104 protein-coding genes, 1 tRNA gene and 8 pseudogenes (2 of these 113 only partly in view) are annotated in these 114,955 nt (G+C 70.6%); 66 read left to right on the forward strand and 47 right to left on the reverse strand.

Annotation, left to right across the window (positions count from 1 at the left end; translation table 11 throughout):
* A protein-coding gene (locus tag Phou_RS44415; RefSeq protein ID WP_173069935.1) for a S41 family peptidase crosses the window boundary here: on the forward strand, positions 1–92 show its 3' portion. The gene continues 757 nt to the left of window position 1, outside the view; 92 of the gene's 849 nt are visible here — the last part of the coding sequence; the start codon falls outside the window, past its left edge; the stop codon is at positions 90–92.
* A gap of 65 nt (positions 93–157) precedes the next feature.
* Positions 158–1,270, forward strand: coding sequence for a glycoside hydrolase family 19 protein (locus Phou_RS44420; protein WP_371872269.1), 1,113 nt, complete (start codon positions 158–160; stop codon positions 1,268–1,270).
* A gap of 64 nt (positions 1,271–1,334) precedes the next feature.
* On the opposite strand, the gene Phou_RS44425 is transcribed toward Phou_RS44420, so the two are convergent.
* Positions 1,335–1,976, reverse strand: coding sequence for a hotdog fold domain-containing protein (locus Phou_RS44425; RefSeq protein ID WP_173069939.1), 642 nt, complete (start codon positions 1,974–1,976; stop codon positions 1,335–1,337).
* A gap of 217 nt (positions 1,977–2,193) precedes the next feature.
* Between Phou_RS44425 and Phou_RS44430 the strand changes: the two genes are divergently transcribed.
* The 5 genes from Phou_RS44430 (at position 2,194) to Phou_RS44450 (ending at position 5,879) form a co-directional block, all read left to right on the forward strand.
* Positions 2,194–3,843 carry a DUF7910 domain-containing protein gene (locus Phou_RS44430; RefSeq protein ID WP_173069941.1) on the forward strand — a complete coding sequence of 550 codons (1,650 nt, stop codon included), beginning with the start codon at positions 2,194–2,196 and terminating at the stop codon, positions 3,841–3,843.
* Between the two features lie 24 nt (positions 3,844–3,867).
* On the forward strand, positions 3,868–4,365 hold the full coding sequence (rnhA, locus tag Phou_RS44435; RefSeq protein ID WP_173069943.1) for a ribonuclease HI: 498 nt from the start codon (positions 3,868–3,870) through the stop codon (positions 4,363–4,365).
* A 210-nt stretch (positions 4,366–4,575) separates the two neighbouring features.
* On the forward strand, positions 4,576–4,821 hold the full coding sequence (locus tag Phou_RS44440; protein ID WP_173069945.1) for a LapA family protein: 246 nt from the start codon (positions 4,576–4,578) through the stop codon (positions 4,819–4,821).
* Between the two features lie 97 nt (positions 4,822–4,918).
* The gene (locus Phou_RS44445) at positions 4,919–5,455 is read left to right on the forward strand and encodes a DUF5994 family protein (RefSeq protein WP_173069947.1); all 537 of its coding nucleotides are present in this window, start codon (positions 4,919–4,921) and stop codon (positions 5,453–5,455) included.
* Positions 5,456–5,540: 85 nt separating this feature from the next.
* Positions 5,541–5,879 carry an STAS domain-containing protein gene (locus tag Phou_RS44450; protein WP_173069949.1) on the forward strand — a complete coding sequence of 113 codons (339 nt, stop codon included), beginning with the start codon at positions 5,541–5,543 and terminating at the stop codon, positions 5,877–5,879.
* Between the two features lie 37 nt (positions 5,880–5,916).
* On the opposite strand, the gene Phou_RS44455 is transcribed toward Phou_RS44450, so the two are convergent.
* The 4 genes from Phou_RS44455 to Phou_RS44470 form a co-directional block, all read right to left on the reverse strand.
* Positions 5,917–6,096 (reverse strand): hypothetical protein, encoded by a 180-nt coding sequence (locus tag Phou_RS44455; protein WP_246274605.1) that lies wholly within the window; start codon positions 6,094–6,096, stop codon positions 5,917–5,919.
* Positions 6,097–6,191: 95 nt separating this feature from the next.
* Positions 6,192–6,407: a hypothetical protein gene (locus Phou_RS50775; RefSeq protein ID WP_178135018.1), complete on the reverse strand. Its 216-nt coding sequence runs from the start codon at positions 6,405–6,407 to the stop codon at positions 6,192–6,194.
* On the reverse strand, positions 6,352–6,894 hold the full coding sequence (locus tag Phou_RS44465) for a DUF5994 family protein (protein ID WP_173069953.1): 543 nt from the start codon (positions 6,892–6,894) through the stop codon (positions 6,352–6,354). The genes Phou_RS50775 and Phou_RS44465 overlap by 56 nt, the downstream gene beginning before the upstream one ends.
* 91 nt (positions 6,895–6,985) lie before the next feature.
* Positions 6,986–7,180, reverse strand: coding sequence for a lipopolysaccharide assembly protein LapA domain-containing protein (locus tag Phou_RS44470; RefSeq protein WP_173069955.1), 195 nt, complete (start codon positions 7,178–7,180; stop codon positions 6,986–6,988).
* Positions 7,181–7,469: 289 nt separating this feature from the next.
* Between Phou_RS44470 and Phou_RS44475 the strand changes: the two genes are divergently transcribed.
* A complete protein-coding gene (locus Phou_RS44475; RefSeq protein ID WP_173069957.1) occupies positions 7,470–9,149 on the forward strand; it encodes a Na+/H+ antiporter in 1,680 nt (559 codons plus the stop codon).
* 9 nt (positions 9,150–9,158) lie between these two features.
* On the opposite strand, the gene Phou_RS44480 is transcribed toward Phou_RS44475, so the two are convergent.
* Positions 9,159–9,998, reverse strand: a complete 840-nt coding sequence (locus Phou_RS44480; protein ID WP_173069959.1) for a glycosyltransferase family 2 protein — start codon at positions 9,996–9,998, stop codon at positions 9,159–9,161.
* 185 nt (positions 9,999–10,183) lie between these two features.
* Between Phou_RS44480 and Phou_RS44485 the strand changes: the two genes are divergently transcribed.
* Complete coding sequence (locus Phou_RS44485; protein ID WP_173069961.1) at positions 10,184–10,666, forward strand: BON domain-containing protein; 483 nt, start codon at positions 10,184–10,186, stop codon at positions 10,664–10,666.
* 296 nt (positions 10,667–10,962) lie between these two features.
* Complete coding sequence (locus Phou_RS44490; RefSeq protein ID WP_173069963.1) at positions 10,963–11,412, forward strand: hypothetical protein; 450 nt, start codon at positions 10,963–10,965, stop codon at positions 11,410–11,412.
* A 12-nt stretch (positions 11,413–11,424) separates the two neighbouring features.
* On the opposite strand, the gene Phou_RS44495 is transcribed toward Phou_RS44490, so the two are convergent.
* The 11 genes from Phou_RS44495 to Phou_RS44540 form a co-directional block, all read right to left on the reverse strand.
* Positions 11,425–12,156, reverse strand: a complete 732-nt coding sequence (locus Phou_RS44495) for a GAF and ANTAR domain-containing protein (protein ID WP_173069965.1) — start codon at positions 12,154–12,156, stop codon at positions 11,425–11,427.
* Positions 12,157–12,197: 41 nt separating this feature from the next.
* Entirely contained in the window at positions 12,198–12,785 is a 588-nt protein-coding gene (locus Phou_RS44500) for a GAF and ANTAR domain-containing protein (protein ID WP_246274607.1), read from the reverse strand.
* A 372-nt stretch (positions 12,786–13,157) separates the two neighbouring features.
* Positions 13,158–13,520, reverse strand: a complete 363-nt coding sequence (locus tag Phou_RS44505) for an STAS domain-containing protein (RefSeq protein ID WP_173069967.1) — start codon at positions 13,518–13,520, stop codon at positions 13,158–13,160.
* A 183-nt stretch (positions 13,521–13,703) separates the two neighbouring features.
* A complete protein-coding gene (locus Phou_RS44510) occupies positions 13,704–13,877 on the reverse strand; it encodes a CsbD family protein (protein WP_173069969.1) in 174 nt (57 codons plus the stop codon).
* A gap of 88 nt (positions 13,878–13,965) precedes the next feature.
* Positions 13,966–15,291, reverse strand: a complete 1,326-nt coding sequence (locus Phou_RS44515) for an AI-2E family transporter (RefSeq protein WP_173069971.1) — start codon at positions 15,289–15,291, stop codon at positions 13,966–13,968.
* A gap of 29 nt (positions 15,292–15,320) precedes the next feature.
* A complete protein-coding gene (locus Phou_RS44520; RefSeq protein WP_173069973.1) occupies positions 15,321–16,358 on the reverse strand; it encodes a fatty acid desaturase family protein in 1,038 nt (345 codons plus the stop codon).
* Positions 16,359–16,461: 103 nt separating this feature from the next.
* Positions 16,462–16,872, reverse strand: a complete 411-nt coding sequence (locus tag Phou_RS44525) for an ATP-binding protein (protein ID WP_218579592.1) — start codon at positions 16,870–16,872, stop codon at positions 16,462–16,464.
* 93 nt (positions 16,873–16,965) lie between these two features.
* A complete protein-coding gene (locus Phou_RS55195; RefSeq protein ID WP_308785062.1) occupies positions 16,966–17,199 on the reverse strand; it encodes a hypothetical protein in 234 nt (77 codons plus the stop codon).
* 49 nt (positions 17,200–17,248) lie between these two features.
* The gene (locus Phou_RS44530) at positions 17,249–17,986 is read right to left on the reverse strand and encodes a diacylglycerol/lipid kinase family protein (RefSeq protein WP_308785063.1); all 738 of its coding nucleotides are present in this window, start codon (positions 17,984–17,986) and stop codon (positions 17,249–17,251) included.
* A complete protein-coding gene (locus tag Phou_RS44535) occupies positions 17,986–18,438 on the reverse strand; it encodes an alpha/beta fold hydrolase (RefSeq protein ID WP_173069977.1) in 453 nt (150 codons plus the stop codon). The genes Phou_RS44530 and Phou_RS44535 overlap by 1 nt, the downstream gene beginning before the upstream one ends.
* A 73-nt stretch (positions 18,439–18,511) precedes the next feature.
* Complete coding sequence (locus Phou_RS44540; protein WP_173069979.1) at positions 18,512–18,817, reverse strand: hypothetical protein; 306 nt, start codon at positions 18,815–18,817, stop codon at positions 18,512–18,514.
* A 367-nt stretch (positions 18,818–19,184) separates the two neighbouring features.
* Between Phou_RS44540 and Phou_RS44545 the strand changes: the two genes are divergently transcribed.
* From Phou_RS44545 to tkt, 3 genes are all read left to right on the forward strand, one after another.
* Positions 19,185–19,928, forward strand: coding sequence for an alpha/beta fold hydrolase (locus Phou_RS44545; RefSeq protein ID WP_246274609.1), 744 nt, complete (start codon positions 19,185–19,187; stop codon positions 19,926–19,928).
* A 239-nt stretch (positions 19,929–20,167) separates the two neighbouring features.
* On the forward strand, positions 20,168–20,731 hold the full coding sequence (locus Phou_RS44550) for a hypothetical protein (protein ID WP_173069981.1): 564 nt from the start codon (positions 20,168–20,170) through the stop codon (positions 20,729–20,731).
* 102 nt (positions 20,732–20,833) lie between these two features.
* On the forward strand, positions 20,834–23,053 hold the full coding sequence (gene tkt, locus Phou_RS44555; protein ID WP_173069983.1) for a transketolase: 2,220 nt from the start codon (positions 20,834–20,836) through the stop codon (positions 23,051–23,053).
* Between the two features lie 10 nt (positions 23,054–23,063).
* Here tkt and Phou_RS44560 read toward each other — a convergent pair whose 3' ends face one another.
* On the reverse strand, positions 23,064–23,858 hold the full coding sequence (locus Phou_RS44560) for a nitroreductase family protein (RefSeq protein WP_246274611.1): 795 nt from the start codon (positions 23,856–23,858) through the stop codon (positions 23,064–23,066).
* Positions 23,859–24,464: 606 nt separating this feature from the next.
* Here Phou_RS44560 and Phou_RS44565 point away from each other — a divergent pair.
* The 5 genes from Phou_RS44565 to Phou_RS44585 all read left to right on the forward strand — a co-directional run bounded on the left by Phou_RS44565 (position 24,465) and on the right by Phou_RS44585 (position 31,005).
* Positions 24,465–25,289, forward strand: coding sequence for a SigB/SigF/SigG family RNA polymerase sigma factor (locus Phou_RS44565; RefSeq protein ID WP_246274613.1), 825 nt, complete (start codon positions 24,465–24,467; stop codon positions 25,287–25,289).
* Between the two features lie 844 nt (positions 25,290–26,133).
* A complete protein-coding gene (locus tag Phou_RS44570) occupies positions 26,134–27,135 on the forward strand; it encodes a glycosyltransferase family 4 protein (RefSeq protein WP_173069987.1) in 1,002 nt (333 codons plus the stop codon).
* Between the two features lie 203 nt (positions 27,136–27,338).
* Entirely contained in the window at positions 27,339–28,499 is a 1,161-nt protein-coding gene (locus tag Phou_RS44575; RefSeq protein WP_173069989.1) for a glycosyltransferase, read from the forward strand.
* Positions 28,496–29,536, forward strand: coding sequence for a glycosyltransferase (locus Phou_RS44580; protein WP_173069991.1), 1,041 nt, complete (start codon positions 28,496–28,498; stop codon positions 29,534–29,536). Before Phou_RS44575 ends, Phou_RS44580 begins: the two co-directional genes overlap by 4 nt.
* The gene (locus tag Phou_RS44585) at positions 29,533–31,005 is read left to right on the forward strand and encodes a glycoside hydrolase family 130 protein (RefSeq protein ID WP_173069994.1); all 1,473 of its coding nucleotides are present in this window, start codon (positions 29,533–29,535) and stop codon (positions 31,003–31,005) included. Before Phou_RS44580 ends, Phou_RS44585 begins: the two co-directional genes overlap by 4 nt.
* Before the next feature lie 48 nt (positions 31,006–31,053).
* On the opposite strand, the gene groL is transcribed toward Phou_RS44585, so the two are convergent.
* From groL to Phou_RS44610, 6 genes are all read right to left on the reverse strand, one after another.
* Positions 31,054–32,640, reverse strand: coding sequence for a chaperonin GroEL (gene groL, locus Phou_RS44590; protein WP_173069996.1), 1,587 nt, complete (start codon positions 32,638–32,640; stop codon positions 31,054–31,056).
* Between the two features lie 609 nt (positions 32,641–33,249).
* Positions 33,250–33,369, reverse strand: a complete 120-nt coding sequence (locus Phou_RS55930; RefSeq protein ID WP_503827020.1) for a hypothetical protein — start codon at positions 33,367–33,369, stop codon at positions 33,250–33,252.
* Positions 33,370–33,442: 73 nt separating this feature from the next.
* Entirely contained in the window at positions 33,443–34,174 is a 732-nt protein-coding gene (locus Phou_RS51770) for a tetratricopeptide repeat protein (RefSeq protein ID WP_246274797.1), read from the reverse strand.
* A complete protein-coding gene (locus Phou_RS51775) occupies positions 34,072–35,613 on the reverse strand; it encodes an NB-ARC domain-containing protein (RefSeq protein WP_218579594.1) in 1,542 nt (513 codons plus the stop codon). The genes Phou_RS51770 and Phou_RS51775 overlap by 103 nt, the downstream gene beginning before the upstream one ends.
* Before the next feature lie 47 nt (positions 35,614–35,660).
* Entirely contained in the window at positions 35,661–36,071 is a 411-nt protein-coding gene (locus tag Phou_RS44600; RefSeq protein ID WP_173069998.1) for a Het-E N-terminal domain-containing protein, read from the reverse strand.
* A 1,066-nt stretch (positions 36,072–37,137) separates the two neighbouring features.
* Positions 37,138–38,382, reverse strand: a complete 1,245-nt coding sequence (locus Phou_RS44610; protein WP_246274615.1) for an NsdA family TPR-like regulatory protein — start codon at positions 38,380–38,382, stop codon at positions 37,138–37,140.
* A 389-nt stretch (positions 38,383–38,771) separates the two neighbouring features.
* Between Phou_RS44610 and Phou_RS44615 the strand changes: the two genes are divergently transcribed.
* Genes Phou_RS44615 through Phou_RS44630 form a run of 4 tightly spaced genes read left to right on the forward strand, consistent with a single transcriptional unit; the run spans position 38,772 to position 40,265 of the window.
* Entirely contained in the window at positions 38,772–39,068 is a 297-nt protein-coding gene (locus Phou_RS44615; RefSeq protein ID WP_173070002.1) for a hypothetical protein, read from the forward strand.
* The gene (locus Phou_RS44620) at positions 39,065–39,343 is read left to right on the forward strand and encodes a hypothetical protein (protein WP_178135019.1); all 279 of its coding nucleotides are present in this window, start codon (positions 39,065–39,067) and stop codon (positions 39,341–39,343) included. Before Phou_RS44615 ends, Phou_RS44620 begins: the two co-directional genes overlap by 4 nt.
* Positions 39,340–39,879, forward strand: a complete 540-nt coding sequence (locus Phou_RS44625; RefSeq protein WP_173070004.1) for a hypothetical protein — start codon at positions 39,340–39,342, stop codon at positions 39,877–39,879. The genes Phou_RS44620 and Phou_RS44625 overlap by 4 nt, the downstream gene beginning before the upstream one ends.
* A complete protein-coding gene (locus tag Phou_RS44630) occupies positions 39,876–40,265 on the forward strand; it encodes a hypothetical protein (RefSeq protein WP_173070006.1) in 390 nt (129 codons plus the stop codon). Before Phou_RS44625 ends, Phou_RS44630 begins: the two co-directional genes overlap by 4 nt.
* 9 nt (positions 40,266–40,274) lie before the next feature.
* On the opposite strand, the gene Phou_RS44635 is transcribed toward Phou_RS44630, so the two are convergent.
* Entirely contained in the window at positions 40,275–40,442 is a 168-nt protein-coding gene (locus Phou_RS44635; protein ID WP_173070008.1) for a hypothetical protein, read from the reverse strand.
* Between the two features lie 225 nt (positions 40,443–40,667).
* Here Phou_RS44635 and Phou_RS44640 point away from each other — a divergent pair, with 225 nt between their 5' ends.
* Positions 40,668–42,242 carry a replication initiator gene (locus Phou_RS44640; protein WP_173070010.1) on the forward strand — a complete coding sequence of 525 codons (1,575 nt, stop codon included), beginning with the start codon at positions 40,668–40,670 and terminating at the stop codon, positions 42,240–42,242.
* 354 nt (positions 42,243–42,596) lie between these two features.
* Complete coding sequence (locus Phou_RS44645) at positions 42,597–42,767, forward strand: helix-turn-helix transcriptional regulator (protein ID WP_173070012.1); 171 nt, start codon at positions 42,597–42,599, stop codon at positions 42,765–42,767.
* A 1,508-nt stretch (positions 42,768–44,275) separates the two neighbouring features.
* On the opposite strand, the gene Phou_RS44650 is transcribed toward Phou_RS44645, so the two are convergent.
* From Phou_RS44650 to Phou_RS44670, 5 genes are all read right to left on the reverse strand, one after another.
* Positions 44,276–44,350, reverse strand: a tRNA-Arg gene (locus tag Phou_RS44650).
* A gap of 61 nt (positions 44,351–44,411) precedes the next feature.
* Positions 44,412–45,083: a winged helix-turn-helix domain-containing protein gene (locus tag Phou_RS44655; protein ID WP_173070013.1), complete on the reverse strand. Its 672-nt coding sequence runs from the start codon at positions 45,081–45,083 to the stop codon at positions 44,412–44,414.
* Positions 45,084–45,126: 43 nt separating this feature from the next.
* Complete coding sequence (locus Phou_RS44660) at positions 45,127–45,516, reverse strand: hypothetical protein (RefSeq protein ID WP_173070015.1); 390 nt, start codon at positions 45,514–45,516, stop codon at positions 45,127–45,129.
* A 373-nt stretch (positions 45,517–45,889) separates the two neighbouring features.
* Complete coding sequence (locus Phou_RS44665; protein WP_173070017.1) at positions 45,890–46,552, reverse strand: DUF305 domain-containing protein; 663 nt, start codon at positions 46,550–46,552, stop codon at positions 45,890–45,892.
* 4 nt (positions 46,553–46,556) lie between these two features.
* On the reverse strand, positions 46,557–47,378 hold the full coding sequence (locus tag Phou_RS44670) for a thioredoxin-like domain-containing protein (RefSeq protein ID WP_173070019.1): 822 nt from the start codon (positions 47,376–47,378) through the stop codon (positions 46,557–46,559).
* Between the two features lie 169 nt (positions 47,379–47,547).
* Between Phou_RS44670 and argS the strand changes: the two genes are divergently transcribed.
* The 3 genes and pseudogenes from argS to Phou_RS44685 all read left to right on the forward strand — a co-directional run bounded on the left by argS (position 47,548) and on the right by Phou_RS44685 (position 51,874).
* Entirely contained in the window at positions 47,548–49,197 is a 1,650-nt protein-coding gene (gene argS, locus Phou_RS44675; protein ID WP_173070021.1) for an arginine--tRNA ligase, read from the forward strand.
* Positions 49,198–49,200: 3 nt separating this feature from the next.
* Positions 49,201–50,585, forward strand: a pseudogene (gene lysA / locus Phou_RS44680) (diaminopimelate decarboxylase).
* Positions 50,582–51,874 carry a homoserine dehydrogenase gene (locus Phou_RS44685; RefSeq protein WP_173070024.1) on the forward strand — a complete coding sequence of 431 codons (1,293 nt, stop codon included), beginning with the start codon at positions 50,582–50,584 and terminating at the stop codon, positions 51,872–51,874. Before lysA ends, Phou_RS44685 begins: the two are co-directional and overlap by 4 nt.
* A 577-nt stretch (positions 51,875–52,451) precedes the next feature.
* Here the strand turns inward: Phou_RS44685 and thrC are convergent.
* Positions 52,452–53,500: pseudogene (gene thrC / locus Phou_RS44690) on the reverse strand (threonine synthase).
* Between the two features lie 222 nt (positions 53,501–53,722).
* Here thrC and Phou_RS44695 point away from each other — a divergent pair.
* The 8 genes and pseudogenes from Phou_RS44695 to Phou_RS44730 all read left to right on the forward strand — a co-directional run bounded on the left by Phou_RS44695 (position 53,723) and on the right by Phou_RS44730 (position 67,501).
* Positions 53,723–56,941 carry an efflux RND transporter permease subunit gene (locus Phou_RS44695; protein ID WP_173070026.1) on the forward strand — a complete coding sequence of 1,073 codons (3,219 nt, stop codon included), beginning with the start codon at positions 53,723–53,725 and terminating at the stop codon, positions 56,939–56,941.
* 16 nt (positions 56,942–56,957) lie between these two features.
* The gene (locus Phou_RS44700; RefSeq protein ID WP_173070028.1) at positions 56,958–58,187 is read left to right on the forward strand and encodes an MFS transporter; all 1,230 of its coding nucleotides are present in this window, start codon (positions 56,958–56,960) and stop codon (positions 58,185–58,187) included.
* A 48-nt stretch (positions 58,188–58,235) separates the two neighbouring features.
* On the forward strand, positions 58,236–59,108 hold the full coding sequence (locus tag Phou_RS44705) for an SPFH domain-containing protein (protein WP_173070030.1): 873 nt from the start codon (positions 58,236–58,238) through the stop codon (positions 59,106–59,108).
* A 13-nt stretch (positions 59,109–59,121) separates the two neighbouring features.
* A complete protein-coding gene (locus Phou_RS44710) occupies positions 59,122–59,304 on the forward strand; it encodes a type II toxin-antitoxin system antitoxin (RefSeq protein WP_173070032.1) in 183 nt (60 codons plus the stop codon).
* A 339-nt stretch (positions 59,305–59,643) separates the two neighbouring features.
* Positions 59,644–60,596 (forward strand): annotated as a pseudogene (gene thrB, locus Phou_RS44715) (homoserine kinase).
* A gap of 217 nt (positions 60,597–60,813) precedes the next feature.
* Positions 60,814–62,724, forward strand: a complete 1,911-nt coding sequence (rho, locus tag Phou_RS44720) for a transcription termination factor Rho (RefSeq protein ID WP_173070037.1) — start codon at positions 60,814–60,816, stop codon at positions 62,722–62,724.
* Positions 62,725–62,939: 215 nt separating this feature from the next.
* Positions 62,940–64,124, forward strand: a complete 1,185-nt coding sequence (locus Phou_RS44725) for a nitric oxide synthase oxygenase (RefSeq protein WP_173070039.1) — start codon at positions 62,940–62,942, stop codon at positions 64,122–64,124.
* 65 nt (positions 64,125–64,189) lie between these two features.
* The gene (locus tag Phou_RS44730) at positions 64,190–67,501 is read left to right on the forward strand and encodes a phosphodiester glycosidase family protein (RefSeq protein ID WP_173070041.1); all 3,312 of its coding nucleotides are present in this window, start codon (positions 64,190–64,192) and stop codon (positions 67,499–67,501) included.
* A 106-nt stretch (positions 67,502–67,607) separates the two neighbouring features.
* Here Phou_RS44730 and Phou_RS44735 read toward each other — a convergent pair whose 3' ends face one another.
* On the reverse strand, positions 67,608–68,504 hold the full coding sequence (locus tag Phou_RS44735; RefSeq protein WP_173070043.1) for a phosphatase domain-containing protein: 897 nt from the start codon (positions 68,502–68,504) through the stop codon (positions 67,608–67,610).
* A gap of 180 nt (positions 68,505–68,684) precedes the next feature.
* Here Phou_RS44735 and rpmE point away from each other — a divergent pair, with 180 nt between their 5' ends.
* Both rpmE and prfA read left to right on the forward strand, forming a co-directional pair.
* Positions 68,685–68,909 carry a 50S ribosomal protein L31 gene (rpmE, locus tag Phou_RS44740; RefSeq protein WP_173070045.1) on the forward strand — a complete coding sequence of 75 codons (225 nt, stop codon included), beginning with the start codon at positions 68,685–68,687 and terminating at the stop codon, positions 68,907–68,909.
* A 79-nt stretch (positions 68,910–68,988) separates the two neighbouring features.
* Positions 68,989–70,077, forward strand: a complete 1,089-nt coding sequence (prfA, locus tag Phou_RS44745) for a peptide chain release factor 1 (RefSeq protein WP_173070047.1) — start codon at positions 68,989–68,991, stop codon at positions 70,075–70,077.
* Here the strand turns inward: prfA and Phou_RS44750 are convergent.
* Positions 70,074–71,627: a GGDEF domain-containing protein gene (locus tag Phou_RS44750; protein ID WP_173070049.1), complete on the reverse strand. Its 1,554-nt coding sequence runs from the start codon at positions 71,625–71,627 to the stop codon at positions 70,074–70,076. The genes prfA and Phou_RS44750 overlap by 4 nt on opposite strands.
* A gap of 88 nt (positions 71,628–71,715) precedes the next feature.
* On the opposite strand from Phou_RS44750, the gene prmC reads away from it, so the two are divergent.
* From prmC to Phou_RS44845, 19 genes and pseudogenes are all read left to right on the forward strand, one after another.
* Complete coding sequence (gene prmC, locus Phou_RS44755) at positions 71,716–72,627, forward strand: peptide chain release factor N(5)-glutamine methyltransferase (protein ID WP_173071442.1); 912 nt, start codon at positions 71,716–71,718, stop codon at positions 72,625–72,627.
* 116 nt (positions 72,628–72,743) lie between these two features.
* Entirely contained in the window at positions 72,744–73,397 is a 654-nt protein-coding gene (locus Phou_RS44760; RefSeq protein WP_173071444.1) for an L-threonylcarbamoyladenylate synthase, read from the forward strand.
* 1 nt (position 73,398) lies between these two features.
* A complete protein-coding gene (locus tag Phou_RS44765; RefSeq protein ID WP_173070051.1) occupies positions 73,399–74,019 on the forward strand; it encodes an arsenate reductase/protein-tyrosine-phosphatase family protein in 621 nt (206 codons plus the stop codon).
* A gap of 16 nt (positions 74,020–74,035) precedes the next feature.
* Positions 74,036–74,695: an L-threonylcarbamoyladenylate synthase gene (locus Phou_RS44770; protein ID WP_173070053.1), complete on the forward strand. Its 660-nt coding sequence runs from the start codon at positions 74,036–74,038 to the stop codon at positions 74,693–74,695.
* Positions 74,685–75,563 carry a lytic polysaccharide monooxygenase auxiliary activity family 9 protein gene (locus Phou_RS44775; RefSeq protein ID WP_218579595.1) on the forward strand — a complete coding sequence of 293 codons (879 nt, stop codon included), beginning with the start codon at positions 74,685–74,687 and terminating at the stop codon, positions 75,561–75,563. The genes Phou_RS44770 and Phou_RS44775 overlap by 11 nt, the downstream gene beginning before the upstream one ends.
* 63 nt (positions 75,564–75,626) lie before the next feature.
* Entirely contained in the window at positions 75,627–77,711 is a 2,085-nt protein-coding gene (locus Phou_RS44780; RefSeq protein ID WP_173070055.1) for a transglycosylase domain-containing protein, read from the forward strand.
* Positions 77,712–77,800: 89 nt separating this feature from the next.
* Positions 77,801–79,068 (forward strand): annotated as a pseudogene (glyA, locus tag Phou_RS44785) (serine hydroxymethyltransferase).
* Positions 79,065–79,511 (forward strand): hypothetical protein, encoded by a 447-nt coding sequence (locus Phou_RS44790; RefSeq protein ID WP_173070057.1) that lies wholly within the window; start codon positions 79,065–79,067, stop codon positions 79,509–79,511. Before glyA ends, Phou_RS44790 begins: the two are co-directional and overlap by 4 nt.
* 173 nt (positions 79,512–79,684) lie before the next feature.
* Positions 79,685–79,899: pseudogene (locus Phou_RS44795) on the forward strand (AtpZ/AtpI family protein).
* 16 nt (positions 79,900–79,915) lie between these two features.
* Positions 79,916–80,692 (forward strand): F0F1 ATP synthase subunit A, encoded by a 777-nt coding sequence (gene atpB, locus Phou_RS44800; protein WP_246274621.1) that lies wholly within the window; start codon positions 79,916–79,918, stop codon positions 80,690–80,692.
* A gap of 65 nt (positions 80,693–80,757) precedes the next feature.
* Positions 80,758–80,982, forward strand: coding sequence for an ATP synthase F0 subunit C (locus Phou_RS44805; RefSeq protein ID WP_173070059.1), 225 nt, complete (start codon positions 80,758–80,760; stop codon positions 80,980–80,982).
* Between the two features lie 64 nt (positions 80,983–81,046).
* Entirely contained in the window at positions 81,047–81,541 is a 495-nt protein-coding gene (locus Phou_RS44810) for a F0F1 ATP synthase subunit B (protein WP_246274799.1), read from the forward strand.
* Positions 81,541–82,362, forward strand: coding sequence for a F0F1 ATP synthase subunit delta (locus Phou_RS44815; RefSeq protein ID WP_173070061.1), 822 nt, complete (start codon positions 81,541–81,543; stop codon positions 82,360–82,362). The genes Phou_RS44810 and Phou_RS44815 overlap by 1 nt, the downstream gene beginning before the upstream one ends.
* A gap of 40 nt (positions 82,363–82,402) precedes the next feature.
* Positions 82,403–84,043 (forward strand): F0F1 ATP synthase subunit alpha, encoded by a 1,641-nt coding sequence (gene atpA / locus Phou_RS44820; RefSeq protein WP_173070063.1) that lies wholly within the window; start codon positions 82,403–82,405, stop codon positions 84,041–84,043.
* A gap of 12 nt (positions 84,044–84,055) precedes the next feature.
* A complete protein-coding gene (locus Phou_RS44825; RefSeq protein WP_173070065.1) occupies positions 84,056–84,985 on the forward strand; it encodes a F0F1 ATP synthase subunit gamma in 930 nt (309 codons plus the stop codon).
* On the forward strand, positions 84,985–86,424 hold the full coding sequence (gene atpD, locus Phou_RS44830) for a F0F1 ATP synthase subunit beta (protein WP_173070067.1): 1,440 nt from the start codon (positions 84,985–84,987) through the stop codon (positions 86,422–86,424). The genes Phou_RS44825 and atpD overlap by 1 nt, the downstream gene beginning before the upstream one ends.
* A 137-nt stretch (positions 86,425–86,561) precedes the next feature.
* Positions 86,562–87,662: an LCP family protein gene (locus Phou_RS44835; protein WP_246274623.1), complete on the forward strand. Its 1,101-nt coding sequence runs from the start codon at positions 86,562–86,564 to the stop codon at positions 87,660–87,662.
* Positions 87,663–87,760: 98 nt separating this feature from the next.
* On the forward strand, positions 87,761–88,042 hold the full coding sequence (locus tag Phou_RS44840) for a F0F1 ATP synthase subunit epsilon (RefSeq protein WP_173070071.1): 282 nt from the start codon (positions 87,761–87,763) through the stop codon (positions 88,040–88,042).
* A gap of 10 nt (positions 88,043–88,052) precedes the next feature.
* A pseudogene (locus Phou_RS44845) lies at positions 88,053–88,500 on the forward strand (DUF2550 domain-containing protein); the annotation flags it as partial.
* Positions 88,501–89,575: 1,075 nt separating this feature from the next.
* Here Phou_RS44845 and Phou_RS44850 read toward each other — a convergent pair.
* Both Phou_RS44850 and Phou_RS44855 read right to left on the reverse strand, forming a co-directional pair.
* Positions 89,576–90,589, reverse strand: a complete 1,014-nt coding sequence (locus tag Phou_RS44850) for a hypothetical protein (RefSeq protein WP_173070075.1) — start codon at positions 90,587–90,589, stop codon at positions 89,576–89,578.
* Positions 90,586–91,146, reverse strand: coding sequence for a cob(I)yrinic acid a,c-diamide adenosyltransferase (locus Phou_RS44855; protein ID WP_173070077.1), 561 nt, complete (start codon positions 91,144–91,146; stop codon positions 90,586–90,588). The genes Phou_RS44850 and Phou_RS44855 overlap by 4 nt, the downstream gene beginning before the upstream one ends.
* 64 nt (positions 91,147–91,210) lie before the next feature.
* Between Phou_RS44855 and murA the strand changes: the two genes are divergently transcribed.
* A complete protein-coding gene (gene murA, locus Phou_RS44860; RefSeq protein WP_173070079.1) occupies positions 91,211–92,503 on the forward strand; it encodes a UDP-N-acetylglucosamine 1-carboxyvinyltransferase in 1,293 nt (430 codons plus the stop codon).
* Here murA and Phou_RS44865 read toward each other — a convergent pair.
* Complete coding sequence (locus Phou_RS44865; RefSeq protein WP_173070081.1) at positions 92,490–92,816, reverse strand: hypothetical protein; 327 nt, start codon at positions 92,814–92,816, stop codon at positions 92,490–92,492. The two genes, murA and Phou_RS44865, sit on opposite strands and share 14 nt — an antisense overlap.
* A 79-nt stretch (positions 92,817–92,895) precedes the next feature.
* Here Phou_RS44865 and Phou_RS44870 point away from each other — a divergent pair, with 79 nt between their 5' ends.
* Positions 92,896–93,750 (forward strand): 3-hydroxyacyl-CoA dehydrogenase family protein, encoded by an 855-nt coding sequence (locus Phou_RS44870; RefSeq protein WP_173070083.1) that lies wholly within the window; start codon positions 92,896–92,898, stop codon positions 93,748–93,750.
* 244 nt (positions 93,751–93,994) lie between these two features.
* Here Phou_RS44870 and Phou_RS44875 read toward each other — a convergent pair whose 3' ends face one another.
* Positions 93,995–94,783 carry an ABC transporter permease gene (locus tag Phou_RS44875; RefSeq protein ID WP_173070085.1) on the reverse strand — a complete coding sequence of 263 codons (789 nt, stop codon included), beginning with the start codon at positions 94,781–94,783 and terminating at the stop codon, positions 93,995–93,997.
* A pseudogene (locus tag Phou_RS44880) lies at positions 94,780–95,627 on the reverse strand (ABC transporter ATP-binding protein). The gene Phou_RS44875 and the pseudogene Phou_RS44880 overlap by 4 nt, the downstream one beginning before the upstream one ends.
* A 77-nt stretch (positions 95,628–95,704) precedes the next feature.
* On the opposite strand from Phou_RS44880, the gene Phou_RS44885 reads away from it, so the two are divergent.
* Positions 95,705–97,711 carry an ethylmalonyl-CoA mutase gene (locus tag Phou_RS44885; protein WP_173070087.1) on the forward strand — a complete coding sequence of 669 codons (2,007 nt, stop codon included), beginning with the start codon at positions 95,705–95,707 and terminating at the stop codon, positions 97,709–97,711.
* 65 nt (positions 97,712–97,776) lie between these two features.
* On the opposite strand, the gene Phou_RS44890 is transcribed toward Phou_RS44885, so the two are convergent.
* From Phou_RS44890 to Phou_RS44905, 4 genes are read right to left on the reverse strand one after another with little or no spacing between them, the layout of a single operon-like run.
* Positions 97,777–98,472, reverse strand: coding sequence for a hypothetical protein (locus tag Phou_RS44890; RefSeq protein ID WP_173070089.1), 696 nt, complete (start codon positions 98,470–98,472; stop codon positions 97,777–97,779).
* Positions 98,469–101,090: an FtsK/SpoIIIE domain-containing protein gene (locus Phou_RS44895; RefSeq protein ID WP_173070091.1), complete on the reverse strand. Its 2,622-nt coding sequence runs from the start codon at positions 101,088–101,090 to the stop codon at positions 98,469–98,471. Before Phou_RS44895 ends, Phou_RS44890 begins: the two co-directional genes overlap by 4 nt.
* The gene (locus tag Phou_RS44900) at positions 101,083–101,979 is read right to left on the reverse strand and encodes a hypothetical protein (protein WP_173070093.1); all 897 of its coding nucleotides are present in this window, start codon (positions 101,977–101,979) and stop codon (positions 101,083–101,085) included. The genes Phou_RS44895 and Phou_RS44900 overlap by 8 nt, the downstream gene beginning before the upstream one ends.
* Positions 101,980–101,983: 4 nt before the next feature.
* Positions 101,984–102,244: a hypothetical protein gene (locus Phou_RS44905; protein ID WP_173070095.1), complete on the reverse strand. Its 261-nt coding sequence runs from the start codon at positions 102,242–102,244 to the stop codon at positions 101,984–101,986.
* A gap of 136 nt (positions 102,245–102,380) precedes the next feature.
* Here Phou_RS44905 and Phou_RS44910 point away from each other — a divergent pair, with 136 nt between their 5' ends.
* The 6 genes and pseudogenes from Phou_RS44910 to Phou_RS44935 all read left to right on the forward strand — a co-directional run bounded on the left by Phou_RS44910 (position 102,381) and on the right by Phou_RS44935 (position 106,717).
* Positions 102,381–103,187, forward strand: a complete 807-nt coding sequence (locus Phou_RS44910; RefSeq protein WP_173070097.1) for a sugar phosphate isomerase/epimerase family protein — start codon at positions 102,381–102,383, stop codon at positions 103,185–103,187.
* 81 nt (positions 103,188–103,268) lie between these two features.
* Positions 103,269–103,622: a GntR family transcriptional regulator gene (locus tag Phou_RS44915; protein WP_173070099.1), complete on the forward strand. Its 354-nt coding sequence runs from the start codon at positions 103,269–103,271 to the stop codon at positions 103,620–103,622.
* Positions 103,619–104,494, forward strand: coding sequence for an ATP-binding cassette domain-containing protein (locus Phou_RS44920; protein ID WP_173070101.1), 876 nt, complete (start codon positions 103,619–103,621; stop codon positions 104,492–104,494). The genes Phou_RS44915 and Phou_RS44920 overlap by 4 nt, the downstream gene beginning before the upstream one ends.
* Positions 104,491–105,216: a hypothetical protein gene (locus tag Phou_RS44925; RefSeq protein ID WP_173070103.1), complete on the forward strand. Its 726-nt coding sequence runs from the start codon at positions 104,491–104,493 to the stop codon at positions 105,214–105,216. The genes Phou_RS44920 and Phou_RS44925 overlap by 4 nt, the downstream gene beginning before the upstream one ends.
* Positions 105,217–105,228: 12 nt before the next feature.
* Positions 105,229–105,897, forward strand: a pseudogene (locus Phou_RS44930) (ABC transporter ATP-binding protein); the annotation flags it as partial.
* 73 nt (positions 105,898–105,970) lie between these two features.
* Positions 105,971–106,717: an ABC transporter permease gene (locus Phou_RS44935; protein WP_173070107.1), complete on the forward strand. Its 747-nt coding sequence runs from the start codon at positions 105,971–105,973 to the stop codon at positions 106,715–106,717.
* Positions 106,718–107,890: 1,173 nt separating this feature from the next.
* Here Phou_RS44935 and Phou_RS44940 read toward each other — a convergent pair.
* Together Phou_RS44940 and Phou_RS44945 are read right to left on the reverse strand one after the other, a co-directional pair.
* Positions 107,891–109,633 carry a tetratricopeptide repeat protein gene (locus Phou_RS44940; protein ID WP_173070109.1) on the reverse strand — a complete coding sequence of 581 codons (1,743 nt, stop codon included), beginning with the start codon at positions 109,631–109,633 and terminating at the stop codon, positions 107,891–107,893.
* 514 nt (positions 109,634–110,147) lie between these two features.
* Positions 110,148–110,765, reverse strand: a complete 618-nt coding sequence (locus Phou_RS44945; protein ID WP_173070112.1) for a DUF4126 domain-containing protein — start codon at positions 110,763–110,765, stop codon at positions 110,148–110,150.
* Positions 110,766–110,868: 103 nt separating this feature from the next.
* Between Phou_RS44945 and nucS the strand changes: the two genes are divergently transcribed.
* The gene (gene nucS, locus Phou_RS44950; RefSeq protein ID WP_173070114.1) at positions 110,869–111,528 is read left to right on the forward strand and encodes an endonuclease NucS; all 660 of its coding nucleotides are present in this window, start codon (positions 110,869–110,871) and stop codon (positions 111,526–111,528) included.
* 8 nt (positions 111,529–111,536) lie between these two features.
* Here nucS and Phou_RS44955 read toward each other — a convergent pair whose 3' ends face one another.
* The 3 genes from Phou_RS44955 to pepN all read right to left on the reverse strand — a co-directional run.
* Positions 111,537–112,301 (reverse strand): type IV toxin-antitoxin system AbiEi family antitoxin, encoded by a 765-nt coding sequence (locus Phou_RS44955; protein WP_173070116.1) that lies wholly within the window; start codon positions 112,299–112,301, stop codon positions 111,537–111,539.
* 104 nt (positions 112,302–112,405) lie between these two features.
* A complete protein-coding gene (locus tag Phou_RS44960; protein ID WP_246274626.1) occupies positions 112,406–112,960 on the reverse strand; it encodes a Uma2 family endonuclease in 555 nt (184 codons plus the stop codon).
* A 56-nt stretch (positions 112,961–113,016) separates the two neighbouring features.
* Positions 113,017–114,955: the 3' portion of an aminopeptidase N gene (gene pepN, locus Phou_RS44965; protein ID WP_173071454.1), read on the reverse strand. The gene runs 599 nt beyond the window's last position; the window shows 1,939 of its 2,538 coding nt (coding positions 600–2,538); its start codon lies beyond the right edge, outside the window; its stop codon occupies positions 113,017–113,019.

Consider the following 114,955-nt stretch of genomic DNA (forward strand, 5'->3'; position numbering starts at 1 on the left):
GCGCCAACTGGGAGGGGACGGGGGTTGTGCCGCAGCGCGAGGTGCCGGCATCCGAGGCGGTCACCGCGGCGCTGGAGGCGCTCCGCGCCTGATCGTTCGCGGACCCAACCTAATTGTTAGGAAAGTTTATTTATCGTGTTACGCTCTCACCTCATCGATGAACATCACGACCACACATCGAGGAGGTGACCAGGTGTTGAGAGTGCGCACGATCGCGACGGTCGCGGCACTGGCGATCGGGGGTGCGCTGGCGGCGATCGTTCCGATGACGACCGCGTCGGCGGCCGCCTGCGCGACGCCGTGGCAGGCGTCGGCCGTCTACACCGGAGGCATGACGGCATCGCACAACGGTCGCAACTGGCTGGCCAAGTGGTGGACCCAGGGCGAGGCGCCGCCCGGCACGTCGGGTGTCTGGGCCGACCAGGGCACGTGCGGTGGCGGCACGACGCCCGGCCCGGGCACGTGCAACCACCCCAACTGGGTCGCCGGTCAGTGGTACACGACCGGCTCGATCGTCCGCCACACCAACGGCCAGTACTACATCGCCGAGCACGACAACCCGGGCTACGACCCGACGATCAGCACCTGGTACTGGGACCCGTACACGTGCAGCGGCCAGCCGCCGGTGACCACGCCCCCGCCGTCCGGTGGCAACTTCGTGGTGAGCGAGAGCCAGTTCAACCAGATGTTCCCGAGCCGGAACTCCTTCTACACGTACTCCGGCCTGATCGCCGCGCTCAGCGCGTATCCCGCGTTCGCCCGCACCGGCAGCGACACGGTCCGCCGCCAGGAGGCGGCCGCCTTCCTCGCGAACGTCAGCCACGAGACCGGCGGCCTCGTACACATCGTCGAGCAGAACACTGCCAACTACCCGCACTACTGTGACGCCAGCCAGTCGTACGGCTGCCCCGCCGGCCAAGCGGCGTACTACGGCCGCGGCCCGATCCAGCTGAGCTGGAACTTCAACTACAAGGCGGCCGGTGATGCGCTCGGCCTGCCGCTGCTCACCAACCCGTGGCTGGTACAGAACGACGCGTCGGTCGCCTGGCGCACCGGCCTCTGGTACTGGAACACGCAGAGCGGCCCCGGCACGATGACGCCGCACAACGCGATGGTCAACGGTGCCGGCTTCGGCGAGACGATCCGGAGCATCAACGGCTCGCTGGAGTGCAACGGCCGCAACCCGGCCCAGGTGCAGAGCCGCGTCAACAACTACACGCGGTTTGTGCAGATCCTCGGTACCACCCCCGGTGGCAACCTGACCTGCTGAAGGGTCAACCGGGCCCGGACGGTGCGCCGAACGCCGCCCGGGCCCGGCCGCACACGCGGGTGGCTCAGCGCGCGATGGCGATCCAGGTAGCGCGGGCGCGGGCCAGCTCGTCACCGTCCTCGCTGTAGAGCGTCGTGTGCACCAACGCCTTGCGCCCCTCGCTCTCGGCCAGCGCGCCGCGCACGACGCACCGCTGGCCCGGCGACGGCACGCGGCCCACGCGGACCGCGATGCGCCCCAGCACGTACGGCCGGCCGCCCTCGATCACGGCCCAGCCGCCGGGGCAGTCGAGCGCGGCCCACACCATCGGGGCGGAGACGTCGTCCGGGACGGTCCACGGCGCCGCGGTCGTGCCGTCGTCGAGCGGGCCCGGGAAGATGCGCAGGCCGTCGGGGCGCTCGGGACCGCAGACGTAGCAGGTGGGAAACGGGTGCTCGGCAAAGCCGGAGTAGTGGGTGGCCGCTTCCTGCGCCGCCGCGTACCCAACCGGTGGGACCGTGACGGTGATGGCGGCGGCGGGCGCGAGCTCGGCCACGACGGCGCCATCCTTGGTCTGGATCCTGCCGTCGGCGGGCGTGAGCGGGGTGTCGAGCGGCGGCGGCATGCGCAGCGTCACCTCGTGCGCGCCCGCTCCGGCGAACACGCCCGCGCTGTAGCCCCCGTTGCCCGAGCCGGGCGGGCCGTTGAAGCGCCCTTCGATGATCATTTGACCCCCCAGAGAATTCTTCCGCCGGGAGCGCGGCGTGCGCAAGCCGTAGCTAGACATCGGATGTATAGCTCTTCGTGAGCCGCTCAGCGGGTTATCGCTCGGACACAAAACGTCAAGACATCCGTTGTCTGTCTTGACAGGCGACACTGTGTCGGCCTAGTTTCGGGATCGTTAAATTCATTGGTTTAACTATGTCGCGAACGAGGAGCCGTCGATGGGTATCTCGCGCCGCAGCGTCCTGACCTCCGCGATCGCCGTCGCGGGCGCCTCCACGGTCATCGACTCTTCTCCAGCCGCGGCGGCCAGCCCGCCCGGCGACGTGGTCGGCAAGATCACCGTCGGGTACCAGGGCTGGTTCGCCGCCGCCGGCGACGGCTCGCCGATCAACGGTTGGTGGCACTGGAGCCAAAACTGGGGCCAGGCGCCGTCGCCCAGCAACACCGCGATCATCTCGTGGCCGGACATGCGCGAGTACACGTCGAGCTACCAGACCGCCTACGCCAACCTCGGCAACGGCCAGCCGGCCCGCCTCTTCTCGTCGCACGACCAGCAGACCGTCGACACCCACTTCCGGTGGATGCAGCAGTACGGGTGTGACACGGCCGCGCTGCAGCGCTTCAACCCGTTCGGCGGGGAGGGCGCGATCCGCGACGCCATGGCGGTCAAGGTGCGTACGGCGGCGGAGGCGTTCGGGCGCAAGTTCTACATCATGTACGACGTCACGAACTGGACCGACATGCAGTCCCAGATCAAGACGGACTGGACGAACAAGATGCGCGCGTACACGTCGTCGCCCGCCTACGCGGTGCAGAACGGCAAGCCGGTCGTGTGCATCTGGGGCTTCGGCTTCAACGACCCGGGCCGCCCCTTCGCGCCGGCCGCCTGCCTCGACGTGATCAACTGGTTCAAGGCTCAGGGCTGCTACGTCATCGGCGGCGTACCCACCTGGTGGCGCACCGGCGTCAGCGACTCCCGGGCCGGCTTCGGCGACGTGTACCGCGCCTTCAACATGATCTCGCCCTGGATGGTCGGGCGTGCCGCCAGCTCCGCTGACCTCGACTCGTACTACAACAACGTCAACGTCGGCGACCAGGCCGAGTGCAACCGGCTCGGCATCGACTACCAGCCCTGCGTGATGCCCGGCGACCTGTCGTCCGGCCACCGCCGCCACGGCGACTTCATGTGGCGGCACTTCTACAACATGGTGCGGCTGGGGTGCCAGGGCATCTACATCTCGATGTTCGACGAGTACAACGAGGGCAACCAGATCGCCAAGACCGCGGAGAGCGCCGCGATGCAGCCGACCAACTTCGGTCGCCGCGCGCTCGACGAGGACGGCACGCCCTGCTCCTCCGACTACTACCTGCGCCTGACCGCCGACGGCGGCCGGATGCTGAAGGGTCAGCTCGCACTCACCCCCACCCGCCCGACCCAGCCGGTGGTGGGCGGCGGCAACCCGCAGCCACCGGCGGGCGTGGTCAGCCTGCGCGCCCGCGTCAACTCCCGCTACGTGTGCGCCGAGGGCGCGGGTGCCCAGCCGCTGATCGCCAACCGCACCGCCGTGGGCCCGTGGGAGCAGTTCGACCTGGTCACCCTCACCGGCGGAAACGTGGCGCTGCGCGCCCGGGTCAACGGCCAGTACGTCTGCGCCGAAAACGCCGGCGCGGCCGCGCTGATCGCCAACCGCGCGGCGGTCGGCCAGTGGGAGACGTTTCAGCTGATCCGCAACGCTAACGGCTCGGTGAGCCTGCGCGCCCTGGCCAACAACAGCTACGTGCAGGCCGGCAGCGCGGGCGCCACCGCGCTGATCGCCTCCGCCACGACGATCGGCACGTGGGAGCAGTTCGACCTGATCGGCGGCTGACCCCGCGGGCGGTATCTTGCCGGTGTGGCAGTCGTGGACATTTACACCGATGGCGCGTGCAGCGGCAACCCAGGGCCGGGAGGCTGGGGCGCCCTACTGCGGTACGGCGCCCACGAACGCGAACTGTGCGGCGGCGAGGCGGCGGCGACGACAAACAACCGGATGGAGCTGATGGCGCCGATACAGGCGTTGGAGAGCCTGACGAGGCCATCCGTCGTGCGGCTGCACACAGACAGCACCTACGTACGCAACGGCATCACGAAGTGGCTGATCGCCTGGAAACGCAACGGCTGGCTGACGTCCGGCCGTCAGCCGGTGAAGAACGCCGACCTGTGGCGCCGCCTGGAGGCCGCGGCCGGCCGGCACGAGGTGGAGTGGCTGTGGGTCAAGGGCCACGCCGGTCACCCGGAAAACGAACGCGCCGACCGCCTGGCAGCCCGCGGCCTCCGCGAAGCCACCGGCGCCCCGGAGCCGGCGCGCACCTCTCGCCCCGCCACCCCGATGGACCTAATCGGCGGCTGAGCCGGACCACAGCTCGGCTCGGCCGAAACACCCCTAAGTCGACCGAACGGGTGTACGATGAGGACATCCCGGAATCGACGACATCCCACCCTTGAGGTGCCCGCCACGCCGGCCCACCTAATTGGGGTTGTTATGTCCAACGACCTACGTCGTGTGCGAAGTGGTTCCGACGGTCCAGCCCCCGCGGCGTCGACGACGACCGCCAACCGGGTGCCTCGGACCCGCACCGGCGCCGTCTGGTTCGGTATCTGTGCGGCCGCGCTGATTTTCGTGGTGCTGATCGTGTTCATGTTGCAGAACACCCGTGGCGTGCGGGTCGACTTCCTGTGGATGGACGGCAGCCTGCCGCTGGCGTTGGCGCTGCTGATGGCGGCCGTGGGCGCCGCGCTGCTGACCATGGTGGTCGGCGCCGCCCGGATCGCTCAGCTGCGCCGCCTGTCCCGCCAGCGCCCCTGACCGGAGCTTTGGCACGTCTCCGGCATCTCCTAGACCACCGCACCACCCCAACCAGCCTGCCGCGGGTCCGACCCGATGGCGGGCGAGGAGGTCGACCATGGCCGCCACATCTGCCGCCCTACGCATGACCATCACTTCGTTGACACCGCCATCGACCCCACGGCTGCGGATGGAACCCACGGGCTCGCGGCGTGCCCTTCTTGACGGTGCCTGGTGGCCCCGCTCCACAGACCCCGTCGCCGAGCTGCCCGGCCTGGTCCTGGCCATCGACAAGCTTCGCGGACCGGTCACCCGGCTGGTCCTGGCCGCCGGCGGCTGGGACAGCCATCCGCGCCGCCTCGGCCTAGCCGGTCGTGTCCTGCGGCTGGGCTACTTCGGCAGCCAACCCGTCAGCCTGTTGACCGCGATCTGCGGCAACGACCGGGTCGACCTGCTCGTCGTCCCACCCAACACGGCCGACAGAACGGCCGACGCGGCCATGATTCTGGCCGCCGCCACCACCAACGTCGTCCACGCCCAACACATCCTCCTGGCCGTTGGCACTCCCACCACACGCCCGATCGACGACACCGCCGAGGACGCGTGGGAAGCCGAAGGCGGGCGCACCGGTCCCACCCCAACCCGGGCGATGTAGGGGCCCGCACGCTCACCACACAATCGTTGAGGCACGTTGGGCAGGAGGAACAATGTCCACGACCACTTCTTCGCCGGTGACCGCATTGGCGCAGCTGCACGTCGACACCACCCACCTTTCGGCGTTCACGGCGCGCGTCGCCGTGGTCGGCGTGGTCGACCTGGAAACCACACCGTTGCTGCGCGAGCGGCTGCTGCGCCTGTTGCGGGACCAGAGGCCGGACCTGCTCGACATCGACCTGTCCGGCGTAACCTTCCTGGACTGCACCGGACTTAGCGCGCTGATCGCGGTGCGCAACGCCGCCATCCAAGCCGGCGGCCAGATGCGAGTCAGCCACCCACAGCCCATCGTGCGTCGAGTGTTGGAAATCACCGGGGTGCTGGGCATGTTCACCGCTGCGACGACCCACCCCGGCGGCCGTTGAGCCGATCGATGGCGTGGCATAGAGCCGCGAACGTGCTTTACAGGACCGCGCCGCGTGGTGCTACCTCGATGGCGGCCACACCCCGGCCGTAGAGAATCACGAGCCGGTCGCCGTGCCGGCTGCGAAGCACGCCTGAATCCTCGGCAAGCGTCCTGACGACGTGGTCAACCAACTCGTTCTCGTCGGAGGTGTCGGGGTCTTCGTACGTGATGTCCATACGATCGCCGCCGGTGAGCCGGACCCGAAGCACTACGTTTGCCATGACGTCGAACCTGATTCCTCGTTGGAGCGGTGCCGGAAGGCCGTGCGGTGTCAGGCTGCTTCCTCTGCCCAGACGCGCATGCTCTGCAGCAGCGGTCCGCCGTACGTGGTGACCATCGCGACGTCCACAGCGTCGCGGCCGCGGCCGATGACCACCGTCGCGGGCCCGGCCCGCGACGGCTCGACCTGGAAAACAGCGGGCGTCTCGACCTCAGCCGTGTACCGGAACTCCGACCCGATCCGGACCGTCCGCGATACGGCTGCCATGCCATCGCTCTTGTTCATCAGCGGTCCTATCTGGAGCGGCCGTGGTCGCGGCGAGGAGGATGTGTGGGGCGTGCACGAGGTTTGTGGCCGTGGCAGCCAGGATCATGGCCGCGTCCGCGGTGCCGCCGTCGGTGTTGGGTGGGACGACGAGCAGGTCGACCCGGTCGTTGCCGCAGATCGCGGTCAACAGGCTGACGGGTTGGCTGCTGAAGTAGCCCAGCCGCAGCACCCTGCCGGCGACACCGAGGCGGCGGGGATGGGAGTCCCAGCCGCCGGCGGCCAGGACCAGCCGGGTGACCGGTCCGCGAAGCTTGTCGATGGCCAGGACCAGGCCGGGCAGCTCGGCGACGGGGTCGGTGGAGCGGGGCCACCAGGCGCCGTCAAGAAGGGTGCGGCGTGCGCCGGTGGGTTCCATCCGCAGGCGTGGGGTCGATGGCGGTGTCGACGAGACGATGGTCATGCGTTCGGCAGCGGTCGTGGCGCTCATGGTTGACTCCTTCCCGCCGCCGGTGTCGCCAGTCGAAACCGACGGTGGGCTGGTTGGGTGCGCGGTGGTCCGGGGCGCCGCTACGTGCGCCCTATCGCGTCTGGTGGCGCTGGCGGGACAAGCGGCGCAGCTGGGCGATCCGGGCCGCGCCGACCGCCATGGTCAGCAAGGCCGCACCGACCGCGGCGATCAGCAGCGCCAAGGCCAGCGGCAGGCTGCCGTTCATCCAAAGGAAGTCGACCCGCACGCTACGGGTGTTTTGCAGCATGAACACGATCAGCACCACGGACAGCAACGCCGCTGCGCAAAGACCGAACCACGTCGCGCCGGTACGGGTACGCGGTACCCGTGCGTTGGATGGCGCGGGAGGCGAAACTACCGGGACGCCCTGCGAAACCGTAGTGGCCGGATCGTCTGAAGCGTTGCGCACGCGACGTAAGTCATTGGACATGACATCCCCAATACGGGTGGGACCGGCGTGGCGGGCACCTCAAGGTGGATGTCGTCGATTTCCGGAATACCCTCATCGTACACCCGTTTGAGCCGAGTGCCGGTCTCGCGGGGCAGTCCGGAGAATGGGCGCGGTGAGTGTCGAGTCGGTTTTGCTTTTCGTCCTTGCGGCGGTCGCGGTCATAGTCGTGGTGCGCTGGGTCGCCGATCGGGTGAGCCTGCCGGCCGCCGCGATCCTGCCGTTGGTCGGTATCGGTTACGCGCTGCTTCCGGGGCCCAACGTCACGCTCGATCCGGAGATCATCCTGACGTTCGTGCTGCCGCCGCTGCTGTACAGCGCGGCTCTGGACTCCTCGTTGCTGGCGATCCGCCGCAACCTGCGTACCGTCGTGAGCCTTTCGGTTGTCCTGGTCCTGCTCACCGCGCTGGTGATCGGCTTCGGCTTCGCGTGGTTCGTCGCTGGTGCCACCCTCGCCGCCGGGATCGCCGTCGGGGCGGCGGTCGCGCCGCCCGATCCGGTCGCCGCGCTGGCGGTCGGGCGCAGAGTGGGCCTGCCTCCCAAGCTCCTCACGCTCGTCCAGGGTGAAGGACTGTTGAACGACGCCACCGCGCTGACGATCCTGAGTGTCGCCGTCGCGGCGGCCACCGGTGACGGCTTCTCGGTCCCGTCCGCGCTCGGCCAGTTCGTGCTCGCGGCTGCCGGCGGTGTCGCCGTGGGCATGCTCGTCGCGTTCGTGGTCCGCCTGCTGTCGCGGCCGTTGAGCGGTGACCCCCTGATGGCCAACGCCGTCTCGCTGGCCACCCCCTTCGCCGCCTACCTTCTCGCCGAGCGGATCCACGTCTCCGGGGTACTGGCCGTCGTCGTCGCGGGGCTGATCGTCGGACACCAGCGGCCGCGGTCGGCCTCGGGCGCGAGCAGGCTGCAGACAAGCGCGGTGTGGCGGCTGGTCGACTTCCTGCTCGAAGGCTTCGTGTTCCTCCTCATCGGACAGCAACTGCCCGCCGTCGTCCGCGGGCTCGCGAAGTATGAGACCTCGACCATCGTCGTCGCTGTCGCGATCAGTGTCGGCGTCGTCCTGCTGCTGCGGCCACTGTGGCTGATGCTCACCCAGTCCCTACCTCGCTCGCTGCACACCAGGCTCGGCAGCGAGGTAGTGGACAAGGACGGGAACGACCAGCCGGAGAGCCGCCGGAACCAGCGGCTGAACGGCCGAGAGGTGGTCGCGCTCAGCTGGTCGGGCACCCGAGGTGTGATCAGCCTCGCGGCCATCTTCACGCTCCCGCTGACCACCGACAGCGGCGCCCCGTTCCCGGATCGCGATCTCTTGCTGTTCTGCACGTTTGTCGTCGTGCTCGTCACCCTCGTCGGTCAGGGCCTCACCTTCGCGCCGATCGTCCGGGCCCTGGGGTTGCGCGCGGACGAGACCGACCAGGCCCGCCAGCGGAACGAAGCGCGGGCCGCCTCGGTCGAGACCGCACTCGCCGCGCTCGACGACTTGGAGGCACAGGAGCACGACGACATCCACGCCGACCTGATCGAGACGATGCGCGGACAGTTGCACGCCCGGCTGGCCCGCTACCGGGGCCGCCTCGACCTGCTCCGGGAGGCCGAATCGACGGACCTGCCTGTGTCGCCGCGGTACGAGGCCGCGTTGCACGTACGGAGGGTGGCGATCGACTCCCAACGCGAAGAACTCCTGCGGTGGCGCGATGCCGGCCGGCTACCCGACGACGGCCTGCGGATCCTGGAACGCGAGCTCGATCACGAGGAACGGCTGCTACCCGACCGGCCGGCACGCCGCTGACGGGTGCCGTCAGGCCGGCGCGGGCTCGGGCGAGGTCGAGAGGCCGATGCGGGACGCGCGGGGAGGCATCGGCCTGCGTACCGCCGCGAAGAGCCGTGCCAGCGCGGCCGAGCGGCCGGCCGTGGCCGTGACGCCGGCGATGGCGGCGGCACCCCCGTCGACCCAGCTGTTCCAGCTCGGCCGGTCGGCGGGGTGCAACCGGTCGTGTGCGACCGCCAGGTCCAGCAGCGACCCGGCGATCTCCCGGCACATGTCCGGCTTGTACCTGAACCGGCTGGCGATGACGCCCAGCTGGCACACGGCCGCCGTGCCACCAGCCACCGCGATGGAGATGTTGAGGTGCGACTCGACGCCGAAGTGGGTCGGCAGCGCCTCGCCGAGGTAACGGCGGCGGATCGCCCGGTAGCCGGTGAGGGAGTTGGCGCCCAGCACACCGACCTCGGGGAAGAACTCGGCCACCAGCGGCTCGTAGATGGTGAACGTGCTACTCAGGATGGTGCTCACGTCCGCGTACTCGTAGTCGCCAAGGATGTGGTCGGCGGTGCCGGACACAGCGGCATGGCGCAGCATCGCCGGCACGTTGACGTCGGACGAGACAAGGTCCGCGTCCAGGAAGCAGAGCCAGGGCGAGGTGCTGTCGGCGATTGCCATTGCCATGGCCGCTCCCTTGCCGCGCGGCCCGCGGAGCACCTCCGCGCCCGCCGCCATCGCTCGCTGTGCGGTGGCGTCACTGGACGCGCTGTCCACGACGAGTACCCGGTCGCCCGGCTCCGCGGCCGCGCACGCCTGGCGGACGATCGTGGCGACGTTGTCTTCCTCGTTCCGGGCGGAAATCACGAACGTGAACACGGACCATGCCTCCATTGCTGGGCGATCAGGCGGCGGACAGGCTTTACGCGTCCGCGATCCCAGCGAGGTCCGGGCCGATGATCGCACTAGGAGCCTATGCCACCGGTACGCGGCCGTCGATCACGTAAAACACCGCCAGACGGTTGGCCTGGCGCATTTGCCGGTGGGGGTCCATCGTTAGCCTTATGGCGCAAACCCCGCACGAGATGGACCGAGACCTTCAAGCGGGCGTCGCTGAGCTGCTGGAGCGCATGGCCGGCCACACCGCGCACGTCGGCGTCGCGGTCCGGGGCGGGATGGTGATGCTCTTCGGCGAGGTCGGCAGCACCGCCGAACGGCTGCAGACCAGGCAGGCGGCAATGGGCGTGCTTGGCGTGCGCGGGGTCGCCGACGAGATCGTGGTGCGCGAGCCGGGCACGCCTGGTGCCTCCGATGCCGATCTCACCAAGCTCGCCAACCGCCTGCTTGCCATGGACGCCGCGGTCCCGACCGGTACCGTGCGGGCCGGTGTGCGTGGCTGCGTGCTCACGCTCTCCGGCGCGGTGGCTGTCACCGGCCAGCGGGACGCCGCCGCGCGTGTGGTCCGAAACCTCCCGGGCATCGTCGGACTCTGCAACGACATCCGCGTCGCCGGGCCGGCGACAGACGGCGACTCGCTGTCGAGCTGACGGATCCGCACCTACGGCGGGCATCGAGTGCCGGGAGAAGCTCAAGTCGCCAGGTCCCTGGTGCCGGCGTCTCGCCGAGTCGTACGCCTCAGGCGGTCGCTGGTCTCCAGTTCGCCGCCGCACCTGCCGCTGATAAACGGCGTGCGATCGACCGGTGTACCCGCCTGGCGACTTCGGCACCAACCCTACACGTGACGACGGCCTCGAACCCGGATCCAGCCGTCGGGAAAGATTGACCGAGAACGAACAGGCGTACAGTGAGAGCATCCCGGCTGGGTAGCATCCCCAACTCTGAGGTGTCCACGATGCCGGGCTTAAGGGGATGCCATGCCCGTCCCACGCCCGACCGGACCACCCCCACAGCGCCGCAGACACCGGCGAGCGAGAAGGACGGCCGAGCGGGCCGCAGCCTCATGAAGGATCCGCGTGCTTCGGCCCTGGCGGACTACTTCTACCAGCGTGCCGCCGCCTTCTCGTTCTCCGCGGACGTCAACGACGCCCAGGACACCGCTCGCGCCGGGATGGCGCTGCTCGACGCGGCGGCACTCGCCGCTCAGCTAAGTTCCTCGGACGTGATCCTGCGGACCCTGTCCGAGGCAGGTCGCTTCGAAATGACGCCCGACCGTAAAGCGGTCTTTCTTGAAACGGACGAGCTTCGCGCCGCCATACAGCGGCCACTGCTCGGTAGCCAGATGACCGGCTACGAGATCCTCGCCCTGGTCGTCAAAACCGCCCGCCGCCGGTAGAAGCGGTGCGGGTCAGGGGTCGATGAGCTCGGGGATGCCGGTCGGCTCGGTGACGATCGTGTGCGCGATGTCGCTGATGCGGCGGTTGTGGGCTCGAGAGTAGGCCCGGATGAGGGCGAACGCCTCGTCGACGCTGACCGCGCGGGCCTGGGCGACGGCGCCCTTGGCCTGTTCGATGATGATCCGACTGTTGAGGGCGCCCTGCAGTTGCTCGGTGAGCAGCTCGCCCCGGCGGATGGCGCGTTCCTGGAGTAGGCCGATCGCGGCGATGTCGGCCAGCGCTTGCACGATGGGCACGTCGAAGTCGCGCAGGCTGGGGCCGGGTTCGCGACCGAAGACGTTCAGCGCGCCGATCACCTGGCTGCGTAGCCGCAGGGGGAAGGCGTGGACCGAGCGGAAACCGGCCGCGGTCGCGCGCGGCGCGAATCGTGGCCACCTGCTGGTGGCGTCGGCCAGGTCGGCGTTGACCACGGGTGTCGCGGTGTGGAACGCGTCCAGGCACGGGCCTTCTTTGTTTTGCACCTGGAAGAGCTCCAGGAGCTTGGCGTTTTCATCGGACGCGGCTAGGAACTCGAGCTGGCCGCGCTGGTCAGCCAGCAGCAGCCCGACCGCGGCGGCGTCGACGAGAGTGGCGGTGCGGTCGGTGAGCATGTGCAGGAAGTCGATGAGGTCGAACTCGTCGACCAGGGTGTCGGCAACCTCGACGAAGACCCGAGCGAGCCGTTCAGCGGAAACGGTGGTCATGACTGCCTCACAGCCCTTTCAATTCTGGGTGGATGCTTCGCTCATGGCTGGTCTTTGTCGAACCGTAGCCGGCGGGCGACCACATCTCGCGCGACCGCCGCCAGTGGGCGGCCCTCGGCGAAGGCGTAGGCGCGCAGCCGCGCCATCGCCTCGGCCAGGGGAATTCCGAGCTGGATCATGACCATGCCCTGAGCCTGGAACAGCTCCGCCCGGCCATCCATCGCCTCGGCCAGCCCGTCGGCGGTCGCGTCCGGGCCGGCACGCTCTTGCCCGTCGAGCAGCGTGTCCACCGCGACATCCGCGAAGACCAGCGCCTGCGCCAGCTCCTCGCCGGTCAATGGCCCTGGCCGGGTGCGGAAGAGGTCCAAGACACCCAAGCGGCTCGCGCCAATCTGCAACGGAAAAGCGAACACGGCACGGACTCCGCTGTCGTGGACGGTGGGTGTGTAGACCGGCCACCGGTGCATCGCCCCGTCCGTCAGGTCGGGTATCAGGACCGGGCGGCGGGCTTGGAAGGCGTCGATGCAGGGCCCTTCACCCAACACGAACTGCACCTCCTCGAGGCGCTCAGTCGCCGGATCCGAGGCGGTGGCCATGCGGCGCACACCATCCTCGGCCATCAGGCTCACACCCGCTCCCGACACTCCCAGCGCCTTGGTAGCCACCGCGCACAGCCGCTGCAGGAAACCCCCATGCCGGTCCCGCCGTTAGGGCCGGCAGGCTGCCGCGCGATGAGCGCTTTGATACGGGTGGCATGGTCATCCATCCGCTGTCACCGGCCCGACCAGCGGCACCGCCCGCGACCTCGTGCCACGTCGATGCCACACCGGACCGCTGGCCATTTTCACGGCTGCACCTTTCCGCAGGTCAGGCACTACCAGGGACCAGAGCAGCCACAGGTCGACGTTCCCTTTAGACCCTACCGCGATAAGGTCGACCCCGTCGCTGCAGGAACGTCCGTTTCCCGCGCGGCAACCCTCCTGATCACGCTGCCAGCGACCCTACGGACAGGGGGACGGCGCCCGGGTCTGGACGTCGCCGCCGACCAGCGCGGCTGGTCGGGAGGTCAGCAAGGTCAGCGTGTTTACCAAATCCAACACTTCGCGGACGAATGCCTGCGGTCGGGTAACGATCAGGATCTGCCCGCGGCGGCGTGCGTCGAGGTAGGCGCCCACGAGCTCGCCGATGCCCGTGCAATCCAGGAAGGTGACCTCGCGAAGGTCAACTTCGGTGACCGTCGGGGAAGCGGCGACGACGTCGTGTAGTACGTCGTGCAACTCTTTTTTGACGGCCAAGTCGATCTCGCCGGACAGCAATACTTGAACCGCGTCGGGTGTTTTACGCACCTGATGGGAAAAGATCATGACGCACCTGCTCTCGGACCTCGACCGGAGCAGCTGATCGATCTGCTCCCGGACTGCCAACGCCGAGGTCCAGGGCGATTGGTCCATAGCTAGGAATTCTAGTCCTGGTTGGGGCCGGATAGCAGGTGTGCGGGCCGCGACCTTTGGTCACGACCCGCACCGCAAATTGTGCGAATGGGTGTATCAGCGCTTGAAGGCGTCCTTGATCTTCTCGCCGGCCTGCTTCACGTTGGCGCCCGTCTTGTCGCGCTTGCCCTCGGCTTCCAGGTCGTCGTTGTCGGTCGCCTCGCCGACTCTCTCCTTTACCTTGCCACCCATTTCTTCAGCCTTGTTATCGACCTTGTCATCCAGGCCCATGAGAACCTCCAGTTTCGTCGACGGCCGATTCGGCCCTCGTATAGGTCACCTACCCAGCCCGCCGCGTACTAATCGTTAAATCAGCAGGTCAAGGTCCCATACCGAGACCGGGTGCCGGCACCGCCGCGGCGCCTGGCGCTGCCCGCGCGCCTTGGGCTTCGCGGGCCTGTTCGGCTTCCGCCTCGTCGTCGTCGGTTGGTTCGGTGCCCGGCGGGTTGTGGTCCGGGGTGGGTGTGCCAGTGGGGTGGGCGACCAGGTATCGCACGGCGGTGTTGCCGACGGCGAGCAGCGGGACGGCGACCAGGGCGCCGACGATGCCGGCGGTGACCACACCGATGGCGATGGCGAGGATGACGGCGAGGGGATGCAGGGCGACGGCGCGGCCCATGATGAGCGGCTGCAGGACGTGGCCTTCGAGTTGTTGGACGCCGATGACGATGGCGAGCAGGATCAGGGCGCTGACCGGCCCCTGGGTGACGAGGGCGACGAGGACCGCGACCGCGCCGGACAGGGTGGCGCCGATGACCGGGATGAACGCGGTCAGGAAGACCAGGGCGGCCAGCGGCAGCGCGAGCGGGATCCGCAGGATGGCCAGGCCGATGCCGACCGCGTCGACGAATGCGACGAGGACAGTGGCGTGCACGTAGGACACCAGGGTGTGCCAGGAGTAGTGGCCGGCGCGGGCCACCGGTAGGCGGGCGGGACCGGGCAGCAGGCGGCAGACGAACCGCCAGATGCGGTCGCCGTCGCGCAGGAAGAAGAACAGGGTGAACATGACCAGGAAGAACCCGGCGATCACCTCGCCGACGGTGGTGGCGGTACTCAGGGCGCCGGAGGTGAGCATGCCCTGGTTGTCGGAGAGCCGCTGCTGGAGGTTGTCGATGCTGTCGCTGATCTGTGTTTGGGAGATGTGCAGCGGGCCGCGGGCCAGCCAGCCCTGAACCTCGTCCACGCCTTCCCGGACCTGGGTGGACAGGTCGTCGAACTGGGAGACGAACGTCTGCACGATAAGGCCGAGGCCGCCGAGGACGACAAGTAGCCCGCCGACCAGGACGAGCGCGGCCGCGACCGATCGGTTCATCCCGCGCCGGCGCAGGGCGGCGACCACGGGCTGGAAAAGGGCCGCGAGCAGCAGGGCCACGGCGACCGGGATGACGACGAGGCGGAGCATGGCGATCAGCCGGAGCAGCACGTAGCCGGCGGCGATGAAAAGGATCAGCCGCCACGCCCAGGCTCCCGCGACCCGTACACCCGGGGGCAGGCCGTCGTCGACGGTCGGCGCTGGCCGCACCATCACCACCTGGCCCGGCCCTTGACCGGTGACGTCGTCGGCGTCGAAGGGTGGCGGCGCGGCGCTCTGGGCGGCGGCCAGTCGGGCCCGGGCCCGCTCCCGTACCGACTGTGTCCACCTCATCGCGGCACCGTCCATCCTTGTCGGCGTCATTAGCCTCGTCCGACGGTGTCGAGGTGACGCAGTCCCTGCGCGTACGAGGCGATCAGGCTTGTCTCCAAATAGGACACATGGTTGGTCGCGCAGAACCTGCGGACGATGTGCTGGGCGTGGCGGAGGTTGGCTCGGGGCATCGACGGAAAGAGGTGGTGCTCGATCTGGTAGTTGAGGCCGCCCAGGGCGTAGTCGGTCAACCAGTGACCGCGCACGTTGCGCGAGGTGAGGACCTGGCGGCGCAGGAAGTCGGCTTCCTGCTCCGGGGTGAGCTCAGGCATGCCCTTGTGGTTGGGGGCGAAGGAGCAACCGAGGTACAGGCCGAACAGGGCCTGGTGAACGGCGATGAAGGCCAGGGCCTTGCCGGGCGGCAGGACCGCGAAGACGAGCGCGAGGTACCCGGCGATGTGCACGCTTATCAGCAGCAGTTCGCGCATGTGCGCGCGGGTGCGGTCGGCCAGCAGGTACCGGATGCTCGCGACCCGAAGGTTGAGCGCTTCCAGCATCAGCAGCGGGAAGAACCCCCAGGCCTGGTAGCGGTAGAACAGGCGGGCGACGCGGCCGCTGGCCTGCGTTTGTCTGGCGAAGAACACGAGGGCGCCGGCGCCGACGTCCGGGTCCTTGTCCTCGTCGTTGGGGTGGGCGTGGTGGCGGTTGTGTTTGTCGACCCACCAGCCGTAGCTGAAGCCGACGCCGAGGTTGGCGAGCACGACACCGAGGACGTAGTTCGCGTGCCGGGACGTGTAGATCTGGCGGTGGCCGGCGTCGTGGCCCAGGAAACCGAGCTGGGTGGAGACCACCGCCCAGTACGGTGCCAGCGCGAGCTGCCACCACGAGTTGCCGATCAGCACGAGCGCGGCGACCGCGACTGCGCACATGGCCACGGCGGCCGCCAGCCGGCGGGCGTACGAGCCGGGACGCCGCTCCAGCAAGCCAGCGTCCTTTACCTGGCGGGAGAGTTCGGCATAGTCGCTACCTCGCGACGGCGCCGCGGGTCTGGCGACAGGCGGGAGGGTTGGGGCTTGCGTGGACTGCATCCGGACTCCAGCGATACTCGGCAAGCGGTTTGCCTCGCCGGGGTCCGGAGCGAAGATTGGTTGAATACCCAGTCAGCGCCCGTCTCTAACCTCGCCGACGCCATCATCCGCGCGGCGTGCCGGTGAAGTCCAGACGCTTGGTGAACGACACGGTGGTGCCGTGCCCGAGGTCGCTGGTCACGGTGAGCTGGTCGGTCAGCAGGTCGATCAGGTAGAGACCGCGTCCGGACGCGGCGGTCGGTTGGACCCGAGGGGTCTGTGCGTCGTAGACGAACCCGCCGCCTTGGTCGACAACCTTGACGTCGCATCGGCCGGCGGCGATGTTTACCTTCAAGACATAGGCGTGCGCGCCGTCGGCGTGAGCGACCACGTTGCCGCAAGCCTCGCTGACGACGACGGCGAGCTGCTCGCGGCAGCTCCCCGTCACCTCCAGGGCCGCCAAGGCGGCGCCAAGGACGCCGCGAGCAACCCGAAGGCTCTCGACCTCACGGGGCAGGCACACGACGATACTCACTGTCATATTTGCGCCGGACAATGGGATCGCCTCGCCCTCAGCGGTTGTGCCGAACCTGCGCCTCACCCCCCACACTGCCCGTTCGACGCATTCTCAACCGTTGCTCGCTGCCGGCGTAGCCTTCTGTCCGGTCGTTGCGGTCTCCCCGAGGCGGTGGCCGCGCTCGGCGGCCGCGTCGGCGTCCTCGGCCAGGTCCGGGTGGTCGGCCGGTAGCGGCACGCACATCCAGAGCGCCTTCGGCTGTACCTGTACGTCCAGCAGCCGGCCGGCCTCGATGAGGTCGCCGTCGAGCTGGCGGGGCTGCGCCCGATCGCTGGCAATCTCCACGCGGCTCCCCGGTACACCTCCATGGAGGGCACCCGTTCCTTGCGCCGCACTACCGCCCAGCCCAGCGCCAGCCAGTGCCGCAGGAGGCGGGGGTCAGGATCGCGACGTCCAGCAGGCCGTCGTCGGGGCGTGCCTCAGTCAGCAGGCGTACGCCGCCCTGAAGGCGTCCGACGTTGGCCACGAGCACGGTCTGTGCCTTGCGCCGGATCGGCTTGCCGCCGTCGATGCGGACGGTGACGTTCATCCGGCGGTCCGTGACGTGTCGCAGGGCTCCGGCGATGTACGCCGGCCAGCCGAAGCGTGCCTTCGCGGTGTCCGAGGTCGCGTCGAGCATGCGGGCGTCGAAGCCCATGCCGGCCATCACGGTGAAGTGCTGACCGTCGACCTCACCCACGTCCAGCCGGCGCAGGCCGCCTTCCAGGGCCACTTCGAGCCCGGCGGCCACATCGGTGGAGAGGCCCAGGTTCGCGGCGAGCAGGTTGCCGGTACCCGCCGGCAGGACCGCCATCGCGGTGTCGGTGCCCATGAGCGCGGAGACCGCCGAGAGGATTGTGCCGTCCCCGCCGGCGACGAAAACGATCTCCGCGCCAGTGGCGACCGCGTCCGCGGTCTGGCTGCGTCCGGGCTCCTCCGAAGTGGTCTGGTACCACCGCGGTGCCGGCCAACCGGCCGCGGTCAGCGCGCCGTCGACAGTCGCGCGGAACTCGTCGAGGTCGTCGACCTTGACGGGGTTGACGACCACGGCTGACCGGACCGGCCGGGTCACGGATCTCTCGACGACGTCCATCACTTCGCCCCGCCGCCGGTTGGAGCCGCTTTCAGGTCTGGTGCCCGGTCGCTCGGCCGGCTGATGACCCGGCGCTGGTCCGCTCGGGCACATCGGAACGGCCGCGTCGAGGCGAGAAACGCACGCAGCGGCGGCCTGGTGAGCGGGCGCGGCAGGTGTGCGAGGCCGGCGACGACGACCTGGGCGGCGGGCAGCGTGGCGGCGCGCAGCATCGGATTGAGCTGCGGACCGAAGTCGCCCCCAGGGACCTCGGAGTCACCGTGGCCGGGCAGGTCGGGGGCGATCACCGTGTGGGTGGCCGCGAGCTTTTCGACGAGGTACCGCCAGGTATGGCGGGTCCCGCCGAGCCCATGCACGAGCAGCGGTTCGCCCGATCCGGCGGTGGTGTAGGCGACGAAACCGCAGGGCAGGTCGATGCGGCCGGATGTGGGCGACGCGAGCGGGTGGCTCATGACGGTGGTAATCGGATCTCCTGGGGTGTGAAAAGGGGGCCTGCCGCCCAACGGGGCGGCAGGCACACCAGGGTCAGACGTTGTTGCGGTCGCGGCTGCCAGACTTGGCCAGGCCGCGGCTGATCATGTATCCGACGGTCAGCAGGACGATGTACAGCCACGCGCGATCAGCCCGGAAGTAGTCGACCGCGCCGCCGTTGTCGCCGTTGCCGTTTCCGTCGACGACGAGGGATGCGATCAGCACGGCTACGACGGCGACCGCGTACGCGATGAATTCCGTCGTCTTGAACCCGGGCTTGGTCTCCCTGACCAGACGCTGCGGCCGGTCCGTGTGGACGGCGCCGTCTTGCCGGAAAGACCCGGCGGTGGAAGTAGCCACAAAAATCTCCAAGCGATAATTCGGCGGTTTCGCCGGGCAATCCTGAGAATCAGTCCGCCTTGATCTTGTAGATGCGGGCGGAATGCGCTGGTGCGAACGGAGCACCAATCGATTGCTCCCAATGCATACCCGTGACGACCCCGAGTAAACGAATCGGCCGGATACGGCGAGGTGACGGCAGGCACAGCGCCGGGACGCGATTGACCGGTGTTGCAGGCGTGCCGTGATTGGCCGCGGTTGGCTCGGGTACCCCCAAAGTGTGATGAGCCTAGGTAGGGCCCGGATGAGTCCGGCACAACGGCGCCTGGCCGGCGCTGCCCCGCGCCCTGCCGGTGGATTCGTCAGCCGACGCGTCGACGTCGCCGGCGTGCGCCTGCACGTGCGTGAACGCGCCGATCTCGGATCGGCCCAGCCGGCGTGGGTTCTGCTGCACGGTCTCGCGGTATCGCACCGCTACCTGATGCCGACCGCGGCGGCGCTGACCGCAAGCCCGACGTACGTCCCGGATCTTCCCGGCTTCGGGCTGTCGGGCAAACCGTCTCGGGTGTTCGACCCCGCCGATCATGCTCATACCGTCGCGGCGTGGATGGACGCGGCCGGCATTGCCGAGGCATATGTTCTCGGCAACTCGTTCGGCTGCCAGGTCGCGGTCGAGTTGGCGGTGCGGCGACCGGATCTTGTCGCGGCGCTGGTGCTGGTAGGGCCGACGGTCGACCCCGCGGCACCCACCGCCGGAGGGCAGATCGGGCGCTGGCTGCGCGACCTGCTCAGCGAGGACCCGCGCCAGGCAGGCATCATCGCGGCCGACGTCCGCGACGCCGGTCCGCGCAGGATCCTCGGAACCCTGCGCCACAGCGTCCGCCATGACATGCGGCGAAGGCTCCGCGAGGTGACCGCGCCAACGCTCGTGACGCGCGGTGAACACGATCCGATCGCCCCGCACCGCTGGATCAGCGAGGCAGCGGCCCTGGTCCGGCATGGGAGCACCGCACAGGTGCCCAGAGCCGCGCACAACGCGGTGACCACGGCTGGCGACGTCGTCGCCGCGCAGGCCACCCAGTTCGTCGCCGTCCATGCCCGGGCGGGACGCGACCTCGGCGAAGCGCGCTGAGTTGATGCCGTGCCGTGAGGCGGGCCACGAATTGGCAGGTTTGGTTTGCCCGGTCATGACGTGGGCATTCAATTTCTATCTCTTGCGGTAAGCCCGCAGAAACAGGCGACGCGTGGGGTAGCCGCGTCGAGGGCGCAGAGAAGGTCCAGAACGACTTTCGGCCACCGCCCGTACGACCACCAAGGTACGGCCGGAACGGGTCGTGTCCATTTTCGAGTCACTGGCACTGGGAGTGCATCATGAACGAACGTCATACGGTTGTCCGCACCTTGCACGACATGGGCGCGGCTATTTGGTTGGGCGGTTCCTTGATGGGAGCCGTCGGTCTCAACGGTGCGTCGAGGGACGTGCGCGACTCCGGCGACCGGGCCCGTGTGGCCTCGGCCGGGTGGGCCCGATGGGCTCCGGTTTCCGCGGCGGCTGTCGGGGCGCATGTTGTCGGCGGACTCGGTCTGCTGTTGGCAAATCGTGGCCGGGTTCGCGGCCAGTCGGGGGTCACCGCGAACACAGCGATCAAGACGGTCCTGACCGTGGTCGCGATCGGCACCACGGTCTACAGCGGCGTACTGGGTGCGAAGGTGGCCAAGGCCGGCAGGGTGAACGCCGAGAGCGGCACTGTCGCGTCGCCCGAAACGCCGGACGACGTCGCCACCGCGCAACAGCAGTTGCGGGGTCTGCAGTGGGCCACGCCCGTGCTGACCGCCGCCATCGTCGCGTTGGGATCGCAGCAGGGTGAGCAGCAACGTCCTGGGCAGATGTTCGACGGCTTCACCACCAAGGTCGCCCGGCTCGCCGGTCGCTGATCAAGATCGGCTGGCGACGGGCGAGGCAGCGGCCGGCGGGGGCCGGCCGCTGCCTCACGGTCCGTCGCCATTTCCGCATTTCACCAGTCAGGAGCGCAGCGCATGAGCGAACGGATCGGAACAGCCGGTGCGGTGGTCGGCCGGGACGCCGGGGTGGGCTGGCCGGTGGCCGACCGCGCCGGTTGGGACGCGGTGGACGTCCGCGCGGTGGACACCGTGCGGCTGCTGGCCGCGGACGCGGTACAGAAGGTCGGCAACGGCCATCCCGGTACCGCGATGAGCCTCGCGCCGCTGGCATACCTGCTGTTTCAGAAGGTGATGCGGCACGACCCGAACGATGACCAGTGGCTGGGTCGGGACCGGTTCGTCTTGTCCTGCGGCCACTCGAGTCTCACCCTTTACATTCAGCTGTACCTGGCCGGCTACGGCCTCGAACTGAGCGACCTGCGGGCGTTGCGCACGTGGGGCTCGGCCACCCCGGGGCATCCGGAGTTTCGGCACACCCGCGGCGTGGAGGTCACCACCGGGCCGCTCGGACAGGGTGTGGCCAACGCCGTCGGGATGGCACTGGCCGCGCGGCGCGAACGGGGACTGCTGGACCCTGAGACGGCACCGGGGCAGAGCCCGTTCGACCACCACGTGTACGTGCTCGCCTCCGACGGCGACCTGATGGAAGGCGTCGCCGCCGAGGCAAGTTCCCTCGCCGGTCACCAGGAGCTGGGCAACCTGGTGCTGTTCTACGACTCGAACCACATCTCCATCGAGGACGACACCGACATCTCGTTCAGCGAAGACGTCGCCGCCCGCTACGCCGCCTACGGCTGGCACGTACAGACGGTCGACTGGACCTCGACCGGCGCCTACGTCGAGGACGTCGACGCGCTGCTGGCCGCCACCGAAGCGGCGAAGGCCGACACCACGCGGCCGTCGATCATCGTGCTTCGCACCATCATCGGCTGGCCGGCCCCGACCAAGCAGAACACCGGAAAGGCGCACGGCTCCGCCCTGGGCGATGAAGAGATCGCCGCGACCAAGCGACTGCTCGGCTTCGACCCGTTGCACACGTTCACCGTCGAGGACGACGTGCTGGAACGGGCCCGCCAGGCCGTGGACCGCGGCCGTTCCGTCCACGAGCGGTGGCAGCCGGGCTACGACGCCTGGCGCGGTGCGAACCCTGACCGGGCCGCGCTGCTGGACCGGCTCCAAGCCCGCCAGCTGCCCGCCGGCTGGGCCGACGCCCTGCCCAGCTTTCCCGCGGACCCCGATGGGATGGCCACCCGCAAGGCGTCTGGCAAGGTACTGACCGCGCTGGCGCCGGTACTGCCGGAGTTGTGGGGTGGTTCGGCGGACCTGGCCGAGAGCAACAACACCACGATGGAGGGCGAACCGTCGTTTGTCCCGACCAGCCGGCAGACCCGCCAGTGGAAGGGCGGCCCGTACGGACGCACCCTCCACTTTGGAATCCGCGAGCACGCCATGGGTGCGATCCTCAACGGCATCGCACTGCAAAGCCTCACGCGGCCCTACGGCGGGACGTTTCTCGCGTTCAGCGACTACATGCGACCCGCGGTACGCCTCGCGGCCCTCATGCAGCTACCGGCCATCTACGTGTGGACCCATGACTCCATCGGCCTCGGCGAGGACGGCCCGACGCACCAACCCGTGGAACACCTCGCCGTGCTGCGCGCGATCCCCGGCCTGGATGTGGTGCGCCCCGCGGACGCCAACGAGACCGCCGTGTGCTGGCGAACCGTCCTGGAACACACCGACCGGCCGGCGGGCCTCGTCCTGTCCCGGCAGAACGTGCCCACGCTAGCGCGCCGTCCCGGTGCGTACGAGTCGGCCGAGGGGGCGGCGCGCGGCGCGTACATCCTCGCTGACACCGGCCACACGCCGGACGTGATCCTGATCGCCACCGGCTCTGAGGTCCAGATCGCCTTGGAGGCGCGGAACCTGCTCACGACCGGCGGCCTGTCCGTGCGCGTGGTGTCGATGCCGTGCCGGGAATGGTTCGCCGCACAACCGCTCGACTACCGCGACCACGTGCTCCCTCCGGCGGTCCGCGCAAGGGTCAGCGTCGAAGCCGGTATCGGCCAGTCGTGGCGCGACATCGTCGGCGACGCGGGCCGGATCGTCAGCCTCGAACACTACGGAGCCTCGGCGGACTACCAGCGGCTCTATCGCGAGTTCGGGATCAGACCGCAAGCCGTCGCCGCGGCTGCCCACGACAGCATCCACGACACCGCCACGCTGCCCCGACCCGGCGGCCACCAGCAGGCAGCCACCCCCACAACCGGCGGCACCGGCGACCGCCCCGCCTGACGAGTTCGGTCTACGCGCTGCGGCTGGGCGACGGGATCTGGTCGATCGGCAGCTGCGGTTGTCGGGCCTGGCCGGCGTCGTCCTGGTCGGTGGTGCGGAGGCGCAGGACCAGGTACGGGTAGCCGACGCTGGTAAGCAGGACCCGTATCGCCTCGCGCGTATGGGTCATCTCGATGGTGGCGCTGAGCGGCAAAAGGGAGACGCCGATCTCAGTGGCCGTGAGCCAGGCCGCGGACAGTGCTTCCCCAGCGCGTAGCCAGTTGATTGGTTGGTCACCGCGGCCGTAGAGGATCGCGAAGAGCGCCGGCCGGTCGTGTGGCCCGGTCGGGCTGGGGCCAGCGTTCCAAGAGGCAAGCTCCGCCAACCATCCGGTCTCGTCGGTCTGGCCTTGGGCGAGGTCGGCTGCCGCGGCGAGGTCGAGTACCTGGTTCGGGTAGAGGACATGCAGCAGCGAGCCTTGGGCGTGGACCGCGGTGATGATCGCGGCTAGCGCGTCAGCGCCGACCCGCCGGCCGGACAGCTCGCGGCGGTCGGTGTGACGCAAGCCGATGGTCTGCTCCCGGCGCACCATCAGCGGCTCGATCGGTTTCGGCGCCGGGTCGTCCGCCTGTACGCGGGCCAGGTGCTCGGGGCGGGCGACGTCGGGCATGCGGGTCACGGTGGCGCGCCAGCCCTGCGCGCCAAGGCTGACCCGGGCGTGATGTAGTGCCGCGCCGCAGCTCAACGTCGCTAGGCGGGCGTCGGGATCGGTGACGTCGACGGGGCGGCTGGAGTCGAGGTGGAGATCCAGCCCGTCGCCCGTCATGCGCCACTTCCATGGCTGGGGCTGGTGGATCGATGGAGCGAGACCGGCCGCGGCGACCGCTTTGGCCAACGCCTCGGTCACTGGCGAGCCGGCTGCGTCGCGGCTGGGGCCGCCGTCTCCTGTCCGGCTCCGGCTTGGCGGGCCATGGGCCGCTTCATGTCCCTCGAACCGTCTGGCGATGCGGACGGCGAGCGCGAGCAGGAGCAACGTCAGGGCGACGACGACGATAACGGTCCACGCGGTTGACATTTGAAGATCCTCTCCGGGGCCAACTCGGCGAGCCGCCTGGTGTGCTTCCGTCCACAGTGGCCCAGAGATCGGGTGGTGCCTGCGGGCTCGTCGCCGTCGGCGACAACAATTGTGCTCGATACGCGATCTGGCCAACTCGGCCTCGATCGGTGAATGCCTCACTGGCGGCGTGCGCCGCCAGGGTCTCGAGCGACGCCTTCACTCTACGCCTGCTCGGAGCATCTGCTTCGGTAGCGGCCCGTCGCAGGAAGTGGGCCGCGGACCTATGCCATATAGGCGTTCGGGCGTAGTCTGGCAGCAGCGTTTGCTCCGGACCCCGGTGACGTGCTTGAGAGTCGGCCGCCCGGGGGAGGATCCGTGAGCACCACCGATTCGGTCGCGCATAGCGCCGTCATCAACCCTGGCATCGATACCGCATCGCCGGGCGGCCAACGGGTTGAGGCAGAGCAAACCACCGAGCAGGTGCTGATCCGGCGTGACGCTCTGCCGGCGGGCCATCCGCACCGCGCCACACTCCGCGCCAAGGCCATCGAGGAAAATCTGCCGATGGCCAGACGGCTGGCGCGCCGCTATGCCGGCCGAGGTGAGGTCCTGGACGACCTGGCGCAGGTAGCCGCGGTCGCCCTCATACGGGCCGTCGACCGGTACGACACGAGCCGGGAGGTGCCCTTCGTCAGCTACGCCGCCCCGACCATCCTCGGCGCACTCAAACGACATTTCCGCGAGAGCGCCTGGGCGATGCGGGTGCCGCGACCGACCCAGGAGCTGGCGGCCAAGATCGCGACCGCCACCAGCGAACTCACCCACCAGAGGGGCCGCTACCCGAGTCCCAGTGAGCTCGCCGAACACCTGCAGGTCAGCGTCGACGGCCTGAAGGACGCCATCGACGCCCGGCACGCCTACCAGCCAGCGTCACTCGACGCCCCGCAGCGCGGCGGCAACACCAACCTCGCCGACAATCTCGGTGGCCTGGATCCCCGGTACGCCCACGTGGACGACCGTCTCGCGCTCCAGCCACTGTTTGCCGCCCTGCCACCACGCGAGCAGCGCATCCTCACCATGCGGTTCTACGAACACATGACCCAGACCCAGATCGCCGACCAGATCGGCATGTCCCAGATGCACGTGTCCCGGCTGCTGAAGCAGTCCCTCGCCCGCCTGCGCACAGCGATGCCATCCTGAGGTCACCAGGGGGCGTGTCGGCGAGGGGTCCCAGGCGGAACCCGCCCGGGACCCCTGCCTTCCCCCTATCCCCTGGAAAGTCTCGATCCCGGTGCTCGCCACATCGACGGTGGCGCCCACAACCGATGTCGGTCACCTCGTCGCCGTCTGCAGCACACGCCACTAGAGGGCGGCATCGCGATGGGTGAGCCGTGAGCGCCGCAGCGCGGCCCCGGACAGAACAGCAAGCGACCAAAGGTCGGCGAAGCCCTGGTCCTGGTCATGAAGACCCCTTGGACGGTAGACATCCATGGCTATCAGCAGGATTTCGCCACCGGGGGCCGGGGTGACACCGTCACACTACACCGCGTCAAACTCATCGCGGCGCTCAAACCGTACCGACTTCGTCTACTTCAGCAGTTCGCGTGAATCCCCGCGTTCGTCCAACCGGCACAGTCAAGGCCGGTGCGGGACATCATCCTCGGCGGGACCGGCGTCAAATGGTGTCCGCAGGCGCGTCATCGCGGCCTCGCTCTCGTCAGGCGCGGCCTGGGGCGGGCCCGACGAGTCGGTCTCCGGCACCGAGCGGAAAAGATCTCCGTACGACCGGGGCGCCTCCCGGGCGCGATCCGGTGTTTGCTCACTGGTCATTTTCGGCTCCAATGCAAGCGACAAAAGAGGAGAGTGTGCTGCTCGCCCGCCAAACGCGAGCCGGCGGGTTGGTGGGCCGCCGCGTACCCTGAAGGTCAACGGTACGCGCAGCCGTACCAGCTCGCTCCAGGCAGGGCCCGCTCTGGCGCCGTGAGCCCATGCAAATCCATAGTGGACGGATTCCAACATATATGAAGATCGACTGGTCTGCTCGGTGAAGGTGGCCCTGCTCGGGCCGGTTGCGTGGCGCACACCGCCGCGCCACTACGGGCCGTGGGAGCAGGTGACAAGTCTACTGGCCGAAGGTCTTGTCGCTCGCGGTGTAGATGTGACCCTTTTCGCCACGCTGGACTCGGTGACCTCGGCTCGCTTGGACGGAGTCTGCCCGCGTGGATACGCCGACGATCCCAGCGTGGACGGGCGGGTGTGTGAGGCGATGCACGTCGCCCACGCGCTGGCCAGATCCGCGGAGTTCGACCTGATCCACAACCACCTGGACTGGTTGCCGCTGGCCTTCGCCGACCACTGCCGCGCTCCGCTGCTGACCACCGTCCACGGATTCTCCGGCGCGGGGATCCTGCCGGCGTACACGAAGGCGCGCTCGGCGTACGTGTCCATCTCCGACGCCGACCGCGCGGACGGGCTGGACTACCTCGCCACCGTGTACCACGGCGTTGATCTCGATGGGTTGCCGTTCACGCCCGTAGCGGGGCCAGGGCTGGTCGCTTTCGGCCGGGTGCACCCGGACAAGGGCACCCATACGGCGATCGAGATCGCACGGGCGGCGGGCCGGCCGCTGACGATCTGCGGGATCGTCCAGGACGAGCGGTACTTCACCGAACAGGTGGCACCACACGTCGACGGGGAGCGGGTCACCTTCCTGGGGTCGGTCGGGCCGCAGCGCCGCGGCGAGATCCTCGGTGCCAGCGCGGCCCTGCTGCACCCGATCGCCTTCGACGAGCCGTTCGGCCTCTCGGTGGTGGAGTCGATGGCGTGCGGCACACCGGTGGTGGCGTACCGGCGCGGGTCGATGCCCGAGGTGGTCGACGAGGGCGTTACCGGGTTTCTGGTGGACACCGTCGAGCAGGCCGTCGCGGCCGTTGCGCGGATCGCCACGATCGACCGGGCGCGGTGCCGGGCCCAGGCCCGGAGCCGCTTCGACGCCGAGCGGATGGTGACCGACTACCTGCGCCTTTATCGCGACATCATTCGCTGACAGCCGCTGCTGATAGGCTCGACAAGTCGAGATTCTCCGAGGATCCGGCACAGGTTCGCGGCAGGCCAGATCCCCGCAGAGGCGGAGGTCGGCGCGCGCCCGTTCCGCTCGCCACACACGCTGGCCGGTGGGCGCCTTTCCACGCGTGAGGCACGCGAGCCACATACAGGTGGGTGCGGGCCGACAACCGGAAGGCACGGTATATGGCCGGCACCTACGGTTTTCTCAGCACACATCCGCCGACCCGATGCGGGCTGGCAACGTTCAACTCCGCTTTGGCGGCCCACCTCGTGCCCGGCGGCGCGTCCGGCGGCGTGGTGCGCGTCACCACCGGCGGCGACGACGACGGCCGAGCGGAACGCACCCGCGTGAGAGGTCCGGGCGTCGTGCACACGTGGTCGGCGCGGAGCCGGACCGGCTGGTGGGCGGCGGCCGCGGCCCTCAACCGCTTCGACGTCGCGATCGTCCAGCACGAGTACGGCATCTACTCCGGACCCGACGGTGCGGACGTCCTGCCGCTGCTGCGCGAGCTCAACGTGCCCAGCATCGTGGTCCTGCATACCGTGCTCGCCCATCCCACCGCCCGGCAGAAGGCGCTGCTGGAGCAGATCGTGGCCGTGGCGGATGCGGTCGTCACCATGACCGGTACGGCTCGCGACCGGCTCCTCATCGGCTACGCCGTCGACGGCGCCAAGGTCACCGTGATCCCGCACGGCACTGCCGACCACGCCAGCGCACCGACCGAGACACGCCACCGTCCGCACCTGCTGACGTGGGGGCTGCTCGGGCCGGGCAAGGGCATCGAATGGGCGCTGCGGGCCGTCGCCCGGCTACGCGATCTTCAGCCGAGTCCCAGCTACAGCGTCGCCGGCAGGACTCACCCCAAGGTGCTCGAACACCAAGGGGAGGCATATCGCGAGAGCCTGCACCGGCTCGGCGCGATGCTGGGCATCAGCAATGCCGTCGACTACCAGCCGGTCTATCTCGACGAGACCGCCCTGGGCCGCCTGATCCGTTCAGCCGATGTCGTCGTGCTGCCGTACGACTCCCACGAACAGGTAACCTCCGGCGTCCTGATCGAGGCCGTAGCCGCCGGAGTCCCGGTCGTCGCCACCCACTTTCCGCACGCTGTGGAGCTGCTCACCGACGGCCCCGGTCTGCTCGTCCCGCACCGCGATCCGGCGGCACTTTCCGCCGCCATCCGGCGGGTCCTGACCGAGCCGGGCCTGGCCGCAAGCCTCACCAATCGCACCTATTCGCTGGCCCCGACGCTGCTGTGGCCCGCGGTCGCGGCGCGCTACGAGGCGCTCGCCGAGCGGGTCCTCGCCGCCCGCCCGCCGGCCGTCGCCGCGGCACAGAGATGACCGCTCCGAGCGTCGCCAAGCCCGCCGCCCGCCTCGCCGTGCCCGCTCCCAGCTTCGCGCACCTTTCGCGGTTGAGCGACGGCACCGGCCTGTTCGAGCACGCGCGGCACGCCACCGTACGCCGCCAACACGGCTACTGCACCGACGACGTGGCCCGCGGACTCGTCGTCACCAGCCGCGAACCCGACCCGCCCGCCGAAGTGCTGCGACTCGCGGAGTGCTACCTGAGCTTCCTCACCCACGCCCAGGACAGCAGCGGCGCCTTCCACAACCGGCTCGCACACGACCGGCGTTGGACCGACAAGCCCGGCGTCGGCGACTGGTGGGGGCGGGCCCTGTGGGGCCTCGGCACCGCGGCCGTCCGCAGTCCCGCTCGCTGGATACGTGACGAGGCCCTCACCGCCTTCACTCTCGGCGCTGCCCGGCGGTCGCTCGCGCCGCGCGCCATGACGTTCGCCGGGCTCGGCGCCGCCGAACTGCTCCGCGTCCATCCGGACAACACCGTCGCGGCCGCCCTGCTCTCTGACGCCGCCACCGCCGTCGGCGCCCCGGGCGACGGCCCGAACTGGCCGTGGCCGCAACCTCGCCTGTCATATGCGAACGCCGCCCTCGCCGAGGTCGTCATCGCCGCCGGGCACCTGAGCGCCGAAGGCCCGCTGCTCGATGCCGGCCTGCGCATGCTGACCTGGCTACGCGACATCCAGCTTTCCGACGGCCGGCTCTCGGTCATCCCGGCCGGTGGGTGGCACCGGCACGCCCCGCGGACCCGGTACGACCAGCAACCGATCGAGGTGGCCGCCCTCGCCGACGCATGTGCCACCGCCGCCGCGGCTACCGGCGACCCCGCCTGGGACACCGGTGTACGGCAGGCTGTCGCCTGGTTTCTCGGCGACAACGACGCCGGTACACCGATGTGGGACCCCGAGACGGGCGGCGGCTACGACGGCCTGACCCCGCACGGGCCCAACCTCAACCAAGGAGCCGAGTCCACCCTCGCCCTCCTCTCCACCCTGCAACACGCACGGCGATGGTCATGACCGACACACACCCGGACCTGGCCGTCCGGCTTGACGCCACCCTGCCTCCGGACCCGCGACGGGTGATCGTCAAACTCTTCGTGCCCGGTGAGGACGCCGCCCTGGTGCGCAGCCGCGCCTCCGCCCTCATCCAACGGATCGCACAACTCGGCGAGGACGAGACGAGCCAGCTGCTGAGCCAGACGCTGAAGCGGTTCGCTGGCCGGCACCACGACCTCGAATCGACCTTCCTGCACCACTACGACCTCGTCCACCACCGGGTCGATCGGACCAGCGACCTGACCGCCACGGCCCGTCTCCTCGTCGGCGCCTACTTCAGCCACGAGTACGCCGTGGAAGCAGCCGCCCTGTGCAACCCGTCGATGGTGCCGCACCCCGACCAGTCCAAACTGGACACCGGGCAGCTCCGCGTCGCGGTCAGCCTGCGCCAGATCGGCGAGGGCCACCTGTCCTCCATCGGCTTTGCCACCGCGGTCATCGGCCCCGGCGGCCGCCTCACCGTCGCCGACCGGTCCGGACCGCTGGCGACCGGCCAGCGCGCCAGCGCCCGCCACCGGCGGGACCTGCTCGCCGCCGGACTGACCGAGGAAGGGTGGGACAACGAGGTATCGGCGACAGTGCTCGGATCCCTGCCCGAGCGCTTCGACGACGACGACTTCGAACGGGCGCTCGGCCGCATCCCCACCGACCTGCTCACCCGCGCCACCACCCACGGCACGCTCGAACAGCTGCGCCGCATCGTCGCCGACAGCTACACAATGACCTTCCGGGCCGACGTCCCGCTGCACCAGCGGGTGCTCTGGCCGGCCACGGCCGCCGAGAGCAACGGGATGGAGGACGCCCGCTTCGTCAAGTTCACCGGTGACGACGGCATGTCCGCGTATCGCGCCACGTACACCGCCTACGACGGTCGGCACATCGCCGCTCGCATGCTCACCAGCGACAACCTGGACCACTTCCAGGTGACCCCGATGCGGGGGCCGGGCGTGCGCAACAAGGGCGTCGCGCTGTTTCCGCGTACCGTCGGCGGCCGCCACCTCGCGCTGTGCCGCTCCGACGGCGAGACCATCGGCCTGACCGCCCTCGACGACGCCAACCGCTGGCAGCCATCGGTGCCGCTGCACGGCCCCCGCCGCGGCTGGGAGCTGATCCAGGTCGGCAACTGCGGATCACCGATCGAGACCGCCGCCGGCTGGCTCGTGCTCACCCACGGCGTCGGCCCGATGCGCCGGTACGCCATCGGCGGCCTTCTGCTCGACCTGCAGCGGCCCGACCGCGTGATCGCCGAGCTGCCCGGCGCGCTGCTCGCTCCCAGTGACACCGAACGGGACGGCTACGTGCCCAACGTCGTCTACTCCTGCGGCGCCCTGTTGCACGCCGGCACCCTGTGGCTCCCGTACGGGGCAAGTGACGCCCGGGTCGAGTTCGCCACGATCCCGCTCGCCACACTCATCGACGCGATGGTATAGACGCGGCCCAGGCGCGGTGTTCGCGCTGCCCGGGCCGCGTCCGCGTGGCTACTGTGCCGGCTCCGCCGCCTTCTCGACGACGAGCACCTCGGTGGTCAGGAACAGCGCGGCGATCGACGCCGCGTTCTGCAGCGCGCAGCGGGTGACCTTGGCGGGCTCGACGATGCCCGCCTCGAACATGTCCACGTACTCACCGGTGGCGGCGTTGAGGCCGCGGCCCGGCGGTAGAGCCTTGACCTTCTCAGCCACCACGCCGCCTTCGAGGCCGGTGTTGACGGCGATCTGCCGAAGCGGCGCGGTGAGCGCGACCCGCACGATGTTGGCGCCGGTGGCCTCGTCGCCGGATAGGTCGAGCTTGTCGAAAGCGGTCGCCGCGGCGTTGACCAGCGCCACCCCGCCACCGGGCAGCAGACCTTCCTCGACGGCGGCCTTGGCGTTACGCACGGCGTCCTCGATGCGGTGCTTGCGCTCCTTGAGCTCGACCTCGGTGGCCGCGCCAACCTTGACCACGGCTACCCCGCCGGCCAGCTTGGCCAGCCGCTCCTGCAGCTTCTCCCGGTCGTAGTCGGACTCGCTCCGTTCGATCTCGGTGCGAAGCTGGGCGGCCCGGCCGGTGATCTGCTCGGCGTCGCCAGCACCGTCCACGACGGTGGTTTCGTCCTTGGTGACGACGACCTTGCGGGCCCTGCCAAGCGAGTCCAGGCCGGCGCTGTCCAGGGTGAGGCCCGTCGTCTCGCTGATGACCTGCGCGCCGGTGAGGATCGCGAGGTCGGCCAGCATCGCGGTGCGCCGGTCACCGAAGGCGGGCGCCTTGACCGCCACCGACGAGAACGTGCCGCGGACCCTGTTGACGACCAGGGTGGCCAGCGCCTCGCCCTCGACATCCTCGGCGATGATCACCAGCGGCTTGCTCGTCTGCATGACCTTTTCCAGGACCGGCAGCAGCTCGTTCAGGTTCGAGATCCGCTTCTCGACGATCAGCAGGTACGGATCGTCGAGGACGGCCTCCATCCGCTCGGTGTCGGTGACGAAGTAGGGCGAGATGTAGCCCTTGTCGAAGCGCATGCCCTCGGTGAGCTCAAGCTCGAGGCCGAAGGTGTTGCTCTCCTCGACGGTGATGACGCCTTCCTTGCCGACCTTGTCCATCGCCTCGGCGACGATCTCACCGACGGTCTCGTCACCGGCCGAGATCGACGCGGTGGCCGCGATCTGCTCCCTGGTCTCGACGTCGCGCGCCTGAAGACGCAGCGCCTCCGTCACCGCCACGACGGCAAGCTCGATGCCGCGTTTGAGGGCGATCGGGTTCGCGCCGGCGGCGACGTTGCGCAGCCCTTCGCGCACCAGCGCCTGCGCCAGGACAGTCGCCGTCGTCGTGCCGTCACCGGCCACGTCGTCGGTCTTCTTGGCGACCTCTTTGACCAGCTCGGCGCCGAGCTTCTCGTACGGGTCGTCGAGCTCGATCTCCTTGGCGATGCTCACGCCGTCGTTGGTGATCGTGGGTACGCCCCACCCGCTGTCCAGTACGACGTTGCGGCCCTTCGGGCCCAGCGTCACCTTTACTGTGTCGGCGAGAACGTTCATGCCCCGCTCAAGGCCGCGCCGGGCAACCTCGCCGAACGCGATCAACTTGGCCATCTGGGTCATCCTCAACATCGTCGTGCCCACAAACAGCACAGTTCGGGCCGACCTGCGATGACCGCTGCACGCGGTCCCCCTCCGGGGTCCCATCCCATTCGGTTGGCACTCACATGGGGAGAGTGCTAGCTACAGTGCAACACCAATGCCCCCGTAGCACAAGAGACAGCCGCGGTAACCCGCCTCCGGTCGCCGATCGGCCACTGGACCAAAGCGAAACGGTCGCCTCGATCACCGACTGCTGTGGTGAATCAGACGACCGTGCCCATGTGCGGTGTGCCCCCGGCAGGATTCGAACCTGCGCTCCCGCCTCCGGAGGGCTCGGCTCCAGCGCGTGTCGTTTAGCATCGCTGACCTGCGCAAACACCTGCACTGCCGCGAGCCGGTCACTAGAGGTTCGGCACGCATTCGGCACAGTTCGGTGGGCACGGCCGAGCCGCGCCGGGCAGACGCGACTCCCACGCTGTCGGTACGGTTCTGTACGCGGCGGACGTTGGCCGGCGCGACCTGACCTGGGTTGGTCGGCGCGATTGCCCCGTGGCTCCCCGTGCTCTCCCGTTGTTTGTCGCGCTCATCTGGCACAGGTCTTTGGCACACTCGGCTATGGGGTTAGCGTTCTTCTTGAGCGGGTTCGCTATCGGCCTGTCCCCGCCAGTAGGCGATGTTGTGGCGGGTGGTCAGCGTGTTGGGGTGGTCTGGGCCGAGCACCCGCAGACGGTCGGCGAGCAGTTCCTCGAACGCCTGGGCGGCACCGGCCGGATCCCCGGCCTCCCCCGCCCGTAGGCGATGTTGCCGCGGGTGGTCAGCGTGTCGGGGTGGTCCGGGCCGAGCACCCGCAGGTTGTCGGCCAGCAGTTCCTCGAACGCGTGGGCGGCACCGGCCGGATCCCCGGCCTCCCCCGCCACCGGGCGATGTTGTGGCGGGTGGTCAGCGTGTCGGGGTGGTCCGGGCCGAGCACCCGCAGCTGGTCGGCGAGCAGCTCCTCGAACGCCTGGGCGGCGCCGGCCGGATCCCCGGCCTGCCCCCGCCCGTAGGCGATGTTGTGGCGGGTGGTCAGCGTGTGGGGGTGGTCCGGGCCGAGCACCCGCAGCTCGTCGGTGAGCAGTTCCTCGAAGGCCTGGGCGGCACCGGCCGGATCCCCGGCCTGCCCCCGCCACCGGGCGATGTTGTGGCGGGTGGTCAGCGTGTGGGGGTGGTCCGGGCCGAGCACCCGCAGGTAGTCGGCCAGCAGTTCCTCGAACGCCTGGGCGGCACCGGCCGGATCCCCGGCCTGCCCCCGCCCGTAGGCGATGTTGTGGCGGGTGGTCAGCGTGTGGGGGTGGTCCGGGCCGAGCACCCGCAGGTTGTCGGTGAGCAGTTCCTCGAACGCGTGGGCGGCACCGGCCGGATCCCCGGCCTGCCCCCGCCAGTCGGCGATGTTGTGGCGGGTGGTCAGCGTGTCGGGGTGGTCCGGGCCGAGCACCCGCAGCTGGTCGGTGAGCAGCTCCTCGAACGCCTGGGCGGCGCCGGCCGGATCCCCGGCCTGCCCCGCCAGTCGGCGATGTTGTGGCGGGTGGTCAGCGTGTGGGGGTGGTCCGGGCCGAGCACCCGGACTGCCTCGGTGTGCAGTTGCTGGAAGTGGGCGCGGGCGGCGGCGACTTGCCCGATCTCGCCCAAGCTGTTGCCGGCTTGGAAGAGCAGTGGGTGGGCGTCGGGTTCGCCGTTTGGGGTGTGCCAGAGGTGGTTGCCGGCGGTGGTTGTCAGGGCGGTGGTGTTGGCGCGTAGGAGTTGACCGAGGCGGGCGGTGTGGGTGTCGCGTTCGATGGCTGGCCACAGCTGCACGAGTGCGTCGGCGGCGGTGTGGGTTAGCTGGGGGTGCTGGTTGTTGGGGGTGGCTTCGGCGACGACGCGTTGGACCAGGGCGTGTACCCGGATCAGGGTGATGTCGGTGTCGGGGTCGTGGACGGTGTCGGCCAGGCCGAGCCGGAACAGGGTGCGGGTGGTGTCGTCGGCGTCGTCGGCGTCGACGTCCCGGTCGAGGGTGTGCTGGTAGTGGGTGAGGGCGGCGGTGGTGGTGAACAGGTTGGCGGGGATGCCGTTGGCGTCCAGGAGCGCGGCCAGCCTGAGGATCTGGGTGGCCAATTGGTCGGTGTCGGTGTCGGCCTGGGTGATGGACAGTGCCCAGGTTTCGGTGACGGCTCGTTGTTGTTCGTCGGGCAGGGTGTTGGGGTGCAGCCGTTCCAGTCGGCGTTGCCGCAGGCGGGTGCGGTAGGCGGCGCAGGTCAGGTCGAGGTCCAGGATGTATGCGGCGGCCTGTGCCAAGGCGATAGGCAGGTACCCGAGGTCGGCGGCCAGCTGGTCTGCCTCGGCCAGGCGCTGTGCGGTGTCGCCGAGTTGCCCGGCCAGGTAGGCGTTTGCTTCGACGGGGGTGAACACCCCGACGTCGATCAACTGGCGTCCGGCTAGCAGGGCGGTGTCGCGGCGGCGGGTGGTCGCGATGGTGCGGCCGGTGGCGGTGTCCGGTGGCCATAGCCCGGTCAGGTCGGTCGGGTCGGTGATGTCGTCCAGCACCAGTAGCCACCGGCGGCCGGTGCCGGCCAGCCAGGCCATGAGCCGGTCGGCGGCGTGCTGCGGGTTCGAATCGTCGATGCCGGTCAGGTCGGCGGCCGCCCGGGCGTAGGTGTCGATGATGGTGGTGCGGCTGCTGGCGGTGACCCAGATCAGCAGGTCGAGTTGGCTGGTGTCCCATAGGCGGGTGGCCAGGTTCGCGGCCAGTTGGGTTTTGCCGACCCCGCCCATCCCGGCCAACACCTGACACACCACGGTGGTGCCGCCACCGGTGACCGCGGCGGTCAGCAGCCCGTCAGCGGGGCGTGGCTGCCGGCCGTGCGCGAGTCGTGGTACTGCCCCGACCCGGTGCGGCCAGCTGACCGTCGGCCGGTTACCGCCGCCGAAGTTGACGGGGCCGTAGAAGTCGCCGACAGCACCCTCCACCGATCCGATGCCCGTTCCGGGTGGGGCGGTTCCGGCAGCCGGGGCCGCTAGTGGGCTGCCGGGTCCTGTGGGGGGCGCGGCTCCGACGTCTGGGTGCGCTGGTCGAACGAGACCTGTTCGTAGAACTGGCCGACCGCGCCGTGCACGGTGCCGCTGATGTTGAACGTGGCGGCTGTCCTCGGATCGGCGAGGGCAAGCAGCTCGCGTGCAGCGGCCAAGATCTGCCCGTCATCGGCCGCGCCGCTTTGGCGTAGGTCGTCCCCGATCCGGGTCTGCCACACACCCGGCTCGGTCTCCTCCCCCTCCAACGCCTCCCGAGCTTGCTCCCGACCGGCGAACCGACGTTTGATCAGCTGTTTGAGTAGCCCGTAGGTGTCGGTGATCGCCTGGGAGGCGGTCCCGGTTATCCCAGCGCTGGCGCCGGCCGCCAACGCCGCCACGATCAGCTCCACACCCATCCCGACGCCCCCTTTGCCACCGAGTTGATCACTGTCCAGGCTGGACGCACCACGCAGGGTAGCAGCGACCGGCTATCGCCAACCGGCCCCGACGGCGAGGGCGGTCACCCATTCGGGGTGCAACACTGGCGGCTGCTGCTGGTCAGGCGGCCGGGCCACGCCTTGGCGTCGTGTTGTTGACAAAGGGGGATGGTGAGGCTTCCCGTCGCGCGGGCTTCGCCCAATCGGGCCGGGTGCCGGGTGGCAAACACGCTCCACCGTTTGCCACCCGGCACCCGGTCTGATTGCCTCCGGCGCGCGGCGGGGAGGCTTCCCGGAGCGCCCGCCGGAGGCACCGGCTCTTTCGGCCGGCCGCAGGCCGCCCCCGGCAGGGCCGCCGGAGGCGTTGCCTGTGAGTCGACTGGCCGTGCCGTCCCCCTTCGCAAGCTCGGGGGTTCCGTCATGCTCGTCGACAGGCTTTCATCACGCCGCTCCCGGCTGATACCTCACACGAGCGGGGACACATGTCCAGGGCGGTTTCGTCACGATGTGACGCGACCACGTCGGCGGCGTTTCGTCACGTGCCGCCGGCGCCTTCCGTGATGCCCGCGTCCGGCCGTCCCGCCGTAGCCGCGTCGTTGCTCTGTGAGCCCAGTGTTCGGCCGTCGTCGGTCGACGCTGGGCTTTTTGTCGTGTCCGGCCGCAGGTTCCGTCCGCTGCCGGGGTCGCGCGCCGTCGCCGAAGGCGTAAGGCGCGCGATTCCCGGCTGGCGCGTGCGGGCCGCTCGCGGCCCGCCTTGAAGATGTACAGAAAGTTCTCACCGTATCCTTGGGGCGTGCCGGTGGACCTGAGCGCGGAGTGGTGGACGACGTCAGACGTCGCCGCGTACCTGGGCGTCAAGGTGGCCACGGTTTCGAACTACCGGAAGCGCGAGCAGATGCCGGCACCGGATCTGACGGTGGGGCGGACGCACATGTGGCGTCCGTCGCGGATCATCGCGTGGCACGACTCGAGGCCACGGCCTGGCGTTGGCGGTCGGCCGGTGCCCGGCCGCGCTAGTGGGTCAGGGTCCGGCTGAGTGGGCGCCCTACTCGGAGAGGGTTCGCAGCTCGTCTGTGAAGCTGCGTGTCTCAGGTTCGCCTGCGTACTGCCGTTGAAGGGTAGTCGCGAGGTCGCGCGCCACCATCGTCAGTGACGGCAAGGACTTGCGGTCCCCCTGCAGCGCTCGCCGTCCCAGCGCTAGCGCGTGGTCGAGGTCGCCAGATCGCGCGGCAACCACGCCCAGCGTTACGTGCGCCTCGGCGATACGCATGGGTTTCCGCTCGGTACCGTCGAAGTCGGTCGATGATCGTATGACTTCGTTGGCGTACACCTCGGCCCGACTGTCCTCGCCGACTGTCCGGTAGCAGTCCATGGCGTAGAAGTCGAACTTGGACGGATCAACGATGAAGTGGTTATCGAGGTTGTCCGGGTAGGGCAACGCTTCGAGCAGATTCCTGCCGTGCTCTAGCGCAAGCTCGACTTGACGGCGGTCGCCAATGCGGGCCCATGCCTTCGCGCGTTGGCCGGCGAGCTGGACCGCGACGCTGTGGTGAGGCGCAATCGCCTCGCCTGCCTCGGCGGCGGCAATGACGCCGTGATAGTTGCCCTGCGTCAGCGCGTACCACGCTCGCATCTCTTGTGCCCAGCCCATGACGTCTGCGTTGTCGGCTTCCTGCCCGAGCGAAAATGCGGCTTGCCTGGTCGCCTCGGCCTCCGGCCGCCGGCCCATGTCGTACTCGACGCAGCCGATCAGGAGAGCGACCGTACCGGCCAGCGTGAGCACCTCTCGGTGCTGGCTGAGCGTGAGCCTGCGGTCGAGTAGGGCTGTGATCCGGCGCAGCCATGCCTGTCCTTCGACATGGAGCTGATCCGACGTCATGTAGGGGTACTCACTGCAAAGGCGTTCGGCCGTAACGCGGAGAGCGTCGAGTGTGGCGGGCGAGACGTCGGAAGCACGTAGGCGAGACACGATCTCCAAGGTGTCCAGCCCGGTTGCGGCAAGTAGTTCCGCGTCTGCGTCGCGGTTGCCCTGCTGAGGGAAGAACGCCGCCGTCACGGTCCCAAAGGTCTTGGCGACCAGAGGCGCGTAGAACTCGTCCGGCTTCGTGTCGCCAGCCTCCCACCGTTTCCAGTTCCGGAGGAGGCTGCCGTTGTCGGGCAGTTGGCCGCCCGCATGTGCCCGCAGAGCCTCAACTGCTTCGGCCTGGGTCCAGCCGCGCGCTATGCGTTCCCTGCGGATTCGGCGAGCCCATACGGGCCGCTCGTCATCCCGCTCAGCGTCTCTACCCATGAGCCCAGTATGGCGCGTTCAAGCTGGTGACGGCTAAGGGACAACGACCTGTCACCGCCGTGACACCTGGCACTTGCCCGTCTCCGGCGGGATGGTTGTCGTAGCGCATTCGCTAAACCAAAGATCGCTTCTGATCAATCTCTCCGCTATCTGGGGATGGGTGGCAGTGCGTGGCGGAATACCAACTGAGTTGGTACTCTGCCGTACAACGGTCCGGCTACGTCGGCCCGGAAAGAAGGTGGCCCCGACGGGGTGGAGCCCGTCGAGGCCGTGCATCGATCCGCCCTAGCGAAGGGAGTCAGCCGATGCTGTCTCAAGGTACCTCTCCCAAGTCCCGTGTCCGTGACGGAGCGGGCAACTCCGGGTCGCTGTCCTGCAGCGAGTTGGCGGTGGCGCTGGATCAGTCCGGTCTGCCGCTGTGCCGGTCGATGACGGTCGAGCAGATCGTCGCGGCTGCCGCTGCCGGTGTGGCCGCGTTCGGCTACGACAGTGTCCGTGCACGCGACGCCCGGATTCTGGAGCTGAACAGGTCGATGATCCGGGGCACGCTGGCCTTGCCGGAGTACGACAAGCAGCGTCGCAAGCTGGTCACTGGCGTTCGGCGCTTCGGGCTGGCCAACGACCTGGCCCACCGGGTCGGGCTGACCGGCCCGGCCGTGCACCGCAGTGTGGCGGTGGCGGCATGACCGAGCTGCGTCGGCTCCGTCTGTCCCGGGGCTGGGACCCGGTCCAGTTGATCGGCCACATGAAGATCCTGGCCGCTGGTGACGGGGTCACTCTGCCAAAGGTGTACCTGCTGGCCCGGTTGGTCTTCCTCTGGGAGAACCACCGCGCCCCCATGCCCACCTACTACGTCGGTCTGCTGGACCGGGTCTACGGCGGCCAGCTGACGACTCTGCCCACCCTGGCCCCGGTTCGCCGGAACCTCGCGGAGCTGGGTCGAGGGGCGGTGGCGGCATGACCGTCTCCGTCATCCCGTTTCCGGGTACCGAGTCGGAGGTCTCGTCTTCGGCTCTGCTGGTCGCGTTGGCGACGCTCCGGGACGCGCTCGCGCCCGGTCAGTCGCTCACGGTTCCGGCCGTGTTGGACCGGGCAGCGGTGTTGGAGGTGCTAGCCACCTTCATCCCGATCGCTGCCACGCCCACGGGTGCGACCAGTGTCCCGGCTGTCCCGGTAACGCCGGTGTCGGCGGTGACTGCGCCGGCGGGCGATGAGCGGGAGCCGATGCCGCCTGGTTGGTCGACCACGTTGTTGAAGTGGCTGCTGATCCGCCGGCATTGGCAGACCTACCGCACGTTCTGCCGCGAGTACGACAAGGCGGCCAAGACGATCGACCCGCGGTTGGTCGGCAAGTGGCCTAGCCGCTGCCAACTGCACCGCTGGATGTCCGGCGGGCTGCGCACTGGCATGCCGTACCCCGAGCACTGCATGGTGCTTGAGGCCATGTTCCCCGGCTACAGCGCCGAGGAACTGTTCCAGGTCGGCGGTGCCCGATGACGGCCGCCACCGACACCCCAGCCGCCCGGCATGGGTGGGCGGCACGGGATGACCGCCCGGAAGCGTTTCCGGGTGTCCAGCACGTGTGGAAGCGTCGCCGGCTGTCCGCCGGTTTGAAGCAGGCCACCGTGATCCGCCGACTGACCGAGCTGGCCACCCGCCAGGGTGTCAGCATCGCCGCGCCAGCCTCCCTGAAGACGATGTTGTCGAAGTGGGAGAACGGCACCAAGATGAGCCCCTTCTACGAGGAGCTGCTGTACTCGGTTTACGGCATCCGCCGTATCGAGCACACCAACCGTCCTGCCCGCTACCGCAACAGCGCCATCTATGACCGTCTGCTCCCCGCCCGGGGTGCCGCCTGGCTGAGTCAGCCTGGGCTGCGGTGACCTGATGGCCTACCGAGCTGCCGCCACCGGGCAGGGCACCGCCCTGCCCGGCGCCACCGACCCGCCCCGCCCGGCTACGCCGCCGCCGGCCGCCGCCTGGGCGGCGACGTCCTGGCCGTGGTCCGGGCCGCTGCCGGTGTGGTGTCTGGCCCGTCCCGCCACCGACATGTCTGTCACCGTGCCGGACGCTGCACAGCACACCCACATCGTCACGCCGCCCGCCACCATGACTGCGGGGCTTTCGTCACCCTCGCCGGCGGGCTTCTGTCACCGGCGTGGACCTCAGTGCGTGATCGGACCGTTGACGCTGCCGCTTGGCCGGGGCTCCGGCTGGGCTGGCGGCAGCTCGATCCTTCCTACCCACTCCGTCACAGGTACTCGAAACCGCCTGGATAGGTTTCGATGACTGTCTCGACGCTCAGCGCTGTACCCGAAGCTACCGCTTCGGGTACGGCCCCGTACGCCGAGCCGGACCTTGCCCTCCGTCTGGACTGGCTGTCCCGGTCCACCGACGTCGGCCGGCAGGCGGTCGCCCGCGCGGCCCGTCCGGACTTCGAAGCGTGGTTGTCACATGTCCGGCCTGCCTCCGCATGCATGCGGCCGATCCGGCTTGCCGGCACCAGCCTCACCGTCGATGCCGCCACCGGACGGGTGCTGGTCACTGTGGACACGGCCGGGATGCCGGATGGGGTGATCTACAAGCCCTGCGGCAACCGCCGCGAAACCGTCTGCCCGGCCTGCTCCAAGCGGTACCAACGCGACGCGTACCACGTCGTGCGAACCGGCCTGGTCGGCGGCCGAGGAGTCCCCGAAGACGTGGCACAGCATCCGGCCGTCTTCCCCACCTTCACCGCCCCGAGCTTCGGTCAGGTGCACACCCGGGTAGTGCGGCGACACACGTGCGCCCGGCGCCGTGACTGCGACTGCCGGGCCGAGCCGTGCCACGCCCGCCGCGACCTGACCGTCTGTCCACACGGGACACGGCTGCTCTGCTTCGTCCGTCACGACAACGACGACGCCCGGCTGGGCTCGCCGCTGTGTCTGGACTGCTATGACCACGACGCCCAGGTCGTCTGGAACCTCCAAGCGGGCGAGCTATGGCGCCGCACCACCATCGCCATCAACCGGCAGCTCCGCCGACTCGTGGCCACGCGCGGCATCCCGCACGTGCCCACAGTCTCCGTCAACGGCCGGGTACGCACGGTGCCGCCGGTACGGCTGTCGTTCGGCAAGGCGGCCGAGATGCAACGCCGGGGAGTCGTGCACTTCCACGCCATCGTCCGCCTCGACGGCATCGACCCCACCGACCCCACCGCAGTTGTCCCGCCACCTGCCGGCATCGACGCTGACGACCTCAAGGCCATCATCGACCGGGTTGCCCGCACGGTCGGCTTCACTACCGAGCCGCACCCTGCCCAGCCTGCCGGTTGGCAGATCGGCTGGGGTGACCAGGTACTCACCAAGGTAATCACGGTCGCCGGGCGCGGTGAGGTCACCGACGCCCAGGTCGCCTCGTACCTCGCGAAGTACGCCACCAAGTCCACCGAGGTCACCGGTGCCACTGCTCCCCGGCTGACGGACGGCACCGTCAACCTGTACGCAGACGGCGACGGCACCCACACCGAACGACTCATCGAAGCGTGCTGGCAGCTCGGCCAGCCGCGCGAGTGGCGACGGCTCCGCCGCTGGGCACACATGCTCGGCTTCGGCGGCCACTTCCTGACCAAATCCCGCCGATACTCGATCACCTTCGCCCTGCTCCGCAACACCCGCGTCGCGTTCCGACGCACGCAGACCAGCGGACCGGAGCAGACCACACCGGCCGAGCAGCCAACGACCCTGGTCGTCAACTTCCTCCAATTCGTCGGCGCCGGATGGCACACGACAGCCGACGCGCTGCTTGCCAACACATCCGCCGCAATGGCCCGTGAGCACCAGCAGACCGCATGCGAGTACCTGGCCACCATCGCCGCGTGACACGCGGTTTGCCGTCAAGCCCGCCTTGACGCTGTTCTTTGAGAACTTCATAGCGACTACATCGGGGGCACCAACGCCGTTCCGGCGCCCCAGCGTCCATATAGGAAGGATCTTGACCATCATGGCATCCAAGCCACTTCTGCAAGCCCGTGTTACGACCAGCACCGAGCACGCCGAGGCATCCCTCGACACGCTCACCCACCTCGCCCGACGACTTCTTGGCGATGACGTCACGTGCCGCACGCAAACGCGGCACGCCGACCGCGCCGGCTACGTCCGGGTCTACCTGACCGTCACCAGAGAGGAGGAACGTCTATGTCACGAGTCCCAAGGCAGCGCACGAACAGCCGATACATGACCATCGAGGACGTGTGTGCCGATCTCGACATCGCGCGTTCCACGTTCTACGACTGGCGGACGAAGCGGAAGGCGCCACCGTGCCTCAAGCTCCCGAACGGCGACCTCCGAATCCGGCGCAGCGACTACGAGGAGTGGCTTGCCACCCTGTACCTGGATGTGGTCTAAAGTGGACACGAGCTACGATGTGCGTATCTGGAAGACCGAGGTCTACCGGGGCAAGAAGACCAACACCTACTACGTACGTTGGTCGGTAGCGCGGCAGCGCCATAAGAAGCCGTTCAAGAGCGCCGCACTCGCGGACAGCTTCCGCTCGGACCTGATATCCGCTGCCCGCAAGGGTGAAGCCTTCGCTGTGGCCTCCGGTCTGCCGGTGTCGATGCAGCGTGCGACCGGTGACCTGTCCTGGTACGCGTTCGCGTGCAGGTACGCCGACCTGAAGTGGCCGCACGCTGCGGCCACCACCCGTCGCACCAACGCGGAAGCGCTCAGCGCCGTCACTCTCCTCATGCTCACTGAGGACACTCGCGGCCGGCCCGACGACATGGTGCTACGCCGAGCCCTACAACGCTGGGCCTTCAACACGAACTACCGGAACCGGTCCGACTGTCCGGCCGAGGTACGGCGGGCACTTCGGTGGCTTGAGCGGCATACCCGGCCGGTGTCAGCGCTCAGCAATCCGCAGGTTCTGCGGCCAGTTCTCGACGGGCTTGCCATCCGCCTCGACGGCCAGCCATACGCGGTCAGCGTTGTCAGCCGGCGACGGAAGATTCTCAACGCTGCGGTCGAGTACGCGACCGAACTTCGGCTACTGACCGCCAACCCGATCCCGGCGCTGAAGTGGAAGCCGCCCAGACCGAACCTTGTCCTCGATCCTCGGTCGGTACCCAACCCGATGCAGGCCCGTACGCTCTTGGCGGCCGTGCGGGAGCAACCGCGCAGCGGCGCACGCCTGGTCGCCTTCTTCGGATGCCTCTACTTCGCCGCACTACGTCCAGAGGAGGCGGCAGGTCTCGCCAAGCCAAACCTTGCCCTGCCCCGGGAGGGCTGGGGCGAATTTCACCTGGAGACTGCCGAGCCGTACGCCGGTAAGGAGTGGACCGACAGCGGTCAGAACCGCGATCGTCGCCAGCTCAAGCAACGCGAACGGGGCACCGTGCGGACAGTGCCATGTCCGCCGGAGCTGACCGCGCTGATCTGGGAGCACCTGAACCTCTTTGGGTTCGGGCCGGACGGCCGGCTGTTCGTCGGCGAGCGTAACGACCAGGAGCTGCCCAAGCTCACCATCGTCCGGGCCTGGCAGCGTGCCCGGAGGACGGTATTCACTCCTGAGGTTGCTCGTTCGTCGCTGGCTGGCACGCCGTACGACCTGCGCCACGCGGCGGTGTCCACCTGGCTCCACGGCGGCGTGCCCCCGCCCAGGTCGCCGAGTGGGCAGGGCAGTCCGTCGAGATCCTGTTCCGGATCTACGCCAAGTTCCTGGACAGCGGTAAGGAGGAGTACTACCGCCGGATCGAGGCGGCCTACGGCCGCCGTCCAGCGTCGGAACGCGGGCACGCATTCGGCACAGACATCCGGCTGGGGTCGTCTGAGCCCGGTCAGCGCCGGACACGACAGCAAGATCGATAGTGCCTGTTTTGGCTGCTCAGAGCGGGTGTCTGCGCTGGTCAGATACCTGGTGCCCCCGGCAGGATTCGAACCTGCGCTCCCGCCTCCGGAGGGCGGTGCTCTATCCCCTGAGCTACGGGGGCTCAGCGACCCACGAAGAGTAGCAGGCTCCCCCGCGCGGGCCGAACCGACACCGCCGCCCCGTTAGCGGGCTCGCTCGCAGCACGGTAGCGGGTGCAGCACCACGCCGTCCGGGACGCGGCGTGGCCAGTCCGTACATGACCAGGAGGCGTCCACCACGACGTGGACCGGGCGGCCGGAAGGGGGTAGGAGGCGGGTCAGGAAGGCGCGGGGGAGTTCGGCCTCGGCGGTGACCATGAAGCGGACCCAGCCGCGGGTGGAGACGGCCGAGACCACCTCGGTGGCCGGGTTTATGCCGTGCAGGCGGGACTTGCCAACCCAGCAGAGGTCGGCGCGTTCCCGCTGTGCGGTGCGGCAGATGCCCGGGTAGACCTCCGCCTGCCAGCGGACCACCGACTCGGCGCAGAGGGGGCAGGCGCGGTCGACCGGTTCGCGGGTGCTGAGGCCCCAGGCGCGCAGATAGCGGGCGGCGGCCGCGGGGCTGAGGCGGATGTTGTGGATGCGCTCGACAAGCGCGGCCACGGCCTGGCGGCTCCACAGAGGACCGGCGAGGTCGAGTTGGTCGGGGAAGCGGTCGCGCATCGCCTCGATCAGGGTGAGTTCCTGGGCGCGGGTGAGCTGACCGTGGCGGCGGCGGGTGGCTACCGCGCCGTCACCGCCGGCACGGTGGCGGCGGCACCAGTGCGCCGCTTGGCGGCGGGCGTCGCTGAGAGGGCCGCGGCGTGCGTCGGCCATCCACGTAGCGGGCGGGGTCGCCTCGGCAGGGTGGGCGCGGCGCTCACGCACACCGCCGGAAGGGGACGGCGAGGCGTGGGGGCCGGAGGCAGACGGCGGCGAGGCGGAGGCCGGCGAAGCGTGGGCCCGGGAGCCAGAAGACGGCGAGGCAGAACGCGGCGAAGGGTGGGACCGGGAGGCAGAAGACGGCGAGGCAGAGGGCGGCGTGGCAGAAGGCGAGGCAGAGGGCGGCGAGGCAGAGAGCGGCGAGGCGTGGGGCCGGGACGCGGAGGGTGGCGACGCAGGGGACGGCAAAGCGTGGGAAGCAGAGGGCGCCGAGACAGGCGGGTGGGACCCCGTCGGAGCGGGACCCTTCGACGTCGCGGGTATGCCGGACGTCGGCAGCGGGCGTCGCGGCCGGGCTAGCTCGCGCCCACCAGGCGACGTCCGCCACGTCCGCTCCCCGGCATCCAACGCGGCACCAGAAGCACCACCAGAACCGGCGCCAGAAGTACCACCAGTAACAGCGCCAGACGCGGCACCAGAAGCGCCAGTAGAAACAGCGCCAGCAGCGCCAGCAGAAACAGCGCCAGGAGCGCGACCAGGCGCTGACGCAGGACCTAGAGCGGGAGCGCGGAACGCTACCGGCGCGCCGGGTGCGGGTCTGGCGGCGGGCTCGGCTGCGGGGGCTGGGGATCAGCCGGGTGGGAGAACAGCAGGTCGACGCCCGCGCGGACGGGCGGACGGCTTGAAGATGCGGCAACAACAACCCCCACGCCCGGACAACGACGGCGAAAAGGGTCAGGTCGCGCTGAGTAGTCAGAAAACTACTGAATGCGATCGAGAATGCTCCGCATGTTGTCGATCTCGCCCTGCTGGGTGTTTTTCATGCGCTGGGCTGCCTCGGTGACCTGGTCGTCGCTGGACTGGTCGAGGATCGCGTCGACCATGTGGATGCCGCCCAGGTGGTGCTTCATCATCAGGTTGAGGAAGAGGACGTCCAGCTCGTGGCCGCGCGCGGCCTCAAGCTTGTCGATCTCGTCTTTGGTGGCCATGCCGGGCATCAGGCCGGCCTCGCTGACGAGCTTTTCGCCGTCTGGCATCCAGGCCATCGCGGGCTCCGAGCCCGTCGGGTCGAGCCGCCACTCGCGCAGCCACGTCTGCATGATGCCGATCTCGCCCTGCTGCCCGGTGGCGATGTCGACGCCGAGCTGGGTGACCGCGTCGTCCTGCCCGTACTTGAACGCGACCAGCGCCATCTGCACGGCCTGCGTGTGATGGGTGGTCATGTCGCGGGCGAAACCCGCCTCGGCCGAGGTGTCGCCGGGGCGGGTGAGAGTGGGCGTGAGCCAGCCCGCCGCGTACCCGAGCAGGAGCCCGACCGCGACGGCGAGCGCCACCACGACCGTGCCGAAGCGCCGCCCGGCGGCCCCGTTCGAGGGGCCGTCGGGCGAGGTCGCTGCTTCGGAGGACGTGGCGGTCGCCACCACTGGGTCAGCCGCCCTGCTGCTGCTGCGGGAGGTTGCGCGGCTCGGTGCCCGTGGCGGTGATGCCCTGAGCGCAGAGCGCCGTCGGGCCCTCGACCGAGGCGTTGACCCGCAGCGCCTTGATGAAGTCGTCGATCCGGCCGTCGCCGGCGTTGTCGACCTTGAGCTGGTAGCCCCACGCCTGCAGCGAGATCGGCTTGTCCAGCCCTTCGTACGGGCTCATGAGGAGCTTTTCCTTGCCGCGGACCTTTGCGGCCAGCTGCTCGACCTGGTCCTTGGGCAGGTCCGGCCGGTACGTGATCCAGACCGCGCCGTGCTCCAGGCTGTGCACCGCGTGCTCGCTGGCGATCGGTGCGTCGTACACGTCGCCCATGCAGTTTTGCCAGTCGTTGTTGTGCTGGCCACCGACCGGGGGCGACACCGTGTACTGCACCTTGCCCTGCACGTGCTGGCCACCCTCGGCGAGCTCGGGCTGCTTTTCGCGGTAGTTGACGATGCCGCTGATGTCGGCGGCACGGTCCTCCCAGGAACGCGAACCCTGGAACGCCGCATACGCCCCATATCCGACAATGCCCACCGCCAGCACGCCGACCGCGACGAAGAGCGCGATCGGTCCCCAGCTGCGGCCCTGGCTGACCTTGACCGGCGTGATCGGCTTGCGGGGGCCCTTGCCGCCGCCGCCCTTGCCGGCGGGGGTGCCGCCCTTGCCGCCGGCAGGCGTCTTACGCGCCGGAGCGGTCGACGTCTTGCCAGAGCCAGCCGGCGCCTTCTTGCCGGTGCTCACCACGGACGGACGGCGCTGGTCGCCGGCCGGGGTACTAACGCTCATCGACGTCCTCGCTTCGCTGCGGGCGACGATGAGGCTCCAAAGGCGCGCAGCCTGATGATTCGCTCGCTCATGGTGCCTCGTCTGGTCGGTCGGTCACGGGGGTGGCGGATCGAGCACGGGCACAGGGTCGCCGCCGAGGCACCCACTGTACCCCCGCTAGCATTGCTCGGTGACTCCCGCCAAGCTCGCAGAGGCTGTGCTCGCGGCTGCCCGCGAGCTCTTTGCCGAGCGTGGGCTCGATCCTGCCGCCCTGCCAGCATCGACCACGGTCGAGCGCCCGCGCAACCCCGAGCATGGCGACTACGCATCGACGATCGCCTTTCAGTTGGCGAAGAAGGTGGGGTTCCAGCCGCGCGAGCTGGCGGCTGGCCTCGCCGAGCACCTGGGCCGGACACCGGGGGTCAAGTCGGTCGAAATCGCCGCCGCGGGGTTCCTCAACATCCGTCTCGACACGGCCTCCGCCGGCGAGCTCGCCCGCGTCGTGGTGCAGGCCGGCTGGGAGTACGGGCACAGTGACCGCCTCGCCGGCCAGCGGATCAACCTCGAGTTCGTCTCGGCCAACCCGACCGGCCCGGTGCACATCGGCGGCGCCCGGTGGGCCGCGCTCGGCGACGCGCTCGCCCGCCTGCTGCGCGCGAGCGGCGCGGAGGTCGGCACTGAGTACTACGTGAACGACGCCGGCGCACAGATCGACCGCTTCGCCCGCTCGCTGCACGCCGCGGCGCAGGGGCGGCCGGCGCCCGCGGACGGGTACGCGGGGGAGTACATCGTCCAGATCGCGGACGGGATCAAGCAGGAGCACCCCGACGGCGACGAGGCCGTGTTCCGGGCCGAGGGTGTGGCGCGGATGCTGGCCGAGATCCGTTCGTCGCTGGCCGGGTTCGGCGTGCCGTTCGACCTCTTCTTCCGCGAGTCGGACCTGCACTCGCGGGGCGCGCTCGACACCGCGCTGGCCCGCCTCCGCGAGCAGGGCCACGTGTACCAAGCGGACGGCGCGACCTGGCTGCGCACCACCGACTTCGGCGACGACAAGGACCGGGTGCTGCGCAAGTCGGACGGGGAGTGGACCTACTTCGCCGCCGACTGTGCGTACTACCTGGACAAGCGCGAGCGCGGCTACGACCGGCTGGTCATGCTGCTCGGCGCCGACCACCACGGGTACATCGGTCGGATGCGGGCGATGGCGGCCTGCTTCGGCGACGACCCGCGGCGCACGCTGGAGATCCTCATCGGGCAGCTGGTCCACCTGGTCAAGGACGGCGAGCCGCTGCGGATGAGCAAGCGCGCGGGCACGGTCGTGACGATCGAGGACCTGGTCGAGTCGATCGGGGTGGACGCCGCGCGGTACGCGCTGGCCCGCTTCTCCAGCGACTCGCCGATCGACATCGACGTCGACCTGTGGACACGCAGCACCCGCGACAACCCCGTCTACTACGTGCAGTACGTGGCCGCCCGCACCGCCAGCGTCGCGCGCAACGCCGCCGACGTGGGGCTCACCCGCGGCGAGGCCGGCGACTTCCGGCCCGAGCTGCTCGGGCACGAAAAGGAGCAGGACCTGCTCAAGGCGCTCGGCGACTACCCGGCGATCGTGGCCGCGGCCGCCGAGCTGCGCGAGCCGCACCGGGTGGCCCGCTACCTGGAAGACCTCTCTGGCACCTATCACCGGTTCTACGACGAGCCCGCCTGCCGCATCCTCCCCCGCGGCGACGAGGTGATCGGTGATCTGCACCGCGCACGGCTGTGGCTCAACGACGCCACCCGTACCGTGATCGCTAATGGTCTCGACCTGATGGGCGTCTCGGCGCCGGAGAGGATGTAACTCGTGCGCGCGCACGAAGCGGGGGCCTTGCACGGCGAGCTGGGCAGCACGGGGCCGGCGTGGCTGCGTACCCCCGAAGACGTCAATGTGATCCTGCCGCAGCTGTGGCCCACCAGCGTGGCGCGCGCCGCCGACGGCGCGCTCGCCATCGGTGGGGTCAGCGTGCGGGCGCTGGCGGAGGAGTTCGGGACGCCGGCGTACGTCCTCGACGAAAACGACATGCGTGCCCGCTGCCGCGACTTCGTGTCCGCGTTCGCCGGCTGCGACGTCTACTACGCGGGCAAGGCGTTCCTCTGCCGCGCGGTGGTGCGGATCATCGCCGAGGAGGGGCTGCACCTCGACGTGTGCACCGGCGGCGAGCTGGCCACCGCGCTGTCGGCCGGGATGCCGGCCGAGCGGATCGGCTTCCACGGCAACAACAAGTCGGTCTCCGAGCTGACCCGCGCGGTCGAGGCCGGGGTGGGGCGGATCATCGTCGACTCGCTGCACGAGATCGAGCGGCTGACGGAGATCGCCCGCTCGAGGGACGTGCGGCCGGCCGTGCTCCTGCGGGTGACGGTGGGTGTCGAGGCGCACACGCACGAGTTCATCGCGACGGCGCACGAGGACCAGAAGTTCGGCTTCTCGCTGGCGGGCGGCGCCGCTTTCGCCGCCGCCACGAAGATCATCGACGAGGGCGTGCTCGACCTGCGCGGTTTGCACTCGCACATCGGCTCGCAGATCTTCGACACGAGCGGCTTCGAGGTCTCCGCCCGCCGCGTGCTGAGCCTGCAGGCGCAGATCCGGGACGCTCGCGGGGTCGAGCTGCCCGAGCTGGACCTGGGTGGCGGCTTCGGCATCGCGTACACGACGCAGGACGACCCGGCCGCCCCCTCCGACCTCGCCAAGCGCCTGGACAAGATCGTGGCCGACGAGTGCGAGGCGCTGCGGCTGGAGCTTCCCCGCCTGTCGATCGAGCCGGGGCGGGCGATCGTGGGCCCCGCCGTCTTCACGCTGTACGAGGTGGGCACCGTCAAGGACGTCGACGGCATCCGCACGTACGTGAGCGTCGACGGCGGCATGAGCGACAACATCCGGGCCGCGCTCTACGGCGCCACGTACTCGGCCACCGTCGCCTCCCGCGCCTCCGCCGCGCCGCCCATCCTCGCCCGGGTGGTGGGAAAACATTGCGAGTCCGGTGACGTGGTCGTTAAGGATGAATTCCTGCCCGCCGACGTGCAGCCCGGAGATCTTCTCGCCGTGCCCGGCACGGGGCGTACTGCCGGAGCATGGCGAGCAACTACAACCACGTGCCGAGGCCTCCGGTGGTGGCGGTGCGTGACGGGCAAGCGCGCGTGATCGTCCGGCGGGAGACCGAGGACGACCTGCTGGCATTGGATGTGGGATGAAGCCTGTACGGGTTGCGCTTTTGGGGTGCGGGACTGTCGGTTCCGAGGTGGTCCGGCTGCTGCACGAGCAGGCGGCCGACCTCACGGCCCGGATCGGCGCGCCGGTGGAGATCGCCGGCATCGCGGTGCGGCGGCTCGGCCGCGACCGCGGCGACCTGCCCGTCGACCCGGCGCTCTTCACGACCGACGCGCTCGGCCTGGTCAAGCGCGACGACGTCGACGTGGTGGTCGAGGTGGTCGGCGGCATCGAGCCGGCCCGCTCGTGGCTTGTCGAGGCGCTCAAGGCCGGCCGGAGCGTGGTGACCGCCAACAAGGCACTGCTCGCCGAAGACGGTGGCACGCTGCACGACGCGGCCACCGAGGGCGGCGCCGACCTCTACTACGAGGCGGCCGTGGCCGGTGCCATCCCGCTGCTGCGCCCGCTCCGCGAGTCGCTGCACGGCGACACGATCACCCGGGTCACCGGCATCGTCAACGGCACCACCAACTACATTCTGTCCTCAATGGACTCCACCGGCGCGAGCTTCACCGAGGCGCTGGAGGAGGCGACCGCGCTCGGCTACGCGGAGGCCGACCCCACCGCCGACGTCGAGGGCTTCGACGCCGCAGCCAAGGCGGCGATCCTCGCGTCGCTCGCCTTCCACAGCCGCGTGGGCGCCGCCGACGTGCACCGCGAGGGCATCACCGAGGTGACCGCCGCCGACATGGCCAGCGCCAAGGCGATGGGCTGCACCATCAAGCTGCTGTGCATCGCGGCCCGCATCGACGACTCGGTCAGCGTGCGCGTGCACCCGGCCATGATCCCGAGGACCCACCCGCTGGCGAGCGTCGGCGACGCGTTCAACGCCGTCTTCGTCGAGGCCGCGGCCGCCGGCCAGCTGATGTTCTACGGCCGCGGCGCCGGCGGCGCGCCGACCGCGAGCGCGGTGCTCGGCGACCTCGTCGCGGTGAGCCGCAACAGGCTCGCCGGGGTCCGCGCCGCGAGCGAGTCCCGCTACGCCGACCTGCCGATCCGCCCGATGGGCGAGGCGGTCACCCGCTACCACATCAGCCTCGACGTCGCCGACCGCGCGGGCGTGCTGGCCGCCGTGGCGGGCGTGTTCGCCAAGCATGACGTCTCCATCGCCACCGTCCGCCAGTCCGGCCGCGGCGACGAGGCGGTGCTCGTGATCGTCACCCACGCCGCGCCGGACGCCGCGCTGACGGCCACGGTCCGCGAGCTCCAGCAGCTCGACATCGTGCGCTCGATCGCGAGCATCCTCCGCGTCGAAGGCATAGAAGCCACATAGAAAACAGGGAGCTACCGCGACGTCCGCCGTGGACCGGACCGTTGCTCCCGCGGCCTCACCCTTCGCGGTTGGTCGCGCTCTCGACCCGCTGCGCGAGCCACCCCAGCACGGCCGCGACCTGAGCCGCGCTTGTCCGCCGTTGGTCGCGGTCCCGACTTTGCGCGAGCCGCCGCGCAAGGCCTCATCGATGCGCGCTGTTGGTTACGGCCTTGACTCACTGCGCGAACCAAACCCCCGCAGCCCGCGGCCGCGCGACCCGCCGCCGCCCAATGCGCGCTCGAACGGCGTGGGCGCATCCGTGCGCCCAGCTTGAGATGCGTTCCGCGCAGCCAACCCCGGCCGGCATTCCAAGCGGGCCTTGAGGGACCCGCGCGGTCAGCACGTGGCGGGACGAAAGCTGAGCGCCGACCGGTGGCCCGTCAAGGCCCGGTCAGGCGACGACCCGCGACGAGTGCCGGCCTCAGATCCGGGGGTGGCCCGCCCGCCGCGGTGGGTGACGGTTAGCGTGCCCGCCGCGGACGGTGAGGCTGCGGGAGCAACGGTCGTGACCACGACGGGCGTCGCGGTAGCTCGAAAATCAGGCCAGGTCCAAAGCGCGCGCGGCGGCGATCACGTCGAGCTGGATCGTCGTGGGCGACGGTGCCGTGGAGATCGCCCACTCCGGGTCCTTGAGGCCGTGGCCGGTCACCGTGCAGACGACCGTCGAGCCGCGGGGACGCGGCCGGCCTCGGCCTCCTGCAGCAGGCCGGCGACGCTGGCCGCGCTCGCCAGCTCGACGAAGACGCCGACCTCGCGGGCCAGCAGCCGGTACGCGGACAGGATCTGGCGGTCGGTCACCGCCGCGATCAGGCCGCCCGAGGCGTCGCGGGCGTCGACCGCCTTGGTCCAGCTCGCCGGGTTGCCGATGCGGATGGCGGTGGCGATCGTGGACGGCTCGGCGACCGCCTTGCCGGTCACGATCGGGGCGGCGCCGGAGGCCTGGAAGCCGTACATCTTCGGGGCGCGCGTGGCGTTGCCGCCGTCGAGGTCCTCCTGGTAACCGAGCCAGTACGCGGTGATGTTGCCCGCGTTGCCGACCGGCAGGCAGTGGATGTCCGGCGCGTCGCCGAGCGCCTCCACGATCTCGAAGGCGGCCGTCTTCTGGCCGTGGATGCGGTCGATGTTGACCGAGTTGACCAGGGCGACCGGGTAGTCGAGGGAGAGCTTCGAGGCGAGCGACAGGCAGTCGTCGAAGTTGCCGCTCACCTGCAGCAGGCGCGCGCCGTGCACCAGCGCCTGGGCCAGCTTGCCGAGCGCGATCTTGCCCTGTGGCACGAGGACGGCGCAGGTGAGGCCGGCGCGGGCCGCGTACGCCGCGGCGGAGGCCGACGTGTTGCCCGTCGAGGCGCAGATGATCGCCTTCGACCCGCTCTCCACCGCCTTGGAGACCGCCAGCGTCATGCCCCGGTCCTTGAACGAGCCGGTCGGGTTGGCCCCCTCCACCTTCAGGTAGACGTCACAGCCCAGGCGGCTGGACAGCACGGGAGCGGGCACGAGCGGCGTGTTTCCCTCGTACAGCGTGACGACCGGGGTGGCCTCGGTGACCGGAAGGCGGTCCCGGTACTGCTCTATAAGACCCCGCCACATGGCGTTTCTCCTGTCTCGCGTCGCAGGTCCAGGATGCCCCACTCTCCCGTGGCCGGGTGTTCCCCACCTGGCCATAACCACCTGACGAGACAGACCATCGAGTGAAAAGCGAGACGGACGGTGCAGGTGAGGCCGGATGTCCTACACCGCACCAGAGTGACTCCCGCTAAGGTGAGCGCCGCATCCCTCGTGCGTTCCCACCCCTTTGGAGTGAGCTCCGACATGTCGTTGTTCGCCAGACTCAGCCTTGCCAACCGCGGTCTGGTCGCGCTCGTCGCGGTGGTCATCGCCGCGTTCGGAGCGTTTGCCATCCCCTCGCTGAAGCAGCAGCTGCTGCCTTCGCTCGAGTTTCCCGCGGCGTTCGTCGTGGTGCCCTACCCGGGAGCCGCGCCGGAGATCGTCGAGCAGCGCGTGACCGAGCCGATCGAAAACGGCGTGCAGGGCATCGCCGGGCTGAGCAAGGTGACGTCGACGTCGCGGGAGGGTTCGGCGAGCATCCAGGTCGAGTTCGACTTCGGCACCGACCTCGACGACGCGGTCAACAAGCTGCAGACCGCGCTCAACCGCGTCGGTCCGCAGCTGCCCGACGGGGTGGAGCCGCAGGTCTTCGCGGGGAGCACCGACGACCTGCCGGCGATCGTGCTGTTCGCGTCGAACAGCGGTGGGGGTGACCAGAAGGACCTCGCCGACCGGCTGGAGCGCACGGTCGTGCCCGATCTCGAGGGGATCGACGGGGTCCGCACGGTCGACATCGAGGGTGCCCGCGACCCGGTCGTGACCGTCACGCCGGACCCGGCGAAGATGGCGGCCGCGCGCATCGACATCCGCGCGATCAGCGCGGCGCTGCAGGCGAACGGCGTGGCGATCCCCGCGGGCGGGCTCACGGCCGACGACAAGACGCGCACGATCCAGGTGGGTACCCCCATCGCGACCATCGATCAGCTGCGCGAGCTGTGGCTGGCCCCGGGTCCGGGTGCGAGCCCGGTGCAGCTTGGCGCGGTGGCGACGGTGGAGCCGGGTCTCGCACCGCCGACCGGCTTCACCCGCACCAACGGGGAGGACAGCCTCGGCATCGCGGTGACCGCCGCGCCGGACGGCAACGCGGTGGAGATCTCGCGCGAGATCCGCGACCGGCTCACGGAGCTGAGCGAGAGCAGCGGCGCGACGCTGACCGTGATCTTCGACCAGGCGCCGTTCGTGGAGAAGTCGATCGACAGCCTCACCACCGAGGGCCTGCTCGGCCTGCTGATGGCCGTGCTCGTGATCCTCGTCTTCCTGCTGTCAGTGCGCTCGACGCTGGTCACCGCCGTGTCCATCCCACTGTCGGTGCTCGTCGCGCTGATCGCGCTGTGGGTCGGCGACTACTCGCTCAACCTGCTCACGCTCGGCGCCCTCACGATCGCGGTGGGCCGGGTCGTCGACGACTCGATCGTCGTGCTGGAAAACATCAAACGACATCTGGGGTACGGGGAGGACAAGCACCGCGCGATCGTCGACGGCGTCAAGGAGGTGGCCGGCGCGGTCACCGCGTCGACGCTCACCACTGTCGCGGTGTTCGCACCGATCGCGCTTGTCGGCGGGTTCGTGGGGCAGCTCTTCGCGCCGTTCGCGATCACGGTGACCGTGGCGCTGCTCGCGTCGCTGCTCGTCTCGCTGACCGTCATCCCGGTCCTGGCGTACTGGTTCCTCCACCCGGCCACCGGCGCCGGCGACGAGGCGTCCGTGCGGCGGGCCGCCGAGGAGAAGGAGCGGCACAGCTTCCTCCAGCTGGCGTACCTGCCGGTGATCGGCTTCGCCACCCGCCGGCGGTGGGCCACGGTCGGGATCGGGCTGGCGGTGCTGCTCGGCACGTTCGGGCTCTCCACCCAGCTCAAGACCAACTTCCTGGACGACTCGGGCCAGGACACGTTCGTGATCAGCCAGGAGCTCCCGCCCGGCACGAGCATGGACGCCACCGACGCGGCCGCGCGGCGGGTCGAGGGGGTGCTCGCCGGGCGCGACGACATCGAGTCGTACCAGGTGACCGCCGGCGGTGGCGGCGCGCCGTGGGACGGCGGCGGGGTCACCGCGGCCAGCTTCTCGGTCACCGTCAAGGACGGCGCCGACGCCGGCGACGTGCAAGACGGCGTGCGCAAGCAGCTCGACGACCTCAACGACGCAGGCGAGATCACGGTCGGCGGTGGCGGCGGCGGGCCGGGCGGCGGCTCGGCCGACGAGCTCGAGGTGATCGTCCAGGCCGCCGACCCCGACACGCTCGCCCGCGCCACCGACCAGGTGCGCCAGGCGATGAGCGAGACGCCCGACGTCGACCAGGTGAGCACAAGCCTGTCCGCCGACGTGCCGCGCCTCGACATCGTGGTCGACCGGGCCACCGCCACCCGCGTGGGCCTCACCGAGCAGGCGATCGGCCAGATCGTCGCGCAGATCATGCGCGGCGTGCCGGTGGGTCAGGTCGCGCTCGACGGCGTGCAGCAGAACGTCGTCGTCAACACCGCCAACCCGCCGACCACGGTGGAGGCGCTGCGGGCGTACCGGATCGGCACGTTCCGCCTCGACGACGTCGCTGACATCACCGAGGTCTCCGGCCCGGTCGAGATCACCCGCATCGACGGGGAGCGCAGCGCGACCGTGACGGGCACCGCCACCGGCTCCAACGTGGGCGCCGTCTCCGCCGCGCTGACCGAGCGCCTCGATGGGCTCGACCTGCCGGCGGGCGCCATGTACCAGATCGGGGGCGTCAGCGCCGACCAGGCGGAGGCCTTCGCCGACCTGGGGCTCGCCGTGCTCGCCGCCATCGCGATCGTCTTCCTGATCATGGTGGCGACGTTCCGCAGCCTCATCCAGCCGGTGATCCTGCTGGTGTCGATCCCGTTCGCGGCGACCGGCGCGATCACGCTGCTGCTCGTCACCGGCACCCCGCTCGGCGTGCCGGCCCTCATCGGCATCCTCATGCTTGTCGGCATCGTGGTCACCAACGCGATCGTGCTGATGGACCTCATCAACCAGTACCGGCAGCAGGGCATGCCGGTGCTGGAGGCGGTCGTCGAGGGCGGCCGGCGCCGGCTGCGGCCGATCCTGATGACCGCGATCGCCACGATCTTCGCGCTGCTGCCGATGGCGCTGGGGCTGACCGGCGAGGGTGGCTTCATCTCGCAGCCGCTCGCGATCGTGGTGGTCGGCGGCCTGATCAGCTCCACGCTGCTGACACTGGTGCTCGTGCCGACGCTCTACACGATGGTCGAGAGCTTCAAGGAGCGGTTCCGCCGGGGAGGCGGCGGGCCCGAGCCCGCGTTCGCCGCGCCGGCACCGCGCTCGCCGAACGGCAACGGTCACGAGCCGCTCGTCGCGCCGCCGCCGTCGAAGCCCTCGGCCGCATTGATCGAGGGCACTGACCAGTTCGAGGTGCTGCGCCTGCCAAAGATCAAGAAACCGGGACAGTGACGTAACGTCTTGGTACGTGGCGTCTCCCCTCTCAGTCCTTACGAAGAACCGCGACTTCCGCAACCTGTTCGTCGCTGAGCTGGTCGTCTTCGGCGCGGACTGGTTCGTCATGGTGCCGCTGCTGGTCCTCCTGCCGGAGCTGACCGGCAGCGGCATCTGGGGCGGGTTGGTGCTGGCCGTCGACACCGGGCTTGTCGCGCTGCTGCTGCCGGTCACCGGCACGGTCGCCGACCGCGTCGACCGCAAGAAGCTGCTCGTGATCTCGAACATCGCCGCGCTCCTCGCGGTGATGCTCCTGCAGACCGTGCGCGGCGCGAACGCCGCCTGGCTCGCGCTCATCGCGATCGGGGCGCTCGCGGTGGCGAAGGCGTTCTACTCGCCGGCCGCGCAGGCCGCCCTCCCCAACGTCGTCGACCCGCAGGACCTCGCCGCCGCCAACGCGGTCGCCGGCTCCTCGTGGGGCACGATGGCGGTCGTCGGCGCTTCGCTGGGTGGCGTGCTGAGCGCGGCCTTCAGCCCGTACACCTGCTTCTGGGTCGCCTCCGCCGCCCTCGCCGTCGCGGCGGGCCTCGAGTGGCGGATCCGCCGCCCCCTCCAGGCGCCGCGGGAGAGCGAGGGGGACCGGCCGCGCACGTGGACCGCGATCCGCGAGTCGCTCGCCTACATCGGGCACCGGCCGCGCGTGCTCGCGCTCGTCACGGTCAAGTCGGCGGTCGGCCTCGGCAACGGGGTGCTCACCGTCTTCCCGCTGCTCGCCGGCCGCTTCGGCGCGGGCGCGATCGGGGCGGGGCTGCTCTTCGGCGTACGCGGCGCGGGCGCTCTCGTCGGCCCGCTCGCCATGCGCAAGGTCCTCGGCCACCGCTCGTGGCTGCTGCCCGGGCTGGCGATCTCGATGTCCGCGTACGGCCTCGCGTACCTGGGCGTCGCCGTCGCGCCGTGGTTTCCGCTCGTGCTGGCGCTGGTCTTCGCGGCGCACTTCGCCGGCGGTACCAACTGGATCCTGTCGAACTTCGCGCTGCAGAGCGAGGTACCGGACCGGCTGCGCGGCAGGGTGTTCGCCGCCGACCTCATGCTGGCCACGCTCTCCATCTCGGTCAGCCAGCTCGCCGTGGCCGCGCTCGTCGACCACGTCGACGGGCGGGTGCTGATCGCGGGTTGCGCCATGGTGACGCTCGTGTACGCCATCGGCTGGCGCATCGCCACGCGGGGGCTGGGGGCGCCGGCTGTGGCGGAGGAGGCTTCCTGACGCTATCGTGGTGATATCACTTTGCTATCGAGGTTGTCGGGAGTCGTCATGGAGAGACCGGCTTTCCGGGTTTCCGGGTTCGTCGCCATCGCGGGACTGCTCGTGCTCGTCGCGATCGGCCTGGTGGTGATCTTCGCTTCGGTGGGCGGGTCCGAGGCCGCCGTCGCGGTGACCGTCACGACCGTCTCGACGACGCTCGCGCTGCTGGGGGTCGTGATCGGGTCCGGGTTTACGATCGTCAATCCCAATGACGCGCAGGTGGTGCAGTTCTTCGGCCGCTATGTGGGGACCATCCGGGTTGCCGGCTTTCACTGGACCTGGCCGCTGACCGCCAAGCGCCGCGTCACCCTGCGCGTGCGCAACTTCGAGACGGCGCGGCTCAAGGTCTCCGACGCCGACGGCAACCCGGTGGAGATCGCGGCCGTTGTCGTGTGGCGGGTGGTCGACTCGGCCAAGGCCGCGTTCGCCGTCGACGACCACGTGGAGTACGTGGCGGTGCAGTCCGAGGCGGCCGTGCGGCACATGGCGACAAGCTATCCGTACGAGGCGCACGACAGCGGGCGGTCCAGCCTGCGCGACAGCTCGGTCGTGAGCGAGGAGCTGACCCAGGAGCTGCGCGAGCGGGTCGAGCTCGCCGGCGTCGAGGTGCTCGAGTCGCGCACGACCCACTTGGCGTATGCGCCGGAGATCGCCCAGGCGATGCTGGCCCGGCAGCAGGCGAGCGCGATCGTGAGCGCCCGCTTCAAAATCGTGGAGGGTGCGGTGGGCATGGTCTCCAACGCGCTGGACCGCCTCCGCGACGAGCACGTCGTCGAGCTGGACGAGGAGCGAAAGGCGCAGATGGTGGCCAACCTCCTCGTCGTGCTCTGCGGCGACCGGGCCGCCCAGCCGGTCGTCAACACGGGCTCGTTGTACAGCTGACCCGAGGAAGCTCATGCCCGAGCGCAAAAAGCTCCTGCTCCGGCTCGATCCCGACGTCTACGACGCCGTGGCCAAGTGGGCCGCCGACGACCTGCGGAGCGTCAACGCCCAGATCGAGTTCGCGCTCCGCCTGGCGCTGAAGTCCGCCGGTCGCTCGCCGCGCCGTTCGCCCGCCGAACCCGCCGACGACGACTAGGCGCGCACGTCGCGATGGCTCAGGTCCGCGGATCCCGTTCCGGACTTGGGCTACCGCGACGTCCGCCGTTCCGGACCGTTGCGCGGGGCCCGGGGAAACGTGGAGCGAAGCGGAGCGTTTTGGGGTGCGTTCCCGCCGTCTCACGGTTCGTGGCGGGCAAGCCGAACCCGTCGGAGGTTTCGCACGTCTCAGAGGGCCTGGGTGTGCGGGCCGGGCGCGGGTACGTCCCGCGGAATGGGAAACGTGGGGGGCGGGCGGGCGGCGGCCGGCGAGGACGGCGCCGACATGAGCGCCAGCTGTCCACGGGGCCACCCGAGGAACGGAGATCAAGGCCCTACCATGGGCCCCGTGACCCCCTCCTTCGTCCCCGGCGACGTGCGCGTACGGGCCCCGGCGACAAGCGCCAACCTGGGTCCCGGCTTTGACGCGCTCGGGCTGGCCCTCGCGCTCTACGACTACGCCTCGGCCCGCGTCACGGAGGGAGGCGTCGTGGTCGAGGTGTCCGGCGAGGGCGCCGGCGACCTGCCGCTCGACGCGTCCCACTTGGTGGTACGCGCGATGTTCGCCGCCTTCGATGAGCTGGGCGGCCGCCCGCCGGGGCTCGCGGTGTCGTGCGTCAACCGCATCCCGCAGGCGCGCGGGCTCGGCTCGTCGTCAGCGGCGATCGTGTCGGGCATCCAGCTGGCCCGCGGCCTTGTCGTCGACGGGCAACGCCGGATGGACGACGCGGCCGCGCTGCGCCTGGCCGCCAGCATCGAGGGGCACCCCGACAACGTGGCGCCGTGCCTGCTCGGCGGCTTCACCATCGCATGGACGGAGGAGTCGGGCGCGATCGCCGTGACGCGGCGACCCGACGATGCCGTACAACCGACGGTTTTCGTGCCCGCGGACCGCGGATTTACCGCGGAGGCCCGTGCGGCGTTGCCGGCTGCCGTGCCCCACGCGGACGCCGCGCTATCGGCGGGCCGGGCCGCGCTGCTGGTTCACGCCATCACCGAGGAGCCTTCGCTGCTGCTTTCGGCGACCGAGGACCGCCTGCACCAGGCCTATCGCGCGCCGGGGATGCCGGAGACGTTTTCCCTGGTCACGGCGCTGCGAGCGGCCGGCGTGGCAGCTGTGGTGAGCGGCGCGGGACCATCCGTGCTCGCGCTGTCACCGGTGCCGGAAGACTTCGCACCGGGAATGGGCTGGGTCGAACAACGGTTGGGAGTAGATGTCACCGGTGCCCGCGTTGAGGGGGTACACTGGGACACGCCGAGCGGACCACTGTTGCCGCAGGTCCGATGAGTTGATTACGCTCTGGCCCTAGCACAGTCGCGAGGCAATAGATCTCTGCGTGGCGGCGCACCCCGAAGCTTTCGGCGGTCAGTTCGTCTTATCCGCTGCTTAGGCCCACCGCTGCTGTGTTACAAACTCCCGCCCTAGCACATGAGGCGGGTGCACCGAGGCCGCCCGGCCACCTAGGATCTTCGATCCGGGCAGCCCCGGCCTATCGAGGGAAGGAATCCATTGAGCGACACTACCGACGTGACGTCGGATGTCACCAACGTCGCTGACCAGGCCGCCACCGGCACCGCGCGCCGCGCGCGCCGTGGCACCGGGCTGTCGGCGATGCTGTTGCCGGAGCTGCAGAGCCTGGCCGCGTCGCTCGGCATCTCGGGCACCGCCCGGATGCGAAAAGGCGAGCTGATCGCCGCTATCTCCGAGCGCCAGGGCGGCGGCGCCGATGGTGCCTCCGGTGCCCCGCGCCAGCGGGCCGAGGTCGCGGCTGCGGTCGCACCCGTTCGTGAAGAGGTGCGCGCCGACGTTCGCGACACCGTTGAGACCGAGCGTCGTGGCGGCGACGTGCCCGTGACCTCCCCCGAGCCGTCGTCTGACGGCGAGGAGCGCGAGCCGCGCTCGCGCCGGGCCAGTCGGCCCGCGGGCCCTCCGGAGTCCCGCAGCGAAGGCAACGCCGACGAGACCGAGCGCACCGACCGGGGCGACCGTGGTGACCGCGGCGACCGTGGCGAGCGGGGCGAGCGCAACGAGCGGGGTGACCGCGAGTCGCGCGGCGGCCGTGACCGCAACGAGCGTGGCCAGCGGGGTGACCGTGGCGACCGCGCCGAGCAGCGCAACGAGCGCAACGACCGGGATCGCGACCGTGACCGCGCCGACGACGACGACGGCGACGATGGCAGCGGCCGGCGGAGCCGGCGCAGCCGCTTCCGCGACCGCCGGCGTGGCCGGGGCGAGCGGAGCGAAGGCAGCGGCAGCGGCGGGGGCAACGAGCCGCAGGTGACCGAGGACGACGTGCTCGTGCCGGTCGCCGGCATCGTCGACGTCCTCGACAACTACGCGTTCGTCCGCACGACGGGTTACCTGTCCGGCCCCAACGACGTCTACGTCTCCATGTCGCAGGTCAAGAAGTACGGCCTGCGCCGGGGCGACGCGGTGACCGGCGCGGTGCGCGCCACCCGCGAGGGCGAGCAGCGCCGCGACAAGTACAACCCGCTGGTCCGGCTCGACGCCATCAACGGCATGGACCCGGACGAGGCGCGGCGGCGCCCCGAGTTCTACAAGCTGACCCCGCTCTACCCGCAGGAGCGCCTGCGGCTGGAGACCGAGCCGCACATCCTGACGACCCGGGTCATCGACCTGGTCATGCCGATCGGCAAGGGGCAGCGCGCGCTGATCGTCTCACCGCCCAAGGCGGGTAAGACGATGGTGCTGCAGGCGATCGCCAACGCGATCACCCACAACAACCCCGAGTGCCACCTCATGGTCGTGCTCGTCGACGAGCGGCCCGAAGAGGTCACCGACATGCAGCGGTCGGTCAAGGGCGAGGTCGTCGCGGCCACGTTCGACCGCCCGCCGCAGGACCACACCACTGTCGCCGAGCTGGCGATCGAGCGGGCCAAGCGCCTTGTCGAGCTGGGCCACGACGTGGTCGTGCTGCTCGACTCGGTGACCCGGCTCGGCCGGTCGTACAACCTGGCGGCGCCGGCGAGTGGCCGCATCATGTCGGGTGGTATCGACTCGACCGCGCTCTACCCGCCGAAGCGCTTCCTCGGTGCCGCGCGCAACATCGAAAACGGCGGCTCCCTGACCATCCTCGCCACCGCGCTGGTGGAGACCGGCTCCATGATGGACACGGTCATCTTCGAGGAGTTCAAGGGCACGGGTAACGCGGAGCTCAAGCTCGACCGCAAGATCGCCGACAAGCGCGTCTTCCCGGCGATCGACATCAACCCGTCCGGCACGCGTAAGGAAGAGATCCTGCTCGCGCCGGAGGAGTTGGCGATCTCGCACAAGCTGCGCAAGGTGCTCCACTCGCTGGAGTCGCAGGCCGCACTCGACCTGCTGCTCGACCGCCTCAAGCAGACGCGGACCAACATCGAGTTCCTGATGCAGATCGCGAAGTCCACGCCGGGCGAGTAGCGGTTCTATTCAAGATCAAGGGCAGGGGATCGCTGATCCCCTGCCCTTGATTCGTTTTGCGGCAACCTTTCTGTCGGCGGTACGACACGAACCGGCCGATCGCACACGCAGTGCGATTTGTGTGTGACTCCACGTGAAAGCGTCCACCCACTTTGCGCGTCATCACGGCTGTGCGACGCGCCGAGCGGTAACGGACGTCAGCTGAGGAGGCGCAGATGACGGTGCCCGGCTACAGAAACGTGCCCGCCGAAGAATGGGATCCCGCCGCGACGGCGGATCCAGCGGAAGCCGAGGAGTTCCTCCGGCTCTGCTACAACGAAGTGTCCAGGCTCGGCCCGGTGGAGCCTCGACTCGCCGTCGTCCGGGCGCAGATCGCCGCCACGGGGACGTACGTACACACCACCGAAGAACTCGTCTGGGGCGCGAAAGTGGCCTGGCGCAACGCGAGCCGGTGCATCGGCCGCCTGTACTGGCGGAGCCTCACCGTGCTCGACCGCCGCCGCGCACGCACCGCCGACGAGATCTTCGCGCTCCTGGTCCGGCACCTGGACGTCGCCGGCGGCGGGAGCGCCATCCGCCCGGTCGTCTCGGTCTTCGCGCCGGCCAGGCCGGGAAAGCCGTACGCCCGGGTGTGGAACGAGCAGCTCATCCGCTACGCCGGGCACCGCACCGGCTCCGGTGTCGTCGGCGATCCCCGCTACGCATCCTTCACCGACGCCGTGCGGACGATGGGGTGGCGGGGCAAGGGTGGCCCGTTCGATGTGCTGCCCATCGTCGTACAGGGGCCGGGCGAGGGCCCGCGCCTCTTCGAGCTCCCCGAGCGTGCCGTGCGACAAGTACCGATCACGCATCCGGAGCTCGGGTGGTTCGAGCGGCTCGGGCTGCGCTGGCACGCCATCCCGGCAATCTCCAACATGCGGCTGCGGATCGGCGGCGTCGACTATCCGCTGGCGCCGTTCAACGGCTGGTACATGGGCACCGAGATCGGCGCCCGCAACCTCGCCGACCCGGACCGGTACAACCTGCTGCCCGTGGTGGCGCGCGGCCTCGGCCTGGACACGTCGCACGAGGCGACGCTGTGGCGGGACCGCGCGCTGGTGGAGCTCAACAGGGCTGTGCTCTGGTCGTTCGAGCGGGCCGGCGTGAAGATCAGTGACCATCACACCGAGTCGGCCCGCTTCCTCGCGCACATGCGCAACGAGGAGAGGGCCGGACGGCCGGTACCGGCGGACTGGACCTGGATCGTGCCGCCGATGTCCGGCGGCGCCACCGCGGTCTTCCACCGGTACTACCACGAGGCCGACCAGCGCCCGAACTTCTACCTCGACGCCGAGGCGGCGGCGCTGGCCAGGGGAGTGGGCATGCGTCCCGCCCTGGTGGCAGCACCACTGGCCGCCTGAAGTTTTCTTTCAGTTCGATATCGGGCTATTGAAAGTTCTATGCGGGATCAGGTTGACTACGCGGCATGCGGAGAGCAGCCGTACTCGTTCTGGTCTCGATCCTGGGTGTGCCGGCGCCGGCGGTCGCTGCTCCCGCGGCCCCACCGGCGCCGGTCCGCGTGGCGGCCGTCGACGCCTTCGACGACATCGAGACCGCCAGGCGCACCCGGCCCGTCGCGCCGGGCCTGACGCTCACCTCGTTCGACCGCTACCACGCAGCGGGCTGGCTGCGCGCCGACGCGCTCACCGCCGACCTCTCCGGCAGGCTGACCGCCGACTACGTCAACTCCGGCGAGGTCGCCCGGACCGAGCCGCTGCGCGTGGCGGCCGACCGGTCGCGCGCGGTCGCCGCGGTCAACGGTGACTTCTTCGACATCAACGCCTCGGGCGCCGCGCAGGGCATCGGCATCCAGAGTGGACAGCTGATCCAGTCGCCGGTGCAGGGCAGCGTCAACGCCGTGGGAATCACGCCCGAGGGCGTCGGCAAGGTGGTCCAGGTCTACTTCGAGGGGACGGCCGCGCTGCCGGGTGGCACGCGGGTCGCGCTGACCCAGTTCAACAACATGGTGCAGCCGGGCGGTGTGGGCGCGTTCACCGCGCTGTGGGGCTCGTACGACCGCCGGCGGGCGGTCGAGGGCGCGGCCCGGGTCACCGAGGTCACGCTGAGCGGCGGCACAGTCGCCACCGTGTCCGGTGTGGCCGGCAGCGGCCCGATTCCCGCCGGCACCACGGTCCTGCTCGGCCGGGACGCCGGTGCCGACGCGCTCGCCGCGCTCGAGCCGGGCGACGCGGTGGACGTGTCGTACGCGCCCCGCTCGTCGGACGGCGGCCCGCTCAAGGCCGCGGTCGGCGGGCGGCAGGTGCTCGTCAAGGACGGTGTGCCGCAGGACATCGGTGACGTCACGCCCGAGCCGCGCACCGCGGTCGGATTCTCCGCCGACGGCCGCCGGATGTACCTGCTGACCGTCGACGGCCGCCAGGCGGACAGCCGCGGCGTCACGCTCACCGAGCTGGGCCGCCTGATGGCGGAGCTCGGCGCGTACAACGCGCTCAACCTCGACGGCGGCGGATCGTCCACATTGCTGGCTCGCGAGCCGGGGCAGGCCGCCGTCCAGGTGGAAAACAGCCCGTCCGACGGCTCCGAGCGGCCCGTGCCGAACGGCCTCGCGCTCTACGCCGCCCCCGGCTCCGGCCGGCTCGCCGGCTTCTGGGTCGAGACCGCCGCCGACCCGGTCGCCGCGCCCGGCACCGGCCCGGTCCGCGGCGGCAACCCGGACCGCGTCCTCGCGGGGCTCACCCGCCGCCTGACCGCCGCCGGCTACGACGAGACCTACGGACCGGCATCGGGTACCCCTTCGTGGCGCGCGACCCACGGGTACGTGAGCCGGGACGGCGTATTCCGTGCCGTGCTGCCCGGCACCGCGACGGTGACCGCCGCCAAGGGCCGCGCCTCGGGCGAGATCAAGCTGCGCGTGCTCGGCCCGCTGGAGCGCATCGAGGCGACCTCCGCGCGGCTGGGGCTGGCGGCGCTGGGTTCGGGCTCGCTCGGTGTCGTCGGCTACGACGCCGACGGCAACAGCGCGCCGATCGAGCCCGCCGACGTGCGCTTGGAGTACGACACGTCGCTGCTCGACGTCACGCCCGCGGAGGACGGCTCATTCACCGTGCGCGCCAAGAAGGATGTCGGCGCGGCGATCGTCACGTTCCACGCCGGACAGTCCACAGTGGCCGTACCGGTGACGGTCGGGCTCGAGGACGTGCCGGTGGCGATGTTCGACGACGACGCGGCGAGCTGGAGGTTCAGCCACGCGCGCGCCGCGGGCTCGGTCGCGCCGGCGCCTGGCCACACCGGTACGGGCCTCAAGCTCTCGTACGACTTCAGCCTCTCCACGGGCACCCGCGCCGCGTACGCCGACCCGCCCGCCTGGATCGCCGTGCCGGGGCAGCCGCAGGCGTTCGGCATGTGGATTTACGGCAACGGCAAGGGGGAGTGGGCTCGGCTGCACCTGCACGACGCGCTCGACCAGCAGCACGTGCTGAGCGGTCCACTGGTCACCTGGACCGGCTGGCGGTACGTGGAGATGACCGTACCGGCCGGCGTGCGGTACCCGGTGCGCGTGCGCCGCTTCTACGTGGCCGAGACGCGCCCGGAAGCCCAGTACACCACCGAGATTGTCGTGGACGACATCGTGGCCAAGGTGCCGCCGAGCATCGAGCAGCCGGCCGCGCCGGCGCGTACCGACCGCGTGGTGCTCCGCGACGGCACAGTGGACGGTGCACAGTGGCGGTTCGCGGTGATGTCGGACGCGCAGTTCGTCGCCGCCGCGCCGGACAGCGATCTCGTCGCGCAGGCCCGCCGCACGCTGCGCGAGGTCAAGGCCGCCCGACCCGACTTCCTCGTCATCAACGGCGACTTCGTGGACACCGCGACCGAGGCCGACTTCGCGCTCGCCGAGCGGATCCTCGACGAGGAGCTGGGCGGCGAGCTGCCGTACTACTACGTGCCCGGCAACCACGAGATCATGGGCGCGCCGATTTCGAACTTCACGGCCGTCTTCGGGGCGACCTCGCGCGTCTTCGACCACAAAGGTGTCCGCTTCGTCACCCTCAACTCCGCGACCGGCACCCTGCGCGGCGGCGGCTTCGACCAGGTCAAGCTGCTGCGGCAGGCGCTGGACGGAGCGCGCTCCGACCGGAGCGTCAAGTCGGTGGTCGTGCTGCACCACCACCCGCCCCGCGACCCCACGCCGGCCAAGGCCAGCCAGCTCGGCGACCGCAAGGAGGCCGCGATGCTGGAGGAGTGGCTGGCCGACTTCGAGCGGCGGTCCGGCAAGAGCGCGCTCTTCGTCGGCGCGCACGTGGGCACCTTCCACGCCGACCGGGTCGACGGCGTCCCGTACGTCGTCAACGGCAACTCGGGCAAGAGCCCGTCGTCGGCCCCGCACCTGGGCGGCTTCACCGGCTGGACCCACTTCGGCGTGGACGCGCGCGGCGAGGTGGTCGCGGAGACCCAGGCGCACGTGACCTCGCTGTCCCTGACCGCGCCGCCGACCGCCCCGCGCGGCGAGCCGGTCGCGGTGTCGGCGGTGCTGACCCAGGAGGGCGGCCGCGAGGTGCCGGTGGCGCCGCCGGTGAGCGCGGACTGGAGCGGTTCGCCGAGCGTCCACATCGGATCCGCGCTTGGCCTGCGCCCGTGGCACGCGGCCTGGTTCGACCCGTCGACGGGCAAGCTTGTCGCGCTGCGCGCGAGCGGCTCGGTGCTGCTGTCCGTGACCGTCAACGGCGTCACCGCCCGCACCACCCTCACGCTCACCCACCCTGAGAGAGCAGCGGCATAGGCCGCGTTTGGTCAGGGTTGAGGGGTGAGCCTGGGCGACCGCGGAGGGTGAGGCCGCGGGAGCAACGGTCCGGACCATCGCGGACGTCGCGGTAGCTCGGATCTGTTCAAAAATCGCCTTCGGCGACCTGGAAGACGGTCAGGCCGAGCTCGCGCCACATCTTGACCACCTGCATGCGGTCGTCGAATACGCCGACAACGTGGTAGCGGTCGCGGATCTCGCGTTCGAAGATCTCCTGCTTGACCACGGCGTCGCGTCGGGAGTCGTAGACGTCGCGCATGTAGAGCGCCTCGTACGGCACGCCGACGTGGCGGTCGAGCCACTCTTCGGTGGCGGCGCGGGCGGACTCGTCGCGGCCGGTGCAGTACACGATCGCGTGGCCGGCCGCGTGCATGGCGCGCACCGCGGCGATCACCGCGTGGTTGGGCTGGTCCTCGCCGACGCGGTGCATGGCGTACGGGCTGCGGTCGCCGATCAGCGCCACCGTGCCGTCGATGTCGACGAGGACGATCTTCGGGGCGCCGGGCGGCGGGTCGTAGATGACGGCGGGGCGGCCGGGGGTGACGTCGGGGACCGGGAGGGGCAGCGTGCGGCCGGCCAGGTACCGCTCGTGCATGCGCCGGATCGCCTCCTCGCCGACCTGCTCGGACTCGGGGCGGTCGGCGTCGCGGCGTACGCACTCGTCGACCGGCACGTCCGTGAAGTCGTGCACCTCGAACGCCGCGCCGAGGCGTGCGGCCATGTCGGCCCACTCGCGGACCAGGCGGGAGGAGAGGTTGGTGTCGTCGATGCAGACGTCGGCCCGGGCGCGCAGGAGCGCCTCGACCTGCGCCCGCTGTACGGCGGTGACCTGGCCCTCGGCCCATGTGGTGTAGAGCCGGTCACCGTGCAGCATGCGGCGCAGGTCGTCACGGTTGACGCGGACCACGCCAGGCTGAAGTTTCCTCGCAAACGTGGTCTTACCGGACGCGGGCAACCCTCGGGTGATGATCAAGCGCGGCATTGTCTACAAGCATGCCAGCCCGGGAATGACGCCTGGCATCCCCGCGTTCCACCCATCGGCCAGGCATGGCACACTGGTCAATCGGCCAAGGTTCCGGTTCACGCCGGAGCGATTCGCCCTCAGGTGGCGGTTCGTGACGATGGCGACCCGGCGACCACCAACGAAAGGACCGAGGCACAAATGAAGCCCGACATCCACCCGCAGTACGTCGTGACCGAGGTCACCTGCTCCTGCGGCAACACCTTCACCACCCGCAGCACGGCGAAGAGTGGCTCGATCCACGTCGAGACCTGCAGCGCGTGCCACCCGTTCTACACGGGCAAGCAGCGCGTGCTCGACACCGCCGGCCGGGTTGCGAAGTTCCAGCAGAAGTACGCGAAGGCTGCCGCCAAGAAGGCCAAGTAGCTACCCCGACGGCGCCCGCCCCTCGTTCGCGAGGGCGGGCGCCGTTCGTATGTAACCACCGGACGCTAGGGGTGAGCACATGAGCACGGATCGGCTGAGCGGGCTGCTGGACGAGTACGCGGAGCTGGAGAAGCGGCTCGCCGACCCGGCCATCCACGCCGACCAGGCCACGGCCCGCCGGGTGGGCCGGCGCTTCGCCGAGCTCTCCCCGCTCTACAAGGCGGCCGGCGAGCTGGAGCAGGCGCGTGCCGACCTCACCGCCGCGCGGGAGCTCGTGGCCGAGGACCCCTCGTTCGCCACGGAGGCCGACGCCATCGCGGCCAAGCTGCCGGGCCTGGAGGAGCGGCTCGCCGAGCTGCTGATCCCGCGCGACCCGCACGACGCCAAGGACGTGATCCTCGAGATCAAGGCGGGCGAGGGCGGCGAGGAGTCGGCACTCTTCGCCGGCGACCTGCTGCGCATGTTCCAGCGGTACGCGGAGCGGCACGGCTGGCTCACCGAGGTGATCGAGGCCCAGGACTCGGACCTCGGCGGCGTCAAGGACGTCTCGCTGGCCATCAAGACCAAGGGCGTGCCCGACGGCGGCAACGGGGTGTGGTCGCGGCTGAAGTGGGAGGGCGGCGTACACCGCGTGCAGCGGGTGCCGGTCACCGAGTCGCAGGGCCGGATCCACACCAGCGCGGCCGGCGTGCTCGTGCTCCCCGAGGCCGAGGAGGTCGACGTCTCGATCGACCCCAATGACCTGCGGATCGACGTCTTCCGCTCGTCCGGGCCGGGTGGGCAGTCGGTCAACACGACGGACTCCGCGGTGCGGATCACCCACCTGCCCACCGGCATCGTGGTCTCCTGCCAGAACGAGAAGAGCCAGCTGCAAAACCGCGAGCAGGCGATGCGGATCCTGCGGGCGCGACTTCTCGCCGCGGCACAGGAGGAGGCCGACTCGGCCGCTTCGGACGCGCGCCGCTCGCAGGTGCGCACGGTCGACCGCTCGGAGCGGATCCGCACGTACAACTTCCCGCAGAACCGGATCACCGACCACCGGATCGGCTACACCGCGTACAACCTCGACCTTGTGCTGGCCGGCGACATGGACGGCGTCCTCGACGCGCTCGCCGAAGCCGACCGCCAGGCCAGGCTCGCCGGTGACACGGAGCTCAAACGGAGCTAAGAGGCCACCGGCTGGGGGCGGGCGCCGGGCTTGGCGCGGAGCATCGCGCGGTCGGCCAGCTCGAACGCGGTGCCCAGCGCCTCGCGCAGGTTGGCCGACGCGCTGACCTCGGCGAAGCCGACGCTCACGCCCACCGGCGTGCCGGGCACGAGCGACTCCCACTCCTCGGCCTCGACAGCCGCGCCGATCCGGCGTCCGACCTCGGCCGCCTCGGCCATGCCCGCGCCGGGCAGCACCACCACGAACTCGTCGCCGCCGTACCGCGCGACGAAGTCGCCGCGGCGCATGACCCTGTTGATGACGCCCGCGATGCGCTGGAGCACGAGGTCGCCGGAGAGGTGACCGTGCGCGGTGTTGACCGCCTTGAAGCCGTCGAGGTCGCAGACGCCCACCGTGGCGCGCTCGCCCCGCGCGACCATCGCCGCCACGTAGCGCTCGAGGTGGCGCCGGTTGGCCAGGCCGGTGAGCGGGTCGGTCAGCGCCTCGTCCTCGTACCGCGAGACGGCGCGGCGCATGTCTTCGTGGTCGAGGCGGGCGGCGATGCCCTCGACGTACACGTCGCGGAGGCGGTCGCTGCGCTGCGCCGCCAGCCGGAACGCGTGCCGGTCGGCCCGGTGCGCGGCCGCGTGGTCGCCGGCCCGCGCGTACGTGAGGCTGCGCAGCCGGGCGTGCTCCGCCGGCCCCAGCGTCTCGCTCGACACCGCCACCGTCTCCAGCCGGGTGAGCGCCTCGATCGGGCGCCCCGCCGCCATGGCCAAGCACACCTCGCCGAGCATCCGCAGGTCGCGGGCGCGCGCGCCGTCACCGCCGTCGGCCAGCAGCCGGGCGGCCTGCCGGGCGGACTCGGGCGGCTCGCCCAGCGCGGCGCGGCGGGCAATCGCGTACCCGTACGCCGCGCGGCCGCTCGGCCGGAGCCTGGCCGCGCCGTCGCCGCCCAGAAAGCGCTCCGCGTCGGCGGTGATGTCACGCAGCACGCGCAGGCAGCCGTCGGTGTCGCCGTTGTGGTCGAGCGCGACCGCGTTGCGCAGCCGGATGCCGGGCGCCGCGAACGTCTCGGGCGTCACGTCCGCCGCCGCCGCGACCTGGCGCGCCTTTTCGATCGCGCCCAGCGCGTGCCCGTGGAAGCCGAGGTACGAGTACGCCATCGCCAGGTCGTTCCACGCGACGGCGGTGTCCCAGTCGAGGTCTTCGACAGTGGCCATCGCGCGGGCACTGTGCACGAGGTGGGTCACGCACCGCTCCAGCGCGCCCTGGTGCTGCGCGGCGAGGGCGGCGAGGGCGTGCAGGTTGCCGAGAAGCAGCGGCTCGCCGATGTCGCGCACCGCGTCGAAGGCCAACTGGACCGCCACGTTGTACTCCGCGGTGCGGCCCAGGTTTATCAAGGCGGCAACCCGCTGAACGAGGGCGTCCGCGCGGGTGAGCGGGTCGTCGGTGGTGGCGAGAACCCGGTCGAGCAGGACGCACGCCTCCGCCGAGCGGCTGCTTTCTTGCAGCTTGCGGGCCTTTCGGAGGGTTTCGGCCTGGTCATCGACCCGGTCGAGCCAACTCACTCAAGCCTCCTAACCCCCGGAAGACCCCGGTGCCCCCGCGGGCCGTCGCGTCGACCCACTGTCCAATGATTATCTCGTGACAGGCCATATGGAACACCCCAGTGAAGGGACGGACCGGACGCGCGCATTGCAAGCGGTAGCCCGCGCCACAAATCTCCTGTCCAGAGTAGGTATGCCATCAGCAAGAGTCGATGCGGAAATCCTTGCTTCCCATGTGCTCCATGTGACTCGTGGGCGATTGGCGCTGATAGATGGTTTTACGGCGGATCAGCTCGCGGAGTTCGATGCTCTCGTCGACCGCCGCGCCGCCGGCGAGCCGGTGCAACACCTGGTCGGGAGCGCCGGCTTCCGGCACCTGGAGCTCGCGGTCGGCCCCGGCGTGTTCGTGCCACGGCCGGAGACCGAGCTGCTGGCCGGCTGGGCGGTCACTTTGATAACCCCCGGCGCGACGGTGGTCGATCTCTGTGCGGGCTCGGGGGCGATCGCGCTCGCGGTGGCGAACGAGGTGCCAGGCGTCCGCGTGTACGCGGTCGAGCGCTCGCCCGCCGCCCTCCCGTGGCTCCGCCGCAACGCCGAGGCGCGCGCGGCAGCCGGTGACACGCCGATCCGGGTGGTCGAGGGCGACGTGACCGATCCGGCCGTGCTCGCCGATCTCGACGGCACGGTGGACGCGGTGCTGTGCAACCCGCCCTACGTGCCGGCCGGTGTCGCGGTACCCGCGGACGTGGCCGACCACGACCCGTACGACGCGGTCTTCGCCGGCGCGGACGGCCTCGCGGTGATCCGGCCGGTGATCGCGCGGGCCGCGGCGCTGCTCCGCCCGGGTGGGGTTTTCGGGGTGGAACACGACGATTCGCACGGCACGGCGGTGCCCGCGTTGCTCCGCGCGCACGGGTCGTTCACGGATATCGAAGACCACCAAGATCTCGCTGGCCGGCCGCGGTACGGCACGGCCGCCCGCTCGCGAGGCGTCGCGAGTGAGCATCGCAGGGAGCGCTAGCGACCAAGCCGGGACTCCCCGCGGAGGTGTGGAGCGAAGCGGAGCGCCTTCGTGGGATGGCAGCAGCGGAGCGAGCGGGAAGCCGAGTCATGAAGCATGGCAGACTGCACACCGTGATGCTCTTTGACTGCCGGTCGGTGGCCGACCGCGACCGAGGCATCGCCGCGGCGATCGAGGCGGTCAAAAACGGCGAGCTGGTCGTGCTCCCGACGGACACGGTCTACGGGATCGGCGCGGACGCGTTCACGCCGTACGCGGTGACCGCCCTGCGCGATGCCAAGGGTCCCGATCCGCAGGCGCCCCCGCCGGTGCTTGTCGGCTCCCGCCACGTGCTCGACGGCTTGGTCTTCATGCTGCCCAAGCTGGCTCGCGACCTGGCCGACGCGTTCTGGCCGGGCGCTCTCACGATCATCGTGGAGCACGCGCCGAGCCTCCAGTGGGACCTCGGCGAGACCGGCGGCGCGGTCGCGGTGCGGATGCCGCTGCACCCGGTGGCGCTGGAGGTGCTCCGCGAGACCGGCCCGATGGCCGTCTCCTCGGCCAACAAGATCGGCCAGCCCGCGGCGAAGACCGCTGAAGAGGCCCGCGAGCAGCTCGGCTACGCCGTGCGGATCTACCTGGAGGCGGGCGCCTCGGTCGACCCGGAGCCCAGCTCGATCGTCGACCTGACCGGCGACGTGCCGCGGCTGCTCCGCGCCGGCGCGATCCCGCTCGAAAAGATCCGCGACGTCGTGCCGGAGATCGTCGGCCCGGCAGAGACTGGCGCCTGACGTGCCGCCGTTCACCGTCCTGCATGTGTGCATGGGCAACATCTGCCGTTCACCGATGGCCGAGCGGCTGCTCGACCGCGCCGTCCGGGAGCGGCTGGCCAAGGCGGGCACGGTGCCGCCGGCCGAGGAGCTGCTGCACAGCCACAGCGCCGGCACCGGCGGCTGGCACGCCGGCGAGGAGATGAACCCGCCGGCCGCGCGCCAGGTGCGGGCCCGCGGTGGCGATCCCGCCGGGTTCGTCGCGCGCAAGCTGCGATCGGACCAGATCGACGCCGCCGACCTCGTCCTCACGGCGACGGCAGACCAGCAGGAGTACGTGGTGGCGCTGCGCCCCGACGCGGCCGCGCGCACGTTCGTGCTGGGCGAGTTCGGGCGCCTGCTCGGCACCGTCGACCTGTCGACCCTGCCGCCTTCGGGGCCCACGCCCGACGCCGTGTACAACCGGGGTGTGGCGCTGGTCGAAGCGGTCAACGCCGCACGCGGCAGCACCTCGCCGACGGCCGCCGACGACCTCGACGACCCGTGGGGCCGCGGCGACCAGGCGTTCACCCGGGTGGCTGACGAGATCGAGGACACGCTCGACCCGCTCGCCCGCGCGCTCATGCCAGAGCCGGCCGCCTGAGCTTAGGCTCCTTCGAATGCAGCAGCGGTTCAACTTCCTCGCCCCCGCCACGCAGTCCGGACTGCTCCGGCTCGGCGACGCAGAGTTCGTGGCCGGGCGGCTGCGCGACGGCGGGCTCGCGGTGCTCCCCACCGAGACCGGGTACATGCTGGCGGCGCTGGCCACATCACTGCCCGCGCTGCGGGCGGCGTTCGACGTCAAGGAGCGCGACTACGCGCACGCCATGCACGTGGCCTGCGCGTCGATCGGCATGGCCGCCCGGTACGCGCGGCTGTCGGCGGACGCCCGCCGGCTGATGGGCGCGTTCACGCCGGGGCCGCTGACGGTCGTGGCGCAGCAGACGGGCGCGCTGCCGGACGAGATGGTCACGCTGGGCGGGACGGTGGGGATCAGGGTGCCTGACCACCCGGCCACGCTGCAGGTGATCGCCACGCTCGACGCGCCGATCACCGCGACGAGCCTCAACCGCTCCGGCGAGGAGACCCGCCCGTTCGACCGTGACCTGCTCGAAGAGCTGCCGTGGGGCGATGCGCACGACATACCGGTGGTCGAGGACAAGGCGGCCGTCAGGTACGCGGCCGCCTCGACGCTGGTACGCCTGACCGGGCCGGCGCCCGAGGTGCTCCGCCAGGGGCCGATCACCGCGGACCAGATCGCCGCCGCGCTTGAACGGTAGGGCGCCCGGCTACGTACCCCAGCCCGTGAAGGTGCTCTCCGCGCTCGCCGCGGCAGCGGTGGTGATCCTGGCCGTCCCGCAGGCCGCTCAGGCGCACGGCGCGCTCACCAGCCCGGTGAGCCGGCTGGCCGCGTGCGGCACCGAGGGTGCGAGCGCCGCCTCGGCGGCCTGCCGTGCGGCCCTCGCGGAGAGCGGCCGCGAGCAGTGGCGTGACTGGGACAACCTGCGCCTGCCCGGTGTCGAGGGGCGGGATCGCGAGGTGATCCCGGACGGCAAGCTGTGCAGCGCGGGCATCGAGCGGTACGCGGGGCTGGACCTTGCCCGCGCCGACTGGCCGGCGACGCGGCTGACCTCGGGCGCGAGCTTCGCGTTCGCGTACCGGAGCACGATCCGCCACGAGGGCGCGTTCAAGCTCTACGTCACCCGCGACGGCTACGACCCGAAGCGGCCGCTGGCCTGGTCCGACGTGGAGAGCAAGCCGTTCCTGTCGGTCGAGGACCCAGCGTTCCGTGACGGTGCGTACCGGATGAAGGGCGCGCTTCCGGCCAACAAGAGCGGACGCCACCTGATCTACACGATCTGGCAGAATTCGAGCACTCCGGACACGTACTACTCGTGTTCCGATGTGATCTTCGCCAAGCCGGCGGCCAAGCCCGCGAAGGCCGCGGAGGCCACCAAGCCCGCGCCGGAGCCCGCCGCCGCGCCGGCCAGCGAGGCACCACCCGCGACGGAGGCGCCCGCCCCACCCGCCGCTCGGCCGGAGCCCGTCTCCAGCACGAGCGCGCTCCCGCTGATCGGCGGCGGCGCGGCGGTGATCGTCGTGCTCGGCGCCCTTTTCGCGGTGTTCCTGCGACGGATGCGCCGCTGAGAGTTACCTGACAATCCGCCCCAGACGTGGTTTACCCAGGCTCTGGACGGCAAGTCTTGGCGGGTGCGTGTCCGGTCTCTGCTGTCCAAGTTTCTGACCCTCGTCCTCTGCGGTGTGCTCGCCGGCCTTGCCGTCGCCGCAGCCGTCTTCCCGGCCAACGCGGTGTTCGCGCTGACCGCGAAGTCCGCCAGCGACGCGTTCCTGGACCTGCCGAGCGACCTGAAGACACCGCCGCCCGCGCAGCGCTCGTACCTCTACGCCAACGACGGCAAGACGCTGATCACCAGCTTCTACGACGTCAACCGCGAGGACGTGCCCCTAGACGACGTGGCACCGGCGATGCAGCAGGCGATCGTGGCGGCGGAGGACGCCCGCTTCTTCGAGCACGGCGGCGTCGACCTGCGCAGCGTCATCCGCGCGTTCGTGGCCAACGGCACCGGCGGCAAGGTCGAGCAGGGCGCGTCGACGCTGACGATGCAGTACGTCCGGAACGTCCTCAAGACCGACCCCGGCCTCACCCCGCAGCAGCGCGAGGAGGCCACCGCCGACACCGCCGGCCGCAAGCTGCAGGAGATGCGGTACGCGGTCGCGCTCGAGCAGGAGCTCTCCAAGCAGGAGATCCTCAGCCGCTACCTGAACATCGCCTACTTCGGCGCCGGTGCGTACGGCATCGCCGCGGCAAGCGAGCGCTACTTCGACAAGGAGCCGGCAAAGCTGACGCTCGCCGAGTCGGCACTGCTGGCCGGTCTGGTGCAGTCGCCCGACGGCGACAGCCCGATCGGCGGCGACAAGGAGCGGGCGCTGTCGCGCCGGGCGTACGTGCTGGACTCGATGGCGCGCACCGGAAAGATCACCCCCGCGCAGGCCGCCAAGGCGAAGGCCGAGCCGCTCCGCCTCAAGCCGACCGAGCTGCCCAGCGGCTGTACCGCGTCGAGCAACAACAGCTGGGGCTTCTTCTGCGACTACGTGAAGCAGTGGTGGATGGCCCAACCGGAGTTCGGCGCGACGCCGCAGGAACGCGAGCGCAACCTGCTGCAGGGCGGGTACAGCGTGGTCACCTCGCTCGACCCGGACATCCAGAAGTCGGCACAGAGCAACGTGCTGGAGGTGTACGGGTACGGCAACGACCGCGCCGCGCCGATGGCCGTCGTGCAACCGGGCACCGGGCGTGTGCTCGCAATGGCCGTCAACCGTCACTACAGCCTCGATGACACCACCAACCAGTTGGTGGCCGGCGGTGGCGCGATCGACGGCTACCAGGCCGGCTCGACGTTCAAGCTGTTCACGATGCTCGCGGCACTGGAGTCGGGGCGGAGCCTGGACACCGGCTTCGACGCGCCGGCCCGCTTCGTCTCCCAGTACCCGGCAAGCGGCGAGGGCAGCTGTGACGGCAAGTGGTGCCCGAGCAACGCCAACCCGTCGTGGATGGATGGCCACCGCACGATGTGGACCGGCTTCGGCCGCTCGGTCAACACGTACTTCGTGTGGCTGGAGCAGCAGGTCGGCGCCGACAAGGTGGTCGAGATGGCGCAGCGGCTGGGCATCACGTTCCGGGCCGACAGCGACGCGAACTTCGCCAAGGAGAACGCGGCCGGCTGGGGCTCGTTCACGCTCGGCGTCGCGGCCACCACGCCGCTGGACCTGGCCAACGCGTACGCGACTGTGGCCGCCGAGGGCGTGCACTGCCAGCCGACCCCGGTGCTGTCGATCACCGACCCGTCCGGCAAGAAGGTGGCCGCCGGCGACCCGAAGTGCGAGCGGGTGCTGAGCGAGGACGTGGCCCGCGCGGCCACCGACGCGGCCCGCTGCCCCGTGGGTGACCAGTCCGCTTACGGCCGCTGCGACGGCGGTACCGCCGAACAGGTCTCGCAGATCCTGGGCGGGCGGCCGGTCGCGGGCAAGACCGGTACCTCGGAGGACGCCTCGACCGAGTCGTTCGTCGGGTTCACCCCGCAGCTCGCGGTCGCCTCGATCGCCGCCAACCCCGACGACCCGCGCGACCACGTGGGGTCGGCGATCCAGCGGGACGTGATCGTGGCGGTGGCCCGCACGATGGCCTCGGCGCTGTCCGGGCAGCCGCGGGAGGACTTCAGCCCTCCGGGTACCGGCATCGCCTTCGGGCCGGACGGCCGGAGAGGCCCTGAATAGACTGATTCAATGAGCGAGCGGAGCGAGCGAATCATCAGGCACAGCCCGTGGGGAGTCTCGTGCCCGCCCGCAGCGAAGCGAGGACGGGCATGAGCGCGTTTTGGGGGCCCGACTTCAGTGCGCTCGAGGCCACCGACCCGGAGATCGCCGCGGTCGTGCTCGGTGAGCTCGACCGGGTGCGCGGCGGGCTCCAGCTCATCGCGAGCGAAAACCTCACTTCGCCCGCGGTCCTCGCCGCGCTCGGCTCCACGCTGACGAACAAGTACGCGGAGGGCTACCCCGGCCGGCGCTACTACGGCGGATGTGCCGAGGTCGACAAGGCCGAGGAGATCGGCATCACACGGGCCAAGGAGCTTTTTGGCGCCGACCACGCCAACCTCCAGCCGCACAGCGGGGCCAGCGCCAACCTCGCGGCGTACGCGGCGCTGCTCCAGCCGGGCGACACCGTGCTCGCGATGGACCTGCCGCACGGCGGCCACCTGACCCACGGCAGCAAGGTGAACTTCTCCGGGAAGTGGTTCTCCACCGTCGGGTACACGGTGCGCAAGGACAACGAGCTGATCGACTACGACGAGGTGCGCGACCTCGCGCTGGCCCACCGGCCGAAGATGGTCATCTGCGGCGCCACCGCGTACCCGCGGCTCATCGACTTCGCCAAGTTCCGGGAGATCGCGGACGAGGTCGGCGCGTACCTGCTGGTCGACGCCGCCCACTTCATCGGGCTGGTCGCGGGCAAGGCGATCCCGTCGCCGGTGCCGCACGCCGACGTCGTGACCTTCACCACCCACAAGGTCCTGCGCGGCCCGCGCGGCGGCATGATCCTGTGCCGCGCCGGGCTCGCCGAGCGGATCGACAAGGCGGTCTTCCCATTCACCCAGGGTGGGCCGCTGATGCACGCCGTCGCCGCCAAGGCCGTCGCCCTCCGCGAGGCGTCGCTGCCCGACTTCCAGGGGTACGCGTCACAAGTGGTCAAGAACGCCCAGGCGCTCGCCGCCGGGCTGGCAGCCGAGGAGATGCGCCCCGTCTCCGGTGGCACCGACACCCATCTGGCGCTGATCGACCTGCGTGACGTGGGCGTCACCGGGCGGGAGGCGGAGGAGCGGTGCGACGCCGCGGCCATCACACTCAACAAGAACGCGATCCCGTACGACCCGCAGAAGCCGATGGTGGCGTCCGGGATCCGGGTGGGCACACCGAGCGTCACCACACAAGGCATGCGGGAGGCGGAGATGCGGCAGGTCGCCGGGCTGATCGCCAAGGCGGTGCGCGCCGACCCGGCGACGGGGAGAAGGCGCTCCGCGACGTCCGCACCGAGGTCACCGATCTGGTGCACGCCTTTCCGGCGTACCCCCGATGACCGCCCAGGATCAGGCCGCGCCTGGCGCGGTGGCCGCCGACGACGGGCGGTGGCGGCTGCGCCACCTGCCCATCCTGCTGGTCACCAGCGCGGTGGCGATCCTCGCCGGTGCGGTGATCGGTGGGCTGACCCGCGGCGGCGCCGGTGCGCTCGGCGCGGCGGTCGGCGTGGCCCTGCCCAGCGCCAGCTTCACACTGTCCACAGTGGTGCTCGCCTGGGCCGACAAGCAGAATCCCCGGCTGGTACTGCCGTTCGGCGTCGGCCTCTACATCATGAAGTACAGCGCGCTCGGCGGCGTCCTGGTCCTGGCCGGTGCCAGCGACTGGGCGGGTCTGGTGCCCTTCGGCTGGGGTGTAGCGGCGGGCATCGTGGCCTGGACCGGCGTCCACATCTGGTGGCTGGCCCGGGTTTGGCCGAAATATAGACAAGCCGCTGTGGAGTGACGGGCGTCTCATGCATTTGGCGAACACCCGGCGAACGGTGGGCGGCCGGACTTGCCTTTGAGGAGTAGCGTACGGGCACAGACGACTCCAGTCTCTCAGCGGCCCGCACAAGGCTCTTGCGTGGGGGGTGAGTCGCACCCTCAAAAACCCTCCCTGATATGGTTCGGCGCGTCATGGCCGGTGACCAATCCCCCCAACCTCCTGACGGCGGCGGCGCCGGGCAGGGGTGGGTGGCGATCAGCTACCTCATCGCGGGAATCGCGGTGTGGAGCTTCGCCGGTTGGCTGGTCGACCAATGGCTCGATCTCGGCGGAGTGCCGATCGGGATCGGGGCGGTGGTCGGCGCGGCCGGGGCATCTACCTGGTAGTCCGCCGGCTGGGCGTCTAGAGGAGGGCGTGGCGCTGTGAGCAGCAGTATTGCGGCGGAGATCCCGTGGCCGCCGAGCGTGGAAGACTTCTTCCTGCCGCCGATCGTCGAGGGCGCTGACCCCTGGTTCACCAAGGTCACTGTGCTGGTGTGGGTGGCCGTCGCGGCCCTCATCATCTTCTTCCTGGTTACCTACCGGGACCCCAAGATTGTGCCGACGAAGCGCCAGTGGATCGCTGAGTCCATCTACGGTTTCGTGCGCAACAGCGTGGCCAAGGACCTGATCGGGCACGAGGGCGTGCGGTTCGCGCCGTACCTGACGACGCTCTTCTGCTTCGTGCTGCTGACGAACCTCTTCGGCATCATCCCGGGCATCCAGATGTCGCCCAACTCGCACATCGCGTTCCCGGCGATCCTGGCGATCATCAGCTGGGTGCTCTTCAACGTTGTCGGCATCCGGCAGCACGGCTTCGCGAAGTACATGCGAAACTCGCTGATCCCGCCGGCGCCGTGGTTCATCCTGCCGCTGCTGATTCCGATCGAGTTCGTCTCGACGTTCATCTTCCGCCCCTTCACCCTGGCGGTCCGGCTCTTCGCGAACATGTTCGCCGGCCACATGATCCTGCTGGTGTTCACGCTCGGCGGGTTCGTGATGCTCAACTCGAACGCGTGGCTCGCGCCGGTGTCGCTCCTGTCCTGGCTGATGGCGATCGCGCTGACGTTCCTCGAGGCGATGGTCATCGTCCTGCAGGCGTACGTCTTCACCGTGCTGACGGCCAGCTACATCCAGGGCGCGCTCGCCGAAGAGCACTGAGATCTGTTAGTTCCGTCGTCCCGCGCGTGACTAACACGCCGCGATAACCAGGAGGAAGTACAGCTATGCCACTCGCTGAGATCACGGGTAGCACCGCCGCGATCGGCTACGGCCTGGCCGCTATCGGCCCCGGCATCGGTGTCGGTCTGATCTTCGCCAGTTACGTGCAGGCGACCGCGCGTCAGCCCGAGTCGTCCCGCCTTACCCAGCCGTTCGTCTGGATCGGCTTCGCCGTGGTCGAGGCGCTCGCCCTGCTGGGCATCGCGTTCGGCTTCATCTGGGCTGGCTGACAGCCTTCCGAACGGAGGTTCCGATGTACTTTTTCGCCGCCGAGGGGGCGAGGAGCACAACCCGATCATCCCGATCTGGCAAGAGATCGTGGTCGGCACGATTGCTTTCGCCCTGCTGTGCTTCATCCTCATGAAGTTCGTCTTCCCGCGCATGGAGAAGACCTTCCAGGCGAGGGTCGAGGCCATCGAGGGCGGCATCCAGCGGGCCGAGGCGGCGCAGGCCGAGGCAAACCAGCTGCTCGAGCAGTACCGGGCACAGCTGGCCGAGGCCCGTACGGACGCCGCCCGGATCCGGGACGACGCGCGCGCAGACGCCGAGGGCATCCGGCAGGACGTTCTCGCGAAGGCGCGGGAGGAGTCCGACCGCATCATCGCGGCGGGCAAGGAGCAGCTCGCGGCAGAGCGGGCGACGATCGTCCGTGAGCTGCGGACCGAGGTCGGCACGCTTGCCGTCGACCTGGCCGGCAAGATCGTGGGCGAGTCGCTGGCCGACGAGGCGCGGCGCAAGGGCACGGTCGAGCGCTTCCTGACCGACCTCGAGAGCACCGGGGCCCGCTGATGCAGGTAGCGAGCCGGGAGTCGTACACCGCCGCCGCAGAGCGGTTGGAGGCGCACGCCCGCCGGGCCAACCCGCAGACGATCGCCGGTACCGCCGGCGACCTGCTCGCGGTGGCCGACCTGCTGCGGCGTGAGCCGCGGCTGCGCCGGGCGCTCTCGGACCCGGCCCGCAGCGGTCAAGACCGCCAAGGGCTGCTGTCCAGCCTGCTGGGCAACAAGGTCGGCAAGCCGGCGGTCGAGATGGCCGGCGCGCTCGTGGCCGGACGGTGGTCGGCGCCGTCCGAGCTGCTGGACGCGACCGAGCGGCTCGGCGTGGAGGCGTTACTCGCCAGCGCCGACCGGGCTGGCGACCTCGGTGAGGTGGAAGACGAGCTGTTCCGTTTCGGGCAGGTGGTCTCCGCCGACCCGGCGCTGGCCGGTGCGCTGGGCGACGTCGTCTCACCGGCGGCTCAGCGGGCCACGCTCGCGCGGGCGCTGCTCGAAGGCAAGGCCAAGCCGGTGACCGTCCGGCTGGTCGAGGTGGCGCTGGCCGGCTTCGGCGGGCGCTCGTTCGACGGCTCGCTGACCAGGCTGGTCGAGCTCGCCGCGGACCGGCGGGACCGCCAGGTGGCGTACGTCACCGTGGCCGCCCCGCTGACCGACGAGGAAGAGCGCCGGCTGGGCGCCAAGCTCGCCGAACTGTACGGTCGAGAGGTCTCCGTAAAGCAGGTTGTGCGGCCGGAGATCCTCGGCGGGATGAGTGTGCGGGTCGGCTCCGACCTGTACGACGGCACGGTCCTGCGCCGGCTCACCGACACACGCAACGCGCTCGCGAAGCGCTAAGGCCCGCTTTGTACCACTCGAACCCAGAAGGAAGCTGAGGATGGCCGAGCTGACCATCTCTACGGAGGAGATCCGCGGCGCCCTGGAGCGCTACGTCTCCTCCTACACGCCCGACATCTCCCGCGAGGAGGTCGGCACCGTCACCGACGCCGGCGACGGTATCGCCCACGTCGAGGGCCTGCCTTCGACGATGGCCAACGAGCTCCTGGAGTTCGAGGACGGCACGCTGGGCGTGGCGCTCAACCTCGACGTCCGCGAGATCGGTGTGGTGGTCCTCGGCGAGTTCGCCGGCATCGAGGAAGGCCAGAGCGTCAAGCGCACCGGCCGGGTGCTCTCGGTGCCGGTCGGCGACAAGTTCCTCGGCCGCGTGGTCAACCCGCTCGGCCAGCCGATCGACGGTCTCGGCGACATCGAAAACGAGGGCTTCCGCGAGCTTGAGCTCCAGGCGCCCAACGTCATGGCCCGCCAGCCGGTGAAGGAAGCCCTCCAGACCGGCATCAAGGCCATCGACGCGATGACCGCGATCGGCCGGGGCCAGCGGCAGCTGATCATCGGCGACCGCAAGACCGGCAAGACCACCGTCGCGCTGGACACGATCCTCAACCAGCGTGCCAACTGGGAGTCCGGCGACCCGGCCAAGCAGGTGCGCTGCATCTACGTCGCGATCGGCCAGAAGGCCTCCACTGTCGCGTCGGTGAAGGGCATCCTCGAAGAGCACGGCGCGATGGAGTACACCACCATCGTCGCGTCGCCCGCCTCCGACCCGGCCGGCTTCAAGTACCTGGCTCCGTACGCCGGCTCGTCCATCGGACAGCACTGGATGTACGCGGGCAAGCACGTGCTCATCGTCTTCGACGACCTGAGCAAGCAGGCCGAGGCGTACCGCGCGGTGTCGCTGCTGCTGCGCCGCCCGCCGGGCCGCGAGGCGTACCCCGGTGACGTCTTCTACCTGCACTCCCGCCTCCTGGAGCGCTGCGCGAAGCTCTCCGACGAGATGGGTGCCGGCTCGATGACCGGCCTGCCGATCATCGAGACGAAGGCCAACGACATCTCGGCGTTCATCCCGACGAACGTCATCTCGATCACCGACGGCCAGATCTTCCTGGAGTCCGACCTGTTCAACCAGGGCGTGCGTCCGGCGATCAACGTCGGTACCTCGGTCTCCCGGGTCGGCGGCGCCGCGCAGGTCAAGCCGCTGCGCAAGGTGGCCGGCCGGCTCCGCCTGGACCTGGCCCAGTTCCGCGAGCTGGAGGCGTTCGCCGCGTTCGCGTCCGACCTCGACCGGGCCTCCCGCGCCCAGCTGGAGCGGGGCTCGCGCCTCGTCGAGCTGCTCAAGCAGCCGAACTACTCGCCGTACCCGGTGGAGGAGCAGGTCGTCTCGATCTGGGCCGGCACCGAGGGCAAGCTGGACGACGTTCCGGTGAGCGAGGTCCGGCGCTTCGAGGCGGAGTTCCTCGAGTTCCTGCGCCACTCGTACAAGCCGACGCTGCAGTCCATCGCCGACAACAACTGGGACGACGACATCACGAACGGCCTCGACGAGGCGATCGTGAAGTTCAAGCAGATGTTCCTGGCGAAGGAGACCAGCCCGATCGGTCGCGAGGCGGACGCTCAGGCGCTGGAGGGTGACGAGGAGACCGAGAAGGTCACCCGCTACCGCGACACCCCGACCGAGAAGTAGTAGGGACGACCCATGGCGGCCCAGGTTCGTGTTCTTCGTCAACGGATCCGCTCGGCGAAGTCGATGAAGAAGATCACCAAGGCGATGGAGCTCGTGGCCACGAGCCGGATCGCCAAGGCCCAGGCGCGGGTGGCGGCGTCCCTGCCGTACGCCCAGGCCATCACCGGCGTGCTGACGGCGCTGGCGTCCAACGCCAGCGTCGACCACCCGCTGCTGACGGCGCGTCCCCAGGTGCGGCGGGCCGGCGTCCTGCTCATCACGAGCGACCGCGGCCTGGCCGGTGGCTACAGCTCCAACGCGATCAAGACGGCCGAGTCGCTGATGGCGCGCCTGCGGGAGGACGGCAAGGAGCCGGTTCTGTACGTCATCGGCCGCAAGGGCGTGACGTACTACCGCTTCCGCAACCGCCCGATCGAGGCGAGCTGGACTGGCTTCTCCGAGCAGCCGGCCTTCACCGACGCGCGCGAGGTGGGCGAGACGCTGATCAAGGCGTTCACCCACGGCGCCGACGACGGTGAGGACCACTCCGGTCCGGACGGCGTGCAGGGTGTCGACGAGTTGCACATCGTGTACACGGAGTTCAAGTCGCTGATGACGCAGGCGCCGACTACCCGGATCATCGGTCCTATGGAGGTCGAGGACCGGCCCCGGTCGGAGGGTCTGCTCCCGGCGTACGAGTTCGAGCCGGAGGCGGAGGCGCTGCTCGACGCGCTGCTGCCCAAGTACATCAACACGCGCATCTACGCAGCCCTGCTCGAATCGGCGGCGAGCGAGTCGGCGGCCCGCCGGCGCGCGATGAAGAGCGCGACGGACAACGCGGAAGAGATGATCCAGAACTACACGCGGCAGATGAACTCCGCGCGTCAGGCCGGGATCACCCAGGAGATCAGCGAGATCGTCGGCGGCGTCAACGCGCTCGCCGCGGCGGGAAGTGAAGTGTGATGACTGCTCCAGTAGAGACCAAGACCGCTACGGGCCGCGTGGTCCGGGTCATCGGCCCGGTCGTCGACGCCGAGTTCCCGCGCGACGCGATGCCCGAGATCTTCAACGCGCTGCACGTGACCGTGTCGCTCGCCGAGGGTGACAAGAAGCTGACCCTGGAGGTCGCCCAGCACCTGGGTGACAACATGGTCCGCGCGATCTCGATGCAGCCCACCGACGGCCTGGTCCGCGGTGCCGAGGTGAGCGACACCGGCGAGCGCATCTCGGTGCCGGTCGGCGACGCGACCAAGGGCCACGTGTTCAACGCGATCGGCGAGTGCCTCAACCTCAAGGAGGGCGAGAAGCTCGAGGTCAAGGACCGTTGGGAGATCCACCGCAAGCCCCCGGCGTTCGCCGACCTCGAGCCGAAGACCGAGATGCTGGAGACCGGCATCAAGGTGCTCGACCTGCTCGCCCCGTACGTCAAGGGCGGCAAGATCGGCCTCTTCGGCGGTGCCGGCGTGGGCAAGACGGTGCTCATCCAGGAGATGATCATCCGGGTCGCCAACAACTTCGGTGGCACCTCGGTGTTCGCCGGCGTGGGTGAGCGCACCCGTGAGGGCAACGACCTGATCCTGGAGATGACCGAGACCGGCGTCATCGACAAGACCGCGCTGGTCTTCGGCCAGATGGACGAGCCGCCGGGCACCCGTCTGCGGGTCGCGCTGTCGGCGCTGACGATGGCCGAGTACTTCCGCGACGTGCAGAAGCAGGAAGTGCTGCTGTTCATCGACAACATCTTCCGGTTCACCCAGGCCGGTTCCGAGGTGTCCACGCTGCTCGGCCGCATGCCGAGCGCCGTGGGTTACCAGCCGACCCTGGCCGACGAGATGGGCGAGCTGCAGGAGCGGATCACCTCGGTCCGTGGCCAGGCCATCACCTCGATGCAGGCGATCTACGTGCCCGCCGACGACTACACCGACCCGGCGCCGGCCACCACGTTCGCCCACCTGGACGCGACCACAAACCTGGAGCGGTCCATCTCGGACAAGGGCATCTACCCGGCGGTGGACCCGCTGGCGTCCTCGTCCCGCATCCTCGCCGCCGAGTTCGTCGGCCAGGAGCACTACGCGGTGGCGTCCGAGGTCAAGCGGATCCTGCAGCGCTACAAGGACCTGCAGGACATCATCGCCATCCTCGGCATGGACGAGCTCTCCGAAGAGGACAAGATCACGGTGGGCCGGGCCCGCCGGATCGAGCGCTTCCTGTCGCAGAACACGTACGCGGCGAAGGTGTTCACCGGTATCGAGGGTTCCTTCGTGCCGATCAAGGACACCGTCGAGGCGTTCAAGAAGATCAGCGAGGGCGAGTTCGACCACTTCCCCGAGCAGGCCTTCTTCATGTGCGGCGGCCTCGACGACCTGGAGCGCAACGCCCGCGAGCTGATGAAGAACGACTGATCTGTCCTGCTTCGACCCGAGGCGCCCGCCATTTCGTGGCGGGCGCCTCGGTCTATATGGAGCTACGTTTGGGTAGCAAACCTTCACGCCCTCTGGATCCGTCTTACCTGTAGAGGGGTTCGTGATTGGAGGGTCGCGTGGGCAAGGCGAGCCGTCGACTGCCCAGATGGGCGGTCCTCTGCACCATCTTCGGTACGCTCCTGCTGCTCGGCAGCGGGGGCACCCTGCTCGCCAGCGAGGTGCTCCTGTCCCGCTACGAGGGCTCGGTCAAGACAGCCGACCTCTTCGGCGACCAGACCGGCCCGACACCCGAGCCCAAGACCGACATCAAGGGCCCGTTCAACATCCTGCTGGTCGGCATCGACCCGCGCCTCGACAACCCCAACGAGCCGCCACGCTCCGACTCGATCATCATCATGCACGTGCCGGACGCGCACGACCGGGCGTACCTCTTCTCCATCCCGCGCGACCTGCTTGTCGACATCCCGCCGTTTCCGAAGGCCGACTTCCGGGGCGGGCGCGACAAAATCAACGCCGCGATGGCGTACGGGAGCCGCGTGCCCGGCAAGGAGGTGCCCGACCCGGCCCGCGGCTTCGAGCTCCTGGCCAACACGATCTCGCGGTACACGGGCATCAAGCGCTTCGACGCCGGCGCGATCGTCAACTTCCAGGGTTTCCGCAAGATCGTCGACGCCATGGGCGGGGTCACGATGACCCTCGACATGGACATCCGCTCCGAGCACCTCAAGCCGGACGGCAGCGGGCGCAACGGCAACCCCAACGGCGATGGGTACGTGGGGCCGCAGAAGGTCTACAAGAAGGGCACCCACCACCTGAAGGGCTGGGAGGCGCTCGACATCGTGCGGCAGCGCAAGACCGTGGGCGGCGACTACGTGCGGCAGCGGCACCAGCAGCAGTTTCTGAAGGCGATGGTCAACCAGGCGTTCAGCAAGGACGTGGTGACCAACCCGATCAAGCTCGACAACGTGCTGCGCGCCGCCGGCCAGTCCCTCGTCTTCAACGGCCGGGGCCACAGCGTTATCGACTACGCCATCACTTTGCGCAACATCCGTTCCAGCACCATCACAATGGTCAAACTGCCCGGCGAGGGCGTCGGCACCGGCCGAAACTACCGGGGTGAGCAGCTTGTTGCCCCGTCGAAGGACTTTTTCGCCGCGGTACGCAACGACACCGTCGACACGTTCATGGGGTCGCATCCTGAGCTGATCAGCAAGTGATGTACGCCTTGTGACTGTGTTACGCGCCACCCTCGTTGGGGCGGTGTGGGATCGCTGTCTAAACTCGGTCTAATCCCCAAAGTCCCGAGGAGACAGCGTTGGCAAGCCAGCTGCACGTCGAGGTCGTAGCGGTCGAGGAAAAGGTCTGGTCCGGCGAGGCCGAGATGCTCATCGCGCGGACCACCGAGGGTGAGCTGGGTGTGCTCCCCGGCCACGCTCCGCTGCTCGGGCAGCTCGCCGAGCCGAGCCAGGTCAGGGTCAAGGTCTCCGGAGGCGAGGAGATCGCCTACGACGTGGCCGGTGGCTTCCTTTCCATCACGGACGAGGGCGTGACGGTGCTCGCGGAGAGCGCCGAGCAGGCCACTCCAGCCACCCGCTGACCGCACGCCGATGCTGGTCTTGGAGTGGATCGGGATCGGCGTACTCATCCTGCTCGCCTTCGTAGCGGCGCTGTTCGTTCGCCGCGCCCTGATGGCGCGTTCCGGCACCATCAAGCTCAACCTCCGCGTGTCCACAATGCTCGACGGCCGCGGATGGTCACCCGGCTTCGGTCGCTTCGTCGGCGACGAGCTGCGCTTCTACCGCATGTTCAGCCTCGCCATCCGCCCCAAGCGCCGCCTCTCCCGCGAGACCTTGGTGGTGGAGCGCCGGCGCAGGCCGGAAGGCCAGGAGCTGATGAGCATGCCCACCGACTGGATCATCCTGCGCTGTCTGAGCCACCAGGCTCCCGTCGAGATCGCCATGGCCAAGTCGACGGTGACCGGTTTCATGTCATGGCTGGAGGCCGCCCCACCCGGGGCGGTCTCTTCGTTTTCCAGCCACCCACTGGCCGGCTAGCCCGCGGGACGTCGGATCCCGCCGAGTCGCCGATCGCGTGAGCCTCGGCCCGGGTGGCTTCCGGCGGGTGGCGTCTTGGATCCCGGCTCGTGCCGAACCCGCCTGTCTGCCCCTGACGCTGGGTGCGCGGGTGTCGCGCGGCAGGTGCCTCTCAAGCTGGGCGCACGGATGCGCCCAGCGGACCAACCGACGCCGGGCGCTCGCACCCTGGCTAGGGGTGCCGTCGAATGCGAGGGCAGTTGATCAGGGAGTTCGTGGGTGGACACGCCGGCAGACACGCCCACCAACTCCCTGATCAACGGGGAGAGGCACGTCCCGCCGGGCCTCAGGCTGCAGGCGAGAAGGCCCGGCACTGACAGACCCGGCCGGTGCCCGAGCGGCGTGGTACTCGGGTGCCGGTCGAGGGGCACGGGGCCTGTCCGAGCGCGCCGACCGTCCCAGTCGGAGAGACAGCCCGCGCTCGCTGTGCTGGGTTGCTTGCCCAACCCCCGCGGGCGCACGGGTCGCGACGACTAAGCGCGGTAGCTCGACGCTCCGAGATCCCAAAGCCAGCCTGGCTCGAAGATCCTCCCGGTGGTGACCACCAGCCCTCGCTGTCCTCGCCGGTCGGCTGAGCGGCGGCCGGTGACCGGTGAACGTCGATAGCCATCGCACCAGCCCCCCGTTGTCTCGGCATCCTTGCGACTGCGCTGGGACCAGATCACCACCGAGCCCACACGACGAGCGGACGGCGCAGTGTCCAGACGACGATCGGCCGCGCTGGGCACGGACCACGATCGGCGGCGGCAAGCCCACCCGATGGCCGGGCGGCGACGGGGCACCGGTGGCGCTGAGCCCGCACGACGACCGGCGGCACCGGGCGTAACCCGCGAACAACACCCGCGCCCACCACTGCCGGCGAGCACGGGCCGCACAAGGATTGGCCAGGCTCATAAGCGCCCCAGGAGCACCTCGCGCGGGTCGCGGCGCCGAGCAGCCGACGGTGCGGGACCCGACGAACAGGGCCTACGCCGCGGTCGTGAGCCAGAGGCGCGCGGTCCTACCGTCGTCCGTGGCCAGTAGCACCGTGTCGCCGCTTACCGCGGTCGCCGCCACCGTCTGGGCGGTGACCGGCAGGGGCCGGGCATTGACGCCTCCTCCCACGTAGCGCCGCCGTCGCGGGTGGTCCACAGGCGGCACGACGAGCCCGCCGCCGCGGTCATCACGCCGAGGTCCCCGGCGGCGGACAGCGTGAGGAAGCGCCAGCCGTTCGCGTCGCCGAAGCCGCCGCGTTTCTGCCAGGCTGTGCCGTCGTACCACCAGGCGCCCGCCGGGCCCACGCCCAGCGTGCCGCCGCCCAGCGGGGTGACCAGCGCGAGCGGGCCGCCCACCGGGACCGGGGTCCAGGCCGTGCCGTCCTTTGAGGTCCAGGAGGCGCCGGTCAGTGTCGTGCCGTACGCCTCGCCGGACACCAGCCAGCCGCCGCCCGGCAGTGGTGCCACGTCCGTGCCACGCGCGGACGAGCCGGGGGCGACGAGGGAGCGGTCGAAGGTGGCGCCGTCCGCCGAGTGCCAGAGCGCGGGGCCGGGTGAGCCGTCCGGGCCGAGCCAGTTGCCGACGATGGCCCAGGCGGCCGGCGCTTCAAGCGAGGCGGCGACCGCGCCGACGCCCACCGAGTCCTGGCCGCCGAACTGGACGAACGCCGGCTCGTACTCCAGCCAGCTCCCGTCCGGGCGGCTGCGCCACGTGCTGGTCCGCGGGTTGCCGTGCGCGCCGCCCGAGGCCGCGCCCACCGCCACGGCGTCGGCGCCGCGGCAGGCGACCGTGAAGATCGTGCTCTGCCTGCCGTAGAAGCTGACGGGCGCGAGCCGTACCCCCGTCCAGGTCGTGCCGTCCGTGCTCCGCCACGCCGCGGGTCCGGTCGGGAGGCCGCCCACCGCGAGCCAGTGGTCTTCGCAGTATGCGACGTCCTGCACGGTGGCGGCGGTGGCCGGGAGCGTGACCTCGCGCCAGGTCAGCGCGCGGGGCGGGGGTGGGGCAGGGGGTGCCGGCGGCGGTGAGGAGCAGGAGGCGAGCGCGAGCGCGCACAGGGCGAGCGCTCCGCGCCTCATCTGTTGGCGCCCGGCACCCAGAGCACGTCGCCATCGGGATTTGCTGTTCTCGCCAGGATGAACAGCAGATCGGACAGCCTATTGAGATACTTTGCCGGGAGGGTGCCGGTTCGTTCGGGATCGGCCTCCACCAGGGTCCACGCCGCGCGCTCGGCGCGGCGCGCTACTGTGCGCGCCACGTGCAGCAGCGCGGCGCCCGGCGTGCCACCCGGCAACACGAAGGAGTCGAGTGTGGACAGTCGCGCGTTGAAGTCGTCGCAACAGCCTTCGAGGCGGGTCACGTACGCCTCGGTCACGCGCAGGCCGGGCTCCGGCGACGGGTTTGCCAGGTCGGCGCCGAGGTCGAAGAGGTCGTTTTGCACCGTGGAGAGCACGGCGCGCACCTCGTCGTCGAGCTGGCCCAGCGCGAGCGCGACGCCGATGGCGGCGTTGCACTCGTCCACATCGGCGTACGCCGCGATCCGCGGGTCTGTCTTCGACACCTTCTCGTTGTTGACGAGCCGGGTCGCGCCGGTGTCGCCGGCCTTCGTGTAGATCCTGGTGAGGTGAACGGCCATGAGCCTTAGCGTACGACCGTCAGCATTCGCGGCCCCCGACACGGCGGTTGGCGAGGCTTCTACGATGGCCGACGTGGATGTGATCCAGGTGCTCGGTGGGGCGCGGCTGGCGGGCGAGGTACACGTCGTCGGCGCCAAGAACTCGGCGCTCAAGCTGATGGCGGTGGCGCTGCTCGCGCCCGGCCGCAGCGTGGTCAGCAACATTCCCCGGATTACGGACATCGCGATCATGGGTGAGGTGTTGCGGCGGCTCGGCTGCACGGTGGAGTACCAGGGCGACGAGGTCTCGATCGACGTGCCCGAGGAGACCGGCACCGAGGCCGACTACGACCTCGTGCGGCGGCTGCGGGCCTCGATCTGCGTGCTCGGGCCGCTGCTGGCGCGGCGCGGGTTCGTGCGGGTGGCCCACCCGGGCGGCGACGCGATCGGCTCGCGCGGTCTCGACATGCACATCGACGGGCTGGCCCGGATGGGTGCGGAGATCACGGGGGAGCACGGCTACGTGATCGCCTCGGCGCCGCGGGGGCTGCGGGGTGCCACGATCTGGCTGGACTTTCCGAGCGTGGGCGCCACCGAAAACCTGCTGATGGCGGCAGTGCTGGCGCGTGGCGAGACCGTGATCGACAACGTGGCCCGTGAGCCCGAGATTGTCGACATCTGCACGATGCTCAGCGAGATGGGCGCCCGCATCGAGGGGGCCGGCACGTCCACGCTGCGGATTCAGGGCGTTACCGAGCTGCACCCCGTGCACCACGCCACGATCGGCGACCGCATCGTGGGCGGCACATGGGCGTTCGGCGCGGCGATGACCCAGGGAGACGTCACCGTGACCGGCGTCGACCCGGCCCACCTGGAGATCGCCCTCGACAAGGTGATCTCTGCCGGCGGCATGGTCGAGACGCGGGCCAACGCCTTCCGGGTGCAGATGGACCGCCGCCCGACCGCCGTCGACGTGGTCACGCTGCCCTTCCCGGGCTTTCCGACCGACCTGCTGCCGATGGCGATCGGCCTCGCCTCGGTCAGCGACGGCGCGTCCCTGGTGACCGAAAACATCTTTGACGGCCGGTTCATGTTCGTCAACGAGATGGTCCGCCTCGGCGCCGACATCCGCACCGACGGCCACCACGCTGTCGTGCAGGGGCGTGAGCGGCTCTCCAGCGCTCCGGTGCGGGCCACGGACATCCGCGCGGGTGCGGGGCTGGCGATGGCCGCCCTGTGCGCCGACGGGATGACGGAGATCTCCCACGTGCACCACATCGACCGGGGCTACCCGGACTTCGTGCCGAACCTGCGGGCCCTGGGCGTCAAGATCGAGCGGGTGGCGGCGCCGGAAGAGCCGACGTTCACGTTCCAGTAGAGGAGTCGCGCTCCAGCACGCGCCGCGCCCGTCCCGCGTCGTCCGGGAAGACGAGGATCTTGATGAGGCCGTCCAGCCCGGTCGAGAGCGTCGAGCGGATGCCGGCCTGGCGGAGCGTGCGCCGTACGGCCTGGGCCACCTCCAGCCGGTCCACCAGCGCGGCCACCCGCAGCAGGCCGAAGTCGTCCGCGATCGGCGGCGCCGGCGAAAAGTGCTCCCGCCCGAGCGCCCGGCGGAGCAGGCCGGCCATCACGCCCACCACCGCGAACGCGATCAGCGGCCCGACCAGATACCAGCTGTCGGCCAGCGCCATGGCGTCAGTGTGACACCTCAAGGTCATCCTGAATGGTCGTTTAGCATCCATGCATAGCGAACGAGTGAGGAGTGAGAGCATGGCGGGTCGACTGGCGATCATCGGGGCCGGTCTGATGGGCTCGGGCATCGCGCAGGTGGCGGCGCAGGCCGGGTGGGAGGTCACGCTCCGTGACCTGGACGACGCCGCGACGAGCCGGGGTGTGGCGGGCATCCGCCGGTCGCTGGAAAAGTTCGCCAGCAAGGGCGCGATCCAGGCGGACGACGTCGAGACCACCCTGGGGCGCATCACCACGACCACCGACCTGGAGGCGGCGGCGGGTGCGGACATCGTGGTCGAGGCGGTGTTCGAGCGGCTCGACGTCAAGCAGGAGGTCTTCCGGCAGCTCGACAAGATCTGCCGGCCCGACGCGGTGCTCGCCACGAACACCAGCGCCATCCCGGTCACCCAGATCGCGACGGCCACCCAACGCCCCGAGTCGGTGGTGGGCACCCACTTCTTCTCGCCGGTGCCGATGATGAAGCTCTGCGAGCTCGTGCGCGGCTACAAGACCTCGGATGCCACGCTCGCCACCGCCCGCTCCTTCGCCGAGGAGATCGGCAAGACCTGCGTGGTGGTCAACCGCGACATCGCCGGCTTCGTGACGACCCGCCTGATCGCCGCGCTGGTCGTCGAGGCGGTCAAGCTCGTCGAGTCCGGCGTGGTCTCGCCCGAAGACCTCGACGTCGCCTGCAAGCTCGGCTTCGGCCACGCGATGGGCCCGCTCGCCACCACCGACCTGACCGGCGTAGACGTGCTGCTGCACGCGACCAGGAACATCTACACCGACACCGCCGACGAGAAGTTCTTCCCGCCGGAGCTGCTCCAGCGCATGGTCACCGCCGGCGACCTCGGCCGCAAGACCGGCCGGGGCTTCTACGACTACTCAGAGTGACGCACTAGCTTCGTCCATTGGTCCGGACCGTGGGCCGCCTTCAAGCAGGTGTGCCCCGGCCCGTGCCAGCTGCGGACCGCATGCTCCCGCGGGCACCGCTCCGGTCGGCGGCTCGCCAGGGCTCGCCGAAACCCCCGACCTCCGCTGCCGGGCCCGCGGGACAAGATCTGAGGCTGCCGATCGCGGAGGGCGAGGCCGCGGGAGCAACGGTCCGGACCACCGCGGACATCGCGGTAGCTCAATTTCAGCGGCTGTACTTGTTTTGCCACGTGAACGTGCGGATGCAGACCACCAGGCCGACCACGCACCAGGCGCTCAGGATCAGCGCGACCTTGCCCAGCTCCCAGCTGCCGGCCGGCTCGGCGGCGGCGAACGAGTCGGGCAGGAAGACCGAGCGCAGGCCCTGGCACATCCACTTCAGCGGGAAGATCGCGGCGACCTGCTGCATCCACGTCGGCAGGTCGGTGAAGACGAAGAACACGCCCGAGATGAACTGCAGCACCAGCGCCACCGGCGTCACGACCGCGGTGGCGCCGCGGGCGTTGCGGGGGACCGACGAGAACGCGATGCCGCACAGCGTGCACGCGCTCAGGCCGAGCACCGATACCCACGCGAACGTGAGCCACTTCCCAACTGACGCGGGCGGCTCCAGGTCGAAGAAGCCGATCGAGACGGCGAGCAGCAGTGCCACCTCGGCCACGCCGATGCCGGCGACCATGAAGACCTTGCCGGCGAAGTACACCCATTTGGGCATTGGCGTGCCGCGGAAGCGCTTGAGTACGCCCTTGTCCCGTTCGATGGGGATCTGGATCGCCAGGCTCTGGAAACCCACCGTCATGAGGCCGGTCGCGATCATGCCGGTGATGAAGTACTGCGTGTAGTTGACGCCGGGCGCGATCTCGTCGTCGAAAATCGAGGCGAAGATCAAGATCATGATGACCGGGAAGGCCATCGTGAAGACCACGGCCTCGCGGCTGCGCGTGAACTGCTTCAGCTCGACGACGCCCTGCCGCCGGGCGAGATCCACGCTCATGCCGCTCCGATCATGCGCAGGTAGACGTCTTCGAGGGTGGGGCGGGTGACGGTCAGGCCGGGCACCTCGCCGCCGAAGCGCGCGGCAAGCTCGGCCACCAGCGCCGTCGGCGTGTCGCTCTCCGCCGACTCGGCCGAGCCATCGGGGTACGCCACGACACCGTGGCAGGAGCGCTGGCCCGGTTGCCCAGCCGGCTCGGCTCGGCCACCTCGACGAGCCGTCCACCCGCGATCACGCCGACGCGGTGGGCGAGCGCCTCCGCCTCGTCGAGGTAGTGGGTGGTCAGCATGATCGTGGTGCCGGCGCCGTTGAGCTCCCGGATCAGCTGCCAGAACTCGCGCCGCGCCTCCGGGTCGAACCCGGTCGTCGGCTCGTCCAGGAAGAGCAGCTCGGGGTGGCCAACGATGCCGAGCGCCACGTCCAGCCGCCGCTTCTGCCCGCCCGACAAGGCGTGCGTGCGCGCCTTCGTCTTGTCGGTGAGCCCCACCCGCGCGATCACGTCGTCCGGGTCGTCGGGCTTGGGGTAGAACGCCGCGAAGTGGTGCACAAGCTCGCGGACGGTCAGCTCCTCGAACTCCCCGGTGCCCTGCAACACGATCCCCACCCGCGCGCGCCAGTCGGCCGTCGCGCTGGCGGGGTCGTGGTCGAGCACGCGCACCTCGCCGCCGTCCCGCTTGCGGTAGCCCTCCAGGATCTCCACGGTGGTGGTCTTGCCAGCTCCGTTCGGGCCGAGGAGGGCGAAGACCTCCCCGCGTCGTACGTCCAGGTCCAGGCTCTCGACCGCGAGCGTGCGGCCGTACGCCTTGCGCAGCCCCTTTACGGAGACCGCGAGATCGTTCCCCATGGGCAGACACTATGGCGGACGGCCCTGTGCGGTTTTTCACCGACTCATGTGACTTAACGGTAACTTAGACTCGTCGCATGGAGAGTCGCCTCGCCGAGCGGGACCGGCCGTGGGTCATGCGCACCTACGCGGGGCACTCGTCGGCGGCCGCCACCAACGCGCTTTTCCGCCGCAACCTGGCCAAAGGGCAGACCGGCCTCTCGGTCGCCTTCGACCTGCCGACCCAGACGGGGTACGACCCGGATCACGAGCTCGCCGCCGGTGAGGTGGGGCGGGTCGGCGTGCCGGTCTCCCACCTCGGCGACGTCCGCGCGCTCTTCGACGGCATCCCGCTCGCCGAGGCCAACACCTCGATGACCATCAACGCGACCGCGATGTGGCTGCTCGCCCTCTACGTGGTGGCGGCCGAGGAGCAGGGCGCGCCCACCGCCGCGCTGACCGGCACGACGCAGAACGACATCGTGAAGGAGTACCTGTCCCGCGGCACGTACATCTTCCCGCCCGGCCCGTCGCTGCGGCTCACCACGGACACGATCGCCTGGACGGTGGCCAACGCCCCCAAGTGGAACCCGGTCAACGTCTGCTCGTACCACCTCCAGGAGGCGGGCGCGACGCCGGTGCAGGAGGTGGGCTTCGCGCTCGCCACCGCGGTCGCGATCCTCGACTCCGTGCGGGACAGCGGTCAGGTTCCGCCCGAGCGGATGGGCGAGGTGGTGCAGCGCGTCTCGTTCTTCGTCAACGCGGGCGTGCGCTTCGTCGAGGAGATGGCGAAGATGCGGGCGTTCGCGCGGCTGTGGGACGACCTGGCCCGCGAGCGGTACGGGGTTCGGGACGCCAAGCAGCGCCGCTTCCGGTACGGCGTGCAGGTCAACTCGCTCGGCCTCACCGAAGCCCAGCCGGAAAACAACATCCAGCGGATCGTGCTGGAGATGCTCGGCGTCACACTCTCCCGCACCGCCCGGGCCCGGGCCGTGCAGCTTCCCGCGTGGAACGAGGCGCTCGGCCTGCCCCGCCCGTGGGACCAGCAGTGGTCACTGCGTATGCAGCAGGTGCTGGCGTACGAGTCGGACCTGCTCGAGTACCCCGACATCTTCGACGGCTCCCGAGTGGTCGAGGCGCTCGTCGACTCCATCGTGGACGGTGCGCGCGTCGAGCTCGACAAGATCCTCGACCTGGGCGGTGTGGTGGCCGCCGTCGAGACCGGCTACCTCAAGAGTGCGCTTGTCAACTCGCTCGCCGAACGTCGCCGGAGGCTGGAGGAGGGCGCAGACGTGGTGGTGGGCGTCAACCGCTTCACCGAGACCGAGGCGTCGCCACTCACCGACTCCGGCGCCGAGGCCGTCGAGCAGGTCGATCCCGCGGCGGAGCGGGCCGCCGCCGAGGCCGTACGCGCGTGGCGCTCCGCCCGCGACCAGTCCACAGTAGACTCCGTGCTGGCCGTGCTGCGTGAGGCCGCGGCCGGCACGGCCAACCTGATGCCCGCGACGCTCGACTGCGTGCGCGCCGGCGTGACCACCGGCGAGTGGGCGGGAGCGCTGCGGGAGGTGTTCGGCGAGTACCGCGCACCCACCGGCCTCGCCGCCTCGCCCGCGCCGCGCGAGGACGCCACGCTGGCTTCGGTGCGCGAGCGGGTCGGCCGTACCGCGCACGAGCTGGGCACGGGCCGCCTGCGCCTGCTGGTGGGCAAGCCCGGCCTCGACGGCCACTCCAACGGCGCCGAGCAGATCGCCGTCCGCGCCCGGGACGCCGGCTTCGAGGTGGTGTACCAAGGAATCCGCCTCACCCCGGGCCAGATCGTGGCCGCCGCGGTGGAGGAGGACGTCGACCTCGTCGGCCTCTCGGTGCTTTCCGGGTCGCACCTTGCCGCGGTGCCCGCCGTGCTGGACGGCCTGCGGGCGGCCGGACGCCCCGACCTGCCCGTCGTGGTGGGCGGCATCATCCCGCCCGCCGACGCCGCGAAGCTGCGCGACGCGGGCGTGGCAAAGGTGTTCACACCGAAGGACTTCGCGTTGACGTCCATCATGGACGAGCTCGTCACGGTCGTCCGGTCGGCAAACGGCCTGGACCGCGCGCCGCCGGGTTGATCAGGGAGACGGTGGGGCGGCGCGCCGGGTGACACGCCCACCAGGTCCCTGATCAACGCGGGGGCTTATCGGGCGAACAACAGGGACAACCCGCAACCGGCCGCCATGCCGCCGAGCACGATGAGCCCGATCGCGCCGGTGTCCAGACGGCTGCCGAACTGCCGGCCCACCCACAGCGCCGCCGGCGGCACCCCGGTGAAGGGCGCGATCAGAAACGTGAGCCAGCCCAGCAGGCGCAGCGGCCAGGCCAGCTCGGAGTCGAAGTGCGCGAGCGTGACGAGCCCGCCCGCGACGAGTCCGGTCATGGTGGCGGCGATGGCGCCGAGCGGGGGCAGGAGCGGGAGCAACCAGCGTGGCAGCGGCGCTCGTGGCGCGCCGCGGCGGACCGGGTCGATGCGCCTCGCCGCCGCGTCGAGCAGCGCGACCGCCTCGACCTCCACGGTGCCGGCGGCCGGTGCGTGGCCGGCGTGGTCGGGCAACGGCAGCTCGCCGACCCGCCGCAGCCGCGCCCACCAACCGCCGACCCGGCGCAGCTCGTCCCAGATCCGCGCCGCCTCGCGGTCCACGTCGACCACGGTGATGGCGGCCCCGCTGGCGGCACGTTCCGCCTCGACGAGCGCCGCGTCGCTGCGGGCCACCTCCGCCGAGGCCGCCGCGGCACCGTCCTGGTACGCGCGCTCGGCGGCGGCCAGCTTCCCGTCCCGCTCGCGCGCCGCCGCGGCGAGTGCGCCGACGAGTCGCCGGTACTCCCCGGCGCTCACCGCGCCCCCCGCGCCGCACCCACTTCGTAGGGGATGATGACCTCCGGCGCGCGATGGATGGCCCGGTCGAAGAAGAGGGCCCGGTGCGGTCGGGGGTACCAGGCCGGACCACCCGGCTGGGGCGAGAGGGGCGAGAGCTCCGAGCCGTGCACGTCGAGGGCGACCCACGCGCCGATCGCGTCGAAGCGGGCGCCGACGCCACCCAGGTCGTCGCGGAGGCGGGAGACGCCGCGCCACCAGCCGAGGACGTGTACCCGCCGCTCGGGACCGCGGGACAGCACCGTGCGCAGGTGGGGGAGCTGGCCGCCGGCCGCGTCCCAGGCGTAGCCGATGACGTAGTGGGGCACCGCGGCGGGCGGACCGTCGAGGTCGGCGGCCAGCTCGGCGAGCAGCTCGGCGGCGGTGTCGAGGTCGTACCAGCGGGCGTCCGGCAGCGCCGCGTGCAGCAGCCCGGCCGCCGGGGAGGCGTCGTCGTCGAGGCACACCACGCTGAACCGCGCCGCACCGTCCATGGTGGCCAGTGAGCGGCCGGCGGCGCCCAGGACCGCGCACGCCTCCTCCACCCGCGTGCCGAGCACCGCGAGGTTGCGGCCGGGTGCGCGGGGGAGGCGGAGGACGGCAGGCCGCGGCTGTACGTCGATGGTCTCGCCGAGCACCGCGCCGTCCGCCGAGATCTCCTCCGGGTACGGGGGTACCGCGTCGCCGTCGAAGAGGCGGGGCGGGTCGAGGCCCTCGGGGCGGGCGTGCCACAGCTTCTCCTGCAGCGCACGCCACGCGCCGCGGTCGCTCGCGTCCGGCAGGCGCACGATGCGGTTGGCGTCGGGGACGCCGGAGTCGGCGTTGACGACCGCGTGGAAGCGGGGGATGACGTCGGCGGCGAGGTTGGTGTCGGCCAGGATCCGGCGCGCCTTGGGCAGCGCGATCCGCAGAGTGAACTGCGCCACCAGCGCCGACCGCCCCCACAGCGCCTCGATGCCGGAGACGTCCTGCGAGGCGAGCACCAGGTGGATGCCCTGCGAGCGGCCCCGCCGGGCCAGGTCCTCCAGCAAGCCGACCGCCTCGGTGGCCATCGCGTCGCGGCCGGCCAGCAGCACCTGAAACTCGTCGATCACCGCGACGATGCGCGGCCAGTGCCCGCTCGGGTCCTCGGCGCGCAGCTCGGCGAGCTTGGTGGCCTCGTGGCGCTTGGCGGCGTGCGCCCGGCGGCGCAGCTCCTCGCCGAGGTGCCGCAGCAGCGCGAGGCCGAACTCGCGGTCGCCGTTGACGTTGACGCCCACGAGGCGTACCTGTGGCAGCCAGCTCGGGTCCCGCCGCCCCGGCGCGAAGCGCGCGAAGGAGACGCCCTCCTTGAAATCGAGCAGGTAGAGCGCCAGCTCGTCGGGGGAGTACCGGGCGGTCAGCGAGCCGAGCCAGGCGTAGATGAGGTTGGTCTTGCCGGAGCCGGACGGCCCGCCGATCAACGCGTGCGGCGGGTCGTCGCCGAGCAGCACCTCGACGAGCTCGCTGTCCGGCCCGTCGCCGAGCGGGGCGGCGAGGCCGGTAGCCGAGCACTCGGTCCAGAGCTTCTCCGGCGCCAGGTCGGCGAACTGCGCTGGCGGCGGCCCGGCCAGCAGCAGCTCGGCCAGCTCCCGGCAGGCGGCGGCGACGCGGTCGGCGGCCGGTGGCGCGTCGAGTCGCACCGGGAGGTCGCCGGTGGTACCGCAGGCGGCGGTGCTCCCGTAGACGGCGACGTGCTCCACAGTGGGGTGCGCCTCGATCGGCAGCCCGCGGGCGAGCACGTGTACCCCGCACGCCACGCCCGTCCGCACGATGCGGTCCAACTGCGCGCGCTGGGCCGCGCTGAGGTCGGCAGCCGTGGCGGCGTCGCCGAGCAGCACCACGAGCCGCCACGGCTCGGGCCGGCGGGCGGCGGTGGCGGCGGTCAGCTCGGCCAGCGACGCGTACTCGCCGGCCAGCACGCTCTCGTTGATCCGGCGGATCTGCTCCACGAGGTCGTCGAGCATCCCGGTGAGCCCGCCCGGCCCCACGAAGGTGAGCAGGTCGGCGTTGCCCAGCGGCGCGAATCCGGCCAAGCTTCCGCCGAGCTGCTCGGGGTCGTAGACGGTGAGGCGTACCTCGCCCGGGCGCGTGCTGCCCAGCACCCGCAGTAGCAGGCCGGCGATCACGCCGTCCACAGTGGATGGCTCGCCGGTGAAGGAGAGGTGGGCAAGGTCGAGCAGGGGCACCAGCGCGGGGATCGTGGCCGCGGCCGGCTCCTGCCCGAGCGTGCCGATCCGAAACAGGCCGGGGCGCCGCCCGCGCTCGGGCTCGGTGGGGCGCCAGGTGCGCCACGACGCGCCCGCCGCACCTGGCGCGCACGACGCGGCAACGGCGGCCAGATCCTCGGTGAGCGCGCCCGCCGCCTTTTCGAAGTGGGCCCGGATGTCGCGGCGCGCCGCCTCGCGTGCCTCGGCGAGGGCGGCCAGTCGCTCGCTGTGCTGTGCGAGCGCCTCGTCCCGCTGGTGCCGCGCCTCGTCGCGGGCCGCCTCGGCGACGCCAAGGGCCGCGCGGGTCAGCCCACGCGCCGCCGCCAGGTCCCGCCGGACCCCGGCCACGATCCCGTGCCGAACGCTAGCCACGACGTTCCTTCTCCTCGCGCTCCTTGTCCTCCCGCTCCTCGGCCTTGCGCAGTTCCTCGGTCACCTTGGCCAGCTCGTCCGGCTCCCGTCCGGTGACCCGCAGCAGGACGCCGACGAGGACGGCCGCCGTTACCGCTGCGTCGACCGGGTGCGTGCGCTCGTCCTTCTCGCGCTGCGGCGGCGGGGCGTAGCAGGCGCGGGCGAGCAGCTCGTCCACCACGATGTCGTCGAGCGCAGGCAGCAGCTTGCGGACGCGGGGGAGCAGTTCCTTCCGTACCGGCTGAAGGTCCTCTTTGGATGGTGGGTGGCCGAGCATCTCCGCGGTGAGGAAGCGCATCGGCGCCGGCGCCACCGCGGACAGCGCGAGGCCCACGGCCGGGTCCACCGCGGTGAGTTCGCGGCGCAGCCGCCCGCGGTCGTCGTCCGGCACCGCCTTGGCGCAGCGGTGCAGCAGGTCCACGGTGGACTCCGCACCACGCTCCGGCCGGCTGCCTGACCGCTCAGTCAGCTCGTCGACCCGGTCGGCCCAGAAGTGGGTAAGGGTCGGAGGGCCGGCGTCCGCGGCTGGCCGGCGTGGCGCGGCCGGCGCCAGCGCCGCATGCCAGTCCTTGTCCGGCGGGGGTACCGCGTCGCGCGGCAGCCCGATCGACACGAGGTAGCCGGCCAGCGCCTCGCGGGCGGCGAGCATGGCGCCGGCAGCATGGTCGAGGTGCTCGCCGGCGGCGGTGAGCGTGGGTGTCGGCGCGGTCGTGACGCTCGCGCGCATCACCCAGGCCAGCAGGCCGTTGGCGGTGCGCAGGCGGTCGGCGGCGGTGGCCACCTGCCCGACCGGCAGCTCCTCGCCGACCTCCTGGATCCGGTACGCCAGCGCGTGCAGCAGTGAGCTCATGGCATTAGAGGGCTGCGGCGTACTGCTGGGCCTGGTCCATCGCGCCCAGCGTGGCGGAAAGGCAGTCTTCGAGCTCGGTGGCCGCCTGGGCGAGTGCGGCCTGCGCGGAGGTGACCGACTCGTGTCCGCTGCCCTCGACCGCCGCGGCCAGGCTGAGCTGCGCCTCACCGAGCTTCTCGTTGGCCGCCCGGACAGCCTCCTGGCCCTCCTGAACGTGCTGCATCGCGGCATCGATGGCCGCTTTCACCTCGGCGACGCTCGCCACTGGCACCCCCTTGACGGACAAACGGGGCAATCCTATCGGTATTTGTCCTACTAACACGGGATCGTCCGGGTTTCGTGCTGTGTCGCTGGCCCGACGGATTGTCACATTTGCGTAATCTTGGGCGAAGGGGGATCCCGTGAAGATCGCGTGTCTGGAGCACCTCCTGCCCGGCGCCCGGCTGCAGGACAAGTGGGAGTTCGCGCTGCGGTCCGGCTACGACGCGATCGAGCTGCGCGGCGCCGGGGCGTACGCCTTCCGCCAGCGCCTCCCCGAGCTGCGCCGCGCCGTCCGCGACGGGGTGGTGCTGCCCGTGGTCGCCGTGGACATGCGGCACTTCTTCGGCGCCTTCGACCGCGAACTGCGCCGCGACGCGATCGACCAGGTGAAGTCGCAGCTGTCGGTGATGGCCGACCTCGGCGGGCGGGGCGTGGTGACGCCGGCGTCGCGCGGGATGTTCTCGATGCAGCTGCCGCCGTTCCGCCCGCCGCGCACCGCCGAGGGCGACCGCGAAGTGCTCGTGGAAGGGCTCACCGAGCTTGGCCGGCACGCCGAGAAGGAGGGCGTGCGGCTCTTCCTCGAGCCGCTCAACCGGTACGAGGACCACATGGTCAACCGCCTCGACCGGGCCGCCGAGCTGGTCCGCGCGGTCGGCGCCGCGGGGCTGTGCGCGGGCGGGCTGGGTGTGGCCGTGGACACGTTCCACCTCAACATCGAGGAGGACGACCCGGCTCTCGCCCTCCGCGCCGCGGGCCGGCTCGTCGGGCACGTGCTGGTTGCCGACTCGAACGGTTTCCAGCCGGGGGCGGGGCATCTGGACTGGTCTTCCGTCCTGCGCGCGCTGTCGGGCGTGGGCTACGACGGGTTTCTCGCCGTCAGGTGCCGCCTCCGCGGCGACGAGGTCGCGGCCGTCGCGGCCATCCCCGCGTTCCTCCGCTCCCGCTGAGATCGCCCGTTGCGATCGCTGGTTCGTCGGTGCTACGGTTCATTAGTCAAGTAATGAACCTAAGAACCTTGAGGTGCTCCCGTGTTTGACGACCGGAGTCCGATCTATCTGCAAATCGCCGACAAGATCAAAGAGGACATCCTGAGCGGGGCACTTGGGGAGGACGAGCAGGTCATGTCCACCAACCAGTACGCGAGCTTCTACCGGATCAACCCCGCCACCGCGGCCAAGGGCTTCCAGCAGCTGGTCGAGGAGGGTGTGCTCTACAAGCGGCGCGGCATCGGCATGTTCGTGAGCCCGGATGCCCGGGAAAAGCTCCGCACGGAGCGGCGCGAGCGCTTCTTCGAGCAGGTCGTCGACGTGATGATCGCCGAGGCCCAGGTCATCGGGATCCCTCTGGACGAGATCGTCCGCCGGATCGAGGGGGCGAAGTGACTGCCTCCGTCGAGATCAAGGACCTCACGATCCGGTACGGCGAGACGGTCGCCGTCGACGGCCTCTCCGTGCGACTGGATGGCGGCAAGATCCACGGCCTCCTCGGGCGCAACGGCTCGGGCAAGACGAGCGTGCTGTCGGCCATCGCCGCGTTCCGCCGGGCAGCCAGCGGCGTGGTGCTTGTCGATGGCGCGGAGCCTTTCGAAAACGCGGCGGTCACCCGGCAGGTCTGCTTCGTGCGGGACCGGGTGGACGCGCAGGACACCGACCGGGTGAGCACCGTGTTCCGGATGGCTCGTGCGCTGCGTCCCAACTGGGACGAGGAGTACGCGCAGGCTCTGATGGCACGCTTCGACATCCCGCTCAAGAAGCGGATCGGGGCGCTGTCCCGCGGTGCGAAGTCGGCGGTCAGCGTGACGCTCGGCCTGGCCGCGCGGGCACCGTTGACCATCTTCGACGAGGCATACCTCGGGATGGACGCGCCCTCGCGGTACGCGTTCTACGACGAGCTGCTCAACGACTACATGGCTCACCCCCGCACGATCATCATCTCGACGCACCTGATCGAGGAGGTCGGCTCTCTCTTCGAGGAGGTCGTGATCCTCGACAAAGGACGCCTGGTGGCGCACGACGAGACGGAGGCGCTGCGCAGCCGGGGCGTGGCGGTCACCGGGCCGGCGGAGGCGGTGGCGGCGTTCACCGAGGGCCGCACGGTGCTGGGCGACCAGCGGCTGGGCGGCACCCGCTCGACCACCATCTACGGCCAGCTCAGCGACGAGGAGCGGGCGAGCGCCCGCGCGGCCGGTCTCGAGCTGGGCCCGGTCGGACTCCAGGACCTCTTCGTCCACCTGACCGCGGAGGAGCGGCGATGAGCCCCAACACCTCTCTTGTCGTCGTGCGCGCTCAGCTGCGCGCCGGCCTGCCCATGGTGGCCGGCTACTGGGCCATCATGATCGCGATCTACGCGGCGATCATCACCGTGGTCGCGACGGTCGGCGACACGGACGTCAGCATCTGGGCCACCTCCGGCGGCTCCGCTCCCAAGTACTTCCTGCTCGCCGTCGGCGTGATGCTGACGACGGTGTACCTTCCGGCCTACGTGGGCAACGGGGTCACCCGCCGCGACTTCACGCTCGGCGCGTCGCTCTACATCCTCGCGGTGGCCGGCGTGTACGCGGCGATCATGACGCTCGGCTTCGTCGTCGAGCACGCGATCTACACCTCCGCCGACCTCATGGGCGGCCTCACGGATCCCTACCCGGTGCGGGCTTTCGGCGACGGGCTGGAGACGCTTGTCGCGGAGCTGCTCGTCGGCATCGTGTACCTCTGCTGTGGCTGGGTGATGGGCACGTGCTTCTACCGGTACGGCAGCTGGTGGGGCATCGGCCTCATCCCCGTAACCGTCCTGCCGGCGGTGGTCACCGAGATCGGCTTCGACTCGCTGTGGCTCGGTTACGGCATCAACAAGGGGTTCGGCATCGACCGCCCGCCGCTGGGCGTCGGCGTGCTCATGGGAGTGGCGTCCATCGCGGTGGCCTGGGTCGCCAATATCGCGCTGACCCGCTCCGTCGCCATCAAGAAAGTCTCCGGCTGAAGGGGGAGGACCATGCCGGTCATCGACGTTTCCAACCTGCAGAAGAGGTACGGCGAGACGGTCGCCGTCGCGGACGTGTCGTTCACAGTGGACAGTGGCGAGATCTTCGGGATCCTCGGGCCCAACGGCGCGGGCAAGACCACCACGGTCGAGATGCTCAGCGGCCTGCGCCGGCGCGACGGCGGCACGGTGCGGGTGCTCGGCAAGGACCCGGACCACGACGGCGCCGCGCTGCGCGAGCTGGTGGGCGTGCAGCTGCAGGAGAGCGAGCTGCCCGAGCGGATCCGGGTGTGGGAGGCGCTGGACCTGTACAGCTCCTTCTACGGCAAACCGGCCGACTGGCGGGAGCTGCTCGACGTGCTCGGGCTCTCCGCCCGGCGCAACGCCCGCTTCGGCACGCTCTCCGGCGGCCAGAAGCAGCGGCTCTCCATCGCGCTCGCGCTGGTCGGCGACCCCAAGGTGGCTGTGCTCGACGAGCTGACCACGGGCCTCGACCCGGCCGCGCGCCGGGAGACCCGGGCGCTGATCGAGAGCGTCCGCAACCGGGGCGTCACGGTCGTACTCGTCACGCACTTCATGGACGAGGCCGAGCGCCTCTGCGACCGGGTCGCCGTGATCGACGGCGGCCGCACGGTGGCGGCCGACACGCCGGCCGCCCTCATCGCCAAGGTCCAGGCCGACCGCGGCCTCGACCGGGCCACGCTGGAAGACGCATACCTGGCCCTCACCGGCCACGCGATCGGGGTGTGACGCCATGACCACCGCAGTCACCCGACTGACCATTGTGGAGTCCAAGCTCTTCGTGCGAGACACGATGAGCGTCGTCATGGGCATAGCGTTCCCGGCGGTGCTGCTGCTCCTGCTCGGCTTCGCGATCCCCGGCTTCCGCGAGGCGACCGACGACCTGAACGGGCTGCGGCCGATCGACATCTACGTGCCGATCGTGCTCGCGATGGCAATCTGCACGACGAGCGTGAGCGTGCTCCCGACCTACCTGGCGACATACCGCGAGCGCGGCGTCCTCCGCCGCCTCGCCACCACCCCGGTCGGCCCGGTCAAGCTGCTCAGCGCTCAGCTCGTGGTCAACGGCGTGGGCACGCTGATAGCGATCGCGCTGGCGGTGGCCGTGGGCACGGCAGCCTTCGGCGTCGACCTTCCGCAGCAGGTGCCGGGCTTCCTCATCGCGCTGGTGCTGGGCACGGCCGCGATGTTCGCGGTGGGCCTCCTGATAGCGGCGGTCGCCCCACGCGCGAAGACCGCCACGGGCATCGGCATGCTTGTGTACTTTCCGATGCTCTTCTTCGCCGGCGTGTGGACCCCCGGCCCAGTAATGCCCGACGGCCTGCGCCGCGTGAGCGACTTCACCCCGCTGGGCGCCGCCTCCCAGGCGATGCAGGACTCGTGGACCGGTACCTTCCCGTCCGCACTGCACCTCGTCGTGATGGCCGCGTATGTGGCGGTGGCCGGCGCGCTGGCGGCACGCCTGTTCCGCTGGGAGTGACCGGCCGCTCCGCCGAGCGGGGGTGTCGTTCCGGGTGGCTCCCGACCGGGCGCACCGATGCGTCCACAAGCCGCTCCCGTCTTGAGCGACGGCCGCGCAGCGGAGAAGGCTCCGGCCAAGGCACGGCCCGCATGTCCGCAGGGCTCGCGGCAAGAAGGGGCCGTCGTGGGGGCCGACCGTCCCGTCCTGCCCGATGGAATCCCTCGCCCCAGGTCGACCCGGATGCCTGTTCTCTAGGAGTAGCAGGCCGCGGGCGGTCTGATCGGCGAGCGGGGGTGTCGTGGCGGGGTGGCTCTCAACCTGGGCGCACCAATGCGCCCACAAGCCGCGGCCCCGCAGGTCAGCCCGCATGCTCGACGCCGGCGGTCCGTGGCGAGAAGGAAGACCCTGCAGGGGCAACCAATCGCCGCACCTCCGCCCCGCCCACTGGAAGCCCGAGATCACCCTCGCCGGCAGGTCAACTCACATGGTTGCCGTCACCGGTGCCTCGATCCCGGCCGGGGACGGCGTCGGGGTAACCACCGACCTGGACGCCTGTCCCGGCGACTGACCGACACAGACAGCCACGCTCACGCCGCGCCGGCAGACCCAGCGCGGACGACGAGCAGGCGGCGTCCCGAGCCGACACCGGCCCGACAGCCCGCTCGCCGCGACGGGCCCGTGACCCGCTGAGGCGAACCCGTGTGATCGTGGACGTCCGGCGCCCTTCGCGGGGCAGCAGACGTCCACGATCCGCCACACCGACCAGCGAAATCCGCCCCGCGCCGGCCGGGCAGCCTTCATCGCTGTCCCCGGAGTGCAGGGAGCGTCCACAATGCGCCCGCCGTGACGCCGACCTTGGAGGCCGCCCCGCGGTCAGGTAGCAGTCCCCTGGAGGTGCGGCGAGCGTCCACGATCCGACCGCCGCACCGATCACGGCTGGCGATCAGCTGGCATCGCTCGTCGGGTGGCGGAGCCCGGGCGCGGTTGGCGCTGGGACCCTAGGCTCTCTGTCCAGATCGCCAGGCCGTGCGCACAGCGCGGTGCCGCGCCGCGGAAGGCGAGCCTAAAAGCCTTCGAGGCGTTCCTGCAGGGTTTCGCGGCGGCGGGGCACGTCGGGCAAGGGTGTGTCGCCGAGGAGGGCCTCGGCCGCGCGCCACTCGGTGCGGGCCTCGTCGTCGCGGTCGAGGTCGGTCAGGGCGAGCGCGCGCAGGAGCCGGGAGCGGCCGCTGCGGATCCGGTCGCGGAGGCGCTCGAACTGGCGGATCGCGGCGTCGCAGGCGGCGATCGTGTCGTGGGGTGGCCGGCGGCGTACGCGACCTCGGCCACCGCCTCGTGTGCCAGGCCGACGCCGAGGCCGTGCTGGATCTGGTCGAAGATCTCCAGAGCCGCGCGCATGTCGCGGGTGGCGTCGTCGTAGCGGCGCTCGTCGAATGCGAGCCAGCCGCGCCCGATCAGGCCGTGCCCGTACGCGAAGCGGTCGTTGCCGTCGCGAGCCAGCGCCAGTGCCTCGTCGTTGAGCGCGATCGCCTCGGCGCGCCTCCCCGTGAACCGGTACGCCGTGGCCAGCCCCAGCAGCGTCCACGCCCGGCGGTGGTCCTGCGCGGAGTGCATCAGCTCGCGGGCCCGCTCCAGCACGGGCGCGGCCAGCTCGGGCTGCCACATCGTGTTGAAGAGCGTGCCCAGCGCCACGCGCGCGCCGACCTCCTCGTCGACGTCGCCCAGCTCCATGAAGAGGTCGACCGCCCGCTCCAGCGCCGCCCGGGCGTCATCGAAGCGGCTGAGGTCGCGCAGGCACTCGCCGTACACCGTGAGGGCCTCGGCCAGCGCCGCGCGGTCGTCCAGCCGCTCGGCGATCGCCATGGCCTCGGCGGCGGGCTCCAAGGCGCGGGTCACCTCGCCGGCGTTGCGGGTCGCCGAGGACACCCAGCGCAAGGCGCGCGCCCGCCGAGCCTCGTCGCCCAGCTCCTTGGCGGCAACCGCCGCCTCCCGCCACAGCGCGAGCCGGTCGGGGTGGTCGGCCGAGTCGGTGAGCAGCGGGTGCGTGGCGGTGACGATCCTCCACGCCGCCTCGTACTCCCCGGCGGCCACCGCGTGACGCGCGCCGGCCACGACGTTTTCCCGCTCCTCGGTGCGGACGTGCGCCGCCAGCCAGTCCAGATAGGACGCCGGGGTGTACGCCGGCTCCTCGTCGGCGAGCCGCCCCATGGCGAAGAGGCGGAGCAGGTCGTGCAGCCGGTACCGGTCGGGCGCCGGCGACTCGACAAGGTGCATGTCGACAAGCCGCTCCAGCGACGCCGAGGTGACCTCTTCGTCGAGCCCGGCGAGCGCCGTCGCCGCGGCCGGGCCGAAGACCCGCCCGGGGTGGGAGCCGGCGCGGCGGAAGACCAGGCGATCCTCCTCGGACAGCTCGCGGTACGACGCCTCGAAGCTCGAACGCACCGCGAGGTCTTCGTGCTCCAGCTCGGTGAGCCGGCGCCGCTCGTCGACCAGCCGGTCGGCGAGGTGGCTCGGGCTCCAGGCGGGCCGGGCCTTGAGCCGGGCGGCCGCGATCCGCACCGCGAGCGGGAGCCCGCCGCACAGCTCGACGATCCGGTCGACGCCCGCCGGGTCGTCGTCGACGCGGGAGTCGCCCGCCGCCCGCACGAACAGCTCGCGCGCGTCCGCGTGGTCCAGGCCGCCGAGCGGGTGGGAGACAGCGTGCGGCAGGTCGGCGATGAGGCGGCGGCTCGTGATGATCACCAGGCAGCCGGGACCGCCGGGCAGCAGCGGGCGCACCTGTGCGGCGTCGTGGGCGTTGTCGAGCACGATCAGCATCTGGCGGTCGGCGACGGCGGACCGGTAACGCGCCGCGAGGTCGTCCAGGCCGCCGCGGCGCTCGTCTTCCGGCACGCCGAGGCGGTCGAGGAAGCGGGCGAGCACCTCCTCCGGCGCCACGGGGTCGGCGTCGGCACCGCGCAGCGTGGTGAAGAGCTCGCCGTCCGGGAAGAGGTGCCGGCGCTCGTGTGCGATGTGGAGGGCCAGAGTGGACTTGCCCGCGCCGGGCGGCCCGCGACGGCGAGCACCCGGCAGCCGTCCGCCAGCACCCTGTTGGCCGCGGCCAGGTCGGACTTGCCGGCGAACGTGGTGACCGCGGCCGGCAGCTCGCGCGGCACGCTCCGGGCGACCGGCGGCGGGTCCTTCGGCCCAGGTGTCTGCTGGAGGATCGCCAGCGTGACCGCGATGGCGGCGAGCACGGCGACCGCCGGCCAGGCCAGCCAGGACGCGCCGCTGAGCGGGCCGGGCAGCGTGCCGCCGGTGGCCACGTTGACCGCGACGGCCAGCATCACCGACATGAGACCCGAGGTCACGGCGATCAGCACGATCGACCGGCCCTCGCGCACGCGCACTCTCCTGTTGTCTCGCCGGGCGGCGGCCGCTGCCAGCGCGGGGACGCCTGCGTCCCCTGTGGTCAGACGCGGAAGCCGGCAGCCCGCGCGGCTCGACGCTCGCGCTTTCGCTCGCGCCGCCGCCGGACCAGCCAGACGAACGTGAACACTATCGCGACGAGGAAGAAGAGCACCAGGAACGGCAGCACGATCGCGATTACCGACATGAATACGCTGGTGGCGTCTTCCGCGGTGCTGGCGACGGGCGCACCGACGCCGGCGGTGCCCGCGTTGATCACCGGGCGCGCGGCGGCCTTGATGCCGTGCACGCCGAGCGCGATGAGCACGCCCACCGCCACCGGCACCCACTGGTTGGAGGAGAAGAACTGCCCCGGGTCGCTCACGGTCACGGTCTCCGAGCTGGAGCCGGCACCGAAGGCGAGGCCACCCGCCGTGGGTCGCACGACCGTCTGCACGATGTCGTTGACGCTGTCGACCACGGGGATCTTGTCGGCGAAGAACTCGACCGCGAGCAGCAGGGCGAGGATCGTGATCACCCAGCCGTTGCTCAGCCAGCTCCAGCCGCTGGGCAGCTCGATCAGGTCGGTGTAGCGCGACAGTAGCCCCATCGTGAGCAGGGGAATGTACGCGTTCAGCCCGGCCGACGCGGCCAGGCCCGAACCGGTGAGCACTTCCAACACGTGTCCCAGCATCGCACCGTGACGCCACTTCGGCCCGCCGCTCCGCGCCGCCCGTGCGGCGGGCCTGCGAGCGGCGCCACCGCCCCTTGGCTAGTCTCTGCGGGTGCGGTTGGTGATTGCGCGGTGCTCGGTGGACTATGTCGGACGGCTCTCGGCGCACCTGCCGCCGGCGACCAGGCTGCTCATGGTGAAGGCGGACGGGTCGGTCTCGATCCACGCCGACGACCGGGCCTACAAGCCGCTCAACTGGATGAGCCCACCCTGCCGGCTGGAAGAGGCGCCGGGTGTGTGGCGGGTGGTCAACAAGGCCGGCGAGGAGCTGCGCATCACGCTCGAGGAGATCTTTCAGGACACCTCCTACGAGCTGGGGGTGGACCCTGGCCTGCAAAAGGACGGCGTCGAGGCGCACCTGCAGGAGCTGCTGGCGGCCAACCCGACCACGCTGGGCGACGGCTACACGCTGGTGCGTCGCGAGTACATGACGGCGATCGGCCCGGTCGACCTGCTCTGCCGGGACGCCGCCGGCGCGGCCGTCGCCATCGAGGTCAAGCGCCGCGGTGAGATCGACGGTGTCGAGCAGCTGACCCGTTACCTGGAGCTGCTCAACCGCGACCCGCTGCTCACACCCGTGGCCGGGGTCTTCGCTGCGCAGGAGATCAAGCCGCAGGCGCGGGTGCTGGCCGAGGACCGGGGCATCCGGTGCGTGGTCGTCGACTACGACAAGCTGCGCGGCATCGAGCGCGACGAGCTCACGCTCTTCTGACCGGGCGCTCATCGCGGGTGGTAGAGCGCGGCCCGGACGGTCTGGACCAGCTGCTCGGGCTCGCCGTAGAGGTCGCCGTCGCCGAAGTAGCGCATGCGCCAGCCGCGCGTCTCCAGCCAGTTGTGCCGGGGCTGGTCGAGGCGGGCGGCCCCGTCGTAGACCACGCCGACGCGCTCCTCGGGATAGCCCAGGTCGATCCGGCAGCGCACCCGGCCGGCGTCGTCGAGCACGGCCAGCTGCGGCTCCGGCGCCGGGAGCAGGCCGTCGTGCAGCAGCAGGCGCAGGTGGCTCTCCTGCCGGCAGCCTGCCCGCGGATCGGCGAGGCGCACCAGCTCACGGGCCTGCCGGACGCCGCGCAGGCCGTCGTGCCGGGCCACCTCGTAGGCAAGGTCGTCGCGGGTGCAGGCGCCGACGCGCAGTGCGGCGTCGAGCACCGCCAGCGCGTCGGGGCGGCCGAGCTGGCGGGCGAGGTCGACCGCGCACCGCGCCGGGCCGAGGCAGCGCAGGCCCGAGACGTCGCGGACGTCGGCGAACGGGAGCACGGCACCGTGCGCCGCGATGCCCCGCCGCTGGGGCAGGGGGACGCCGGCGGGCAGCGTGACGTGCAGCGCGTCGGTGGGAACGACACCAAACCCGTACAGCATCGCGGCGGTCTGGTGGGTGAGCACGGCGGCCGGTGGCAGGACGCGCACCACCGCGCGCAGGCGCTCGATCTCGGCGGCGGGAGCCGCCCGCCGCGCCACCTTGTCGTACACCCCGCTGCGCTCGGTCATGGCCGAAAGGATCGGTCGCCTTTGGGGTCAGCCGCCAGCGCCCGCCGCGCGCCTGTGGACAGCCGGGCCGCCTGTGGAAAACGCCCTGATCAAGCTCGGCTGTGCTATGCGTGCCACGCCGCCGGTGCGACCTGCACGGCGTACGGCAGCTCGGCCGTCACGCACTGACCAGGGTTGACGCTCCTGTGCAGGTCGTAGTGGCCGCCCGCGGCACGGTTGTACAGGTGTGCCACCGCGCCGCTGCCCCGGCGCTCGATCCGCCAGAAGGCCTCGATGCCGGCGTCCGCGTACAGGCCGGGCTTGACGCACCGGTCGTAGCGGCGGCTGCTCGGGCACTCCACCTCGACCACCAGCGCGACGTCGCTCGGGTCGACCCAGGCGCCGCCCTTGGGGCTGCCCGGCCGGAGCACCGTGACGTCCGGCGTCAGGTAGCTGTCGCCCGCGTGCACGCCGACACCGCCGGCGACGGTCCACCCCGGCGGTACGGCCGTGCGCAGGTCGGCGGTCACGTGCTCGACCAGCCGCTGGTGCTCGTCATCGAGCGGGGCGCTCACGTGGAGCGCGCCGTCGACGATCTCGTACCGGTGATTGTCGCGAGGAAAAGCGCGCAGGTCCGCTTCCATCCACGGCCGGCCGGGCGCCTCGAGTCGGGGTGCCACGCTGAACCACCTCCTCGTGGCTCAGCCTACCGACGCGCCAGCTCAGCGCCAGACGATCAAGAAAGAGCGTCCCGGGCGCGGGCCTTGAGCGCGCGGACCACGCCGTCCTTGCCCTCCGCGACCAGCCGGCGCAGCGGCCCCGGGTGCCCCTCCTGCGCCAGCCACGCGTCAGTGGCCGCCACCGTCGCCTCGCTGACCTGGTAGGCCGGGTACGCCAGGATCACGAACTCCTGCGCCGGCTCGCTGTCGCGCCGGTCCCACACCTGGCGGACGCTCGCGAAGTACGGCTCGACGTACGGCGCGGTCAGCTCCACCTGCACCGGGTGCTGGAAGCCCTGCAGCAGCGACCGGTGCTCCCAGTTGGGCAGCGCCTCGTCACCGGTCAGCCGCCGCCACACCTCGGCCTTGCCCTCGGGCGTGGGCAGCAGGGCCCGCGCGTACGCCGCCTCCCGCTCACCGCTCGCCGTCCGGTCGCGGGCCAGCTCGGCCTCGATCTCCTCGGCGCCCACCACACCCTTGGCGGCCAGCGACTGCACCAGCGACCACCGCAGCTCCGTGTCGATGGTCAGGCCCTCGGGCACGTCGACCCCGTCGAGCCAGCCGCGGAGCGTCGCCAGGTCGGCGGCGGCGCGGGAGGACGAGGCGTACGCCCGCGCCCAGGCCAGCTGGAAGCCGCTGCCCGGCTCGGCGGCCGTGATCGCGTCCCGCGCCGCGCCCGCGAGCGCGGCCCAACCGGACGGCGCCCACGCGGGGTCGGCGTAGAACAGCAGCGTGCTCTGTGCCTGGCGGAGCGTGGCGGTGACCAGGTTGATGTCCCGCTCGGCGGGCAGGCCCGCCACGACCAGCGCCACGTAGTCGCGGGCGGCCAGCTCGGCGTCGCGCACCATGTCCCACGCGGCGGCCCAGCAGAGCGCGCGGGGAAGCGAGGAGTCGAAGCCGGCGATGTGCTGTACCACAGTGGCCATCGAGGCCTCGTCGAGCCGCAGCTTCGCGTACGTCAGGTCGTCGTCGTTGAGCAGCAGCACGTCGGCCGCGCGCACGCCGGCGAGCTGGGACAGCGGCGTCTCCTCGCCGGTCACGTCGACCTCGAGCCGCTCGCGCCGCACCAGCCGGTCGTCGACCAGGTCGTAGAGGCCCACGCCGATCCGGTGGGTACGCAGCACGGGGTACTCGGCCGGCGCCTCCTGGAGCACGGACACCGCCTGGTACGTGCCGTCGGGCCCGACCGAGACCGTCGGCCGCAGAGTGTTGACCTGCGCGGTCTCCAGCCACTGCGCGGCAAACTTGCGCAGCTCCCGCCCGGACGCCGCCTCCAGCTCGCTGAGCAGGTCGTCAAAGGTGGCGTTGCCCCACGCGTGGCGGCCGAAGTACGACCGGAGGCCGGCCAGGAACGCGTCCTCACCCACGTACGCCACGAGCTGCTTGATCACGCTCGCACCCTTGGCGTACGTGATGCCGTCGAAGTTGACCTCGACAGCGGCCAGGTCGGGCATCTCGCAGTACACCGGGTGGGTGGAGGAGAGCTGGTCCTGCCGGTAGCCCCAGTTTTTGCGGACGGACAGGAACGTGGTCCACGCGTCCGAGAAGCGGGTGGCGTTGGTGTTGCACCAGTGGCTGGCCCACTCGGCGAACGACTCGTTGAGCCACAGGTCGTTCCACCAGCGCATCGTGACGAGGTTGCCGAACCACATGTGGGCCAGCTCGTGCAGGATCGTGTTGGCCCGCTGCTCGTGCTCGAAGTCGGTGACCTGCGAGCGGAAGATGTAGTGCGCCTCGGCGTGCGTGACGCAGCCGAAGTTTTCCATCGCGCCGGCGTTGAAGTCGGGCACCCACAGCTGGTCGTACTTGGGCAGCGGGTACCGCACGCCGAACTGGCGGTGGAAGTAGTCGAAGCCCTGCGTGGTGATGGTGTGCAGCTCGCCGTCGTCCATGTGCTGGGCCATCGAGGCGCGGCAGAAATACCCCATGTCGATGCCGTCGTACTCGTAGCGCACC

The sequence above is a fragment of the Phytohabitans houttuyneae genome, assembly GCF_011764425.1.
Lineage (GTDB): Bacteria > Actinomycetota > Actinomycetes > Mycobacteriales > Micromonosporaceae > Phytohabitans > Phytohabitans houttuyneae.

What these genes read in the sequence shown, in the direction of transcription:
- Phou_RS44420 (WP_371872269.1), top strand. Translation starts at nt 158, where the DNA reads ATGAACATCACGACCACACATCGAGGAGGTGACCAGGTGTTGAGAGTG.
- Phou_RS44425 (WP_173069939.1), bottom strand. Translation starts at nt 1,976, where the DNA reads ATGATCATCGAAGGGCGCTTCAACGGCCCGCCCGGCTCGGGCAACGGG.
- Phou_RS44430 (WP_173069941.1), top strand. Translation starts at nt 2,194, where the DNA reads ATGGGTATCTCGCGCCGCAGCGTCCTGACCTCCGCGATCGCCGTCGCG.
- Phou_RS44445 (WP_173069947.1), top strand. Translation starts at nt 4,919, where the DNA reads ATGGCCGCCACATCTGCCGCCCTACGCATGACCATCACTTCGTTGACA.
- Phou_RS44455 (WP_246274605.1), bottom strand. Translation starts at nt 6,096, where the DNA reads ATGGACATCACGTACGAAGACCCCGACACCTCCGACGAGAACGAGTTG.
- Phou_RS50775 (WP_178135018.1), bottom strand. Translation starts at nt 6,407, where the DNA reads ATGGCAGCCGTATCGCGGACGGTCCGGATCGGGTCGGAGTTCCGGTAC.
- Phou_RS44465 (WP_173069953.1), bottom strand. Translation starts at nt 6,894, where the DNA reads ATGAGCGCCACGACCGCTGCCGAACGCATGACCATCGTCTCGTCGACA.
- Phou_RS44475 (WP_173069957.1), top strand. Translation starts at nt 7,470, where the DNA reads ATGGGCGCGGTGAGTGTCGAGTCGGTTTTGCTTTTCGTCCTTGCGGCG.
- Phou_RS44485 (WP_173069961.1), top strand. Translation starts at nt 10,184, where the DNA reads ATGGCGCAAACCCCGCACGAGATGGACCGAGACCTTCAAGCGGGCGTC.
- Phou_RS44495 (WP_173069965.1), bottom strand. Translation starts at nt 12,156, where the DNA reads ATGACCACCGTTTCCGCTGAACGGCTCGCTCGGGTCTTCGTCGAGGTT.
- Phou_RS44505 (WP_173069967.1), bottom strand. Translation starts at nt 13,520, where the DNA reads ATGATCTTTTCCCATCAGGTGCGTAAAACACCCGACGCGGTTCAAGTA.
- Phou_RS44510 (WP_173069969.1), bottom strand. Translation starts at nt 13,877, where the DNA reads ATGGGCCTGGATGACAAGGTCGATAACAAGGCTGAAGAAATGGGTGGC.
- Phou_RS44515 (WP_173069971.1), bottom strand. Translation starts at nt 15,291, where the DNA reads ATGAGGTGGACACAGTCGGTACGGGAGCGGGCCCGGGCCCGACTGGCC.
- Phou_RS44520 (WP_173069973.1), bottom strand. Translation starts at nt 16,358, where the DNA reads ATGCAGTCCACGCAAGCCCCAACCCTCCCGCCTGTCGCCAGACCCGCG.
- Phou_RS44530 (WP_308785063.1), bottom strand. Translation starts at nt 17,986, where the DNA reads ATGGACGTCGTCGAGAGATCCGTGACCCGGCCGGTCCGGTCAGCCGTG.
- Phou_RS44535 (WP_173069977.1), bottom strand. Translation starts at nt 18,438, where the DNA reads ATGAGCCACCCGCTCGCGTCGCCCACATCCGGCCGCATCGACCTGCCC.
- Phou_RS44550 (WP_173069981.1), top strand. Translation starts at nt 20,168, where the DNA reads ATGAACGAACGTCATACGGTTGTCCGCACCTTGCACGACATGGGCGCG.
- tkt (WP_173069983.1), top strand. Translation starts at nt 20,834, where the DNA reads ATGAGCGAACGGATCGGAACAGCCGGTGCGGTGGTCGGCCGGGACGCC.
- Phou_RS44560 (WP_246274611.1), bottom strand. Translation starts at nt 23,858, where the DNA reads ATGACGGGCGACGGGCTGGATCTCCACCTCGACTCCAGCCGCCCCGTC.
- Phou_RS44575 (WP_173069989.1), top strand. Translation starts at nt 27,339, where the DNA reads ATGGCCGGCACCTACGGTTTTCTCAGCACACATCCGCCGACCCGATGC.
- Phou_RS44580 (WP_173069991.1), top strand. Translation starts at nt 28,496, where the DNA reads ATGACCGCTCCGAGCGTCGCCAAGCCCGCCGCCCGCCTCGCCGTGCCC.
- Phou_RS44585 (WP_173069994.1), top strand. Translation starts at nt 29,533, where the DNA reads ATGACCGACACACACCCGGACCTGGCCGTCCGGCTTGACGCCACCCTG.
- groL (WP_173069996.1), bottom strand. Translation starts at nt 32,640, where the DNA reads ATGGCCAAGTTGATCGCGTTCGGCGAGGTTGCCCGGCGCGGCCTTGAG.
- Phou_RS44600 (WP_173069998.1), bottom strand. Translation starts at nt 36,071, where the DNA reads ATGGGTGTGGAGCTGATCGTGGCGGCGTTGGCGGCCGGCGCCAGCGCT.
- Phou_RS44610 (WP_246274615.1), bottom strand. Translation starts at nt 38,382, where the DNA reads ATGGGTAGAGACGCTGAGCGGGATGACGAGCGGCCCGTATGGGCTCGC.
- Phou_RS44620 (WP_178135019.1), top strand. Translation starts at nt 39,065, where the DNA reads ATGACCGAGCTGCGTCGGCTCCGTCTGTCCCGGGGCTGGGACCCGGTC.
- Phou_RS44625 (WP_173070004.1), top strand. Translation starts at nt 39,340, where the DNA reads ATGACCGTCTCCGTCATCCCGTTTCCGGGTACCGAGTCGGAGGTCTCG.
- Phou_RS44630 (WP_173070006.1), top strand. Translation starts at nt 39,876, where the DNA reads ATGACGGCCGCCACCGACACCCCAGCCGCCCGGCATGGGTGGGCGGCA.
- Phou_RS44640 (WP_173070010.1), top strand. Translation starts at nt 40,668, where the DNA reads ATGACTGTCTCGACGCTCAGCGCTGTACCCGAAGCTACCGCTTCGGGT.
- Phou_RS44645 (WP_173070012.1), top strand. Translation starts at nt 42,597, where the DNA reads ATGACCATCGAGGACGTGTGTGCCGATCTCGACATCGCGCGTTCCACG.
- Phou_RS44655 (WP_173070013.1), bottom strand. Translation starts at nt 45,083, where the DNA reads ATGGCCGACGCACGCCGCGGCCCTCTCAGCGACGCCCGCCGCCAAGCG.
- Phou_RS44670 (WP_173070019.1), bottom strand. Translation starts at nt 47,378, where the DNA reads ATGAGCGTTAGTACCCCGGCCGGCGACCAGCGCCGTCCGTCCGTGGTG.
- Phou_RS44685 (WP_173070024.1), top strand. Translation starts at nt 50,582, where the DNA reads ATGAAGCCTGTACGGGTTGCGCTTTTGGGGTGCGGGACTGTCGGTTCC.
- Phou_RS44695 (WP_173070026.1), top strand. Translation starts at nt 53,723, where the DNA reads ATGTCGTTGTTCGCCAGACTCAGCCTTGCCAACCGCGGTCTGGTCGCG.
- Phou_RS44705 (WP_173070030.1), top strand. Translation starts at nt 58,236, where the DNA reads ATGGAGAGACCGGCTTTCCGGGTTTCCGGGTTCGTCGCCATCGCGGGA.
- Phou_RS44710 (WP_173070032.1), top strand. Translation starts at nt 59,122, where the DNA reads ATGCCCGAGCGCAAAAAGCTCCTGCTCCGGCTCGATCCCGACGTCTAC.
- Phou_RS44725 (WP_173070039.1), top strand. Translation starts at nt 62,940, where the DNA reads ATGACGGTGCCCGGCTACAGAAACGTGCCCGCCGAAGAATGGGATCCC.
- Phou_RS44730 (WP_173070041.1), top strand. Translation starts at nt 64,190, where the DNA reads ATGCGGAGAGCAGCCGTACTCGTTCTGGTCTCGATCCTGGGTGTGCCG.
- Phou_RS44735 (WP_173070043.1), bottom strand. Translation starts at nt 68,504, where the DNA reads ATGCCGCGCTTGATCATCACCCGAGGGTTGCCCGCGTCCGGTAAGACC.
- rpmE (WP_173070045.1), top strand. Translation starts at nt 68,685, where the DNA reads ATGAAGCCCGACATCCACCCGCAGTACGTCGTGACCGAGGTCACCTGC.
- prfA (WP_173070047.1), top strand. Translation starts at nt 68,989, where the DNA reads ATGAGCACGGATCGGCTGAGCGGGCTGCTGGACGAGTACGCGGAGCTG.
- prmC (WP_173071442.1), top strand. Translation starts at nt 71,716, where the DNA reads ATGGAACACCCCAGTGAAGGGACGGACCGGACGCGCGCATTGCAAGCG.
- Phou_RS44760 (WP_173071444.1), top strand. Translation starts at nt 72,744, where the DNA reads ATGCTCTTTGACTGCCGGTCGGTGGCCGACCGCGACCGAGGCATCGCC.
- Phou_RS44770 (WP_173070053.1), top strand. Translation starts at nt 74,036, where the DNA reads ATGCAGCAGCGGTTCAACTTCCTCGCCCCCGCCACGCAGTCCGGACTG.
- Phou_RS44790 (WP_173070057.1), top strand. Translation starts at nt 79,065, where the DNA reads ATGACCGCCCAGGATCAGGCCGCGCCTGGCGCGGTGGCCGCCGACGAC.
- Phou_RS44805 (WP_173070059.1), top strand. Translation starts at nt 80,758, where the DNA reads ATGCCACTCGCTGAGATCACGGGTAGCACCGCCGCGATCGGCTACGGC.
- Phou_RS44815 (WP_173070061.1), top strand. Translation starts at nt 81,541, where the DNA reads ATGCAGGTAGCGAGCCGGGAGTCGTACACCGCCGCCGCAGAGCGGTTG.
- atpA (WP_173070063.1), top strand. Translation starts at nt 82,403, where the DNA reads ATGGCCGAGCTGACCATCTCTACGGAGGAGATCCGCGGCGCCCTGGAG.
- Phou_RS44825 (WP_173070065.1), top strand. Translation starts at nt 84,056, where the DNA reads ATGGCGGCCCAGGTTCGTGTTCTTCGTCAACGGATCCGCTCGGCGAAG.
- atpD (WP_173070067.1), top strand. Translation starts at nt 84,985, where the DNA reads ATGACTGCTCCAGTAGAGACCAAGACCGCTACGGGCCGCGTGGTCCGG.
- Phou_RS44850 (WP_173070075.1), bottom strand. Translation starts at nt 90,589, where the DNA reads ATGAGGCGCGGAGCGCTCGCCCTGTGCGCGCTCGCGCTCGCCTCCTGC.
- Phou_RS44855 (WP_173070077.1), bottom strand. Translation starts at nt 91,146, where the DNA reads ATGGCCGTTCACCTCACCAGGATCTACACGAAGGCCGGCGACACCGGC.
- murA (WP_173070079.1), top strand. Translation starts at nt 91,211, where the DNA reads ATGGCCGACGTGGATGTGATCCAGGTGCTCGGTGGGGCGCGGCTGGCG.
- Phou_RS44865 (WP_173070081.1), bottom strand. Translation starts at nt 92,816, where the DNA reads ATGGCGCTGGCCGACAGCTGGTATCTGGTCGGGCCGCTGATCGCGTTC.
- Phou_RS44870 (WP_173070083.1), top strand. Translation starts at nt 92,896, where the DNA reads ATGGCGGGTCGACTGGCGATCATCGGGGCCGGTCTGATGGGCTCGGGC.
- Phou_RS44875 (WP_173070085.1), bottom strand. Translation starts at nt 94,783, where the DNA reads ATGAGCGTGGATCTCGCCCGGCGGCAGGGCGTCGTCGAGCTGAAGCAG.
- Phou_RS44885 (WP_173070087.1), top strand. Translation starts at nt 95,705, where the DNA reads ATGGAGAGTCGCCTCGCCGAGCGGGACCGGCCGTGGGTCATGCGCACC.
- Phou_RS44900 (WP_173070093.1), bottom strand. Translation starts at nt 101,979, where the DNA reads ATGAGCTCACTGCTGCACGCGCTGGCGTACCGGATCCAGGAGGTCGGC.
- Phou_RS44925 (WP_173070103.1), top strand. Translation starts at nt 104,491, where the DNA reads ATGAGCCCCAACACCTCTCTTGTCGTCGTGCGCGCTCAGCTGCGCGCC.
- Phou_RS44935 (WP_173070107.1), top strand. Translation starts at nt 105,971, where the DNA reads ATGACCACCGCAGTCACCCGACTGACCATTGTGGAGTCCAAGCTCTTC.
- Phou_RS44955 (WP_173070116.1), bottom strand. Translation starts at nt 112,301, where the DNA reads ATGACCGAGCGCAGCGGGGTGTACGACAAGGTGGCGCGGCGGGCGGCT.